This window comes from Luteolibacter sp. SL250 (assembly GCF_026625605.1).
Lineage (GTDB): Bacteria > Verrucomicrobiota > Verrucomicrobiia > Verrucomicrobiales > Akkermansiaceae > Luteolibacter.
This window is the reverse complement of the sequence record NZ_CP113054.1, coordinates 224,036-338,065: the sequence shown is the minus strand read 5'-3', so window position 1 is coordinate 338,065 and position 114,030 is coordinate 224,036. Positions and strand designations below refer to the sequence as shown.

100 protein-coding genes (2 of these 100 only partly in view) are annotated in these 114,030 nt (G+C 64.1%); 46 read left to right on the top strand and 54 right to left on the bottom strand.

The features are described 5' to 3' along the window. The 3 genes in view from OVA24_RS01560 to OVA24_RS01550 are tightly spaced (at most 4 nt apart) and all read right to left on the bottom strand, a layout consistent with a single transcriptional unit that may run on beyond the window. On the bottom strand, positions 1–1,390 hold the 5' portion of the coding sequence (locus OVA24_RS01560) for an ABC transporter substrate-binding protein (RefSeq protein WP_267672809.1). The gene continues 713 nt to the left of window position 1, outside the view; only the first 1,390 of its 2,103 coding nucleotides appear in the window; it begins with the start codon at positions 1,388–1,390; its stop codon lies off the left edge, out of view. Beyond that, complete coding sequence (locus tag OVA24_RS01555) at positions 1,390–2,949, bottom strand: ABC transporter permease subunit (protein ID WP_267672807.1); 1,560 nt, start codon at positions 2,947–2,949, stop codon at positions 1,390–1,392. The genes OVA24_RS01560 and OVA24_RS01555 overlap by 1 nt, the downstream gene beginning before the upstream one ends. A gap of 4 nt (positions 2,950–2,953) precedes the next feature. Continuing rightward, the gene (locus tag OVA24_RS01550) at positions 2,954–4,252 is read right to left on the bottom strand and encodes an ABC transporter permease subunit (protein WP_267672806.1); all 1,299 of its coding nucleotides are present in this window, start codon (positions 4,250–4,252) and stop codon (positions 2,954–2,956) included. A 248-nt stretch (positions 4,253–4,500) separates the two neighbouring features. On the opposite strand from OVA24_RS01550, the gene OVA24_RS01545 reads away from it, so the two are divergent. Beyond that, complete coding sequence (locus OVA24_RS01545; RefSeq protein WP_267672804.1) at positions 4,501–5,772, top strand: NAD(P)/FAD-dependent oxidoreductase; 1,272 nt, start codon at positions 4,501–4,503, stop codon at positions 5,770–5,772. Positions 5,773–5,899: 127 nt separating this feature from the next. Here OVA24_RS01545 and OVA24_RS01540 read toward each other — a convergent pair whose 3' ends face one another. Then, positions 5,900–7,879 carry an FAD-dependent oxidoreductase gene (locus OVA24_RS01540; protein ID WP_267672801.1) on the bottom strand — a complete coding sequence of 660 codons (1,980 nt, stop codon included), beginning with the start codon at positions 7,877–7,879 and terminating at the stop codon, positions 5,900–5,902. 137 nt (positions 7,880–8,016) lie between these two features. Here OVA24_RS01540 and OVA24_RS01535 point away from each other — a divergent pair, with 137 nt between their 5' ends. After that, positions 8,017–8,811: a hypothetical protein gene (locus OVA24_RS01535; protein ID WP_267672799.1), complete on the top strand. Its 795-nt coding sequence runs from the start codon at positions 8,017–8,019 to the stop codon at positions 8,809–8,811. A 40-nt stretch (positions 8,812–8,851) separates the two neighbouring features. Continuing rightward, a complete protein-coding gene (locus OVA24_RS01530) occupies positions 8,852–11,218 on the top strand; it encodes a DUF1592 domain-containing protein (RefSeq protein ID WP_267672797.1) in 2,367 nt (788 codons plus the stop codon). Positions 11,219–11,238: 20 nt separating this feature from the next. Here OVA24_RS01530 and tyrS read toward each other — a convergent pair whose 3' ends face one another. Continuing rightward, positions 11,239–12,420 carry a tyrosine--tRNA ligase gene (gene tyrS, locus OVA24_RS01525; protein WP_267672794.1) on the bottom strand — a complete coding sequence of 394 codons (1,182 nt, stop codon included), beginning with the start codon at positions 12,418–12,420 and terminating at the stop codon, positions 11,239–11,241. 110 nt (positions 12,421–12,530) lie between these two features. On the opposite strand from tyrS, the gene OVA24_RS01520 reads away from it, so the two are divergent. Together OVA24_RS01520 and OVA24_RS01515 are read left to right on the top strand one after the other, a co-directional pair. Beyond that, a complete protein-coding gene (locus OVA24_RS01520) occupies positions 12,531–13,307 on the top strand; it encodes a hypothetical protein (RefSeq protein WP_267672792.1) in 777 nt (258 codons plus the stop codon). Positions 13,308–13,376: 69 nt separating this feature from the next. After that, the gene (locus tag OVA24_RS01515; RefSeq protein WP_267672790.1) at positions 13,377–14,099 is read left to right on the top strand and encodes a hypothetical protein; all 723 of its coding nucleotides are present in this window, start codon (positions 13,377–13,379) and stop codon (positions 14,097–14,099) included. A gap of 45 nt (positions 14,100–14,144) precedes the next feature. On the opposite strand, the gene OVA24_RS01510 is transcribed toward OVA24_RS01515, so the two are convergent. The 3 genes from OVA24_RS01510 to xerA all read right to left on the bottom strand — a co-directional run bounded on the left by OVA24_RS01510 (position 14,145) and on the right by xerA (position 16,400). Further along, complete coding sequence (locus OVA24_RS01510; RefSeq protein WP_267672788.1) at positions 14,145–14,789, bottom strand: L,D-transpeptidase family protein; 645 nt, start codon at positions 14,787–14,789, stop codon at positions 14,145–14,147. A gap of 61 nt (positions 14,790–14,850) precedes the next feature. Further along, positions 14,851–15,513: an SGNH/GDSL hydrolase family protein gene (locus tag OVA24_RS01505; RefSeq protein ID WP_267672786.1), complete on the bottom strand. Its 663-nt coding sequence runs from the start codon at positions 15,511–15,513 to the stop codon at positions 14,851–14,853. Further along, a complete protein-coding gene (gene xerA, locus OVA24_RS01500; RefSeq protein WP_324287882.1) occupies positions 15,510–16,400 on the bottom strand; it encodes a site-specific tyrosine recombinase/integron integrase in 891 nt (296 codons plus the stop codon). The genes OVA24_RS01505 and xerA overlap by 4 nt, the downstream gene beginning before the upstream one ends. A gap of 129 nt (positions 16,401–16,529) precedes the next feature. On the opposite strand from xerA, the gene OVA24_RS01495 reads away from it, so the two are divergent. Both OVA24_RS01495 and OVA24_RS01490 read left to right on the top strand, forming a co-directional pair. Further along, positions 16,530–16,826 carry a type II toxin-antitoxin system Phd/YefM family antitoxin gene (locus tag OVA24_RS01495; protein WP_267672784.1) on the top strand — a complete coding sequence of 99 codons (297 nt, stop codon included), beginning with the start codon at positions 16,530–16,532 and terminating at the stop codon, positions 16,824–16,826. Beyond that, positions 16,826–17,164 (top strand): type II toxin-antitoxin system RelE/ParE family toxin, encoded by a 339-nt coding sequence (locus OVA24_RS01490; RefSeq protein ID WP_267672781.1) that lies wholly within the window; start codon positions 16,826–16,828, stop codon positions 17,162–17,164. The genes OVA24_RS01495 and OVA24_RS01490 overlap by 1 nt, the downstream gene beginning before the upstream one ends. Positions 17,165–17,169: 5 nt before the next feature. Here the strand turns inward: OVA24_RS01490 and OVA24_RS01485 are convergent, their stop codons facing one another. Both OVA24_RS01485 and OVA24_RS01480 read right to left on the bottom strand, forming a co-directional pair. Then, positions 17,170–18,066 (bottom strand): thiamine-phosphate kinase, encoded by an 897-nt coding sequence (locus tag OVA24_RS01485; protein WP_267672780.1) that lies wholly within the window; start codon positions 18,064–18,066, stop codon positions 17,170–17,172. Beyond that, positions 18,063–19,004, bottom strand: a complete 942-nt coding sequence (locus OVA24_RS01480; RefSeq protein WP_267672778.1) for a CPBP family intramembrane glutamic endopeptidase — start codon at positions 19,002–19,004, stop codon at positions 18,063–18,065. The genes OVA24_RS01485 and OVA24_RS01480 overlap by 4 nt, the downstream gene beginning before the upstream one ends. 55 nt (positions 19,005–19,059) lie before the next feature. Between OVA24_RS01480 and OVA24_RS01475 the strand changes: the two genes are divergently transcribed. Further along, on the top strand, positions 19,060–20,460 hold the full coding sequence (locus OVA24_RS01475; protein ID WP_267672776.1) for a CPBP family intramembrane glutamic endopeptidase: 1,401 nt from the start codon (positions 19,060–19,062) through the stop codon (positions 20,458–20,460). Position 20,461: 1 nt separating this feature from the next. Here the strand turns inward: OVA24_RS01475 and OVA24_RS01470 are convergent, their stop codons facing one another. Next, a complete protein-coding gene (locus OVA24_RS01470) occupies positions 20,462–20,839 on the bottom strand; it encodes a globin domain-containing protein (protein ID WP_267672774.1) in 378 nt (125 codons plus the stop codon). A 155-nt stretch (positions 20,840–20,994) separates the two neighbouring features. Between OVA24_RS01470 and OVA24_RS01465 the strand changes: the two genes are divergently transcribed. Together OVA24_RS01465 and uvrA are read left to right on the top strand one after the other, a co-directional pair. Next, positions 20,995–22,680 (top strand): serine/threonine-protein kinase, encoded by a 1,686-nt coding sequence (locus OVA24_RS01465; protein ID WP_267672772.1) that lies wholly within the window; start codon positions 20,995–20,997, stop codon positions 22,678–22,680. A 62-nt stretch (positions 22,681–22,742) separates the two neighbouring features. Next, complete coding sequence (gene uvrA / locus OVA24_RS01460) at positions 22,743–28,286, top strand: excinuclease ABC subunit UvrA (protein WP_267672769.1); 5,544 nt, start codon at positions 22,743–22,745, stop codon at positions 28,284–28,286. Positions 28,287–28,580: 294 nt separating this feature from the next. Here uvrA and OVA24_RS01455 read toward each other — a convergent pair whose 3' ends face one another. Both OVA24_RS01455 and rlmN read right to left on the bottom strand, forming a co-directional pair. Further along, entirely contained in the window at positions 28,581–30,719 is a 2,139-nt protein-coding gene (locus OVA24_RS01455; RefSeq protein WP_267672767.1) for an alpha-amylase family protein, read from the bottom strand. Positions 30,720–30,738: 19 nt separating this feature from the next. Then, entirely contained in the window at positions 30,739–31,818 is a 1,080-nt protein-coding gene (gene rlmN, locus OVA24_RS01450) for a dual-specificity RNA methyltransferase RlmN (RefSeq protein WP_267672765.1), read from the bottom strand. 82 nt (positions 31,819–31,900) lie between these two features. Here rlmN and OVA24_RS01445 point away from each other — a divergent pair, with 82 nt between their 5' ends. Beyond that, on the top strand, positions 31,901–32,548 hold the full coding sequence (locus OVA24_RS01445) for a dioxygenase family protein (RefSeq protein ID WP_267672763.1): 648 nt from the start codon (positions 31,901–31,903) through the stop codon (positions 32,546–32,548). 9 nt (positions 32,549–32,557) lie between these two features. Here the strand turns inward: OVA24_RS01445 and OVA24_RS01440 are convergent, their stop codons facing one another. The 4 genes from OVA24_RS01440 to lepA form a co-directional block, all read right to left on the bottom strand. Next, positions 32,558–33,892, bottom strand: coding sequence for an adenylosuccinate synthetase (locus tag OVA24_RS01440; RefSeq protein WP_267672761.1), 1,335 nt, complete (start codon positions 33,890–33,892; stop codon positions 32,558–32,560). A gap of 12 nt (positions 33,893–33,904) precedes the next feature. Continuing rightward, positions 33,905–34,870 carry a hypothetical protein gene (locus OVA24_RS01435; protein WP_267672759.1) on the bottom strand — a complete coding sequence of 322 codons (966 nt, stop codon included), beginning with the start codon at positions 34,868–34,870 and terminating at the stop codon, positions 33,905–33,907. A 24-nt stretch (positions 34,871–34,894) separates the two neighbouring features. Beyond that, positions 34,895–35,818 (bottom strand): lipopolysaccharide kinase InaA family protein, encoded by a 924-nt coding sequence (locus OVA24_RS01430; protein WP_267672758.1) that lies wholly within the window; start codon positions 35,816–35,818, stop codon positions 34,895–34,897. 69 nt (positions 35,819–35,887) lie between these two features. Next, on the bottom strand, positions 35,888–37,687 hold the full coding sequence (gene lepA / locus OVA24_RS01425) for a translation elongation factor 4 (protein ID WP_267672756.1): 1,800 nt from the start codon (positions 37,685–37,687) through the stop codon (positions 35,888–35,890). Positions 37,688–38,238: 551 nt separating this feature from the next. Here lepA and OVA24_RS01420 point away from each other — a divergent pair. Next, positions 38,239–39,405 (top strand): 3'-5' exoribonuclease YhaM family protein, encoded by a 1,167-nt coding sequence (locus OVA24_RS01420; RefSeq protein ID WP_267672755.1) that lies wholly within the window; start codon positions 38,239–38,241, stop codon positions 39,403–39,405. A 167-nt stretch (positions 39,406–39,572) separates the two neighbouring features. On the opposite strand, the gene OVA24_RS01415 is transcribed toward OVA24_RS01420, so the two are convergent. After that, complete coding sequence (locus tag OVA24_RS01415; RefSeq protein ID WP_267672753.1) at positions 39,573–39,836, bottom strand: ribbon-helix-helix domain-containing protein; 264 nt, start codon at positions 39,834–39,836, stop codon at positions 39,573–39,575. Positions 39,837–39,936: 100 nt separating this feature from the next. Here OVA24_RS01415 and OVA24_RS01410 point away from each other — a divergent pair, with 100 nt between their 5' ends. Both OVA24_RS01410 and OVA24_RS01405 read left to right on the top strand, forming a co-directional pair. Then, positions 39,937–40,098, top strand: a complete 162-nt coding sequence (locus OVA24_RS01410) for a hypothetical protein (RefSeq protein ID WP_267672751.1) — start codon at positions 39,937–39,939, stop codon at positions 40,096–40,098. Further along, a complete protein-coding gene (locus OVA24_RS01405; protein ID WP_267672750.1) occupies positions 40,073–41,323 on the top strand; it encodes a hypothetical protein in 1,251 nt (416 codons plus the stop codon). Before OVA24_RS01410 ends, OVA24_RS01405 begins: the two co-directional genes overlap by 26 nt. A gap of 13 nt (positions 41,324–41,336) precedes the next feature. Here OVA24_RS01405 and OVA24_RS01400 read toward each other — a convergent pair whose 3' ends face one another. Further along, a complete protein-coding gene (locus OVA24_RS01400; RefSeq protein ID WP_267672749.1) occupies positions 41,337–43,433 on the bottom strand; it encodes a M3 family metallopeptidase in 2,097 nt (698 codons plus the stop codon). A 145-nt stretch (positions 43,434–43,578) separates the two neighbouring features. Between OVA24_RS01400 and OVA24_RS01395 the strand changes: the two genes are divergently transcribed. Then, positions 43,579–44,031, top strand: a complete 453-nt coding sequence (locus OVA24_RS01395; protein WP_267672748.1) for a hypothetical protein — start codon at positions 43,579–43,581, stop codon at positions 44,029–44,031. A gap of 4 nt (positions 44,032–44,035) precedes the next feature. Here OVA24_RS01395 and OVA24_RS01390 read toward each other — a convergent pair whose 3' ends face one another. From OVA24_RS01390 to OVA24_RS01375, 4 genes are all read right to left on the bottom strand, one after another. Next, a complete protein-coding gene (locus OVA24_RS01390) occupies positions 44,036–44,821 on the bottom strand; it encodes a helix-turn-helix domain-containing protein (protein WP_267672747.1) in 786 nt (261 codons plus the stop codon). Between the two features lie 72 nt (positions 44,822–44,893). Further along, positions 44,894–45,649, bottom strand: a complete 756-nt coding sequence (truA, locus tag OVA24_RS01385) for a tRNA pseudouridine(38-40) synthase TruA (RefSeq protein ID WP_267672744.1) — start codon at positions 45,647–45,649, stop codon at positions 44,894–44,896. Between the two features lie 23 nt (positions 45,650–45,672). Beyond that, complete coding sequence (ruvX, locus tag OVA24_RS01380; RefSeq protein WP_267672742.1) at positions 45,673–46,116, bottom strand: Holliday junction resolvase RuvX; 444 nt, start codon at positions 46,114–46,116, stop codon at positions 45,673–45,675. A 3-nt stretch (positions 46,117–46,119) separates the two neighbouring features. Next, positions 46,120–47,202 (bottom strand): mannose-1-phosphate guanylyltransferase, encoded by a 1,083-nt coding sequence (locus tag OVA24_RS01375; RefSeq protein ID WP_267672740.1) that lies wholly within the window; start codon positions 47,200–47,202, stop codon positions 46,120–46,122. Positions 47,203–47,308: 106 nt separating this feature from the next. Here OVA24_RS01375 and OVA24_RS01370 point away from each other — a divergent pair, with 106 nt between their 5' ends. Further along, positions 47,309–47,632, top strand: coding sequence for a hypothetical protein (locus OVA24_RS01370; RefSeq protein ID WP_267672738.1), 324 nt, complete (start codon positions 47,309–47,311; stop codon positions 47,630–47,632). Positions 47,633–47,927: 295 nt separating this feature from the next. Here OVA24_RS01370 and OVA24_RS01365 read toward each other — a convergent pair whose 3' ends face one another. Next, the gene (locus OVA24_RS01365; protein ID WP_267672736.1) at positions 47,928–48,830 is read right to left on the bottom strand and encodes an endonuclease/exonuclease/phosphatase family protein; all 903 of its coding nucleotides are present in this window, start codon (positions 48,828–48,830) and stop codon (positions 47,928–47,930) included. A 147-nt stretch (positions 48,831–48,977) separates the two neighbouring features. Between OVA24_RS01365 and OVA24_RS01360 the strand changes: the two genes are divergently transcribed. Continuing rightward, positions 48,978–49,361: a hypothetical protein gene (locus OVA24_RS01360; RefSeq protein ID WP_267672734.1), complete on the top strand. Its 384-nt coding sequence runs from the start codon at positions 48,978–48,980 to the stop codon at positions 49,359–49,361. A gap of 63 nt (positions 49,362–49,424) precedes the next feature. After that, positions 49,425–49,787, top strand: a complete 363-nt coding sequence (locus tag OVA24_RS01355) for a putative quinol monooxygenase (protein ID WP_267672733.1) — start codon at positions 49,425–49,427, stop codon at positions 49,785–49,787. Between the two features lie 6 nt (positions 49,788–49,793). On the opposite strand, the gene OVA24_RS01350 is transcribed toward OVA24_RS01355, so the two are convergent. Further along, complete coding sequence (locus OVA24_RS01350; RefSeq protein WP_267672732.1) at positions 49,794–50,420, bottom strand: LamG domain-containing protein; 627 nt, start codon at positions 50,418–50,420, stop codon at positions 49,794–49,796. A gap of 36 nt (positions 50,421–50,456) precedes the next feature. Between OVA24_RS01350 and OVA24_RS01345 the strand changes: the two genes are divergently transcribed. Continuing rightward, positions 50,457–51,041, top strand: coding sequence for a GNAT family N-acetyltransferase (locus OVA24_RS01345; RefSeq protein WP_267672729.1), 585 nt, complete (start codon positions 50,457–50,459; stop codon positions 51,039–51,041). A gap of 237 nt (positions 51,042–51,278) precedes the next feature. Here OVA24_RS01345 and OVA24_RS01340 read toward each other — a convergent pair whose 3' ends face one another. Continuing rightward, positions 51,279–51,800 (bottom strand): hypothetical protein, encoded by a 522-nt coding sequence (locus tag OVA24_RS01340; RefSeq protein WP_267672727.1) that lies wholly within the window; start codon positions 51,798–51,800, stop codon positions 51,279–51,281. A gap of 244 nt (positions 51,801–52,044) precedes the next feature. Here OVA24_RS01340 and OVA24_RS01335 point away from each other — a divergent pair, with 244 nt between their 5' ends. Both OVA24_RS01335 and OVA24_RS01330 read left to right on the top strand, forming a co-directional pair. After that, positions 52,045–52,506: a glycine-rich domain-containing protein gene (locus OVA24_RS01335; protein WP_267672725.1), complete on the top strand. Its 462-nt coding sequence runs from the start codon at positions 52,045–52,047 to the stop codon at positions 52,504–52,506. Beyond that, positions 52,503–53,453, top strand: coding sequence for a TIGR04222 domain-containing membrane protein (locus tag OVA24_RS01330; protein ID WP_267672723.1), 951 nt, complete (start codon positions 52,503–52,505; stop codon positions 53,451–53,453). Before OVA24_RS01335 ends, OVA24_RS01330 begins: the two co-directional genes overlap by 4 nt. A gap of 87 nt (positions 53,454–53,540) precedes the next feature. Here OVA24_RS01330 and carB read toward each other — a convergent pair whose 3' ends face one another. After that, positions 53,541–56,837, bottom strand: a complete 3,297-nt coding sequence (gene carB / locus OVA24_RS01325; protein ID WP_267672721.1) for a carbamoyl-phosphate synthase large subunit — start codon at positions 56,835–56,837, stop codon at positions 53,541–53,543. A gap of 243 nt (positions 56,838–57,080) precedes the next feature. Here carB and OVA24_RS01320 point away from each other — a divergent pair, with 243 nt between their 5' ends. The 5 genes from OVA24_RS01320 (at position 57,081) to rseP (ending at position 62,078) form a co-directional block, all read left to right on the top strand. After that, complete coding sequence (locus tag OVA24_RS01320) at positions 57,081–58,508, top strand: NfeD family protein (protein WP_267672720.1); 1,428 nt, start codon at positions 57,081–57,083, stop codon at positions 58,506–58,508. Beyond that, positions 58,505–58,987 (top strand): NfeD family protein, encoded by a 483-nt coding sequence (locus tag OVA24_RS01315; protein ID WP_267672719.1) that lies wholly within the window; start codon positions 58,505–58,507, stop codon positions 58,985–58,987. The genes OVA24_RS01320 and OVA24_RS01315 overlap by 4 nt, the downstream gene beginning before the upstream one ends. Further along, positions 58,984–60,009 (top strand): flotillin-like protein FloA, encoded by a 1,026-nt coding sequence (floA, locus tag OVA24_RS01310; RefSeq protein ID WP_267672717.1) that lies wholly within the window; start codon positions 58,984–58,986, stop codon positions 60,007–60,009. The genes OVA24_RS01315 and floA overlap by 4 nt, the downstream gene beginning before the upstream one ends. Before the next feature lie 12 nt (positions 60,010–60,021). Continuing rightward, positions 60,022–60,495 (top strand): hypothetical protein, encoded by a 474-nt coding sequence (locus OVA24_RS01305; RefSeq protein ID WP_267672715.1) that lies wholly within the window; start codon positions 60,022–60,024, stop codon positions 60,493–60,495. A 158-nt stretch (positions 60,496–60,653) separates the two neighbouring features. Further along, positions 60,654–62,078: an RIP metalloprotease RseP gene (gene rseP, locus OVA24_RS01300; RefSeq protein ID WP_267672713.1), complete on the top strand. Its 1,425-nt coding sequence runs from the start codon at positions 60,654–60,656 to the stop codon at positions 62,076–62,078. A gap of 6 nt (positions 62,079–62,084) precedes the next feature. On the opposite strand, the gene OVA24_RS01295 is transcribed toward rseP, so the two are convergent. From OVA24_RS01295 to OVA24_RS01280, 4 genes are all read right to left on the bottom strand, one after another. Next, positions 62,085–62,981 carry a 3-keto-disaccharide hydrolase gene (locus OVA24_RS01295; protein WP_267672711.1) on the bottom strand — a complete coding sequence of 299 codons (897 nt, stop codon included), beginning with the start codon at positions 62,979–62,981 and terminating at the stop codon, positions 62,085–62,087. A 356-nt stretch (positions 62,982–63,337) separates the two neighbouring features. Next, the gene (locus tag OVA24_RS01290) at positions 63,338–65,284 is read right to left on the bottom strand and encodes a serine/threonine-protein kinase (protein ID WP_267672709.1); all 1,947 of its coding nucleotides are present in this window, start codon (positions 65,282–65,284) and stop codon (positions 63,338–63,340) included. A 33-nt stretch (positions 65,285–65,317) separates the two neighbouring features. Then, positions 65,318–66,319, bottom strand: a complete 1,002-nt coding sequence (locus OVA24_RS01285) for an OmpA family protein (protein ID WP_267672708.1) — start codon at positions 66,317–66,319, stop codon at positions 65,318–65,320. A gap of 40 nt (positions 66,320–66,359) precedes the next feature. Continuing rightward, positions 66,360–66,950, bottom strand: coding sequence for a hypothetical protein (locus tag OVA24_RS01280; RefSeq protein WP_267672706.1), 591 nt, complete (start codon positions 66,948–66,950; stop codon positions 66,360–66,362). 115 nt (positions 66,951–67,065) lie between these two features. Here OVA24_RS01280 and OVA24_RS01275 point away from each other — a divergent pair, with 115 nt between their 5' ends. From OVA24_RS01275 to OVA24_RS01260, 4 genes are all read left to right on the top strand, one after another. Further along, positions 67,066–67,791, top strand: coding sequence for an RNA polymerase sigma factor (locus OVA24_RS01275; protein ID WP_267672705.1), 726 nt, complete (start codon positions 67,066–67,068; stop codon positions 67,789–67,791). 116 nt (positions 67,792–67,907) lie between these two features. Then, positions 67,908–70,730 carry an alanine--tRNA ligase gene (gene alaS / locus OVA24_RS01270; protein ID WP_267672703.1) on the top strand — a complete coding sequence of 941 codons (2,823 nt, stop codon included), beginning with the start codon at positions 67,908–67,910 and terminating at the stop codon, positions 70,728–70,730. A gap of 205 nt (positions 70,731–70,935) precedes the next feature. Continuing rightward, the gene (locus OVA24_RS01265; protein ID WP_267672702.1) at positions 70,936–71,877 is read left to right on the top strand and encodes a hypothetical protein; all 942 of its coding nucleotides are present in this window, start codon (positions 70,936–70,938) and stop codon (positions 71,875–71,877) included. Positions 71,878–71,963: 86 nt separating this feature from the next. Beyond that, positions 71,964–72,896 carry a hypothetical protein gene (locus tag OVA24_RS01260; RefSeq protein ID WP_267672701.1) on the top strand — a complete coding sequence of 311 codons (933 nt, stop codon included), beginning with the start codon at positions 71,964–71,966 and terminating at the stop codon, positions 72,894–72,896. Here the strand turns inward: OVA24_RS01260 and OVA24_RS01255 are convergent, their stop codons facing one another. Then, the gene (locus OVA24_RS01255) at positions 72,897–73,664 is read right to left on the bottom strand and encodes an endonuclease/exonuclease/phosphatase family protein (protein WP_267672699.1); all 768 of its coding nucleotides are present in this window, start codon (positions 73,662–73,664) and stop codon (positions 72,897–72,899) included. A 249-nt stretch (positions 73,665–73,913) separates the two neighbouring features. Here OVA24_RS01255 and dacB point away from each other — a divergent pair, with 249 nt between their 5' ends. Further along, complete coding sequence (gene dacB, locus OVA24_RS01250) at positions 73,914–75,371, top strand: D-alanyl-D-alanine carboxypeptidase/D-alanyl-D-alanine endopeptidase (protein WP_267672695.1); 1,458 nt, start codon at positions 73,914–73,916, stop codon at positions 75,369–75,371. A gap of 91 nt (positions 75,372–75,462) precedes the next feature. On the opposite strand, the gene OVA24_RS01245 is transcribed toward dacB, so the two are convergent. The 5 genes from OVA24_RS01245 to OVA24_RS01225 form a co-directional block, all read right to left on the bottom strand. Further along, the gene (locus OVA24_RS01245) at positions 75,463–76,347 is read right to left on the bottom strand and encodes an alpha/beta hydrolase (RefSeq protein WP_267672693.1); all 885 of its coding nucleotides are present in this window, start codon (positions 76,345–76,347) and stop codon (positions 75,463–75,465) included. 13 nt (positions 76,348–76,360) lie between these two features. Continuing rightward, positions 76,361–79,210: a beta strand repeat-containing protein gene (locus OVA24_RS01240; protein WP_267672692.1), complete on the bottom strand. Its 2,850-nt coding sequence runs from the start codon at positions 79,208–79,210 to the stop codon at positions 76,361–76,363. 126 nt (positions 79,211–79,336) lie between these two features. Continuing rightward, a complete protein-coding gene (locus tag OVA24_RS01235) occupies positions 79,337–79,753 on the bottom strand; it encodes an ExbD/TolR family protein (RefSeq protein WP_267672691.1) in 417 nt (138 codons plus the stop codon). Between the two features lie 16 nt (positions 79,754–79,769). Then, the gene (locus tag OVA24_RS01230; RefSeq protein ID WP_267672689.1) at positions 79,770–80,435 is read right to left on the bottom strand and encodes a MotA/TolQ/ExbB proton channel family protein; all 666 of its coding nucleotides are present in this window, start codon (positions 80,433–80,435) and stop codon (positions 79,770–79,772) included. 2 nt (positions 80,436–80,437) lie between these two features. Further along, positions 80,438–81,673 (bottom strand): hypothetical protein, encoded by a 1,236-nt coding sequence (locus tag OVA24_RS01225; protein WP_267672687.1) that lies wholly within the window; start codon positions 81,671–81,673, stop codon positions 80,438–80,440. A gap of 285 nt (positions 81,674–81,958) precedes the next feature. Between OVA24_RS01225 and ilvB the strand changes: the two genes are divergently transcribed. Continuing rightward, complete coding sequence (gene ilvB, locus OVA24_RS01220) at positions 81,959–83,686, top strand: biosynthetic-type acetolactate synthase large subunit (protein ID WP_267672685.1); 1,728 nt, start codon at positions 81,959–81,961, stop codon at positions 83,684–83,686. A gap of 112 nt (positions 83,687–83,798) precedes the next feature. Next, on the top strand, positions 83,799–84,341 hold the full coding sequence (ilvN, locus tag OVA24_RS01215; protein ID WP_267672683.1) for an acetolactate synthase small subunit: 543 nt from the start codon (positions 83,799–83,801) through the stop codon (positions 84,339–84,341). A gap of 318 nt (positions 84,342–84,659) precedes the next feature. Here the strand turns inward: ilvN and OVA24_RS01210 are convergent, their stop codons facing one another. The 7 genes from OVA24_RS01210 to OVA24_RS01180 all read right to left on the bottom strand — a co-directional run bounded on the left by OVA24_RS01210 (position 84,660) and on the right by OVA24_RS01180 (position 89,134). Further along, complete coding sequence (locus OVA24_RS01210) at positions 84,660–85,502, bottom strand: IS3 family transposase (protein ID WP_267675266.1); 843 nt, start codon at positions 85,500–85,502, stop codon at positions 84,660–84,662. A gap of 8 nt (positions 85,503–85,510) precedes the next feature. Next, positions 85,511–85,807 (bottom strand): transposase, encoded by a 297-nt coding sequence (locus tag OVA24_RS01205; protein WP_267670354.1) that lies wholly within the window; start codon positions 85,805–85,807, stop codon positions 85,511–85,513. Between the two features lie 88 nt (positions 85,808–85,895). Beyond that, a complete protein-coding gene (locus OVA24_RS01200) occupies positions 85,896–86,246 on the bottom strand; it encodes a hypothetical protein (RefSeq protein ID WP_267672681.1) in 351 nt (116 codons plus the stop codon). Beyond that, positions 86,243–86,779: an RNA polymerase sigma factor gene (locus tag OVA24_RS01195; RefSeq protein ID WP_267672678.1), complete on the bottom strand. Its 537-nt coding sequence runs from the start codon at positions 86,777–86,779 to the stop codon at positions 86,243–86,245. The genes OVA24_RS01200 and OVA24_RS01195 overlap by 4 nt, the downstream gene beginning before the upstream one ends. A 55-nt stretch (positions 86,780–86,834) precedes the next feature. Next, a complete protein-coding gene (locus OVA24_RS01190; protein WP_267672676.1) occupies positions 86,835–87,449 on the bottom strand; it encodes an OmpH/Skp family outer membrane protein in 615 nt (204 codons plus the stop codon). 184 nt (positions 87,450–87,633) lie between these two features. Continuing rightward, positions 87,634–87,993 carry a hypothetical protein gene (locus OVA24_RS01185; protein ID WP_267672674.1) on the bottom strand — a complete coding sequence of 120 codons (360 nt, stop codon included), beginning with the start codon at positions 87,991–87,993 and terminating at the stop codon, positions 87,634–87,636. 10 nt (positions 87,994–88,003) lie between these two features. Beyond that, positions 88,004–89,134, bottom strand: coding sequence for a citrate/2-methylcitrate synthase (locus OVA24_RS01180; RefSeq protein ID WP_267672673.1), 1,131 nt, complete (start codon positions 89,132–89,134; stop codon positions 88,004–88,006). 138 nt (positions 89,135–89,272) lie between these two features. On the opposite strand from OVA24_RS01180, the gene tsaB reads away from it, so the two are divergent. Beyond that, a complete protein-coding gene (tsaB, locus tag OVA24_RS01175) occupies positions 89,273–89,950 on the top strand; it encodes a tRNA (adenosine(37)-N6)-threonylcarbamoyltransferase complex dimerization subunit type 1 TsaB (RefSeq protein WP_267672671.1) in 678 nt (225 codons plus the stop codon). Here tsaB and OVA24_RS01170 read toward each other — a convergent pair. Both OVA24_RS01170 and tadA read right to left on the bottom strand, forming a co-directional pair. Continuing rightward, the gene (locus OVA24_RS01170) at positions 89,916–90,716 is read right to left on the bottom strand and encodes a methyltransferase domain-containing protein (RefSeq protein WP_267672670.1); all 801 of its coding nucleotides are present in this window, start codon (positions 90,714–90,716) and stop codon (positions 89,916–89,918) included. The genes tsaB and OVA24_RS01170 overlap by 35 nt on opposite strands. Continuing rightward, positions 90,713–91,240 (bottom strand): tRNA adenosine(34) deaminase TadA, encoded by a 528-nt coding sequence (gene tadA, locus OVA24_RS01165; protein WP_267672669.1) that lies wholly within the window; start codon positions 91,238–91,240, stop codon positions 90,713–90,715. The genes OVA24_RS01170 and tadA overlap by 4 nt, the downstream gene beginning before the upstream one ends. Before the next feature lie 98 nt (positions 91,241–91,338). On the opposite strand from tadA, the gene OVA24_RS01160 reads away from it, so the two are divergent. The 3 genes from OVA24_RS01160 (at position 91,339) to OVA24_RS01150 (ending at position 94,390) form a co-directional block, all read left to right on the top strand. Further along, on the top strand, positions 91,339–91,806 hold the full coding sequence (locus OVA24_RS01160; RefSeq protein ID WP_267672667.1) for a metal-dependent hydrolase: 468 nt from the start codon (positions 91,339–91,341) through the stop codon (positions 91,804–91,806). Between the two features lie 68 nt (positions 91,807–91,874). Beyond that, positions 91,875–92,909 (top strand): c-type cytochrome, encoded by a 1,035-nt coding sequence (locus tag OVA24_RS01155; RefSeq protein ID WP_267672665.1) that lies wholly within the window; start codon positions 91,875–91,877, stop codon positions 92,907–92,909. Next, positions 92,906–94,390 (top strand): DUF7133 domain-containing protein, encoded by a 1,485-nt coding sequence (locus OVA24_RS01150; protein ID WP_267672663.1) that lies wholly within the window; start codon positions 92,906–92,908, stop codon positions 94,388–94,390. The genes OVA24_RS01155 and OVA24_RS01150 overlap by 4 nt, the downstream gene beginning before the upstream one ends. A gap of 43 nt (positions 94,391–94,433) precedes the next feature. On the opposite strand, the gene OVA24_RS01145 is transcribed toward OVA24_RS01150, so the two are convergent. Then, complete coding sequence (locus OVA24_RS01145; protein WP_267672661.1) at positions 94,434–95,411, bottom strand: hypothetical protein; 978 nt, start codon at positions 95,409–95,411, stop codon at positions 94,434–94,436. Positions 95,412–95,544: 133 nt separating this feature from the next. Here OVA24_RS01145 and OVA24_RS01140 point away from each other — a divergent pair, with 133 nt between their 5' ends. The 5 genes from OVA24_RS01140 (at position 95,545) to OVA24_RS01120 (ending at position 101,203) form a co-directional block, all read left to right on the top strand. Then, positions 95,545–97,047 (top strand): trypsin-like peptidase domain-containing protein, encoded by a 1,503-nt coding sequence (locus OVA24_RS01140; RefSeq protein ID WP_267672660.1) that lies wholly within the window; start codon positions 95,545–95,547, stop codon positions 97,045–97,047. Between the two features lie 97 nt (positions 97,048–97,144). Beyond that, positions 97,145–98,482 (top strand): OmpA family protein, encoded by a 1,338-nt coding sequence (locus OVA24_RS01135; RefSeq protein WP_267672658.1) that lies wholly within the window; start codon positions 97,145–97,147, stop codon positions 98,480–98,482. Positions 98,483–98,540: 58 nt separating this feature from the next. Then, the gene (locus OVA24_RS01130) at positions 98,541–99,530 is read left to right on the top strand and encodes a nucleoside hydrolase (protein ID WP_267672656.1); all 990 of its coding nucleotides are present in this window, start codon (positions 98,541–98,543) and stop codon (positions 99,528–99,530) included. Between the two features lie 74 nt (positions 99,531–99,604). Then, complete coding sequence (gene rpe / locus OVA24_RS01125; RefSeq protein WP_267672654.1) at positions 99,605–100,273, top strand: ribulose-phosphate 3-epimerase; 669 nt, start codon at positions 99,605–99,607, stop codon at positions 100,271–100,273. A 33-nt stretch (positions 100,274–100,306) separates the two neighbouring features. Continuing rightward, positions 100,307–101,203, top strand: coding sequence for a hypothetical protein (locus tag OVA24_RS01120; RefSeq protein ID WP_267672652.1), 897 nt, complete (start codon positions 100,307–100,309; stop codon positions 101,201–101,203). Between the two features lie 182 nt (positions 101,204–101,385). On the opposite strand, the gene OVA24_RS01115 is transcribed toward OVA24_RS01120, so the two are convergent. From OVA24_RS01115 to OVA24_RS01095, 5 genes are all read right to left on the bottom strand, one after another. Next, the gene (locus OVA24_RS01115) at positions 101,386–102,741 is read right to left on the bottom strand and encodes an alkaline phosphatase family protein (RefSeq protein WP_267672650.1); all 1,356 of its coding nucleotides are present in this window, start codon (positions 102,739–102,741) and stop codon (positions 101,386–101,388) included. Between the two features lie 9 nt (positions 102,742–102,750). After that, positions 102,751–103,632, bottom strand: coding sequence for a bifunctional methylenetetrahydrofolate dehydrogenase/methenyltetrahydrofolate cyclohydrolase FolD (folD, locus tag OVA24_RS01110; RefSeq protein WP_267672649.1), 882 nt, complete (start codon positions 103,630–103,632; stop codon positions 102,751–102,753). Between the two features lie 11 nt (positions 103,633–103,643). Then, positions 103,644–104,312 (bottom strand): lysophospholipid acyltransferase family protein, encoded by a 669-nt coding sequence (locus OVA24_RS01105; protein WP_267672647.1) that lies wholly within the window; start codon positions 104,310–104,312, stop codon positions 103,644–103,646. Next, positions 104,312–105,811 (bottom strand): xylulokinase, encoded by a 1,500-nt coding sequence (locus OVA24_RS01100; RefSeq protein ID WP_267672645.1) that lies wholly within the window; start codon positions 105,809–105,811, stop codon positions 104,312–104,314. Before OVA24_RS01100 ends, OVA24_RS01105 begins: the two co-directional genes overlap by 1 nt. A 266-nt stretch (positions 105,812–106,077) precedes the next feature. Beyond that, positions 106,078–108,345 carry a transglycosylase domain-containing protein gene (locus OVA24_RS01095; protein WP_267672643.1) on the bottom strand — a complete coding sequence of 756 codons (2,268 nt, stop codon included), beginning with the start codon at positions 108,343–108,345 and terminating at the stop codon, positions 106,078–106,080. A 264-nt stretch (positions 108,346–108,609) separates the two neighbouring features. On the opposite strand from OVA24_RS01095, the gene OVA24_RS01090 reads away from it, so the two are divergent. Further along, on the top strand, positions 108,610–109,680 hold the full coding sequence (locus OVA24_RS01090; RefSeq protein WP_267672640.1) for an NHL repeat-containing protein: 1,071 nt from the start codon (positions 108,610–108,612) through the stop codon (positions 109,678–109,680). A gap of 54 nt (positions 109,681–109,734) precedes the next feature. On the opposite strand, the gene OVA24_RS01085 is transcribed toward OVA24_RS01090, so the two are convergent. Beyond that, complete coding sequence (locus OVA24_RS01085) at positions 109,735–109,932, bottom strand: hypothetical protein (protein WP_267672638.1); 198 nt, start codon at positions 109,930–109,932, stop codon at positions 109,735–109,737. 195 nt (positions 109,933–110,127) lie between these two features. Between OVA24_RS01085 and accD the strand changes: the two genes are divergently transcribed. The 3 genes from accD (at position 110,128) to OVA24_RS01070 (ending at position 112,850) form a co-directional block, all read left to right on the top strand. Next, the gene (accD, locus tag OVA24_RS01080) at positions 110,128–110,961 is read left to right on the top strand and encodes an acetyl-CoA carboxylase, carboxyltransferase subunit beta (protein ID WP_267672636.1); all 834 of its coding nucleotides are present in this window, start codon (positions 110,128–110,130) and stop codon (positions 110,959–110,961) included. Positions 110,962–111,140: 179 nt separating this feature from the next. Continuing rightward, entirely contained in the window at positions 111,141–111,530 is a 390-nt protein-coding gene (locus OVA24_RS01075; protein ID WP_267672634.1) for a hypothetical protein, read from the top strand. 222 nt (positions 111,531–111,752) lie between these two features. Next, positions 111,753–112,850 (top strand): sugar kinase, encoded by a 1,098-nt coding sequence (locus OVA24_RS01070; protein WP_267672632.1) that lies wholly within the window; start codon positions 111,753–111,755, stop codon positions 112,848–112,850. Between the two features lie 49 nt (positions 112,851–112,899). On the opposite strand, the gene OVA24_RS01065 is transcribed toward OVA24_RS01070, so the two are convergent. Then, positions 112,900–114,030, bottom strand: partial view of a class I adenylate-forming enzyme family protein gene (locus OVA24_RS01065; protein ID WP_267672630.1) — the 3' portion only. Its footprint extends 282 nt past the window's final position; only the last 1,131 of its 1,413 coding nucleotides appear in the window; its start codon lies beyond the right edge, outside the window; the stop codon is at positions 112,900–112,902.

Below are 114,030 nucleotides of genomic sequence, written 5' to 3'. Positions count from 1 at the left end.
ATGGACGCGCCCTGATGGACGGATCGCTGAATTTCCCGAAGCCCTGGTTGAAGGACTGGAGGCGCGAGTAGTCCCCGCGGAAGACCACCTCGATGACCTTCTGCCAGTTCATCGCATGGTGGATGCCGATGCGCACGTCGCGGTTGTCCAGCGGTGCCTTGGTGACGTTCATGTAGAACCCCCGTGGGATCCGCGGGTAGCGGTTGAAGACAGTCGCCCTCTCGATGTAGCCGTCATACACCGGCGGCATCTCGGACTTCTCATACCAGAACTGCGGCTGGGTCAGCAGGTAGGTGTCCAGCTCCCCCGCCCGGAACAGCTCGAACGCCTTGGAGTCCTCACGCACCAGCGTGGTCACCATCTTGTCGGGGTTGAAACGGTATTTGTAGTACTTCCGGTCCTTCGCCCACCAGTTCTTCACCCGTGTCTGGGTGATGGAGGCACCTTTCACGATGTCCTCCGGCCGCACCTCATACGCGCCGGTCGTCGGAGGGAATCGCCACTGGTAGCGGTCCGCGTAGTCGGGGCCGTATTCCCTGTAGAACTTCGGCGAAGCCGGACTGATCGTGCCCGCCAGCGCCGCCGCATAGAGCTTCGCCTCCGACAGGGTCACCGAAAGGACGTCATCCCCATAGGTGATCACCTGCGCGTAGTTCTCGCGGTAGAATTCCTTGGTGTAGGGATTCACGACGTTGTCGGAGGCGCGGGTATAGATGTCCAGCAGGACGTCCTTCGCATACACCTTCTCCCCGTCGGAGTAGGTGGCTTCCGGATCGATCCTGAAATAGACCGTGCGGCCGTCAGTGGACGTCGCCCATTCACACGCCACACCGGGGATCACCTTCGTCGTGGTGGGGTGCAGCGTGACCAGCGGCAGGTCGATGTTGTCGTAAAGGTCGCCGCGGAAGGAGTGGTTGGAGTTCGGCCCGAAGGGACGCAGCGTCGGAGGGAAGGACAGGTCCAGGAAATGCCGCCGGATCACCCCGCCTTTCTTCGCCCGCGGGTCACCGATCTCAGGCTCGTCCAGGCCCTTCTCCCAGACCAGATCCGCCGGCACGTCCGCCGGAGTGCGGAACTGGAAGAAGTCCCCCAACGACTGCCGGAACTCCAGCTTCGCCATGTCCCGCCGGGCGGCTTCGAGCTGCGCCTCCAGCGACGGCTTCTTGTCTTCCGGCGCGGACGCCAGCGCGGCGATGGTTTTGTCCAGCTCCACCTGGGCGTCCGCCTTCTTCTTCTCCAGCCATCCCGCGATGTGCTTGTTGTAGACCGGCACCCATGCGTCGAAGCCCAGCGTGCGCTCCACCTCCGCCGTCTCCTGACGGCACCCGGTGAGCGTCAGCGGAGCGACCGCCGCGGCTGCCAGCGCGAGTATGAGCGGGAGGGACTTCATCAACGGTAGTAGGTGTATTTCTTGGGATCGAACGCCTCACGGACCGCCTCCCCCACGAAGGTGATGAGGACCAGCATGGAGACCAGCGCCACGAAGGTCGCGCTCACCAGCCAGGGTGCGGAAAGGTTCGCCAGGCCGTCGTTGAGCAGTTTGCCCCACGAGGCATACTCCGGAGGCAGGCCGAAGCCGAGATAGTCGAGCGCGGTGAGCGCGGAGATCAATCCCGAGAACGTGAACGGGACGAGCGTGACGATGATCGAGATGGTGTTCGGCAGGAGGTGGCGGAACAGGATCCGGGACGTGCCAGCACCAATCACCCGCGCGGCGGAAATGTAGTCGCGCTCCCGCTCGCGGTAGATGGTCGTGCGCAACAACGTCGCGATGCCCATCCAACTGAAAATCACGAGGATGAAGAGGATCATGCCCAGCCCTTTCAGGTCCTGGGGCACCACGCTGGAAAAGATGATGATGATGAACAGGAACGGCATGTTCTCGAACACCTCGATGATGCGGTGGATGATGATGTCCACCCAGCCGCCGAAGTATCCCATGAGCATGCCCAGGGTGATGCCGACCAGGTAAATCGCCGGCAGGAACAGCAGGGCGGCCTTGAAGTTCACCTGGAGCCCGCCGTAGAGGTAGGCCACCATGTCATAGCCTTGGGACGTGGTGCCGAGGAAATTCCCGGTGTCCGGGGTGGGCGGGGCGGGATGATACTTCACCGCCCGCGGCTCGCTGCTTTCCACGGCCAGGAACTCTTCCTTTCCTCCCTCTCCGTTGAACTTATCAGAGACCGGCGCTCCGTCCTGGAACTCCCCGCTGTACAACTGCGCCCCCTCCTTGTCCCAGCCATCCACCGGACCGTTGAACTTGCCGTTCCGCATCGTGTAGCGGAGGTGGATCTTCGAGTCCTCGATGTCGTAGTAGCGGGCCGCCAGTCCGAAGTACGGCTTGTCGCCACGACCTTCATAGTAGATGCCGTCCCGCAGCTCCAGCGGGCGCGAGCGTGGGGCGAGCGTGTCCCCGGTGGGATCATACGGGACCGGCGGCAGGATCACCTTCCCCTTGCCCGTGGCCGCGAAATGCCGCTTCAGGTCCCGGTAGTTCGCCGGGGCCTCCGCGCTTTCGCCATCCATCCCGAAGTCCTTGTTCTTGAACTCCTTCGCGACAAAGGCAGGGAAAATCCAGCGGCCCTCATACTTCACCGCCAGCGCCCTCTTTCCGACCAGCGACTGGTCCAGCAGGGCGAGGACCGCGAGGAAAACCAGAATGATGAGGGAGTAGTAGCCACGCTTGATTTCACGGAAACGCTTCATCCGCCGCCGGATGACCGGATCCCCCGGACCGCCGGTGAAGGAGCGGCTGACCATCACCACGCCCACCAGCACCAGCAGCGCCGATGCCGCCCAGCCGAACCATGGCACCGACTCCGCATGCAGCCACGGCACCTCACGGCTGACCGTGAAAAACCAGCGCGCCGTCGGAAAGGCGATCCCCTTCACTTCACCGGCGATGGCGAGCGCTCCGAGGAGGGTGAAGAAGAAACCGATCGCGCGCATGGGGTTAGTCGAACTTGATCCGGGGATCTACCATCGCGACGAGGAAGTCGGAGATGATGTTGCCCAGCAGCAGCAGGAAGGCGGACACCGTCAGCGTGCCCATGATCACGGGCATGTCCCGCTCGATGATGGATTGGTACTGGAGCAACCCGAAGCCCTGGATGTCGAACACGCGCTCGATCAGCATGGAGCCGCCGACGAAGATGGAGGTCAGCCCGCCGAGGCTGGTCGCGATGGGGATCATCGAGTTGCGGAACGCGTGCTTGAACACCGCGCGGCGGAACCCGGCCCCCTTCGCCACCGCAGTCCGCACGTAGTCCGCGGCCAGGTTGTCCATCAGCGTGTTCTTCGTCAGCATGGTCAGCATGGCAAAGCCGGACACCAGGTAACAGATCAACGGCAGCACCGTGTGGTGGGCGATGTCCTTCACCTGGTCCCAACGGTTCATTTCACCGAAGTCCGCGCTCGTCAGGCCGAACAGCGGGAACAGGTTCGCCCGCGCGCCCAGGTGAACCAACAGAATGGCCCCCAGCGCGAAGCCCGGGATGGAATAGCCGATGAAGATCAGCACGGAGGAGGCGGAATCAATAAAGGTCCGGTGCTTCAGCGCCTTCAGGATCCCGAGCGGGATGCAGACGACGTAGATGATGACCGAGGAAAGCAGGCCGAAGTAGAGGGCCACCGGCATCCGCGCGAACATCATGTCCACCACCCGGTCCTGATAGATCAGCGAACGCCCCAGGTCCCCCTGGAGCAGTCCGGAAACCCTCGACTGATAGACAACGGCGCGCGGCGCATATCCCGGCGTCTCCTTCGCCTTGGTGTTCCGCCGGAGGTAGCGGTCCTTCCGGTCCTGCTCCGTCTCCAGCCGCACCTGCCAGTTCTCGGAGGAAAGCGGCTTGCCCGTTTCCGCGAAGGTCGCGGAGACAACCTTGTCCCCATCCCGCTTCACGTTCACCACCCGGCCGTCGCCGCTCAGGACCACCTGGGCCACCGTCTCAGCATCCGGCTGCCCGCCGATCATCTCGTCCGTCGCGCCGCCAAACTCCTTCTTTGAAATCCGGATCTCCCTCGGGACGATCCCCAGCCACTGGCCGTAGGCGGCCAGAGTCGGCTTATCCAGGCCGAACTGCTCCTCCAGCTCCTCGAGCTGCTCGTCGCTCAGCCCGCTCTGCGCGTTGCTGCCCGTCGTCTTTCCCCCGCCCTTCTCCGCCGCCGCCTGCGCCTGCTGCAGCATGCGGTCCATCGGCCCGCCGGGCACGAACCGCGTGATCGTGAAAACCAGCAGCGTGATCCCGATCATCGTCGGTATCATCAGCAGCAGTCGTCTGATAAAATAGGCTTTCACGCGGGCGTCGCATCACTCTTTACCCCTCATCCGTTGCGGTGCAAGTCCGGACGACACTTCTATCAGCGCCGCCGCCCTTGGAATCGTTGGATTTTCTTCTCTCCGGTCGAACCGTGGTCATGGCATCTGTCTCCTCCCTTCCATCTGGGGACACCGTGATATGGAATTGCAGCCCGCATGAGGTTGGGGCAGATTCCTCACGCATGTCTGGAAACGACAACAGGGAAACGGAATGGGATGTCATCATCATCGGTGGCGGCCCCGCGGGATCGACGGCAGCCACCACGCTCGCGCAGGCGGGACGGCGGGTGCTGGTGCTGGAAAAGTCGAAGTTCCCCCGCTTCCACATCGGTGAGTCGCTCCTTCCGTATAACCGACGCATTTTCAACGAGCTGGGCGTTTGGGGCAAGATCGAGTCCGCGGGCTTCACCACCAAGCGGGCGGCCCAGTTCATCCTCGGCGACGACACCCGCGGCAACCGCCTGGATTTCTCCAAAGGTTCCTTCACCGAATATCCGCAGGCGGTGCAGGTGGAGCGGTCGAAGTTCGACAAGATCCTCCTGGACCACTCCCGGGAAGCCGGGGCGGACGTGGCGGAGGAGTGCATGGTCACCGACTACCGCATCGAAAAAGACCGCGTCGTCCTCAAGTACCGCTCGCTCGACCTGGCCGACCATGAGGTCACCGCGCGCTACCTCATCGACGCCAGCGGTTTGAACAATTTCACCGCAAACAAGGAGAAGCTCCGCCGCTACTACCCCACCCACAGGAAGCTGGCGATCTTCGGCCACTTTTCCAACGTGTACATGCCCAAGGGGGAACACGAGGGGGACATCCTCATCATCCGCCGTGAGCGTTCCTGGGTGTGGATGATCCCGCTGGAGGAGAACAAGACCAGCGTCGGCCTGGTCATCGACGCGGCGGACTTCAAAGCACTCGGAAAGAAGCCGCCGGAAGTCTTCGCCGATGCCATGGCGGACACCCCCGCCGTCGCCAAGCGCTTCGCGAACGCGCAGTCGCTGGACCAGTTCCACGTCATCAATGATTTCTCCTACAAGAACGACATCCTCGCCTCGCCCCGCCTGCTGCGCGTGGGGGATGCCTCCGGCTTCATCGACCCCATGTTCTCCAGCGGCGTGATGCTGGCGATGACCTCCGGCCAGCAGGGCGCGCAGGCCATCGACGCCGCGCTGAAGAAGGACGACCCGCTGTCCGCGGAGATGAAGTTCTACGAAAAGGACAACCGCCGCCGCATCGCCATCTACTGGGAGTTCATCGAGAACTTCTACCGTCTGCACTTCGCGCAGATCTTCTTCCAGCCCTACAACCGCTGGGGCATGGTCTGCTCCATCAACGCGGTGCTGGCCGGGCGCACCAGCCTGTCCTGGGCGGTCCGGTGGCGCCTCCGGGCGTTCTTCCTCCTCGCTTGGCTCAACAAATACATCCCCATCGCGAAGCGCATCGACGTCCGGTGAGGCCGCCGCTCACTTCGCGGCGATGAGGCCTCTCCTCCGGCTGAAAGGAAAGAACCGGAAAGCGGGGAAGCCCGCCGTCCGGTCCACATTCAAGTCCCGGCGGATCAGGCCGATCCGCCCTGCCGGGTTACTTCGCCGCGGGCGCCCAGCGCACCGCATCCGCGATGACGTGGCCGTTCGTGTCCTTGTTCGAGATGGTGAGCGATGAGGACTTGCCCGCCTTGAAGCTGCCGGAGTGGATCTTCACCCAGCCGCCTTTGTTGCGCTGGTCCACCTTGACGGACTTCTTGCCATCCGCTCCGGTGATCTCCACCGGCACGTTGGTGGCGCGGTTGCCGTTCTTCCTCCAGGTCAGATAGACGTCGTAGTTGCCGTCCTTCGGCAGGTCCGGGGTATAGGTGATGCTCTTGGTGCCCTTGCCATCGTTGTTGTCGTGGAGGTAGCCGCCCGCGACCGCTTCCGTCCATTCGCCGGTCTTGGACGCGGCCTCGTCATCGACCTCGATGCCCGCCGGGGCCATCGCCTTTTCCTCCTCCGTGAGGGGAGGGGCGTCCCAGACGAGGATCTGCTTGTCCGCGAGCAAGCGCTCCTTCAGCTTCGCATAGTCCACCTTCTGCACGGCGCTGCCGGAGTCGATGGCCATCGAGGCCGCGGTTCCCGCCGACTGGCCGAGGATCATGAACACCGGCTCCATGCGGATGGAACCGTAGGCCATGTGGGAGGAGGAAAGACACACGCTGACCAGCAGGTTCGCGCACTCGCTCTCCTTCGGCACGATGCTGCGGTAGCTGATGGAATACGGACGCGGAGTGCGCACCTGCACGTCGCCCTCGTTGCGCACCGCACCGTCGATGACCACGCGCTGGCAGTTGTGGGAGTCCATGGTATAGGCGGCCAGGCCGACGGAGTCCTCCGGAATCTTCCGCGAGGTGCACTCATGCTCGGTCATCACATACTCGGACACCATCCGGCGTCCCTCGCGCACGTAGAGCTCGTGGGGCCATCCGCCGGTTTCCGGAAATTCACCCTTGAGAAGGCCGAAGGCCGAGACTTTCGCCCGGATCTCCTGAGGCACCTCCGCATCATTGGCGGAGAACCAGGCCAGGCCCTGCTGGTAGTTCACATGGTCCTGGAACATCTTCTCCCGCTCTTCATAGCCACCTTCCGGCCAGCCATAGTTCGCGCCGATGTGGTCGGTGGAGAAGCCGCCGGTGTTGTTGCAGTCCCCGTTGTGGAGCTGGAAGGGGACGGGGGGCTTCGGTGAGACCTTCACATAGCGCTCATACAGGGCATAGCGCCCGCGGTCGTATCCTTCCGGCTTTGGGAACGGGATGCGCTCGGGGGAGTTGGAAAGGTTGAAGCGGAAATTGTAGGCCTGCATCTTCTTGTCCCCTTCGCCCGTCTTCCCGGGGTCTTCGGCGGAAATGGTGGGCAGCAGGCCGCTGGACGGGTCCCCCGGCTTCACATACGGATCCACCTTCACGTTGAAGTTGTGCGACTTGCGGAACTGGACGCCATTGATGGTCTCGCCGTAGGTGGCGTTGCTCTCCCGGCCGACATGGAACGAAACTCCGGCCTTCGCGAAGAGGTCGCCCTCATAGGTCGCGTCCACGAACATCTTCGCCTTCACGCTGTTCCCGTTCTCGAAGGAAACGGAGGTGATGCGGTTGCCTTCCTTCGCCACGTCCTTCAGGCGGTGTTCGTAATAGACGGTGACTCCCGCTTCCTTGAGGAAATGCAGGAAAGCAGCCTCCGCCAGCGATGGTCTGAAACCGGACGTCCTGCCGATGTGCGCGTAGATCTCATTCGCGAAGCCACCGATGGCCTTGCGGTTGCCGATGTCCGTCGCCGTCAGACCGCCGGAGGTCATCCCCCCGACATGGCGGCGGAAGACGACGAGCACTGCCTTTTTGCCCATGCGGGCGGCCTGCACCGCCGCGGAGACGCCGCCGGGCGTGCCGCCATAGACACAGACGTCCGCCTCGATGACCTGCGCGGGGTTCGCCGCCGGCACCGGGTAGTAGTATTTCAGGCCGGGGTTCGGCGTGGTGGGCTGGGCGGAAGCGACCAGCGACGACAGGAGAAAAAGCGGAATGACGGGTTTCATGCGGACAGGCGGCTACGGGGAGGGGAGGGGATTTCTTTCCGATCACGGGACACCCATCCAAAAAATGCGCATCATGCGGAAATGTCCGGCTCCGCCAACGCGTAACCGTCTGGTTCCCATCCCCCCAAAAACCCACAATGAAACCGGTCATCCCCTTCCTGCTCTGGGCCACCTGTTGCCCGCTCCACGCGGCGGTGGTATTCACCCAGACCTTCGAATCCTTCACCACCGGCGCCAACCTGTCTTCCGGAAGTCCGCTTTCAGGCAACAACAATGTGGGTGCCCGGATCCTGGATGACACCACCGCCACCCCCTTCGGCACCGGAAACAAATTCCTCGCCATCAACGGCAACCTCGCCGCCGGGACGGTCAACGCCTCCGGCCTTTCCGCGACCACGGTCTCCACCCACCACTTCGATCTCTACGAGCCGACGGGAGCCACCACGACGCTGACGTTCGGACTGGGCGCGAGCGACCTGAACAACAATACCTCCACCGGCGCGTTCACCGCATGGAGCATCAACAACGGTGCGATCGCGGTCGCCTCGAACACCGCCCTCGCCTCCGGATCGCTCCCGGTGCTCACCCTGGACCACCACTACAAGGCATTCGTGCTCCACAACGGCACCGGAGTAGCCGAAGTGGTATCCATCCCGACCGGCGGCACCGCTTCCCTCGCCTCCAAGGAGTCCGCCCTCTTCTTCCTCGACATGGCCACGGGGACCTACATCGACGGCGGCCGCTATTCGCACACCCAGGCCGTCACCTTGAACAGTTTCAAGTTCCGGGCCTTCTCGAACAGCAAGAACGAGATCTACATCGACAACTTCACCCGTGACGACACCCTCACTCTGATCCCGGAGCCTTCCCTGGGCCTGCTGCTGGCCGGGGCGGGTCCCCTCGCAGCCTGCCGCCGGCGGCGGGCCCGTTAGATTGACTTCCCTGCCGGAAACGCTTTTTTCTCACGCCGATATGCACGGATCCCGCCTGCTGCTGCCGCTCTGCGCCGCATTTTTCGCAAACACCGCGTTCGCGGATGATGCGAAAACCATGGACGCGTTCCTGGAACAGCACTGCGTGAAATGCCACGGCCCTGACAAGCAGAAGGGGAAGCTGCGGCTCGACGACCTTCAGAAACCGCCGCACGAGCTGGAGCAATGGAAAGAGGTCCTTGAGGCCATCGAATACGGCGACATGCCGCCGAAAGACGAGAAACGCCCGGAGGCCGCGGAGGTCGCCGCCTTCAAGGAGATCATCTCCGGCGGGCTGACGTCCGCGGGGAAAGGCGGCTCGATCGCCGTGCGGAGGATGAACCGCTACGAGTATGAGAACACCGTGCGCGACCTGCTGGGGATCGACACACCCCTCGCCGAGCTGCTTCCTGAGGACTCCCGGGTGCAGGGCTTCGACAACGTGGCGGAAGGCCTCAGCCTGTCCTCCGTGCTGATCGAAAAATACCTCGAAGCCGCCAACGCGGCCTTTGACGGGACGATCCGCCGCCTCGTCCCGCTGCCACCGGAAACGCGCAAGGCCGTGGCCATGGAGGACAAGTCGAACATCGGCTCCGTCGCAAAGAAAAACGACGGAGTGATCGAGAAAAGCGGCGCCTTCATCGACTTCTCACCGGGCTGGCCGCCGACGCGTTTTGACGGCGCACAGCCCGTCGAGGACGGCATCTACCGCTGCAAGGTCACCGTCTGGCCCTATGAGCCGAGCGGCCGCACCCTCACCGTGGGCATCTTCACCGGGAGGCTGTTCGGTACGGGGAAGCTCCATTTCCAGGGAATCCATGATGTGACGGGCGATCCGGAAAACCCGCGCGTCATCGAGTTCACCACCCGCCTCAACGAAGGTGACGCCATCCACGTCCTGCCGTGGATCTTCCCCGGCCATGTCACCTGGAGGGACAAACATGAACCCCGCCCGGGCATCGGCATGGTATCCGCGGAAACCCATGGCCCGCTGGACCAGGATTTCCCGTCAAAGGCACAGAAGCAGCTTTTCGGGGAAAGCCCCACACTCTCGATGGTGGCGGACACCCCCATCTACATGCGCCACCGGAAGGGGGCGAAACTCTCCCACGTGATGTCCTCCGCACCGGAGGCGGACGTGGAGCGCATCATCCGCGCCTTCGTGCCGCGCGCCTTCCGCCGCCCGGTGGAAAAGCCGCTGGCGGACCGCTTCGTGAACCTGGCGCTCGACCGGCTGAAGGAAGGCCGCAGCTTCGAGGAAGCCGTGAGGGCGGGCGTTTGCGCCGTGCTCTGCTCCCCCCATTTCCTCATGGTGAACCGGGACTCCGTGGTGGATGACCATACCATCGCCTCCCGCCTGTCCTACTTCCTCTGGTCCTCCATGCCGGATGACGAGCTGCTCAAGCTGGCCGCCGCCGGCAAGCTGAAGGACCCCGCCGTCCGCCGCACCCAGGCCGTGCGGATGCTGAAGGACCCCCGCCGCGAAAGGTTCGTGGAGAACTTCACCGGGCAATGGCTCGACCTCCGCCAGATGGACGCCACCACCCCGGACAAGAAGATGTACCCGGAATACGATGAGCTGCTGGGCAGGTCGATGGTGCGGGAAACGAAGGGCTTCTTCACCGAGATCCTCGACCGGAACCTGCCGGTGAAAAATTTCGTCGATTCCGACTTCGTGGTGGTGAACGAGCGGCTGGCGGACCACTACGGTATCTCCGGTGTGAAAGGGCATGAAAGGATGCAGGTGGTGAAACTGCCGCCTGACAGCCTGCGCGGAGGCGTCCTGACACAGGGCGCCATCATGAAAGTCACCGCCAACGGCACGCACAGCTCACCCGTCCTCCGCGGCGTGTGGGTGCTTGACCGCCTGATGGGCCAGCCGGTGCCCCCGCCGCCTCCCGGAGTACCCGCCGTGGAGCCGGACGTCCGCGGCGCCACCTCCCTGCGCGACCTGCTGACAAAGCATGTGGAGGACCCCTCATGCGCCCGCTGCCATGACCGCATCGATCCCGTGGGTTTCGCCCTGGAGGAGTTCGATCCCATCGGCAAGCACCGCGAAAAATACCGCGCCGTGCCCAAGCAGGGAGGTGGTTACATGCCTGCCCTGTTGGTCGATTCCTCCGGCGAAACCCCGGACAACCATGCGTTCCAGAACTTCCAGGGCTTCCGCGACTGGCTGGCCGGGGATGAGAAAGTCATCGCCCGCGCCCTCGCCCGGAAGCTGATGGTCTATGGCTGCGGCCGCAAGGTGGAGGTCACGGACCAACCCGCCGTGGAAGCCGTCCTCGCCGCCAGCGCGAAGGACCACTACGGCCTCCGCACCATGATCCAGGAAGTGGCCGCCAGCGACTACTTCGTCAGACCCTGAACGGGGAATTTTCCGCCGGGTCAGACGAAGCGCACGGCGTGCTTCTTGGAAAGCTTCAGCACATCCCCGGCGGCAGGAGTCACGGAGGCCGACGGCTCGGTGAGCTTCTCCCCGTTGAGCTGGACGGAGCCGGAGGTGATGAACTGCTTCCGCAGCTCGCCGTTGGACTTCTCCAGGCCGAAGGCGGACTTGAACGCATGAGCGGTGAGCGTGAGCACGTTCAGCTCACCCGGCAGATCCGCGAGGGAAAGTTCCGGAAGTTCCGCCGCGGCGAGGTCCTTTTTCGAGAAGCGGGTGTCCCAATCCCCACGGGCGGCCTTTCCGGCCTCTTCGCCGTGGTAGCGGGCGGTGAGTTTCTCCGCGAGGGACTTCTTCGCCTCCATCGGGTGGACGGATGGGTCCAGCGCCACGCCCAGCAGGAGCTGGTAGTAGCGGACCATGAGCTCGTCGGACACGCTCATCAGCTTGCCGAACATTTCGGACGGTGGCTCGTCCACGCCGACGTAGTTGCCGTAGGACTTCGACATCTTCTTCACACCATCCAGGCCCTCGAGCAGCGGCATGGTGATGACGGTCTGCTGCGGCATCCCTTCCTCCTTCTGGAGGTCGCGGCCGACGAGCAGGTTGAAAAGCTGGTCCGTGCCGCCGAGTTCGACGTCGGCGCGGACTTCGACGGAGTCCCAGCCCTGGACGATGGGGTACTGGATCTCGTGCAGGCGGACCTCCTGGCCCTTGTCGATGCGGTTCTTGAAGTCCTCACGCTGGAGCATCTGCTGCATCGTGACGCGGCCGTTCAGGCGGAGGACGTCTTCGAACGTCATCTTGCGGAACCAGTCGCCGTTGTAGACGACCTCGGTCTTGTCCTGGTCGAGCAGCTTGAAGATCTGGTCGGTGTAGGTGCGGGCGTTGACCAGAACCGCCTCGCGGGTGAGGGGAGGGCGGGTGGCGGAGCGCCCGGACGGGTCACCGATGGTTGCGGTGAAGTCGCCGATGATGATGACGATCTGGTGGCCGAGTTCCTGGAACTGGCGCATTTTCTCGAAGACCACGGTATGCCCGAGGTGGATGTCCGGCGTGGTCGGGTCCAGTCCCAGCTTCACGCGCAGCGGGCGGCCGAGCTTGAGCTTTTCCAGCAGTTCCTTTTCCGAAAGGACCTTGGCGGTGCCGGCGGTGAGAATGGCGAGTTGTTCTTCTGGCGTCACGGGGCGGGGATTTAGAGCGTCGATCGCGCCGCGGGCAAGGCGGAAGGGAAGGCGAACTTGACCGGCCGCCATGAATGGGTTAATGGGGTAACGGACCCCAAACCCTGTTTATGAAACCCGGAAACCGCATCCAGGGGGCCTGTCTGGCCGCTACCCTCACCCTGATCGGCACGGAATTATCCGGAGCCGCCACGCTCTATCTCGACGCGACGGAGAAATACGACGCGACGATGGCCACGCCGGTGAACCTCACGGCCAACGGAACCCAGGACTGGGCCTACTGGGCTTCCAATTCCGGGACGGTGATGTCCGCGCCCCTCGCGCCAACCAACCGGAGGAGCGGCGCGACACTCATCAGCGGACTCACCAACGTCAACGGCACCGGTCTGCGCGGATCAACCACCGCGGACGCCCATGGCCGCTACAGTTGGACCGGCGGGACATCGCCTGCAACAGGAACAAACGTGAACCTAACGGGCGGTCTGGTGTTCAACGATCTGCTGAACTCGAACGGCTCCGGCTTTTCCTTCACCGTGAAGGGTGATCCCACGCAGGACTACTACGTGGTCCTCTATGCCGGTGGATTCGCGGCAACGGGAGCCCTTTCGCTTTCCCTGAACGGTCTGGATGACGTGACCAGCAGCACGCTGACCTTCGCGAACGTCGGCCCGAAACAAGTGGCAGCCTACCAAATCGTCTTCCGCCCGGACAGTGCGGACGACCTGCTGACCGTCCGGTTCACCGCATCCGGCGTCAACAACTCGGCCAGCCACGTGGGGATCGAGGCGGTGACCGTGGGGCTGCTCCCGGTCATCCCGGAGCCATCCTCCGCGTTGCTGGGCGGCGTGGCCTCCCTGTTGATCCTCCGCCGCCGGAAAACGTCCTGAGGCAAGGAACGGTCGGACAAACGCAACCATGCGTTCGCGGTGCACCGCCGTCCGCCCCATAGTCAGCGGATGAAGAAACAACGTCTCACACGGGCCTTCTGGCTTTCCTGGCTCATCCGCGGCGGAGCCGCCGGACTCACCCTGCAGGCCGCATCCGCCCACCAGTTCTGGCTGGAACGGACCCAGGACGGAAAATTCATCGCCCGCTTCGGCGAGGCGGGGTCCAATGGCGAAAAGCCCGGGTACGAGAAGTCCCCCGGCGTGTTGGACAAGATGCAGGGCATCTCCGTCTGGTCCATGTATCCCGCGAAATCCGGCATCGAGCCGGAACTCTACAAGGCGAAACCGCAGGAAGACGGCTTCCTGGTGGAGGACGCTTCCGCCAAGCTTCCGCTGCTGGCACAGACCACCTTCCCCGTGAGGAAGCGCGCGGCGACGGCGGAACGCCCTGCCTCCGCGAGCTTCACCACCGCCTTCGCCCGCTGGCAGCCTGCAGGTGCAACCGGAGAACCGACCACCACGCTCGACGTGATTCCCGCCGCGGAAGGCGGCAAGGCCACGGTCTACTACAAGGGCAAACCGGTGGCAGGAGCCCGGGTCACCCTTTTCTCCCCCACGGCGGAACCCCTGCGGATGGAGTCCGACGCCGCTGGAAACGTCACCTTCAAGGCCGGTGGCAAAGGCGACTTCATCCTCTGGGCCCACCACAGCGAACCCGCGACCGGGACCTACCTGGGAACGGACTACACTTCCCTCAGCTACATGATCTGCCTCTGCTGGCGCGTGGAGTGATGGAACAAACAGGGCCGGGGAATCCCCCCGGCACGGCCCTCCGGATCACTCGACGACGACCGTGCTGCCCACCTTCATCTTGGAATAGACGAGGGGCATGGTCTTGCTCGGTCCGCGGATGCAGGCGTGGGAAGCAGGGTAGCGCTTCACCGGACCGATGTGGTGGCCGACACCATCCCAGGTGAGGCGCATCCAGTAGCGCATCGACGCACCGACGAACTTGCCGCCTTCGGGGATCGGGTCGTTGAAGGCGTCCGCATCCCCGTTCACCGTGTTACCTTCCGCATCCAGGATGCGGCCGTAGCGGTTGGAGCTCTTGTCCACGATCTTCTCGAGGATCTTGTAGGTGCCGGGAGGCGTCGGGCGGCTCTTGATGCCGGAGCAGATCGGGTAGTCCATCACGACCTCATCCCCGTTCTTGAGGTGGCCGCGCTGGCCTTTCAGGTCGATGAAGATGTTGGAGTTGGAAGCGTCCGTCTTCGAGAGCAGTTCCTCGTTCTTCCAGACGTCATAGGTCTTCGGATAGTCCTTCCGGGCCTTGAAGTGGTCGTACGTCCCTTCGGGATAGGGATTTTTGTATTCATCGCTCTTCTTGTCGAGGGTCATGGGATCGACCTTCGTGGCACAGCTCGCCAGCAACAGGGCACCGAATGCGGCGGAAAATTGGAGGAACAGACGTGCTTTGCTCATGGGAACGCGGAGGACGCGGGGGTTCCTACCCCGGAAGCCCCGAAAATGCAACGATTCGATTCTAACGGAAGAACGCGTCGTAAAAGGCGGTGGCGGTCAGCCGGCTGCCTTTCCGGGTGGGGTGGCTGCCATCCGGCTGGAAGAGGCCATCACCACGGCCTGCGGAAATCTCGCGCTCCCAGTAGTCCCCGGCTGGCACGACCAGGAGGCCGCCCGCATTCCGGGAGGCGGCCAGATAGCCGTCGCGGACCTTCGGGTTCATGGTGGCGAAGGAATCCCGCCGCCCCCAGGTCTGGTAAAGCACCGGGATGGCCCCGGCGGCACGAGCCTCCGCAGCCAGCGCCCGCACCGCAGGGAACATCTCGCGGTCCCGCAACAGGCTGAACTTCGCCGGATTGAGGCTGTATTCCTGCAGCACCACGATGTCCCACCGGCCGCTACGGATTTTCCGCAGGGTCGGCCCGTGTTTCGCATGACGGGCCAGCGTCCAGCCGCTGTGGGTGGAGTGGCCGGTGCGGATGCTGCGGCCGTTCTCCGCAGCCAACGATTTCAATGCCACAGGCACCCCGAACGAGTAGCTGTTGCCGATGAAAAGGATGGAGGGTTCCACCTTTCCGCGCAGCCGGTCACGCACCTCGCGGCGGGCATCCGCCATCGGGCGGGGTTGGTGGACCAAGGGGGCACACGCCCCGAGAAGCAGGAACAGGGAAAGCAGGAATTTCATGCGCGGGGGTGGGCGGTATCGTAGGCTTCCTTCAGCCGCTCCTTCGTCACGTGGGTGTAGATCTGGGTGGTGGACAGGGAGGAGTGGCCCAGCAAGGACTGGACGCTGCGCAGGTCAGCCCCCGCGTCGAGCAGGTGGGTGGCGAAGGAATGGCGCAGCTTGTGCGGGGAGATCCGGAACGGGATGGAGCTGAGTTTCAGGTACTTCTTCAGCAGCAGGTCGATCGCCTGTTGGGTGATGCGCTTGCGGTGGCTGCTCAGGAACAACGGTCCGGAAATGACCGCTGCCTCCGTCCGGTAGCGCTGGATGGCCGCCAGGGCCGGCCCGCCGATGGGTACGATGCGCTCCTTCGCACCCTTGCCCGTCACCCGGACGGTTTCCCCGAGAAAGTCGATGTCACTGACATCCAGCGAGATCAGCTCGGAAATCCGCAGTCCGCTGGAGTAGAACAGCTCCAGGATCGCCGCATCCCTCATCGGCATCCAGGTAAAGGCCGCCTTTCCCGGCGGAACCCGCAGCGGCAGGGTGAGCAGCTCGTCGATCTGGGAAACACTCAGCACCACCGGCAGGGATTTCTCCGGCTTCGGCAGTTGCACCTCCGCCACCGGGCTGCGCCCGAGCCCGCGACGGAGTACCAGGTATTTGTAGAACGAGCGCAGCGCGGCGAACCGCAGGCGGATGGTGGACCGCTTGAAGTCCTGCTTCATCAGATGGAACAGATAGTCCCGGAAGTCATCCGCCGAGGCATCCCGCCAGCCGCTGAACTTCACGCCACGCCACGTGCGGTAGGCGGCCAGCGCCTCCCGGTAGTTCGCAAGCGTGCGGGGGGAAGCGCTCTTCTCCGTCCCTTGGAAGGACAGGAAATCCGTTTCGTCCGCTTCGCTCATCAGGGCTTGAGATTAGTGAGAGATGCTTAATTTCCAAGTTATTTGAAGTGATTTAGGCGCCTTCTTGACAGCCCTATCGGAGATCGATAACATGAAAAAAACAGGAAATTCCCTGATTGAGGGCCAGTCATGATCCAAACACAAAACATCCACTCTCTCACCGATTTCCAGCGACACACGGCGAGCCATGTCAAACGGCTGAGGCAATCCGGGCTGCCTGAAGTACTCACCGTCAAAGGGCGTGCCGAATTGGTGGTGCAGACAGCCGATGCCTATCAGGCCCTCCTTGACCGTCTTGAACTTTACGAATCCGCCGCCGCGATCACCCGCGGACTCCAGGAGGTCGCCGAAGGCCGTTTCATCACGATCGGAGATTTTGACGCCCGCATGCGTTCAAAGTTCGCCATCGGTAAAACGCCGCCCTGATGCCTGAACTCCATCAGGTCATCCTCTCTCCCGAAGCGGAGAAGAATATCGAGGAAGCGTTCGTTTGGATTGCAAGGTCGGACGAGACTGCTGCCAAAAACTGGTATGAGGGTTTGATGGCCGCAATCATGGCACTCTCGAAATTTCCGCTGCGATATCCTCTTTCGCCTGAGAGTCGTCTCGGGCTGGTTGATGTGGAGGTGCGACAGATGCTCTATGGCAAAAATTTCTGGAAATATCGCGTCCTCTACACGGTTCGTGGGGATCACGTTTGGATCGCCCATATCCGCCACGGCGCGAGACTCCGCCTTGGCGAAGAAACTTCCAATGACGAGTGAACGGCTCACCCCCGGAAATGATCCCAACCACCCTTGAGCGGCGCTCCTTCCCCTCCGGGGGCCATCTCCCCGATGATGGTGAGCGGAAGATCCGGAAACTCCACGGACCATCGCGCAAGGAGATCCTTCACCTGCCCGGAAGGAAAGGTGAACAACAGCTCGAAGTCCTCCCCATCGCCGATGGCCTGGTCCTTGGTGCAGTCCGGGGAAACGGGCAGCACGGACTCGTCAATGCGGAAGCTGCAACCGGATGCGGCAGCCAGCCTCGGCAGGTCCTTGCCCAGCCCGTCGGACAGATCCATCATCGCGGACGGCCTGAAATGACGGACGAGCCACGCCGCCTCCCGGACACGCGGGATGAAATCGAGGTGCTTGCCAGCCAGCGAACCTCCGAGGCGGCCGGTGACGATCACCGCATCCCCGGTGCGTGCGGTTGACCGGAGGACGAGGTGCTGCCGGGACACCCTTCCCGTCGCGGCGACGGAGATGACAGCGGCGGACCCGTCCGGCACCGATGATGTCTCCCCGCCGGCCAGCAACCCACCGAAACGCGCCAGACAGTCGCCCATCCCACGATAGACCTCCTCGATCCACTCCACGGGGGTGGATTTTGGCAGCGCCAGCGTGATCAGGAAATGCTCCGGCTCCCCACCCATCGCGGCGAAATCGGAAACGACCCGCGCCACCGCCTTCCAGCCCACCGCACGCGGCGCGGCGTCCGGCAGGAAATGCACGCGCTCCACCAGCGCGTCCGTCTTCAGAAGCTGGAGGGTGTCCGCATGCGGGCCGGGATCGATGACCGCGCAATCATCCCCCGGGCCGGATGCGTCCGGCGCGTGGGGCACCAGCTTCACCAGCCGTGCGATGAGCGCATCTTCGCCGATGTCCCGGAGCTGCTTCACTTGGTCGCCTGATCCAGGAGTTGGGGGAACTGGCGGGCCAGGAACTGCATGCCCACCGTCGCGCCGTTGAAGCAGAAATGGACGGCCATCGGCGCCCAGATGGAGCCGGTCTTTTCATAAAGCACGGCCAGCACCACGCCGAAGATGAACAGCGGCAGCAGGGCGGCCAGGCTGCCATGGGCCGCCGCGAACACCAGGCCGGTGCAGATGGCGGCCATCCACGGGCCCGCGAACTTCTTCGCAGCCGGGTAGAGGTAGCCGCGGAACACCAGCTCCTCACTGACGGGGGCCACCAGCACGGCCGCCACCGCCATCAGGACCAGCACCATCGGGTCCTTCGCCGTCTGCAGGAGTTTCACACTGTCCTGGACGGCTTCCACGCCCAGCGACTCCATCCATTTCATATAACCAAGTGCATGCAAACCGCCGAAGACCACCCACATCGTCACCACCGTGGCGGGCGCGATGAGGAACACCCACGGCCAGTGCTTCCACCGCAAACCCAGCCAGGCGACCGGACCGATGCGGAACACGACGGCCGCCAACGTGATCATCGTGAGGGTGGTATGGAAGACGATCGAACTGAGGAGCACGCCGGGGGTGAAAGCGACCTTGTCCGCATCCACCATCGTGTTCGACACGCTCATCGCGGCGAAAATCGCGAAAATTCCGGCCATCCACAGGAAATCCAGCTTCCGGTAGGGCCAGGTTGGCACACCCGGACTCTCCGTAACGTCAAGCGGTGCCGCAGGGGCCACGGAGGGGCCGCCATAGATCGGCGGGACCGGCGGTGGCAGATGGGGAGCCGGACTTTCCTGCCTGGTTCCTTGTTGTAGCTCCTTCTCCCTCCGCCTCCAGCGTGCGAATGCCGCCGCCACGAACAATCCGAGTGCGACGGAAAAGGTGGCGATGAGAACAGGAGCGGTCGGATCGGACATGCGTGGGGAACTGACAGGAATCTGATGCCATGCCGGTGGTTTCACCAGCGGGAAAATGACCCGTCTTCCGTCGGGGCTTGTCATCTTCCGGTCTCCTGCGGATGCTTTTCCCATCGCAACGGTCAGGACAAGCAGCGGCGCGCAGGAGAACGCCTACCGCAAGGTGCTCCGCAGGAATATCCCGGACCCCATGGTCGCCCTGCTGGCCTTCATCCTCGGCATCTGGATGTGGAACCACTATTTCAGCCCGTTGGATGGCTACCCGCCCGGGACGGAGGAGGTCGCCCTGCTGAAGATCGACCGGGAACTCCGGCTGGCGGATGCCATGGAGGAGGATCCCGCCTGGATGCGGCGGCTGGCCGGAGTGAAGGACACCGGCACGGAACTCCGGAATGCCCTGACCGCACTGGACAAGCTGAAGGACCGGAACGCCCTGGGAGGTGCGGGCCTGCTGGCCTATCCCGTCATCCGCGCGGAAATGGAAGGCGTGCCGGTCCATTCCATGATGGACCGGATGGGCGTCGCCGCATCGGATGATCCCGAGGCGCCCGTTTGGGAAAGGGGAAGCTGGTGGCGGGCGAAGATGATCGGAGAAGGCATAGGACCGGCACCCGCACCACGGTGGAAGGAGAAGTATGACGCCAGCCTGCGGACGCTGCGTTTCCGTTCCCTGGCAGCGTCTTCCGTGGCTGCGGCGGTGATGTTGGCCGGGTTGTGCTTCGTCCCGCTGTCCCTTGGAAAACTCCCCGCCCGCCTCCGCTCGAAACGCCGCGGATATGCCGGTGCATGGACTCCTGGTCTGGGCCTCACGGTTTTCATGGTCGGGACGCTCGCATGGATCGGCTACATCAGCGCGCTGGGCATCGGCATCGAAGTGGTCAAGACGCTCCCGCCGCTCATGGGGCTGGCGCTGGACACCGCCGCCCGGTTCCTGCCCACCCTGATCGCCATCGGATTCCTCTTCAAACAACCGAAGCACGCGGTGAGGGTGCTGGGGCTGAATGGGCCGCCCCATCTCCGCATGGTGCTGGCCGTGTATGCCCTGCTTGTCACCGCCGGGGCGGGACTGTCCCTGCTGTTGGGGGGAAATGACACGGAACCGGGCGGCGGCCTGTCCCTGGCGGACGCAGGGTGGCAGGGACTGGTGTTCGCCATCGTCTCCGCCTGCCTGGTCGCTCCGGTGGCGGAGGAAATCCTCTACCGCGGCGTGCTGTTCCGCTCCCTCGCCAACCGCACGGGCATCCTGGCCGCCGCCGCGCTTTCAGCCGTCATTTTTTCCTCCGTCCATTTCTACGACCTGCACGGTTTCCTCAGCGTGGCCATCTTCGGCTTCGCCACCGCCCTGCTCTATGCCGCCACCGGATCACTGATGTCGGCCATCCTCCTGCACGTCCTCCACAACGTCCTCATCAAGATCCCGGCATGGATCTTCTACCACGCGCGGATCGAGTGGTGACCTACCCGTGGTTGCGCATGAAATCCGCCACCTGGAAAAAGAACGCCTCCAGGGCTTCCCGCTCCTCACCGGTGATGGAGCAGGCATCCATCGCCCCGCCCATCAGCAGCAGCCATCGGTCACGGGCGGCTTCATCGATCTTGAACGGCGCATGCCGCATCCGCAGCCTGGGATGGCCGCGGGTTTCCATATAGATGGGATTCCCCGCGATGCGGAAACAGATGAAATCCGCGAGCCTCCTCTCAGAACCTTCCCAGTCGTCCGGGGGATACATCGGGCCGATCAAATCGTCCTCGCGGATCTTGAGATAAAATTCCCTTACCAGATTGCGCAGTCCGACCTCACCCAGCCTGGCGGTGACCTGTTTCTCCCAAGACATGCGCGGGTTGTGGCAAGAGCGGCCCGCTTCGGCAATCTCCACTTTTCACACAATATTTTCCACTTAGCGGGCGTTACTTTGTGGAACGGCCGGTTTGCGCCACATTGACTTGCCGCAAGAGCTGGATTTCGCTAAGCCCCCACTGTTATCATTTCATGAGTCTTGAAGCTGAACCATTTTCCGCTCCTTCACCGGAGGAGCTGGCCGCGCTGTTCCCGGGATATGCGATTGATTCGCTGATCGCCTGCGGCGGCATGGGCGCGGTGTACCATGCCCGCCAGGTCGCCCTGGACCGGGAGGTGGCGATCAAGATCCTGCCGCGCGAGTTCAGCGCGGATGAGGCGTTCCGCGATGGCTTCGCTGCGGAGGCAAGGGCCATGGCCAAGCTCAACCACCCGAACCTGATCGGGGTCTATGACTTCGGCGAGGTGGACGGCATGCTGTTCATCATCATGGAATTCGTTCCGGGCCAGTCGCTCTACCATGCGGCGTACCAGACACGGATCGAGCCGAAGGAAGCCGCCCGCCTGATGGCGGAAATCTGTTCCGGCATCGCAGAGGCGCACCGCGTGGGCCTGCTCCACCGGGACATCAAGCCCGCCAACGTCCTGCTGGACGCCCACAAGCGGCCCAAAGTGGGGGATTTCGGGCTGGCCCGGCCCATCGGCACCGCCGCCCAGGAGGGCGAAGTTATTTTCGGCACGCCCGGCTACACCGCTCCGGAGGTGGTGGACCACCCGTCCCGCGTGGACGCACGGGCGGATGTGTTCTCGCTCGGTGTGATGCTGCATGAGCTTCTCACCGGAAAGCTCCCTTCCGCGGACCCGCGCCCGCCATCCACCATCTGCGGCTGCAGCCCGAAGTTCGATGAGATTGTCAAACGCGCCACCCAGCCGGTCGCCGCGCTCCGCTACCCGGATGCCGGGGCGATGGAGGCCGGACTGAAGGAACTGGCCGCCGTCCCCGCCTACGCCGCCGCAGCCCGCGCCGGTGCGCACCGTCCGCCTTCCGTGCGCCGCCCGCGCGCCTCCACCACGGTGGTGAAATCCTCCGGCGGAGGTGGCATCGGCTGGATCATCGTCCTGCTGGTGCTCGGCGGTGGTGGTTGGTACTACTACACCCACATCCACCAGAAGCCGGAGCCTCCTGCTCCCGTCGCGGAGGAAACGACGGAGATTGCCATCCCCAAAGAGGAACGGCCCCGTCCGCAGAGACCCGTGGAAAGTGAGCCCAAGATGGATCTGCCCGGCGTGGCCCAGGAAGATTCCCCTTCCAGTGGTGGTTCCCGTATTTTCGACACTCCGACCGCCCCGCTCGGCTCACCGATGCCGGAGCGGCCGAGGGCCGAGGGACCGAAGCCGATCGTCGATCCCCAGCCGTTCCTCGACCGGGCGCGGGACATCATGACCAAGAAGTCCTATGACGCGCTCAACACCCGCCAGCGGGCGCTCAGGACGAACATCGACAATTTCGACCGCGAGGTCAGCCGCGCCGCGCGCAAGGAAGGCACCGCCGCCGTGTCAGGCACCGCGAAGGCCATCAAGGCCATCCGCGAAAACAACGACCGCATCCCGGACTCCTTCAAGATCGAGGACATGCAGGACATGACCTACTCCACGCCCCTTTCCGATGCCGTGAAGGCCCAGGACGCGGCGGATGAGAAATTCCACGAGGAGATGAAACCGAACGCGGACATCTACATCCGCGGCATCAACATGGAGATCGCCCGGCGGCAGCAGGCGAACGACGCCGGCGCTGTCATCCTCCTCAAGGAGGAGATCGAACGGGTCCAGGCGGACTCCCAATACTTCGGGAATCTGATCGGCACCCCGAAGAGGTGAACCGGAAGGGGGGAATACCACACTTCCGTTGCAGCCGGGAAATTACGGCATAGAGTCCGGGCGTGCCTTCGAAGAGGAAACCCGCTTCTCCACCGTCCCGCTCCGCCATCGTTCTCCGCGGCTGCCGCCAGCATAACCTGAAGGGGCTGGACCTGGACATCCCGCTGGGGAAACTCACGGTCGTCACCGGGCCGTCCGGGTCCGGGAAATCCTCTCTCGCCTTCCACACGCTCTATGCGGAGGGCCAGCGGCGCTACGTGGAGACCTTCTCCCCCTACATCCGCCAGTTCTTCGACCGGATGGACAAGCCGGCGGTGGACCACATCGACGGCATCCCGCCTGCCATCGCCATCGAGCAGAAGAACAACGTCCGCACCACCCGCTCGACCGTCGGCACGCTCACCGAGATCAACGACTACCTGAAGCTGCTCTACGCCCGTGCCTCCACCGGCCACGACCCGCACACGGACGAGCCGATCCGGCCGGACTCCCCGGAGTCCGCCGCCACCTGGGCCTTCGACCACCTGGCGGACCAACCGGCGATGGTCACCTTTCCCGTGCCCGTACCGACCGGGACGGAAGCTGCGGAGTTTTTCCCGTTCCTCAACCAGCAGGGCTACCTGCGCGTGCTCATCGGCAGGGAGATCTTCCGGACGGACGAACCACCGTCGGAAGCGATCGGGCGGCTCCGTTCCCCGGTGCGGATCCTCCAGGACCGGGTGACCGTCAACACGGCGAACATCGCCCGCCTGCTGGAGGCGTTCGAGGCCGCCTTCGTGCTCGGGAAAGGCCACGCCTCCATCCACAGCGGGGACACTTCCCGGGAGTTCTCCACCGGATGGACCAACCCCTCTACGGGCTTCACCCTACGGCCTCCCACGCCCTCTCTTTTCTCCTTCAACAACCCACTCGGCGCGTGCCCGAAATGCCGCGGCTTCGGTAGGGTCATCGACATCGACCTGGACAAGGCGGTTCCGGATACTTCCCTCACCATCGAACAAGGTGCGGTGAAGCCATTCCAGGGCGAACGGGGCGAGGAATGCCAGCGCGACCTCATGCGCTGCTGCCGCGAGCGGGGCGTGGACACGGATGTCCCGTGGGAGGACATCGACGCGAAAACGCGCGAGTGGCTGTACTACGGTGACCGTAGGAAGCCGGAACTGACGCCCGAGGAGCTGGAGGAACTCTGGCGCTCCGGCGACTGGTATGGCGTGAAGGGTTTCTTCGACTGGCTGGAGACGAAGTCCTACAAGATGCACGTGCGGGTCTTCCTTTCCCGCTACCGTTCCTACACCGCCTGCCCGGTCTGCCGGGGCAAGCGGCTCCAGCCGGAGGCGCTGTGCTTCAAGATCGCGGGGAAAACGCTGCCGGACCTGTGGAGCCTGCCGGTTTCCGAGTTCCTGCCGTGGATGTCCGGCATCCGCAAGACCGTGGTCAGCCCGCAGACGAAGGATGCCACGCTCGACCTGGTGCTGGCGGAGATCACCTCACGCCTCGGCTATCTGGATGAAGTCGGCCTCGGCTACCTGACACTGGACCGCCCGACCCGCACGCTCTCCGGCGGCGAAATCGAGCGGGTGAACCTCACCACCTGTCTCGGCGCTTCTCTCACCGGCACCCTGTTCGTGCTGGATGAGCCGACGGTCGGCCTGCACGCGCGGGACATCGACCGTCTGGTGGGCGTGATGCACGGCCTGCGGGACAAGGGCAACACCCTGGTGGTGGTGGAGCATGAGCATGCCGTCATGCACGCCGCCGACCACCTGATCGACATCGGTCCGGGTGCGGGCCAGCATGGCGGCAACCTCGTCTATGAAGGTCCGGTGACCGCCAAGGGCAAGCCGGAAGGCACGTTGGGCTGGCTGACCGGACGGAAATCCATCCAGGTTCCGGCGAAGCGCAGGAAGCCCGGAAAGAAGAAGATCGAGATCCGCGGGGCCAGCCGCCACAACCTGAAGCGGCTGGACGCGGACCTGCCGCTCGGCCTTTTCGTCTGCCTCACCGGCGTCTCCGGCTCCGGCAAGTCCACCTTCGCCCATGACGTCCTCTACGCGAACCTCGCCACCCGGCTGGGCAAGGACATCGGCGAGACGGACCCGGCTCCGATGAAGGATCTACGGGGTTCGCAGTATGTCAGCGGCGTGCAGCTCGTGGACCAGTCACCGCTGGCCCGCACGCCGCGCTCCACTCCGGCGGTGCTGCTCGGCGCGTTCGACCCCATCCGCCAGCTCTTCGCGCTCACCGATGAGGCGAAGGCGCGGGAACTGACCACCGGCTTTTTCTCCTTCAACTCCGGCGACGGCCGCTGCGACCGCTGTGCGGGTGTCGGCAGCGAGAAGGTGGAAATGCAGTTCCTTTCCGACATCCACGTCACCTGTCCGGACTGCAACGGCCGCCGCTACAAGGCGTCCACACTGGATTTCCACTACCGCGGCAAGTCCATCGCGGACATCCTCGACCTCACCGTGGACGAGGCGCTGGCGTTCTACGCGGTCCCCACCGGCACGCCGTCCTTTGACAAGCGGCAGGACAGCATCCGCGCCATCCTGCATCCGCTGGCGGAAGTCGGCCTCGGCTACATCAAGCTCGGCCAGCCGCTCAACACGCTGTCCGGCGGAGAGTCCCAGCGCCTGAAGCTCTGCCAGCTCCTCTCCGGCGGCGCGGAGGGCGTCACGGACGGCAGTCTCCTGATCCTCGACGAGCCGACCACCGGCCTCCATTTCTCCGACATCGAGAAACTCCTCGGCGTGTTCCAGAAGCTCGTCGATGGCGGCCACTCGCTCCTCGTCATCGAGCACAACATGGACGTCATCAAGTCCGCGGACTGGATCCTCGATCTGGGTCCGGAGGCGGGCGCCCATGGTGGCAGCCTTGTCGGCGACGGATCTCCCGAGCACATCGCCACGCTGGACACCGTGACCGGCGGATTTGTCCGCAAGGCGCTCTCCGGAAAAGGCGAGCTGCTGGAACGCGCCGCATTGCCCGCCCCTTCACCCGCCGCGAATGAGATCAAGCTGCGCGGCGCCCGCCACCACAACCTCAAGAACATCTCCATCGACATCCCGCGCGACCAGTTCGTGGTCGTCTCCGGCCTGTCCGGATCCGGGAAATCCACGCTCGCGTTTGACATCCTGTTCGCGGAGGGCCAGCGCCGCTTCCTGGACTCCATGTCCGCCTACGCGCGGCAGTTCGCGGAGCAGCTCGAGAAGCCGGAGATCGACCAACTCGCCGGCCTGCCACCCACGGTTGCCATCGAGCAGCGGGTGTCCCAGGGCGGCGGGAAATCGACCGTCGCCACCGTCACGGAGCTATGGAACTTCATCCGCTTGCTCTACTCGAAGCTCGGCACGCTCTACTGCCCGGACTGCCAGGTGCCGGTGGAGAAGCAATCGCTCGCCGCCATCGAGAACGCCGTGCGCAAGCATCTGAAAAGCGGCGCGGTTTCCATCCTCGCCCCGCTCATCAAGGGCCGGAAAGGCTTCCACACCGAGGTCGCCGAATGGGCCGGAAAACATGGCTTCAGCAAGCTGCTGGTGGACGGAAAATACAAGGAGGTGGAGGGCTTCCAGCGGCTGGAGCGCTTCAAGGAACACGATATCGACGTGGTCGTCGCGGAACTGGGCAAGGCGGCGAAAGACACCTCCGCGATCAGCCATGCGCTGGACATCGGCAAGGGCATCATCCGCGTGCAGTCCGCCGACCGGAAGTTCCACCTGCTGTCCACGAAGGCGAACTGCCCGAGCTGCAGCAAGTCGTTCGAGGATCTCGACCCGCGCCTTTTCTCGTTCAACTCGCCGCACGGCTGGTGCCCGGAGTGCCGCGGCCATGGCCGCGTGCCGAAGCGCAGGCAGCGGTTCGACACCTCCCGCTTCGAGTCCGTGCTGGAGGCGGAGATGGATGCCGACCGCTCGATCGACCGGATGGACGCGCATGAACTCGTCGAGTGTCCTGCCTGCCACGGCAGCCGCCTCAATCCCACGGCGGCCTCCGTCCACCTCGGGCCCACGCCGATTTCCTCGCTCTCGAACCTTTCCATCGACAACGCGGGCAAGCACTTCTCCAAGCTGAAATTCAGCGGCGACCGCGAGGCGCTCATCGCCCGCGACATCCTGCCGGAGATCCGCCAGCGGCTTTCCTTCCTCCAGGAAGTCGGTCTCGGCTACCTCCAGCTCGACCGCTCCGGCACCACGCTCTCCGGCGGGGAAAGCCAGCGCATCCGCCTGGCCGCGCAGCTCGGCTCGAACCTCCGCGGCGTCCTCTACGTGCTGGATGAACCGACCATCGGCCTCCACCCGCGGGACAACGCCGCGTTGCTGAAGACGCTCGGTTCGCTGCGGGATCAGGGGAACTCCCTCATCGTCGTAGAGCATGACGAGGACACCATCGCGCAGGCGGACCACCTCGTGGACCTCGGCCCCGGTGCGGGACGTCTCGGCGGGCAGGTCGTCTATCAGGGCAAGCCGCCGAAGATGGACGAGAAGTCGCGCAAGACCGCCGCGGCCCATCCGGAGTCACCCACCTACCGCGCGCTCTCGCAGCCAATCAACCACCCCATCCGCGGCGAGCGCCGTCCGGTGCCGAAGAACCACGCGATGCTCCACCTGACGGAGTGCCGTGCGAACAACCTGAAGGGCATCGACGTTTCCATCCCCACCGGACGCCTCACCGTCCTCACCGGCATCTCCGGTTCCGGAAAGTCCACGCTCATGCACTCCTGCATCGCGGAAGCCGCGGCGCTGGCGGGCAAGAAGGGAAAGAACACCCATTTCAAGAAGGCCACCGGCTTCGACAAGCTCCAGAACGTCTATGAGGTGGACCAGTCACCCATCGGCAAGACCTCCCGCTCCTGCCCGGCGACGTATGTGAAGGTGTTCGACGACATCCGCGCGCTTTTCGCCCAGCTTCCGGAGGCCCGCATGCGCGGCTTCGATGCATCGCGCTTCTCCTTCAACACGGACGGCGGACGCTGCCCGGACTGCAAGGGCAACGGCCGCGTGAAGCTGGAGATGGACTTCCTGCCGTCCACCTGGGTTCACTGCGAAACGTGCAATGGCGCACGCTACAACCCGGCGACACTGGAGGTCACCTTCCGTGAAAAGAACATCGGCGAGGTGCTGGCAATGACCATCGATGAGGCGGCGGCGTTCTTCGAGTCCCAGCCACGCATCGCCGCTCCGCTTCGCCTCATGGCGGACACCGGCCTCGGCTATCTCCAGCTCGGCCAGGCGTCGCCCACGCTTTCCGGTGGTGAGGCGCAGCGCATCAAGCTGGTCTCCGAACTCACCCGGGGCCGTGTGACGGCGAGGAACCTGAAGACGCTCAGCCGCGTGAACCTCTACCTCATCGAGGAGCCGACCGTCGGCCTGCATCTGGAGGACGTCCGCCGTCTGATCGATGTGCTGCACCGTCTGGTCGATGAAGGCCACACCGTCATCGTCATCGAGCACCACATGGCTGTCGCCGCCGAAGCCGACTGGATTCTTGACATGGGTCCGGAAGCCGGTGACCACGGCGGAACGATCATCGCCCAAGGGCCGCCGGAGAAGATCGTGAAGTCGAAGTCCTCGCGCACCGCGCCTTTCCTCAAGGCGGCGTTGGGGTTGTGAGTTCAAGGCGGGGAGCAGCGGCAGAAATCCCGGGATGCCGCATCCAAGGTATGCCCTGCGAACGCGGCAGCGTCATGGAGTGCGGCAGTCTTCTGCCGCTATCAGTCGCGGGCACAGCGTTCCCCAATTTAAGATGCCATCCGCAAGTTGGGATGTGGTGATTCCTTCCACATCTTACGGAAGGTGCCATCCTCCCCCAAAGCGGCGGAGGGCCGCCGCACTCCATGACGCTGCCGCGCCTGTGGCATTCCCTGTGAGCATGGCACCTCACTCCATTTCAGGAAGATCGATAACTCATCGGTGATCCTTCTCCAGCACCGCCGCCTTTTCCCAAGCGAAGGGCGGGCGGTTGCCCAGGATTACGTCATAGATCCCGTGGTTGGTCTTCGCCATCTCCTCGACCATCGGCTTCCACGGACGGTCGGCGACGCTGAAGATCCCTGAGTTCGCGCTTTCCCCGTTGTACTGGCTGAACCAGCGGCCGGTCGCCGCCTGGTCGATGAGGGTGAACCATTCGATGCCGATCACGCTGCCCAGCGCGGCGGCCTGTTCGACATAGTTGCGGTAGATGAGGCCGCGCTCCTGCTGGTTCCCCACCTGGCGGCCGCCGGAAAGGCCGGAGTCCTTCGAGGAAGTCCAGTAAAACCCGGACAGCATGATCGGCTTTCCGCCGGTCCACTGGTGGATCTGGTTCAGGTGCTCCTTGTCCAACTCATGGGTGTAGTAGTTGTAGGAGTTCACATCGACGTGTTTGCCGACGATCTCGCAGAGCTGCTGGTCCTTGATCGTGATCGGCTGGAAGCGGTAGCCGATGTTCATGTGGTTCTTGTCGTACTTGCGGAAGGTGGTGTTGATGAAACTGAACAGCTCCTCCAGGAAGACACCGGTGAAGGCCTTCACGTCGTCCTTCGCCGCAGGGGTGGCAACCGCCAGACCCTTTGCGTTCAGCTCGTCGAAGGAAGCTGCTGACGCTTTCCAGGCGGTGTTGTAGGCGGCGATGTCCTCGTACTTCTTCTTCAGGAAATCGACCAGGGCGCGCTTGCACGCATGGTCGGCATTCAGGGAAGGGATGACTTTCGGCAGTTCGTCGTAGCGGGGCTCGTTGACGACGAAGTAGCCGATCAGCAGCGGATCATCCGCCTTCGCGGGTAGTTTCTCGGCGAGGGTCTTTTCGATGATGGCGCGGCTTTTCTCATCGAAGGGATCCCACACTTCGTGGGCGCCGGGGATGGTCGTCAGGCCGGTGGACCATTTGCCGAGCGGCAGGCTGGTGACGTAGGGGAAGGTCTTTTCCTTGGCCGCCGCGGGGACGGCGGAAAACGCGCCGACCCCGTTGAAGCCGAGCTTCCGCACGCGGTCGATCATGCGGGAGCCGAACTCCTGGTAGTCATACGGCTTGCCATACTTGCGGATGGTGTTGGCCACGTAGAAGGAGAAGGCGGTCGGGTCGTCCTTGCGGAAGGCGGTGGCGAAGAGCGGGTCATTCGCCTTCGGCAGCCAGGCGTAGATGTTCTCGCGGCCCTTGATGTAGGTGTAGTCGTCGCTGGGCTGGAAACCGCAGAGGCCGAGGTGGAAGTGGAGGTTTCCTTCCGGATCGACCAGGTAGGATTTTCCGCCCTTGGTCTCGATGTGGAAGAAGCCGGTTTTCTTGAAACCGAGCTTCGCGCCGCTGCCCGGGAGGCTGCCATAGGCGGTCAGCACCGGTGGCTTGAAGCCCGCGTAGTAGGCGGCCTCGCTGGCGGCGTCCGCCTTGAGTTCGGCCTCGTCCTTCACCTTGGCGGGCCAGTCCTCCCTGGCGAGCTGGCCGAAGGCATCCAGCACGGTGGTGTCACCCTGTCCGCGGAGGAAGCCGATCTTCATCCTGGACGACTTGGTGGAAGGGTTGATGTTGACGAAGGTCTTCAGCGAATACGCCGCCATGCCCCACTCGCGGTTGTCGGTCAGTTGGATGAAGGAATGGTCCGGGATCTTCAGTTCGAAGGTGTCCCCCGACGCGTTGGAAAAGGTGACCGAGTTTCCGTTCGCGCTGAGGAAATGGGGAGGAGATGCCTTCTCAAGTGGGAAGTCGCCCTCCTTGCCGCCGCCCTTCCATTTCCCGCCACGCCCGAACGAGATGTTGATGAGCGTGGAGGTGGAGAAGGACTTCACGTCATCCGTGAGACCGGAAAAGGTGTAGGTGATGTCGCCCGCCTTGGTCGTCGCCACCTCGATGGTCGTTCCGCCCTGGTACTTCAGCGTCGCGTTGGCACCAACCGGACGCGCCTCGATGAGCGGCAGCGGCTTGTTCGACTTCGTGCCCAGCGCGGGATAGGAAAGGTTGAAGTCCCCGAGGCTGCCGGCATCGATGCGGATGCCGCCCGAACCGGGTTTCAGTTCCAGGGCGGATGCGACGCAGGTAACGCCGGCGAGCGCGGCGAACGTGTGGATTTTCATAAGAACAGGGGAGCTGGCTCTACGAAGCGGCGCGGGCCTTTTTATCGGCCTTCAACTGCCCGCAACCTGCGGCGACGTCGATGCCACGGCGCTGGCGGAACGTGCAGGGGAACCCCGCGTCACGCAGGATGCGCTGGAACTTCACCCCGGCGGCATTGGCCGACGTCCGCCCGTCAAAGCCGCTCGTCGGGTTGAGCGGGATGAGGTTCACGTGAGCGTCGATGCCGTGCAGCAGCGCGGCCAGGCGATGGGCGGTTTCCTCGGAATCGTTCTTTCCGGCGATGAGCGTCCAGCCGAAGAAGATGCGCCTTCCGGTGATGGTCCCGTATTGGCGGCAGGCGTCGATCAGTGACTCCAGCGACCAGCGCTTGCTCACGGGGATGAGGGAGGAGCGTTCCTCCTCGGTGGAGCCGTGCAGGCTCACCGCGAGGTTGTAGGGCCTGCCCTCCTCGGCCATCCGCAGGATGGAGGGGATGACGCCAACCGTGCTGACGGAAATCTTCGCTGGGCCCACGCTCGCGCCGCGAACGTCCGAGATGGTGGCCAGCGCGTGCATGACGGCGTCATAGTTGTGGAGCGGCTCGCCCATGCCCATCATCACCAGGTTGCGCAGCCGCTTGTCCGGGGCGCTCTGTCCCAGCACGCGCCGCACGTGGTTCACCTGCGCGACGATCTCTCCCGGCCGCAGGTGGCGGACAAAGCCCATCTGCCCGGTGGCGCAGAAGACGCAGCCCATGGCGCAACCGGCCTGGGTGCTCACGCAGGCCGTCTGGCGGCCATCGTAGCCCATCAGCACCGTCTCGATCGTCTGGCCGTCACGCAGCCGCAGCAGGAACTTTTTCGTCAGTCCGTCGGAACTGTGCGTCTCATCCACGACCTCCGGGACATCCAGAAAAAAGCGCTTTCCCTCGCCCACGTTGTGCCCCACCCACTCCTGCAGCGGAGGGGAGAAATCGCACGCATGCAGGTCCGTCACGGCCTCCCGGTGGAGCGCGCGCCACAGCGCCTTCGCATGGATGGGGTTCACGCCGTCGGCCCGCAGCATGTCCTCGAGCCCGGAAAAGCCGGGATCGTGGAGGGATTGCGGGACGGCGTCCATGGGCGCAGTTGAATGCCGGAGCGGGGCGGGTTCAAGCGGAAGATTTTGCTGACTGACGGGATTTCCCGGTGTTTCATGGAGCATGAATCACCGCCGTCATTTCATGCGGAACTTCGTGGCGGGGGCCGCCGGCCTCTGGATCCCCGGTGCCTTTGCCGAAGCGCTCACCCTCACCCCGCGCCAGACGGAGGGACCGTTCTACCCCACCGACCTGCCGCTGGATACGGACAACGACCTCATCATCATCAACGATTCCACCAACCCGTCGCTCGGGGAGATCACCCACCTCAGCGGCCGCGTGCTGGATGAAAACGGCGCTCCCATCCGCAACGCGGTGGTCGAGATCTGGCAGACGGACCAGAACGGCGTCTATCTCCACAAGGGCAGCGATGGCACTGAAAAGCGGGATGGAAACTTCCAGGGCTTCGGCCGGTTCCTGACCGGCTCCGCGGGCGAGTATTACTTCCGCACCATCAAGCCGGTGAAATACCCCGGCCGCGTGCCGCACATCCATTTCGCGGTGAAAATGAAAGGCCGAGAGAAATGGACCACCCAGCTCTACGTGAAGGGCGACCCGGCGAACGAAAAGGACTTCGTCATCCGCAACATCAAGGACGCCGCGCAGCGCGAGTCCGTCATCCGCGAGTTCAAGCCCATCCCCGGCAGCAAGGCGGGCGAGCTGGCAGTGACCTTCGACATCGTGATGGGGTTCACACCGCAGGATGGGTGAGCGGGGGATTCAGCGGAACCTGACATCATCGGCTTCCGGGCCACATGAGGTTGCCACGACCGGCAACGGTGTCGCCGCGTCCAGCCGGGCCAGATAGTCTTCCTCCGAGCAAAGGTGATCCGCCTCATAGCGCGGTGTCGCGCCCTGCAGCAACCGGGTCAACGACTCCTGGTGCGCGAGGTCGCGCGGCTTTCCCTCCGGCAGGCTTCGGAGCGGCTCGGGGTTCCCGCCGATGTCATAGCCGCCGCACCATTTCAGCCGGACTCCCTTCCGGAAGACATCCAGATGGCTGACCAGCAAGCCGTCGAGCCGTCCCACCGAGCGGAGCGCGTGATCCAGCAGCACGCCGTCCGGATGGCCGCGGCGGAATTCACCCTGCCATCCGTCGCTGGCGTTGTGGGGTTCCCCCAACATCGGGTCCAGGGTCCGGTCGTGGGTCGGAAACGGCCCCGCGCCATGACGGGTGAAGTAGGTCCTCAGCACTCCATGGTGCCTGATCTCCGGCCGGATGCCGAACTTCCCGAGCGCTTCTCCAAGAGCGGCGGTGGTGATGCTGCTCCAGGTGGTGTGCGGGTGGAAGCCATGCCATTCATCCAGCAGGATGCCCTGTGCGCCTTCATGGATGACACAGCCGGGCAGCTCCAGGCGGGCCGCCACTTCATAACTGCGGGCGGGCGGGCATTGGCGGGCGACGGCCACCGCGATGCCCCACCACCGTGCCGCCAGCGTCCCGTCCTCCAGCGCGGCCATCTCTTCTTCCGCAAGCGGTCCGGCTTCTCCGGAAAATTCATCCAGCAGCGTGGTCCGGATCGCCTCCAGCTTTTCCAACGCGGATGCCTTTCCGGATGGGAGCAGGTCTTCGTAGCGGAAGGACTGCTCAGGATGCAGGAGTCCATGATGGACGGTCTCACCCACGCCCACGCCGCAGGTCCCGTGCGCGGATGCCCCACGCCGGATCTCGCGCAGGCGGCCCGCCGCCTGGTGGAAGGGTGTGGTGACCCGGCATCTGCCGTCGATCATCATCCGCGCCAGCGCATCGTCCACACCGCAGAGCCGCAGCGCCTCCGCCTCCACCAGCAGCGCGGTGGGATGGACAACCATGGGATCGACCAACAGCGTGCGGACACCGGGCAGGAATGTTCCGGAGCCGAACTGGGAGAACGTGTGGTGCCGCAGCGCCCCGTCCGTGGAGCGTGCCACCACATTGTGACCGGCCTGCGCACCCCCGCTGAAACGCACGACGGTATGCGCCTGCCACCGGCGCGCCAGGGCATGGACGAAATGGCCTTTCCCGCAGTCCCCGAAACCGAGGCCGAGGACGGATGCATGCCGGGTCCCGCTCACACGCTGCTGGGATCAATCGAACAGCTTGCTCCACCACGACTTGTGCTCGCCGTCGTCCGCCTTGGCATAGGATGACGAGCCGAGGCCCAGCAGCGCGGCATACGGCTCCACCGCGCGGAGAGTGGAACCCACACGCTCCTTGGCGAAGCCATCGGAAATCAGGATCTTTGCCAAATCATCCAGGCTCTTGATCCGGCCTTCGGTGATCCCGACGATGGACGCCGCCACCGTGCAGGCATCCACCGGGGACTCCATGATGATGGCATGGTCCCCCAGCAACTGCCGCCAGCGCGCCCCGCAGCGTTTCGCGCGTTCCGGATCCGGGATCAGAAAAAACAGGTGGTAGCTCTCAGCGGCGGCGGCGATGACTTCCTCCACCGGGATGTCCTCATCGAGCTTCGATCCGACCAGCGCCTCGATCTGGTGCCGCGAAACGGAAGGGTAGGGGAGTTCGTCCCCCGTCATGAACAGGAAGCCCTTCTTCTTCCGCTTGGCGAAGTTGTCCGTATCCGTGTGCTGCGCGGCGATGTAGAATCCCAGCTCGTAGCTTTCCGAACCGGTGCCACCGCCACCGCCTTCGAGGTAGCTCCAGGTCAGCCACTGGTCCATCAGCTCCGCGGTGCTTTCGAACTGTCCCACCTGCAGGGACGCCCTGTCGGAAGTCGCATCCCCGATGGCCATGAACATCACCTGTGGGTCGGGCAGTCCGCAGCCATTGAGCAGCTTCATGAAATTCGGCAGTTCCTGTTTCGCAAGCAGATGCGGGATGCTCCCCATCGACCCCGTCACATCGAGCGCGAAGATGACTCCCAGCGAATCCGGATGGTCCTCGCTGTCACGGCACTCGCGCACCTTCAGGCCCTTCGGATTCATCAGGGCATGGCACTGTGTCTGGCTGAACACTTCGTTCAGTCCCTTGTGGGCGCGGCCCGCGGTGAGTGCCCGGTGGGCGTCGATCGAGTAGCTTCCGTATCCCATGGTGGTGGCTGGTGGTTGGTTGGTTCAAAGATGGAGATGGACGAATGAAGGCGGGCCGAATGCTTCCTGCGCGGCGGCACGGAGCAGGGCGTCAAGCCCGGGGGCACCGTCCGAAGTCGGGAATGTATCCACCTCCGCCGCCTGCTCCAGCAGGGCGGCGAGTGCGGGCGGAACGGATGAATTGCTCCCGCAGAGGGCGAGGATGATGCGCGCGCTGTCCCGCAGGTCGCGCGTCTTGTCCTTCACACTCGCGTGCCTGCGTGCGGACGCGAAACCGATCAGGCGGACCGTGTGATCCTTCGCGTTGACCAGCACATGCTGCGGCTTCAGGTCGCCATGGGTCCAGCCGAGCGAGTGGAGGAAGTGCAGCGTATCCAGAATCCTCCGCCAGATCCAAACCGCGTGCCGGGGATCGATCCCGCCAGGAAACCTCGCCGCCAGTGCCGCCAGGCTGCCCCAATAGCCATAAGGATGCTTCAGAACCAACGCGTGCCGCTGCCCGTCGCCCTCCACCTTCCCATGGGCGATGACCTCCGGCAGGCAACGCGCCGCATAAAGGCTGGCTGCTCCCTGCAGCGGCGCGAGCAGTTCCCCCAATACGGCAGCTTCCTTTTCATGGCGATCCTTCGCCTTCTGGTTGAGCGAAATCTTCAACGTGGCAAGGAAAGGGAACACCCCGCCACTCCGGGCGAGATGGACCTCAGAGCCATCGCCTTTGCCCAGCAGTTCCAGCAGGCGGTAGCGTTGTCCGGCACATGATACGGTGGTGCCGGGATGGATCGCTGATTCCTTCGCGCGCTTCAACGCCTCGCGGAAAGTGGCACGCTCCACCGCCGATTCCGTCTTCGTGAGCAGCGACCCGCAGGCAGGACATTTCACCGAGCGCCACAGCGCCACACGCGGCAGCGGAGACGAACATTGCGGACAGATGAGTGCGGTGAGAGCCATTGGCAGCGTTGACGCATACCATGGCCCACCCTGTGGGATCGACAAGCGGGATTTCCCCCGCACCGGGGATCAATCCCCGCTCTTGAGCACGCGGATGAAGGCGTCTTGCGGGATGTTCACCTTGCCGAACATCTTCATCTTCTTCTTACCTTCCTTCTGCTTCTCCAGCAGCTTGCGCTTCCGGGAGATGTCACCGCCGTAGCACTTCGCGGTCACGTTCTTCCGCATGGCGGAGATGGACTCACGGGCGACGATCTTGCCGCCGACGGCGGCCTGGATGGCGACGACGAAAAGGTGCGGCGGGATGACGTCCTTCAGCTTTCCGGCCAGCAGGCGGCCGTAGGACTCCGCCTTGTCACGGTGGACGATGGTGGAGAACGCCTCCACCGGATCCCCGGCGATGAGCATGTCCATCTTCACCATCTTCGCGGCGCGGTAGCCGGCGTGTTCATAGTCCATGGAGCCGTAGCCGCGGGTCATCGACTTCATGCGGTCGTTGAAATCGACCAGGATCTCACCCAGCGGCAGCACGCAGGAAAGCATGACGCGCATCTCGTCGATGGTCTCCGTGTTGGTGACATCGCCGCGCTTCTCCATGACGAGCTGCATCATGTCGCCGATGTATTCGCCGGGGACCATGAGGTACACGTTCACGACCGGTTCCCGGATCTCCTGGATGGTCTGCGTTTCCGGGAAGAGGGTGGGGTTGTCCACGATCACCTCCGTGCCATCCGTGAGCGTGACCTGGTAGATCACGGACGGGTAGGTGGAGATGACGTTCATGTTGAACTCCCGGCGCAGGCGCTCCTGGATGATCTCCATGTGGAGCAGGCCGAGGAAGCCGCAGCGGAAGCCGAAGCCGAGCGCGGTGGAACTCTCCGAGGAAAAGGTGAAGGCGGCGTCGTTGATCTGGAGCTTGGCCATCGCGGCCTTCAGCGCCTCATAGTCGGAGGATTCGACGGGATAGATGCCGGAGAAGACCATCGGCTGGATCTCCTTGTAGCCGGGCAGCGGCTCGGGGGCCGGGTGGGTGTTGTCGGTGATGGTGTCGCCGATCTTCGCCTCGTCGGCGGACTTCATGTTGGCGATGACGTAGCCCACATCACCGGCCTGGAGGACGGAGCGGGCGGTCATTTTCGGGGTGAAAACCCCCACTTCCTTGACCTCGTAGGTCTTGTCCGTGGCCATCAGGCGCACCCGCTGTCCTTTCTTCACCGTGCCGGAAAAAACCCGGACATAGGAAACGACGCCGCGGTAGGTGTCATAGATCGAATCGAAAACGGAGCAGCGGAGCAGCTTGTCCGCATTCTCCACCGGGGCCGGCACCCGCTGGACGACGGCTTCCAGGATGTCCTCGATGCCGATGCCGGCCTTCGCGGAGGCCGGGATGGCGTCCTCACCGGGGATGGCGAGGATGTCCTCGAGCTGCCTGCGGCACTTCGCGACGTCCGCTGCGGGCAGGTCGATCTTATTGAGGACCGGGATGATGACAAGGTTCTGTTCATGGGCGAGGTGGAGGTTCGCCACCGTCTGGGCCTCAACGCCCTGGGCGGCGTCCACCATCAGGATCGCGCCCTCGCAGGCGGCCAGCGAGCGGGCGACTTCGTAGGAGAAATCAACGTGGCCGGGCGTGTCCAGCAGGTTGAGCTTGTACGTCTTCCCGTCCTTCGCCTTGTACTCCATGGCGACGGGGTGGGACTTGATGGTGATGCCCTTTTCCCGCTCCAGATCCATGGCGTCCAGGAGCTGGGCCTTCTCATCCCGCTCGGCCACGGTGTTGGTCGCACCCATCAGGCGGTCGGAGAGCGTGGTCTTCCCGTGGTCGATGTGGGCGATGATGGAGAAATTTCGTGTCAGCTCGGTGGACATGGGCGGAAAACGGGATCGGCGCGGGGATGGAAAGCACGGATTGCCGCACTTGGCACGAAAAATAAAGGGTGCAGGCGGGCGCAACCCGCTCGTTTGGGAGAAATGAACCACGGGATGGACACAGATGGACACGGATTCAAAGAGAGTATCGTTCAACCATCACGCCCCGCATTCCGGCACTTCCAAATAGCCGGGAACTTCATTTCCCATCTTCATCCGCGTCCATCCGCGCCCATCCGTGGTTGAAAAATGCGTAGCCCGCTCCCCGCGATGACCGCTCCGGCGGCGCAGGGCCAGGGCTACCTCATTTCGGGCGTTGCTGGAGGAAGCAGGTGGATCACCACTGATTTCACTGATTTACTGATTCAGAATCCGGCAATATGGAGGAAGAAAGTCCATTCCTCCTTCTCTTCAAATCAGTAAATCAGTGCAATCAGTGGTAATTCTTTTCGAATCCCGGGTGGAGCCTCCGAAATGAGGTGGCCCTGGGCGCAGGGCAGATCCTTCGTGACAGGGGGATGGGTGCTGGCATGCTCCGGGGTGTGAGTCCCATGACGATTGCTGCCATCAAGGATCTGGCGGGCGAGATCCCCGTTTCCGCCGCCATCCATGCCCAGCTCCAGTCCCGGGGCACCAAGATGACCAAGGGAGGAAAGCCCTACCTGGAAGCGGTGTTCGCGGATTCCACGGGAAATTTCACGCTCAAGCTGTGGTCGGACTCCGCCGCGTTCGATTCCGCCTCCGCGCTGGAAGAGGGCGCCATCCTCCGGCTGGAAGCCGCCTGGACGCAGAACCAGTACGGGGTGAATGCGAACGGGCTGGAATGGTTCCGCCCGGACGGGGATGCCATCGCGGATTTCCTCTCCGGCGACCCCACCCTGCGGGCGAAGCAGGAGGCGGACTACGCCCGGATCACCGCGCTGTGCGGCTCCATCCTCGACCCCCGCCTGCGGACCCTGTGTTTCCATTTTCTCGACACCATGGGGGACCGCTTCCGGAGGACCGGCGCGGCGAAGAAGAACCACCACGCCCGCCGCGGCGGCCTCGTAGAACACGTCTCCCAGATGATGGCCTCCGCGGACGCCCTCTGCCCGGTCTATCCGGAGCTGAACCGCGACCTGCTGCTGACCGGCGTCCTTTTCCACGACTGCGGCAAGCTGTGGGAAAACACCTACCCGAAATCCGGCTTCGCCCAGCAGATCAGCGTCTATGGGGAAATGCTCGGCCACATCCCGCTGGGGATCGAGCTGGTGAACAAGCTGTGGCATGACATCGGTGCCTCCGAAGAAGCCGCGGTCTGGGACGATCTCACGCCGAAGACGGAAAGTGTCCGGCTCCACCTCCTGCACCTCATCGGCAGCCACCACGGGCAGCTCGAGTTCGGCTCACCGGTCCTGCCACGCACTCCGGAGGCGCATGCGCTCCACTACATCGACAACCTGGACGCGAAGATGGAGATGATCCGCGAGGCCTACGCCACCGCGAATGAGATCGCCCCCGGCATTTACGACCGGATGTTCCCCCTGCCCGCGAACCTCATCGAGCCGCTGGAGGTATTCGTTCCTGCGGAAAGCGGATCAGTCCCCGGAGTCATCCCTCAGCCGGGAGGGGATGTCCATGCTCTCGTGGAGGATGCTGATCACACCGATGCCGCCGCCCGGAAAGCAACGGAAGAAGATGAAGTGGTGCGCGTGCCGGATGAAGAAAACGCCGTCTAGCTCCGCATCGTGGACGGGTCTCCATGACATGCGCCGTCCACCCAGGCCGTCCATCGCGGAAACAAGGTCCCGCAAGTATTTGTCAGCCTGGCTTTCACCCCACTGCGCTTCGGTGTAGTTCCAGATTTCAAGAAGCCTCGCCTTCGCGGCGGGAAGAATCCTGATTCTCATCGCCCTGTTCTGGATGCCCGTGCTTCCGCCAGAATGGATTCAGCGTCGAGTTCCACAAAGTCCTCCTGCCCGGCGGTGGCTCCGGCTTTCAACTCGGAGCGCAGCCAGGCCCATTTCCGGCTCTCCTCCCGCTCATAGTCTTTCCTGACGAGATCGCGGATGTATTCGCTCACCGAGCCGTAGAGTCCGGATTTTCCGGCCTTCGATTGGACAAACTTCTGAAGCTCGCCTGCGAACCTCACATTGACCCCTTCCGCCATGGCTGAACCGTAATATGGTCCCCATAGATGTCAAGATTGTGGGACAAGCAGAAGAATGCAATCTTGCCCCACGGCACTTGCCCTGACTGGAATGGCAGCGATGAAGGAGGCAGATGGAACGGGGCAGTTCCGCGAGATCGAGCTGATGGCACCGGCCCGCGCGTACCGGGCGGTGTCTTTCATCCGTGAGCTTGCGCGGGTGGTCTGTTTCTTCGGCAGCCACGCTGGTGGCGTGGATGTTCATCCAGTACTTCTTTCCTGACCTTCCCGGAGGGGGAAAATTCTGGGGCTGGCTGGCCGGGACGGCGTTCCTCTATCTCGTTTCCTACCTGGGGCTGACTTTTTCAGCGCTGACGATGAGGCCGGGGGTGGGGGTGCTGTTTCTTGGCATCGTCGCCGGGCCGACGTTGTGGACCGTCGTCCCGTATGTCTGGCAGACGAAGGACGCGCAGAGTTACGCGCTGGTCTTCGGGGCCATCACCGTGCTGGCGCTGCCGTTCCTGTGGGCGGGTCTGCAGACGGCGCGCCTCGGCCCGGCGGGCAGGGAAATCGCCCGCCCGAGCCCGCCGATCCGTTCGTTCGCCGGTTTCCTGAGGGAGGTTTTCGTGGTCTGGCCGGGCCTCAAGCGGTCCTTCTGGCGGATGGTGGTCGCGGACTTGCTGACCTATTCCTCATCCCTGGCCCTCTGGGCGGGGACGATGATCCTGGCGGTGCTGGGCTTCCTGGTGATCTGCCTGTTCCCGGTCTTTCTCCAGACGCATGGCATCGGCGAGGTCACGCTGCAGGTCCTGGCCCTGCTGCTGCTGGCCTTGGTCACCGGGGGCACGCAGAGTCTTTTCCGCAGCGCGGCGCGGTGGTTTTCACGGGCCTCCTACGCAGACCAAGTGGAGCGGGACGGGCGGCCGCCGATCCTGTTCCTGCGGTCCTTCCAGGATGATCAGGTGCGGCTGCCGGAGCGCGGGTTTTTCCCCCGGCTGTGGCGGGCGGTCTTTTCCCCGGGCATCCGCGGGCGGCGGCTCGACCATTTCCTCATCGAGGGCTTCAGCCGCTACGGCCCGGCGCTGGCGTTGGGGAACCCCGGCGAGAAGAACCTGCCGTTCGGGGCGGCGCGGGTCTATTGCACCCATGACACGTGGAAGGACAAGGTGGCGGAGATCGCCAACAAGGCGGACCATGTGCTTCTGGTCGCGGACAGCACCCCGGGCGTGGAGTGGGAGATCCACCACTTTCTCAAGCCGGGATGGCGGGAGAAGACGCTTTTCATCGTCGCGCCGAAATCCGAGGACCTGCGTGAGGCTCCGACGCTGGCCGCCGCCATCCGCAGGGAAGGCGTGTCTGAAGGAGGACCACCGATCCTCGCCTGCTACTGGGATGCCGGGGGCCGCCTGATGGTTCTCCGCGCTGACATGCCAAGGAGCCCGGAGGCATTCATCGTGGCCATGCAGACGTTCTTCCGGGCCAGGGCGAAGGCCCTGGTCACCGGTTGAAAGGACGGCAGCATCATGCCAGCACCGGCTCCGCGAGGCCCGCGCGGACAAGCAGCGGCTCCAGTTCCGGATCCCGGCCCATGAAGCGGCGGTAGAGTTCATCCGGAGCGAGGGAGTTCCCCTTGCTCAGGACGTGCTCGCGGAAGGCGCGGCCGGTCTCGCCGTTGAGGATGCCTTCCTTCTGGAAGCGGGTGAAGGCGTCCGCGTCCAGCACCTCCGCCCACTTGTAGGAATAGTAGCCCGCGGCATAGCCGGTGGGGCTGCTGAAAAGGTGGCCGAAGCGCCGCATCATGGACGGGGCGTCCGTCTTCAGCGGCGCGCGGTAGTCCGCGAGGATCTCCCGGTCCACCTCGTCCAGATCCTTGCCCGCGTAGCGGTCCAGATGGATGTGCAGTTCCAGGTCCGCCTTGGCGAAGCCGAGCTGGCGCATGAAGCCGGAGCCACTCATGTAGTTCTTCGCCGCGATCATCTTGTCGAAGAGTTCCTTCGGGATCGGCGCGCCGGTTTCATGGTGGCGGGCGAAAAGGTCGAGCGATTCCCGGTCCCAGCAGAAGTTCTCCATGATCTGCGACGGCAGCTCGACGAAGTCCCACGCCACGTTCGTCCCGGCGAGCGACTTCACCGGCACGTCACTCAGCAGGCCGTGCAGCAGGTGGCCGAATTCATGGAAAATGGTCTCGACTTCATTGTGCGTCAGCAGGGCGGGGTTCCCGTCCACGGGCGGGCTCATGTTGCCGATGATGAGGCCCAGGTGCGGCTCGCCTTCTCCGCCAGTGTGCAGGGAGTTCATCCACGCGCCGCCGCGCTTCGACTCGCGCGGGTGCCAGTCCGCGTAGAACGAGCCGAGGTGCGCTCCCGTTTCCGCGTCATGGATTTCATAGAAGGCGACCTCCGGGTGCCAGACCTCCACCGCATCACCCTTCTTCTCTGGCGCGGTGCCCGGCTCATAGTACACGGACTCCAGCTTTTTGATGGTGATGCCGAACAGCTTGGTCGCGATCTCGAACATGCCCGCCATGACCCCGTCCACGGGGAAATAGGGCCGCAGCGCCTCGTCATCCAGATCGTAGTTCTCCTTCCGCTGGCGCTCCGCCCAGTAGGCGACCTGCCAGGGTTCCAGCGGGCCTTCCGGCTCCCCGGTCTTCGCCGCCTTGAACGCGGCGAGCTGGCGGTACTCCGCGAGGAACGCGGGCTTCACCCTCTCGTGCAGGTTCTCGATGAAGCCGAGCGCGGACTCCCCGGTGCGTGCCATGCGGCGCAGCAGCGTGAGGTCCGCGAAGTGCTTCTGGCCGAGGATGGCCGCCTTTTCCTGCCGCAGTTGCAGGATCTTCCAGACCAGCGAGGTGTTGTCGTATTCGCCATAGCCGCCCACCTTCGAGGAGGCCTCCCACACCTGCCTGCGGATGGAGTCGTCATGCAGGTGCTGCATGACGGGGAACATGGAGGGGAACTGGAGCGTGAAGCGCCACGCGGGCTTGTCATCGGCCGCCACGCCTTTCGCTTTGGCATTCGCCAGCGCACCCGCCTTCGCGGAGTCCGGCAGGCCGTCCAGCTTCACTTCGTCATCGATCACCAGGTCCCATGCGTTGGTGGAGTCCAGCACATGCTCCGAGTATTCCTTGGTCAGTTTGGAAAGCTCTGCCTCGATCTCCGCGATGCGCTTCTTCTCCGCCTCCGGCAGGTCCGCGCCGGATTGGCGGAAATCCGCCAGCGTTTCCTCCACATGGCGGTGGCGGACCGGGTCGAGCCGCGCGGCGGCGTCACTCTCGCCATAGGCCTTCAGCACGGCCCACAGCTTGTCGTTGAGCGCGATGGAGGAATAGAAATCCGTCACCTCCGGCAGCATCTTGTTCAGCGCTTCCCGCTGGGCCGGGTTGTCCGACACGGAGTCCAGATGGTTCAGTCGTCCCCAACCGTGGTTGAGTGCGGTGCTGGCTTCCTCGAGCGCGAGGAAGGTGTTTTCATAGGTGGCTTCATCCGCGCCGACCTCACAGACCTTCGCGATGTTGTTCCTGGCGATCTCCAGTCCCAGGCGGATGTCAGGCTCCACCGCCTCCGGGACGAGCGTGGACCAGCGGACGTGGAAATCGGGAGCGAGAAACGGATTCATGATTCTTGGAAAAGGGACTGGGAGGAGGGTTCCCAGCCATTCTCCGCGAGGATTCCGGTTTGTCGATTTCCTTTGGAGCTTCCCGGAGCCACCGGTTCACAACGCTTCTTGAAAATACCGGCCCACCGCCGTAGCAATCCGGGCCATGAAGCTCCCTCTCCTCCTGCTCGCCACCGCCGCGGCCCTTCTTCCCTCCTGCGCGACACGCACGGAATTCACACCGGAGCGGAGCCAGGTCACGGTGGGCATGCCGGCCAAGCTGTCCGACCGCGAACGGTCCTACATCTCCAGCGTGGATGGCAGCCTGCGCAGCCAGGGCTACCTGCCGGTGCGCCATGGCTCGGGTGACATGCGCCTCGATTTCGGGATCAGCGAAGGACCGATCAACACCGACACCAACATCCGCCTGACCGAAGGCCGGACTGTCATCGCCGAAGGTGAGGGCAGGGCGGCGGGCGCGCCATTGATCGGCCGCGACAAGGTGGCGGAAAGGTCCTTCACCCGCGCCTTCGAGGCATTTGAAGCGTCCCTGCCGCATTCCTCCGCCGCCGGCCAGCGGCATGCGGAGGCACAGGGCGACCAGGAATACGTGTACTGATCCGTCACCGGTCCCCGCCATCCCCTTTCCCGAACCGGGCGATCAGCTCTGCCTGCGAGTGAACCTCGAAGTGGCGGAAGATCTCCTTCACATAGCCGTTCACCGTCTGGAGGCTGATCCCCAGATGGGCTGCGGTTTTCTTCCGGTCCCATCCGTCGCAAAGGAGGTTCAGTACCGTCCTGAGGCGGGGATAGAGGCTGCCGATGACCTTCTTTTCGGGAAATTTCTCGTAGTGCAACCATGGAACCTCCGTGAGGAGGATGTGGGCGATGCGAACCTCCCGGCTGTCAAAATCCGGACGATTCTTGCGGCGGTAGATGCCGATGCCGGTGGCTCCGCCGGACTCAATGGGACGGAGTGATACCATCACCGTCCCGACATCCGCCTTCTCCCAGAACGGACCTGCATCTGACTTCAGCACCGGATATCGCGGATCCTCCATCTGATGGAGGCTCCGGGTGATGTGGCTCTTATGCTCCTCCAGTTCGGAGGCGATCTTGCGGGTGGCGTCGCTCTGGCAAGGGTGATTGAGAGCCTGCAGGAAGGATGAGAATCGCTCGTCGTCGAAGCCTCCATGCAGGATGCCGGTGTGGCCGAGACGCCTTCCCGGCTCGATATCCGCCATGCACCATACCCACGAATCCGCACCGACAATCTGGCACAGGCCTTCCATCAGGCGCCTGCGGCACGCGTTGATATCCCCTCGCATGGCGATCACCTCACCAAGCAGACGGACAATAGCGCGGATATCCTCCTCGCCCAGCAACGGCTCCGGGGTGGCGTTACTCACTCTGGCAGGACTATCCCTTGCAAAGGGTTCATCCAAGAAGATTCAGCCAGGGTTACAACTGTCGCCGTCCGCTCAATAGAGGACTTCCTGGAGGAAAAGTCCGTCGGAGGGGGCGCAGAGAGGGGATTTGCCGAGCGGCAGGCCTGCGGGCTGGTCGAGCATGGCCGCAAGGTCATCGAGTCGCATCCTGCCGCCCGCCGCATGGAGGGCGGCACCGGTCATCAGGCGGACCATCTTGTAGAGGAAGCCGTCGCCTTTCCAGGTGATGCGGTAGCCATCCGCCAGCGTTTCCAGATCCGCGGCGTGGATGGTGCGGGTGTAGTCCGTGTCCGGCAGCTCGTTGCCACGGTACGCGGCGAAGGCATGGAAATCATGCCTGCCGACGAAAAGGGCCAGCGCTTCACCCAGCACTCCGGCATCGAACAGACGCGGGATGTGCCATGCCGTCCCGGCCTTGAGCGGCGGCAGGACCGGGTCCGTGCAGATGTCGTAGCGGTAGATCTTTCCCGTGGCGGAAAAGCGGGCGTGGAACTCCGCGTCCACCTCCACGCATTCCATCACGCGCACGCTGGCGGGCAGCTTCGTGTTCAGCGCGGGCACCCAGTTGAACGGGTTCATCGAGAGTTCCGGCGGCGCATCGAAATGCGCGGTCTGGCCGAGCGCATGCACCCCGGCATCCGTCCGGCCCGCGCCGTGGAGCCGGACCGGCTTTTTCGCGACCTCTTCCATCGCCTTTTCGATGAGGTCCTGCACGGTGTTGCCGCAGACCTGGGACTGCCAGCCGTTCAGGGCACGTCCGTCGTAAGCGATGGTGAGTTTCAGGCGCATGATGTTCCGGAAAAATAGGGCGGTTACAGGCCTCCGTATTCCATCCATGAGTTCAGGATTTCCACCGCCGCGGCCTGGTCGATGATGCCTTTCTGGTTCTTCGCCTTCTTTCCCGCCTCGCGCAGCTTCGCGGAGGCGGAGGAGGTCGTCAGCGTTTCATCGACAAAGACCACCGGGATGTCCGGAAGGCGCTCGCGGAGTTCCTTGGCGAACTTGCGGACCTTGATGGAGGAAGCGCCCTCACCGCCATCCATCCGCAACGGGAGGCCGACGACCAGGGTCCTGATCTTCCGCAACGCCGCGAGCTGGACGATGCGCTCGACGGGATCCGTCTTCGCCCGGTCGATGGTTTCCACCGGATGGGCCAGGATGCCGAAGTCATCCGTTGCGGCGATGCCGATCCGCGCGTCGCCATGATCGATCCCGAGGGCGGGATGCGGGCTTTGCGGATCGGATGGGTCCAGCATGGTTCAGAGGAGTTCCGGAGGCAGCAGGTCGGACAGCTTCTTGATCGCGTCCGCCTGGTGGCGGTTGGCGATGAGGAGGGCGTCATCCGTCTGGACGACGATGAGGTCATCCACGCCGAGCAGCGCGATGTGGGTGCCTTTGCGCGCGTTGAAGACGATGTTGTTCTCCGAATCCAGCTCGGACACCGGCTGGTTGACGCGGTTGTTGTTCTTCGACTCCTGGAGGTAGCTGGCCACGGAGATCCATGAACCGACGTCGTCCCAGTCGAAGGTGGCTTCGATGTTCAGCACGCGGTCCGCGCTTTCCATGAGCGCGTAGTCGATGGAGATGGGGGTCAGCTTCGGGAACTGGGCCTCCACGGTGGCCGGGATGTCCTTCGAGCGGCGGATTTCGGAAATGAATCCGGCGAGCTGCGGGGAGTGCTTCACCAACTGGTTGATGACGGTGGGCAGGGACCAGACGAACATGCCGGCATTCCAGGAAAATCCGCCCGCGGCGAGGAATTGCTCCGCCAGTTCCGGGTTCGGCTTCTCGCGGAAGCGCTTCACCTCGAACGGCGAATGCTCGCAGACCAGCCCGACGATGGAGGCGCGTTCGCCACGCTCGATGTAGCCGTAGGATGGACAGGCCCAGGTGGGGCGCAGGCCGATGGTTACCAGGCCGTCCGCCTTTTCCGCGGTGGCCAGGGCGTCCCGCATCACCGCCTGGTAGGCATCCACGTCCTGGATGAGCTGGTCGGCCGGAAGCACCATCATGACCGCCTCCGGATTCCGCGCGGCGATGAGGCCGATGCCGAGCGCCACGGCCGGTGCGGTGTCACGCTTCGCCGGTTCAGCGAAAATGTTCTCCGCCGGCAGCGTCGGGACCGCCTCACGCACGCCTTCCACCTGCTGGGCGTTGGTGAGGATGAGGATGTTCTCGATCGGGACGAGGCCCTCGAGGCGGGCGACCGTCTGGGCAAGCAGGGTGCCGTTGTTGAAGAGATCCAGGAGCTGCTTCGGCTTGTTGTTCCTGCTCAGGGGCCAGAAGCGGGTGCCGGAACCACCAGCCAGAATGAGGGCGTACGTATCTTGGGGCGAAGGCATGTCGGCGGGACGCTAGGGAATCGGGGGATGGTGGAAAAGCGGGAATCCGTGGCGATTTGCTTTTTCCGGAGTTGTCGGAAGGCCGGGTTGGGGTTAACTCTCCCCCATGGCTGACGAGCACACCGACACGACCCCAGTTTGGATTGAGACCAGCGCGCTGACCGCACCTGCCCTGCTGGGCGCGGCCGCCGGTTTCCTTCTCGGGGATCTCATGCACCGCAGCGGTCGCCGCGGCGTGGGCATCGGTCTGGCCGCCGCCGGCGTGGCGGCCCTCCTTCCATTCGCCTTCGGCGGCGTGAAAGGCCTCGTCACCGGTCCGCGCAGCAAGCTGGGCGTCCGCCGCAAGATCCAGCGCATCCGCGACGCAGGCATCGGCACCCCGGACATCGATCCGGTGGAGGAGGAACTCCGCGAGCAGGGACTGCTCTGAATTTCACACTCTCGACGCGGGGGTGAGCCTCCAACCCTGGTGAGCTTCCACGTACGCATGGAATGCCATAGGCGCGGCAGCGTCATGGAGTGCGGCGGCCCTCCGCCGCTTTGGGGGAGGATGCACATCGTAGGGAAATGATGCGGGCTACGGGACTGCGGACAGAGTTTTCAATCCGGGGGAGATCAAACCTCCGACTGATAGCGGCGGAGGACCGCCGCACTCCATGACGCTTCCGCGTCTGCGGAGGATCCCACGAAATACGGACTCTGGAGATACGCGGAACTTCCCCTAGCTACGGGAAAACCACCCTCGCGATGACGGGGAAGTGGTCCGACGAGTAGGGAGGCGGCTCCAACACCGCTCCTGCCTCCGTGACCTGCGCGCCCTTCGAGACGAAAATGTGGTCCACCTTCCACCCGGCGTCCTTCCGGCCCCACAGGTGGAGGGTCTTCGGGGAGGTGCCGGAGGGATGCAGCATGCGGAAGGTATCGGTCATGCCGCCTTTCCATTGCTTCCGGCTTCCGGCGAGGTTCGCGGAGACGCCGCGGAGGTAATAGATCGCGGGGTTGGTTTCGACCGCGTTGAAGTCGCCCAACAGGATCACCGGTTCTTCCGGGTGCCTCCGCCCGTCGATCCGGCTGGCGATGAAAACCGCCGCCTGCTCCCGGGACCCTTGGTGCTGGTGGTCGAAGTGGGTGTTCACCACATAGACGCCCCTGCCGGTCGCCAGATCGACCAGCCGCGTCCAGGTGGCGATTCGCGGCAGGGTGTTCCCCCAGGTGGCGGAACCCGGCTTTTCCGGAGTGCCGGACAGCCAGTAGGTGCCTCCCTCCGCACGGTCGCGGGAAAAGCGGTCCTGCCGGTAGAAAATGCCTGCATATTCACCCTGCGTCCGCCCGTTCTCCCGACCGACACCGAAAAATTCGTAGTCCGGGAGCGAGGCGCGCAGGTCCGCCGCCTGGCCGTGGGTGAGTTCCTGCATGCCCATCACGTCCGGTTGGATGCGCCGGATGAGTCGCACGGCATTCGCCACCCGGCGGAGCCATGCCCTCTCGCCCGGATCGCGCGCGTTCTCGTTCCGGATGTTGAAGGTGGCCGCCAGGATCTCGATTTTCCCGTCTTCCCGGACAGGCACCGCCTTCGGCACTTGCGCCGCTTCCCGGCGGCGGCAGGATCCACACAAAATCAACGCCATCAACAGGCAGGGAAGAATCACACCTTTTCTCATCACGGACCCGGCCCCACTCTCATCCCATTCTCAGATCTGGAAAGGGGGAATGCGGTCTAACGGAAAATTTCCCCGGCAACTTGCAAACCGCCCGTTCGGCGGATATTCTGGATAATGACTGTCAATCTACACGAAGCCAGTTCCGAAGTGACCCGTGACCTTTCCCCCGAATGGCTGGACCTCAGTTCCCGTGTCCGCCGCCTGGCGGCAGCCTCGTCCGCACCGGACGGCGCGCTTGCCCAGGAAGCCCTGCGGCTCTGCGAGCATGTCGAGCGGCTGCACGCGGATGTGGAGCAACTCCTTGGCAGCCTGAAGGCGGGGCATGACCCGCTTCTCGGCTCGCTGGAGGCCCGTGACTACGAGCCGGATGTCATCGACAAGGCGAACATCGAGATCCAGCGGGAGATGCACCAGAAGAGCGACCTCCAGCACATCATCAAGGCGCTGTTCATGTGGAAGGACGATCCCGTCCAGCGGGTCCGCGAACGCGTGGATTGAGGCGACGCCGAACGCTATTTCCCGCTTGGCCTCAGGCCCCGGGCGGTTGAGGTTGGAGGGACCATGAGTTCCCTATCCACCGCCGTCTCCCTGCATCCCTACTTCCAGATCCATCCGGGCAAGGTGGAGGAATTCACCGCCGGATTCCCCGCGTTCATCGAGCGGACATCCACCGAGGAAGGCTGCCTTTACTACGACTTCACCCTGAACGGTGACCAGGCGTTCTGCCGCGAGGCCTACACCGATGGCGACGCCGCGCTGAACCACCTGCAGAATGTGGATGACCTGCTGAAAAAGGCGCTCTCCATCTCCACCCTGGTGCGGCTGGAGATCCACGGCCCCGAGGGCGAGTTGGCGAAGATGCGCGGACCGCTCGCTGGCCTGAATCCGGCGTGGTTCGTCCATCAGGGCGGCCTGCCGAAGTAAATCGCCTCAGAGTTTTTTCCAGCGGGCGCCGCGGATCTCCGCGGCGCTCTGCCAACTGCCGAAGCCGAACGGCGCGCAAGCCGAGATCGGCCCGGGGCGCAGGGAGAGTTTCCGGTTGTCCGTGGAGACATCCACCACCTTCCCCCCGTCGATCCACGCCTCGATCTTGTCCGATGTGCAGGCCAGGCGGACACGATACCATCTCCCGTTTTCGAACTGCATCGCGCTGCCGGTTTCATTCTCGGCGGCATCCAGGTCATCCAGCGAGGAAATGCCGACCAAACCGCCACCCCAGCCACCGATGATGAAGGTGACGCAGTCCTCACCCCGGGCGGGGAAGGTGACCGCACCGAAGAAGTCGGTGCCATTCACGCGGCGGGCTTCGTATTCCAGCTCGAAAGGCGCGGCGGGAAGATCGCCTGTCCACTTCGCTGCGGTGAGTTGCTCGCCGAAGGGTAGCTGGAGCACGCCATTTTCCTCCGTCACCTCACCCCCCTCCGTGCCGATCCATTTTCCGGTGAGGGGAACCCAGGCGGTGTCTTCAGGGGCCTCAGGCGATGCCGTGTTGCCGCGCTTTTCACAGGCTCCGACCAGCGCCCCGGCGGTGAGGATCATCCAAGTTCTCCGTTTCATTTCCGCGAGAATAAGCCATGCTGCGGAAGAGAAAAGATGAACCCGCTGCACCTCCAGCTCCGCGACGGAACACCGGTCGTCATCCGCGCCCTCGTGCCGGATGACCGGGCCAGTCTGGCGGAGGCCTATCGGCGGGTGTCGGACGAGGCGCGCTACAACCGCTTCTGGACGCACACCGGCGAGGTCATCGGCGACGCGATGCTCGACCGCATCCTCGATCAGGATCCCATGCGGCACGTCACCTGGACGGTGCTGGATCCGACCCGGGAGTTCCCGCCCATGGGTGGCGCGAGCTGGTGGCGCAACGCGAACCGGCCGGAGGAGGCGGAGATTTCCGCACTGGTGCTGGATGACGACCAGCGGCGGGGGATTGGCACTTTGTTGCTCGCCCTCATGTGGCTCACCGCCTTCCGCGCGGGGGTGAAGGAACTGGTGGGATACGCGCTGGTGGACAACCGCCAGGCCGCCGACTGGATGCTGGACTGCGGAGCCGCCGGCACCTGGGACGGCTACAAGCTCGTCTTCCGCTGGGATCTGGAAGACCTCGACCGGCTCCCGGAGACACCACGCGCCGCGGAGCTGGCCGGATGGCTGGCAAAGCTGTCGCCGGAGTTCCTGTAAGGAGGGAGGACATTGCGGCAGAGCCGCTATGTCCGCTTCGCTTCCATTCCTGTCCTCCGGCTGCAATGGCGAATCAGAATTGATTCACCGCAAAGACACAAAGGCGGCAAAGGAAACACAAAGGCGGGGAGGAATTTCTCCCTGAACACTTCTCTTTCTTTGTTCGCCAATGCCGCCGGTGGACAGGAGTGTCCACCCTCCTTACTGGAGACTGCACTTCGGCAGCAGCTGTTCTGGTCAGGAAACGGTATCTCGCAAGGATTCCTCGAGGTGACCATTGTATGTGGAAGCGTAGATATGGGAACCGGTGTGGAACGTGTAATTATCCCAATCGTCTATGCCCACGACACAGAATATCGATAACCGGAGGCCGTTGCCGAATTGCAGCACTAGATCGAACGAAGGGGCATGGACTGTGGCTTCGGAAACTCGTTGGCCGATGAGGCGTTGAAGTCCCCGCAGCATTGGCCCGCCGTGATGATTCGAGCTTGAGGAAGAACAAATGACTTCGTCCGCTGATTCGATTCTCCAGGCACAATGCTGTAGGAAGAGGCAGTATTCACCCTTGTAGTTTCTCGCATCCTCGGACACGTGGCGATTTTTCAGCGGACGGAGCCTGGCCACCTTGCCACCGAAATCGAGCGTAACCATGGAACCCGTGCCGGACCCTGCTATGAAGGCCCAACAACCCGCGCCATCTTTGAGGCTCAGGAGCGCTTCCTGTAATTTGTCAGCGTTCACCTTTGATGTGGTCGGCATATGGCAAGAGAACTGGGAATTTTCTCACTTACTTTGCGAAGACGAGCAGGACCAGCACGACTTTCCGGTCATGGTGGCAGGATAGGGGATTGCACGAATGCGGAAAGGCAGAACATTGCGTAACAAAACCGTCGCCGAAAGTGGTTGGCGGGCGCACGGCTGCCTGCTATGTGGGAGCCGATTGGACGACAGCGACGCATCGCAGTTGTTGGAAAGGATCGAGGGTTTCGCACTGGATGATCCGATGGCTCAACTGCCATTCACCTCGCGGTTGGCGGGGGAACAGGGATGGACCCACGCATTCGCCGGCAGGGCGGTGCGGGAATACAAGCGCTTCATGGGGCTGGCGGCAGTTGCCGGGCATCCGGTCTCACCGCCGGAGGTGGTGGATCAGGTGTGGCACCTGCACCTCGTTTACACCAAGAGCTACTGGCATGATTTCTGCCGGGATCTGCTGGGAAAGGAAATCCACCACTGCCCGACCACGGGAGGATCCGCGGAGAACGAGAAATTCGAGGACTGGTATGCACGGACGCTGGAAAGCTACCGCCGCGTTTTCCACGAGGAACCTCCCGCCGACATCTGGCCATCTCCCGCGCGAAAACGCAGGGAAAGCGGGCTGGGCCGGTGGATCGATCCGGCCGCGTTCTGGCTGCTGCCGCGCCCCGCGTGGCTGGGCCGTCTGATCAGGAAATTTTCATCATGAATGCTACGAAGTTGTTCACCGTTCTCGGTGAAGTGCCCGTGCTGGACTGGCAAGGTCCGGAGTTTCTCGGGTTTTATGTGAGCTGCTACATTGCAGCGTTGGTGTGGGCATTGTGGAACCGGAGGAGGAAGTTCTCACACTTCTCCGCGCCGGAAACGCAGGCCCCCGTGCCGCTGGACCTGTATGAGACCGCATTCCTCGCGGGTGGGGTGCCGCGTTGTGCCCAGCTCGCCGTGGTGAGGCTGCTGGAAAGGCGCGATCTCACGTGGCGGAGGCCCCGCTGGGGCCGACCCACCCTGGTGGCGGGACATGGTGGCCATCCCGACATGACCGGTCCGGAATCCCTCATCCACAAGGCGGCGGCCGAGCGGGGTGAGAAAGGCATGCCTGCCTCCGAAGTCGAGCCGCTCGTCGCGCGGGCCATCGCGGGCATCGAGTCCCGGCTGGCGATCATGGGCCTGCGCCCCACCGCGAACGAGCGGGCACAGGTGAAGGTGGCGGGCATCTCGCCCCTCGTGGTCCTGATGATGATCGGCGGCATGAAGCTACTGATCGGCCTGGACCGCGAGAAGCCGATCATCCTGCTGGTCGCCTGCATGGTGGTCACCCTGTTCACGATCATCGGGCTGATGAGCTCGCGGAAATTCCTCACTCCCGCCGGGGAACGGACACTGGATGGCATGCGGGAGCGCCATCGGGATGGGGTCGTGAAAGACTCCGCCGGGCTGAGCCAGACGGTGGCCCTCATGGGTGTGGCCGGGGCCTTCGGCTACGACCACCTGCTCGCCATGGACGAGGTCACCCGCAAGGAACTCACCACCATGAGCCGCTCGGGTGCCGGAAGCGATGGAGGAGGCACCTCCGGTTGCTCGAGCGGCTGCTCCAGCGGAGGAGGGGACGGCGGCGGGGGTGATGGAGGAGGCTGCGGAGGTTGCGGTGGTGATTGATCCTTCACTCTCCTGAAACGCAAATACCGCCCCCGGTTCCCCGGAGGCGGCATTTGAAACTTCACGATGGCCGAGACCGGCCGGAGGTCACTTCACGTGATACTCCTGGAGGCACTTCACGGTCAGCTCGTTGCTCTTGAGCGAGCGCATGGCCTTCACGGAGGCCTCCGCGGCGGCGAGGTTCGTCGCGTGGGAGATCTTCTGGGCGATGGCGGTGGAGCGGATCAGGATCTCATCGGCACGGGACTCGTGGGAGGCCGGGGTGTTGATGATGAACTGGATCTCGCCGTTCTTCATCATGTCGATGACGTTCGGGCGGGCCTGCTCCGCGACCTTGTAAACACGCTTGCTGGGGATGCCTTCCGCGGTGAGGCGCTCGTGCGTGCCACCGGTGGAGCAGATGGTGAAACCAAGCTCGACGAGATCCTTCGCCACGGCGACGGCGCGGGCCTTGTCGCGGTCGGAAACGGAGAGGAAGACGTTGCCCTCGGTCGGCAGCGGGTTGAAGGCACTGATCTGCGACTTGGCGTAGGCCATGCCCCAGTCGGCGTCGATGCCCATGACCTCGCCGGTCGATTTCATTTCCGGGCCGAGCACGATGTCGATGCCGGGGAAGCGGTTCCATGGGAAGACGGCTTCCTTCACGCTGAAGTGCGGCGGGATGATCGTCTCCGTGTAGCCCATGTCCTTGAGCTTGTGGCCGACCATGACCTTCGCGGCCAGCTTCGCCAGCGAAACGCCGGTCGCCTTCGACACGAACGGCACGGTCCGTGAGGCACGCGGGTTCACCTCGATGACGTAGAGCTGCTCATCCTTCACGGCGAACTGGATGTTCATCAAGCCCTTCACGTTCAGCTCGCGGGCGAGGTCCTTCGCGGCGCGGACGATCTCCGCCTTGATCTCCTCGGAAAGCGAGAAGGCGGGGATGACGCAGGCGGAGTCACCGGAGTGGATGCCGGCCTGCTCGATGTGCTGCATGATGGCACCGACCACGGAAGTCTCACCGTCGGAAATGCAGTCCACGTCCACCTCGGTGGCATTGTCGAGGAAGCGGTCCACCAGCACCGGACGCTCCGGGGAGGCGATGACCGCCTCGCGCATGTAGCGGGAAAGCTCCGCGTCGCTATAGACGATCATCATGCCGCGTCCGCCGAGAACGAACGACGGGCGGACCAGCACGGGGTAGCCGATGCGGTTGGCGATGACGATGGCTTCCTCCTCGTTGACGGCGGTGCCGGCGTCGGCCTGCTTGAGGTTGAGCTTGTCGAGCAGCGCGGAGAAGAACTTGCGGTCCTCCGCCAGCTCGATCGACTTCGGCGAGGTGCCGATGATCGGCACGCCATGACGCTCCAGGTCCGCAGCGAGGTTCAGCGGGGTCTGGCCACCGAACTGGACGATGACGCCGTGCGGTTTTTCCTGGTCGCAGATGTTGAGCACGTCTTCCAGCGTGAGCGGCTCGAAGAACAGCTTGTCGGAAGTGTCGTAGTCGGTCGAGACGGTCTCCGGGTTGGAGTTGACCATGATGGTCTCGTAACCCAGCTCCTTCAGCGCGAAGGCGGCGTGGACGCAGCAGTAGTCGAACTCGATGCCCTGGCCGATGCGGTTCGGGCCGCCACCGAGGATGATGATCCGCTTCTTGTCGCTGTCGCGGGCTTCGTTCTCGTCACCGTAGGTGGAGTAGAAATACGGGGTGTAGGCCTCGAACTCCGCCGCGCAGGTGTCCACCAGGCGGTAGGTCGGGATGATGCCCTTGAACTTCCGCTCCTCGCGGATGGTGTCCTCGGTCGGGATGTCGGCGACGGCTGGCTCCGGCTCCGCACGAGGCGGCGCACCGGCAGGCTGGTCCTTCTCACCATGGATGGAGACGTCGTGGATGGCCTTCGAATGGGCGCGGGCCTTGGCGATCTGGCGGTCGGAGAAACCGAGCTTCTTCGCGCGGCGGAGGTCCATTTCCGCGAGCTGCGCGCCTTCGTCGGCGATCTGCTTCAGGTGGCCGAGGAACCATGGATCGATCTGGGTGGCGGCGAAGACCTCGTCGATGGACCAGCCGTGGAGGAAGGCGGTCTGCAGCCAGAAAATGCGCTCCGCGTTCGGGATCTGCAGTTTGCGGGTGATCTCGTCCTTGGAAGGCGCGTGCGGGTCCTTGTTGTCGAAGCCGAAGCCCCAGCGGCCCGTTTCCAGGGAGCGCAGGCATTTCTGCATCGACTCCTTGAAGGTGCGGCCGATGGACATCGCCTCACCCACCGACTTCATCGAGGTGGTGAGGACCGGGTTGGCGAGCGGGAATTTCTCGAAGGTGAAGCGCGGGATCTTCGTCACCACGTAGTCGATGGTCGGCTCGAAGGAGGCCGGGGTCTCGCGGGTGATGTCGTTCGGCAGCTCGTCCAGCGTGTAGCCGACGGCCAGCTTCGCCGCGATCTTGGCGATCGGGAAGCCAGTTGCCTTCGAGGCGAGGGCGGAGGAGCGGGAAACCCGCGGGTTCATCTCGATGACGATCATCCGGCCGGTCTTCGGGCAGGTGGCGAACTGGATGTTCGAGCCGCCCGTCTCCACGCCGATCTCGCGGATGACGGCGAAGGACGCGTCCCGCATGATCTGGTATTCGCGGTCGGTGAGAGTCTGGATCGGTGCGACGGTGATGGAGTCGCCGGTGTGGACGCCCATCGGGTCGAGGTTTTCGATCGAACAAATGACCACGCAGTTGTCGGCGCGGTCGCGCATGACCTCCATCTCGTATTCCTTCCAGCCGAGGAGGGATTCATCGATCAGGACTTCGGAAACGGGGGACAGGTCGAGGCCGCGGGCGATGATTTCCTCATACTCCTCGCGGTTGTAGGCGATGCCGCCGCCCTGGCCGCCGAGGGTGAACGCCGGGCGGATGATGAGCGGGAAGGTGCCGATCTCCTCGGCCACCTTCTTCGCCTCCTCCATCGTGTGGGCGATGCCGGAGCGCGGCATGTCGAGGCCGATCTTGATCATCGCCTCCTTGAAAAGCTGGCGGTCTTCGCCCTTGTCGATCGCGTCCGGCTTCGCGCCGATCATCCGGACATTGTATTTCTCCAGCACGCCTGCCTTGTGGAGGGACATGGAGGTGTTGAGCGCCGTCTGGCCGCCCAGGGTGGGGAGGAGGGCGTCCGGTTTTTCGCGGGCGATGATCTTTTCGACGACTTCCGGCGTAATCGGCTCGATGTAAGTGCGGTGCGCGAATTCCGGATCCGTCATGATCGTCGCCGGATTCGAGTTCACGAGGATCACTTCATAGCCTTCTTCCTTCAGCGCCTTGCAGGCCTGGACGCCGGAATAGTCGAATTCACAACCTTGTCCGATGACGATGGGGCCGGAGCCGATGACAAGAATTTTCCGGATCGAGGTGTCTTTGGGCATGGATATGGGACGGTTGGACGCGCGGCAGGGCGGGTAAATTGGACGGGGTGTGGCAGGGATTTTCCCGCTTGTAAAGGGTGGGATGGCGGCAGAGCCACCTCATTTTGGGGATTTCAGTTCCAGAAGGGATCCGGGCGTCTTTCCCTGCCTGATTCCGCAAGGGCCCGGAGGCATGCCGGACTGGAACAGTCGTTGGGTGAATGCAGGTTGCACCCATACAGAGAGTGCGTCATTTTCGCCGCTGTGAGGAACTGGATCCCAAAATTCTGCGCGCTGCTGCTGGCGATGACGCCGGGGGTGGGCCGTGCCGATGAGGCGCCACCGGCGAAGCCCGTCGGACCAGCGAAAGTGGTCGTGATCCCGGTGAAGGAGCAGATCGCCCCGCCGGAGCTGTATATCCTCCGCCGCGGGCTGAAGGAGGCCATCGACAACGGCGTCCAGACCATCGTGCTGGACATGGACACGCCCGGCGGCCGGTCGGACGTGACCTTCGAGATGCTGAAGGCGCTGGAAAAGTTTCCCGGGAAAACCGTCACCTACGTCAACAGCGAGGCCCTCTCCGCCGGGGCGCTCATTTCCGCCGGCACGGATGAAATCTATTTCGCGCCGAATGGCGTGATGGGCGCGGCGGCCCCGGTCAGCGGAGACGGTACGGACATCGAAGAAACGATGCAGGCGAAGATGGTCAGCTATCTCAAGGCCCGCGTCCGCTCCCTGACCGACGGCAAGGGCTACCGGGCGGAGGTCATTTCCGCGATGATCGACCTGAAATCCGAGTTCAAGATCGGGGAGACGGTCATCAAGGAGAAGGACGAACTGCTTTCCTTGACCGCCCAGGAGGCGCTGAAGGAATATGGCGAGCCGCCCGCACCGCTGCTGGCGGCGGGCATCGTGGAGAACATGGACGGGCTGCTCGACAGCCTCCATGGGAAGGGCAACTGGACAGTGAAGCGGCTGGAGGTCACCTGGTCGGAAAAGCTGGCGCAATATCTGACCAGCATCGCGCCGCTGCTGATGGCCATCGGCATGGTCGCGCTGTTCATCGAGTTCAAGACGCCGGGCTTCGGATTTTTCGGCATCGCGGGCGGCGTCCTGCTGGCGGTGGTGTTCCTCGGCCACTATGTGGCGGGGCTTTCCGGCCATGAGCCGATGCTGTTCTTCGCGCTCGGGGTGATCCTGGTGGCGGTGGAAATCTTCTTCTTCCCCGGTTCCATCGCCTTCGCGGTGGCCGGGGTGGCGCTCATGCTCGGCTCACTGGTGTGGTCGATGGCGGACCTGTGGCCCAGCCAGCCCATCGAATTCACCGCGGATGTTTTCCTCCAGCCGCTGGTGAGCGTGGGGATCGGCGTGGGTCTGGCGGTTCTGATTTTCGTCCTGCTGCTGCGCTTCCTGCCGAGCGGCGGGCCATGGGGCAGGCTGGTGCTGGATGCCGCCGTCGGCGGTGAGCCGGGCGGCCCGCGCCCCCTGCTGGCGGGCGGTGGCGCATCCTCCGCCTCCCTCGTCGGGGAATCCGGCGTGGCCGTGACCGCCCTGATGCCAAGCGGCCAGGTGAGCATCGGCGGCAGGCGCTATGAAGGAAAACTGGCGGTGGGGTATGCGGAGGCGGGCACTCCGGTGATCGTCACCCGGCACGGGGAATTCAGCCTGGAAGTGGAGGTGATCCCGTCATGACGCTCATCATCCTGCTGTTCGCCGTGGGCATCCTCCTCATCGCCACGGAAGTCATCGTCCCGGGAGCCATCCTCGGCATCATCGGCGGCCTGCTGATGGTCGGCGGGACCGTGCTCGCCTTCATCGACTACGGGACTGGCGGCGGCATCCTCGCGCTGGGGATCGCAACCGCGGTCGGGGCGCTGGCCCTCTTCATCGAGTTCCGGATCCTGCCGAGGACGGCCATCGGCCGCCGCGCCTTCCTCACGGAGGAGGTGAGCGGGGTTTCCGCCGCCGTCGGAAAAGACGCCGTCGCGCTGGTGGGGAAACCAGCCGAGGCGCTCACCATGCTTTCGCCCAGTGGCTACGTCCGCATCGACGGACGGCGCTATGAAGCTTTCTGCCAGTCGGGACAGGCCCCGGCAGGCGCGGCCCTCGAAGTCATCGGGGCCGACAGTTTCCGCCTGATCGTCACACAACGCCCATCATCCATCCCATGAGCACCTACCTCGCCGCCATCGACTTCACCATCATCGGCTTCGTCATCGCCGGTATCGCCGCACTGATCGTCGTCGGCATCATCTTCTCGTTCTTCAGCGTCTGGCTGCGTGCCTGGCTGGCAGGCGCCTATGTGGGCTTCACGGAACTCATCGCCATGCGCCTGCGGCAGGTGCCCTACGGCATGATCGTGGACGCGCGCATCACCGCGAAGAAGGCCGGCATCGACGTGCCGATCAATGATTTCGAAGCCCACTTCCTCGCCGGTGGCAACGTCATCCCCACCAGCCAGGCGCTCATCGCCGCGAAAAAGGCGGGCATCGAGCTGGAGTGGGACCGCGCCTGCGCCATCGACCTGGCCACGAAAGGTTCCGGCAAGAGCGTGGTGGAGGCCGTGCGCACGTCCGTGGACCCGAAGGTCATCGACTGCCCGAACCCCACCAGTGGACGCACCACCATCGACGGTGTGGCGAAGGACGGCATCCAGGTGAAGGTGCGCGCGCGGGTGACCGTCCGCACGAACCTCGACCGCTTCGTCGGCGGTGCGAAGGAGGAAACCATCATCGCCCGGGTGGGTGAGGGCATCGTCACCACCATCGGCTCCGCGGAAAGCTACAAGAAGGTGCTCGAGTCCCCGGACAGCATTTCCAAGGTGGTGCTCCACCGCGGCCTGGACGTCGGCACCGCGTTCGAGATCCTTTCCATCGACATCGCGGACGTGGATGTCGGCGAGAACGTCGGCGCGCAGCTCCAGGAAGCCCAGGCGGAGGCGAACAAGAACATGGCCCAGGCCCAGGCGGAAATCCGCCGCGCCGCCGCCGTCGCGCTCGAGCAGGAAATGGTCGCCCGCGTCGCGGAGATGAAGGCGAAGGTCGTCGAGGCCGAAGCCGAAGTCCCGCTGGCGATGGCCGAAGCCTTCCGCAGCGGACGCCTCGGCGTCATGGACTACTTCCGCATGGAGAACGTGAAGGCGGACACCCAGATGCGCGGCAGCATTTCCAAGGGAGACGGCCCGAACGCATAACCTCCCTCCGTCATGGAAGAGTTCATCACCAACAACATCAAGTTCCTCATCTTCGCAGGAGCTGCGGTGCTGTGGGTCATCGGAAAAATCTCCGAGGCCAGGAAGAACAAGGAGGAACAGCAGCAACCGCAGCAGGAACAATGGAGTCCGGAGGACGACGACGGATACGACTACGACGAACGCCAGCAGCCAGTCCCGCCACCGTATCGGCCGATGGTGCCGCCGCCGCTCCCGCGGGCGGTGGCCGTGCCGGACCCTGCCGCGGATGAGCGCGAGCTGGCCCGCCAGCGCGCGATGCAGGAACGCCTGAGCGCCCTGAGGAAAGAACGGACCGCCGTCTCGAAGCCCACCCGGAAGCCCGCCAAAGCCACGCCGCAGCCGATGGTTTCCCCGTCATCCCTCAAGGCACGCCTCCGCGACCGCCGGGAACTCCGCCGCGCCATCGTCATGCGGGAGATCCTTGATCCTCCGGTGGGGCTGAGGTGAATCCATCTCCGGATGGAGCGCGGACTTCAGTCCGCTTGGCTTCGCGAACTCCGGATTCTCCGGGGCGGGCTGAAGCCCGCGCTCCATTCCGCCCCCATTTTTAATCCACTTGCCGCTGCGTCCTCTGACGCTAGGTTTCGTGGCATCTGACACCCTCCATGGATATTCTTTACCCCACCCTGAAAGCCATCGGCATCATTCTCGTGGTGCTGCTGTGCTTCAACATCATCATCTTCGTCCATGAACTGGGACACTTCCTCGCCGGCAGGTGGCGGGGCCTGAAGATCGACCGTTTCCAGATCTGGTTCGGCAAGCCGATCTGGAAAAAGGAAATCAACGGCGTGCAGTATGGCCTGGGCTGGATCCCGGCCGGTGGCTTCGTCTCCCTCCCGCAGATGGCTCCGATGGAATCCATCGAAGGGGGGACCCGCGACGACGAAGGGAAGCCGCTTCCCCCCATCTCGCCGCTGGACAAGATCATCGTCGCCTTCGCCGGGCCTCTGTTCTCGATGCTGCTCGCGCTGCTGGCGGCGGTCGGCGTCTGGATGGTCGGCAAGCCCGCCGATGTCATCACCACCAAGGAGATCGGCTATGTGGAAAAAGGCGGTCCTGCGGACAAAGCGGGCGTCCGCACCGGAGATGTGATCGAGGCAGTCAACGGAGTGCCCATGCGTGGATTCGCGGGCACCCTGGACTCCATCAGCGAAAGCGTGATCCTCAGCCGCGGGGACAAGATCGAGTTCACCGTCCGGAGGACGGGCGAAGCGGAGCCGCTCAAGCTCAGCTCAGGCTTTGAAATCGAGAAAACCGGATTCTTCCAGCGCCGTGCGTTGCGGGAGGTGGGCATGGCACCCTCCACCCCTTCGATTGTGGAGGCCGTTTCCCCCAACAGTTCCGCCGCGGATGTCGGCATCAAGCCAGGCGAGGAAATCGTCACCTATGACGGCATCCCTCTCCTGAGTCCCGTGCAGCTCAGCGCCTACATGAAGGAGAAGAACTGGAATCCGGTAGAACTCGGCGTGAAGGCGAAGGACGGATCCATCCGCCAGGTCACCGCGACACCGAAGAAGCCCCTGCCTCCCAATGACAAGTTCCCCATGCTGGGCGTTGCCTGGAGCGGCCGGAGTGATGTGGACGTCCACATCGTCCATCCCGGACCCATCAGGCAGGTGAAGGACAGCCTGAACATGATGTGGGTCACGATCTCCAGCGTGGTCTCCCCGCAGTCGAGCATCGGCGTGGATCACCTGAGCGGTCCGGTCGGCATCTTCACCATGAAGTTCAAGCTGCTGCAGACCGACAACGGCTGGCGGCGCATCCTCGCCTTCATGGTTCTTTTCAACGTGAACCTGGCCGTGCTGAACATGATGCCGTTCCCGGTGCTGGACGGCGGGCACATCGTTCTCGCCATCCTGGAAAAGATCGCCGGTCGGCCGGTGAAAGCGAAGCCCCTCGAGATCGTCCAGACGGCATTCGCCCTGGCCCTCATCTCACTGATGCTGTTCGTCAGCTCGAAGGATGTCAGCGACCTCTTCAGCGGTGGAAAGAAGCGCTCCGAGATCGTCTTCCCCGCCGCCAACTGACGCAGCTCACAGCCCCGCGGCCTTCCTGAGATCCGCGGGGAACTCCACCAACGGACGGATCTCCATCCGCCGGTAGAAACACTCCGCCGCCTCCGACTGGATCTGGATCTGTCCTGAGGTGAGCGGAGTTTCCTTTTTCGTCTCCTTGTCCACGGCGGACGCGTTGCGCAGCACCAGCACCACCGTGCCGTTCACCACGTGCACCGCATCCCGGCCGACCACGTAGAGGTCGAGCGTGTTCCATTCGCCATGCGGCTTCTCGAAGTCACCGCGCAGGTGCGCCACGTGGGCCTTTGTCACGCCTTCCACCTCCGCCTCACCGAAGCGGTGGACCTCCCCTTTCGGGTCGTAGAAAAAATCCTTCTCCACCTGGACCGCACGGATGTCCGCACGGGTGCCCGCCACCTGCCAGAAGTCACCCATGTCGCCCTCCTGCACCTGGAACTCCAGGCTCTTCTTCCAGTTGCCGCCGCCCGCGCCGTGCTCGCCCGTGCAGTGGTAGAGGATGCCGTTGTCCCGCACCCGGTCCAGCCGTGGCTCCCACTTCTGCTCACCCCACTTGATCTGCGTCCGCAGATGGTAGCTGGTGAACGTCTCCGTGGTCGTCAGCCCGCCCCAGATCTCTCCGGAAATGCGCAGCACCGGCTCGCCATCCTGCATCTTCATCATGAAGACGCCCTTCGGGTCATTGCCCAGGCCGAGCGGGAGTTTCTTCCCTTTCTCATCCGCCGGCAGATCGGCGGGCAGTCCCTGGATCGACGGATGCGGCCTGCCGAGCCAGACTTCCCAACCGGCCATCTTTTCGTTGAGCAGGGGACGCCAGTCTTGCTCCGCGGCATGGAGAAATCCGGACGAAACGAACGCAATGGCCAACGATGCTTTTCCAACGGAACGGAAGGACATGATCCCTCTCACTAGCGGGACGGCGCGTTGCGGGAAAGGAGATTCAAAGCGGGAGCGAACACCGTGAGCAGTAAGGAGGGTGGACGCTCCTGTCCACCGGCTGCAATGGCAAACAAGGGAGGAGAAGTTTTCAGTGTTTTGACTCAGATGATTCAGTTTTCCTGTTCGTATCAGTCGCTCCGCAACGGTGTTTTCAGGAAGAGAAGAAGGCTGCCCGCGAATCTCGAGTCGATCCGTTTTCTCACTTTGCGCCCTTTGCGTCTTTGTGGTGAATCTTTTCTTATTCGCCAATGCCGCCGGTGGACAAGAATGGGAGCGAAGCGGACATAGCGGCTCTGCCGCAATGTCGTCCCTCCTTACCGGGCGATCAGCAATCCCGCCGGGCTGGTGGTGACAGGGGCGGTTCCGGATTCCAGACGGAAGCGCTGGGCCTTGCCGCCGGTGCTGTTGAAGATGACGGCGCGTCCGTCTTCCTGCACGGCGATGGTGGTGTTTCGTGCCGCCGTGATGTGCAGGATCTTGCCGAGATCGGTGGGTGCTGGATTTCCATCCAGGATCTCAACGGCTCCGGTTTTCGAGAGGAGGGCGACATGTTGGTCACCTGCGGCAATCGCGGCGATGTCCGTACGGATGACCTCCGTTTTTTCCCTCGTGGCAAGGTGGAGGTTTCCTCCTTTGTCCAGCAGGTGGACCTTGCCGCTGTAGGTGAGGCAGAGCGCGGTGACATCCGGCGGGGCGGTGAGCGTGACCGGGGGGTATTTCGGCGTCAGCGGGAGCAGGTATAGCTCACCGCTTTTGAGGATGACTGGCAGGATCTTGTTGTCGGGACAGGTGCCAAGCAGCGAGATGGGCGGACCGCCGAGTGTCTCCGGAGTATCCGCATCCCCCAAGCGGTAGAGCGTACCGGACTCTCCCAGTGCCAACGCTTGATCCGTCGTGGAGGAAAGCTGGATGATCGTTTCCGGAGGGGTGACCTCACGCGGGGTTTTCCACCGTGCATCCCACAGCAGCAGCTTCCCTCCTTGGGTGAGGACGGCACCACCCTGCGCGGTCAGCGTGCAGGATTTCCACCCGGCGTCCAGAAAGGTGGCCGGTGGATAGAACCGCGGATCGACTGCGTTGAAGGAAAAGACCTTTGGCTGTGGGGCGGCGGGCGCGGTGACAGGTTCCGGTGTGGGGACAGGAGGGGCCGGTTCCGGTGCGGGTGGGGTGGTTTCAGGAGCGGCGGAAATGGCGGGCTCTGGCACCAAAGGGGGAGGGGCCGGAGCTTCGGCAACCGGAGGTGAAGCGACAGCCAATTTCTCCGGCTCGTGCCGCGGAGCGAAGCGATCCTTCAGCAGAAGAAAGGCGACGGCGGCGGTGAGGAGCACGCAGAGACCCGCAGTGACCAGCAGCAGCGGGTGGGAGCGCCGGTGGAGGCGGTTCAGTTCTTCGCGCAGCTCCGCCGCGGCCTGGTAGCGCTCGCCCGGGTTTTCCTGCAGGGCACGCAGCACCATCGGGTCCAGGCGCGGGTCGCTGCCGGACTTCGCGGAGGGCGGGCGGAACACGCCGCGCGGGCGCTCGCCCGTCAGCATTTCATAGAACAGCACGCCGATGGAGTAGATGTCCGCGCGGTGGTCCGCATGGGCCGCGTCCTTCACCTGCTCCGGGGCGGCGTATTCCGCGGTGCCCATGAAGCCGCCGGTGCGGGACAGGGTCATCGCCGCCTCATGCTGCTGATCCCACTTCGCCAGCCCGAAGTCCGCGATCTTGATGTGTCCGGCGGTATCCAGCAGGATGTTCGACGGCTTGATGTCGCGGTGGACGATGCCCAGCGAGTGCGCGTGGGAAAGGGCGTCGCACGCCTGGCGGACGATCTCCAGGGCCTCCGGCACCGTGAGGCTGCCGATCTTTTCCGCCAGCGTGGAGCCATCCACATACTCCATCACGAAAAACGGATGCCCTTCCGGCGTGGTGCCGAACTCGTGGAGGGCGACGATGTTCGGGTGGCGGAGCTTTGCCAGCGTCCGTGCTTCCCGCTGGAACCTCTGGACGAAGGCTTCATCCGCGCTGGACTCGATGGGCAGCAGCTTGATGGCGATCTCCCGGTCCAGGTCCGGCTGGCGCGCGTGGTAGACCGCGCCCATGCCGCCGCGGCCCAGCAGGCCCAGGATCTCCCAGCGGGGGAAAAGCGCGGCGAGATGGGCGGGGGTGGGTGGTTCCCAGGGGGAGGCGCCGCCGTCCGTGGCCGGGATGGAGCCTCCACCGAGATCGAACAGTCCCGCCGGATCGAGGCCGCTGAGGATGGAATCTTCCTGTCTCATGGCGGTGGGGTGGGGCGGGACGTTCGCTGGTGGTTACTGTTCGACCAGCTCGACGCGGCGGTTGAGCGCCTTGCCTTCATCGGTCTTGTTGGTGGCCACGGGGGAGATGAACGACGCTCCGTGGGCGGACAGGCGGCCGGCGGCGATGCCGTGCTTGGTGGTCAGCTCCTTCACCACGGTGGCGGCGCGGCGCTGGGACAGGTCCTGGTTGAACTCAAAGGTGCCGACGTTGTCCGTGTGGCCCACGACCAGCAGCTTCAGCGACGGGCTGTCCTTCAGCAGTTTCACGATCTCACCGATGGTCGGCTCCGACTCCGGTTTGAGGTCCGCCTTGTTGAAGTCGAAGTGGATGCCGTAGAGGGCGATGCGGCCGGTGTCGGAGATCTTGTTCTCCATTTCCTCCGCCTTCACCAGGACCATCTTGTCCTCCATCGGCGTGGTGTTGATGAAGTCCGCCTGGACCATGATGGTGCCTGCGGGCAGCTTCAGGTCCGCCTTGAAGGAGTTCGACGGGTCCGCCTTGCGGAACGTGTGGTCCCACTGGCGCTCCGCGACGAAGACGACGGCGAAGAGTCCGCCCTTTTCCGCGGCGATGTAGCGGCGCTCCTTGATGCCGGTGAACAGTTCCTTGCGGTCCGCTTCCGGGAAGTAGGAGACGGCGGGCGGGCCGTTGCGGATGGCGCCCTGGTCACCGGTCCAGATGGTGGTGAACCCGGCGTCCTTCAGCGCCTGCTCGTAGTTCTTGAAGACCTCCAGCACGGTCCGGCGTTCGTCCGGGGTGTTGGCCAGGGCGTAGGTCGTGCGGTGGAGCGCGCCGGAAACCGGGCGGACCTCCTTCGGATCGGTGGAGTTCGGCGCACTGAGGCCGCCGGTCTGCAGGAGGATCTCGCCGAACTTCTGTTCCGACTGGGTCAGGATCTTGGATCCCTCATAGCGCGGGATGCCGGGGTAGTCCTTCGCGCCTGCGGCGTCGGAGGTGGGCATGGCGGACGCCGCCATGGTCAGGCAGGCGAAGAGCGATAGGATGGCTTTCATGGTGGTGGTGGAGTTATGGAGTTTGAAACTTGTGAAATCATTACCGGGAAAGCGCGGAACGGTCGAGATGAAGTGCCGATGAGCCGGGGGTAATGCGCGTTACACGGGCCGGGATGTGCACGGAGCGGTCCGGCAGCGGGGTGATGCGGGCGGATTCCGCAGGGCGTGGGGTGGGCAGGCGCGGGATGATGGTGGGCGGGACGACGGGGCGGCGGGCCGGAGGAGGGGTGAGGGCGGGTGCCGGGGATGGCAGCGGGATCCTGCGTGCGATGCCCGGGTCGAGGAAGCGGCTGCCGGGGGCGCGGGATGGTTCGCCGAGGCGTGGCGGGTCGGAGGGCATGACCTCCGGAGCGTCATCCCGGCCTGCGCCGAAGACATCCGGACGGAGACCGGGGCGGCCACCCACACGGATGCGGTCACGGTCGCCGGGTGACAGGGTGCCGATGTCGCGGTGACCGCCGCCGAGGAAGATGCCGCCGAAGCCGCCGCCTGGGATCGGACGGATCGGCTCACGGTCGTCCACGCGGGGTGGCTCCGTGCGGCCGGGGGCGGGGTGGTAGGTGTGGTGGCCGGAGTCACTGGCGCAGGAGGCGAGGGCGACGGCGGTGAGGATGAGTGCGATGGTTTTCATGATGTTGTTCCTTTCGCTCCGTTCTCTGGCGGTCCGTTGGGCGGCGTTACACGGTTTCGCAAAAAATTTTCACGGCGCATTGAACCCACCCGCCGGACAGGGTTGGATGCGGACCATGGAACCCCGCAGTGACGCGCCTTTCCCGAATACCCGCTGGAGCCTCGTGGCCCAGGTGAAAGGACGTCCGGAAGCCCGTGAAAAGGCGCTGGGCGAGCTGTGCGGCCTCTACTGGATGCCCGTCTATGCCTTCCTGCGGCGGCGGGGGATGTCCCCGGCGGACGCGCAGGACGCGGCCCAGGGTTTTCTGGCATCCCTGCTGGCTGAGGATGGCTTTTCCAAGCCGGACGCGGATGCGGGGAAGATGCGCTCCTTCCTGTTGGGCGCGCTCCAGCGCTGGCAGCGCGGGGAGTGGCGGAAGGAAAGCGCCCTGAAACGCGGTGGTGACCGGGAGATCCAGTCGATGGATGCGCTGGAGGCGGAAAAGGGCTTCCAGGCAGAGCAGGAGGGCGCGTCCCCGGAGGACGAGTTCGACCGCAGCTGCGCCATGGCCATCCTGGAGGCCGCCCTGCAACGGCTGGCGGAGGAACAGCAGGCGGCGGGAAAGGGCGCGGCCTTCGCCGCCATGCGGCCGCTCCTCAGCCCGGCGGGCGGAAATGTTTCCCAGGATGAAGTGGCACGGGAGCTGGGCCTGAGCGCGGAGGCGCTGCGCGTCGCCCTCCACCGGCTGCGGAAGAGGTTCGGCGAGCTGCTGCGCGTCACCGTGGCGGACACCCTGGCAGATCCCACGGAGGAATCCATCGCGGAGGAAATGGCTGCCCTGCGCCGGGTGCTGGTGGGGTGAGGGGAAGACGGAGCAGGATGCTCCGGCAACGGCCTGGGCCAAGATGGCCCAGCCACGGTCCGTTTTCCCGGGCTTTACTCGACGCGGGGATTTTCCCATCTTCCCCGGCCCTTCCCATGACCGCCGCCGAGATCCGCAACAGCTTCCTCGATTTCTTCCGTGAGAAACAGCACACCATCGTGCCCTCGGCATCGCTGCTCCCGCAGTCGCCCGGCCTGCTGTTCACCAACGCGGGGATGAACCCGTTCGTCCCGTACTTCCTCGGCGTCGAGAAGGCCCCGTATGATCCGCCACGCGCCGCGGACACGCAGAAATGCATCCGCGCCGGCGGCAAGCACAACGACCTGGAGGATGTGGGCTATGACACCTACCACCACACGTTCTTCGAGATGCTCGGGAACTGGTCTTTCGGGAACTACTTCAAGAAGGAAGCCATCGCCTGGGCATGGGAGCTGGTTGTGGAGCGCTGGGGCCTGCCCGCCCACCGCCTCTACGCGTCCGTCTACGCGCCGAAGCCGGGTGACCCGGGCAGCTTCGACCAGGAAGCCTACGACATCTGGGCCGAGCTGTTCCGCTCCAAGGGCTGCGATCCTGCGGTGCAGATCGTCCACGGCAACGTGAAGGACAACTTCTGGATGATGGGTGAGACCGGCCCCTGCGGACCGTGTTCCGAACTTCACGTGGACCTCACCCCGGAGGGCAACCCCGTCACCGGGCGCAACCTCGTCAACAACGACTCCGACCTCTGCATCGAGATCTGGAACCTCGTCTTCATCCAGTACAATGCGGAGGCCGACGGCACCTTCCGCGAGCTGCCCGCGAAGCACATCGACACCGGCATGGGCTTCGAGCGCGCCTGCTCCATCATCCAGAACACGAACGGCTTCACGGATTTCTCGAAGAAGCCCAGCAACTACGCCACGGACGTCTTCCAGCCCATCTTCCGCAAGTTGGAGGAACTGAGCGGCAAGACCTACTCCAACATCTATCCGGCGCTCGGTGCGGACCGCTCCGCCTTCAACGAGGAGATGAAGGACGCCATCGCCTTCCGCGTCATCGCCGACCACCTGCGCACCCTTTCGTTCTCCATCGCCGACGGTATCATGCCCGGCAACAACGGCCGGAACTACGTGCTGCGCCGCATCCTCCGTCGCGCGGTCCGCTACGGCCGCCAGCTCGGCTTCTCCGGTGAGAAGCCGTTCTTCGGCGCGTTGGTGGAAACGCTCGTCGCGGAAATGGGCGGCGTCTTCCCAGAACTGAAAAACCGCCAGGACACCGTCCGCCAGACCCTGGAAACGGAAGAGGCCAGCTTCAACCAGACGCTGGACCGCGGCCTCAAGCGTTTCGAGGAAGCCCTGGCCGATGACGCGAAGTCCATCTCCGGCGACATCGCCTTCGAACTTTACGACACCTTCGGTTTCCCCATCGACCTGACCGAGCTTCTCGCCCAGGAGCGCAACCTCTCGCTCGACAAGGATCGCTTCGAGGAACTGATGGAGCAGCAACGCGAACGCGCCCGTGCCGCCCAGAAAACCACCGTCGTCCGCGCGCTCGACATTTCCACGGATGCGGTCACGGAGTTCTCCGGTTTCGAGTCCGATGAGGTGGAGGCCACCGTGCTGGAGATCCACCCGCAGGAGGACGCGCTGTTCGTCATCACGGACAAGACGGTCTTCTACGCGGAGATGGGCGGCCAGTCCGGCGACACCGGCACGCTGGTTGCCTTCGGCCATGAGCACCCCATCACGGGTGTGCAGCAGATCGGAAAGGCACGCGCCCACATCGTGGCCGCCGCCGCCGGCATCAAGGTGATGGACCGCGTGACGCTCAAGCTGGACACCAGCCGCCGCCGCCCCATCGAGGCGCACCACACCGCCACCCACCTTCTCCACTGGGCGCTGCATGAGGCCGTTTCCAAGGACGCCTCCCAGCAGGGTTCCTCCGTGGACGAGCACCGCCTGCGCTTTGACTTCAACAGCGCCGCCGTTTCCCCGCAGCAGATCGCGATGATGGAGGAGATGGTCAACGGTGCCATCAAACAGGGCCTCTCCGTTTCCTGGACGGAGGTGAAGCACGCGGACATCAAGGGACGCACCGACATCATGCAGTTCTTCGGCGACAAGTACGGCGAGAACGTCCGCGTCGTCCAGATCGGCGGGGAGCCGAACCAGCTCAACGGACCGTCGATGGAACTCTGTGGCGGCACCCACGTCCGCAACACCAACGAGATCGGCCTTTTCAAGATCAAGAGCGAGGGTGCCATCGCGTCCGGCGTCCGCCGGATCGAGGCGGTCTGCGGTGAGTCCGCATGGGCCTACCTCAACGAGGCGACCGAGAAATGGGACGCCGAGTTCAAGGCGGCGAAGGTGAAACTCGCCGCCGCCAACGAGAAGCTCGCCTCGCTCGGCGCGGAGCCGGTCACCGTGAATGATTTCCCCACCATCATGGCGGCGATGCTCGTCGAGCGCGCGGACATCGGCCAGATCAACGCCACCTTTGCCTCCGCGCAGAAGACGCTGGAAGAGACCCAGCAGGCAGCCATCGAGGCGGAGAAGCAGTTCAAGAAGCTGCAGGCCGGAGCCGCCGCGAAGCTGGCGGACGAGGCGCTGGCCGAACTCATCGCCAAGGGCGAACCGATCATCGTTTCGTTCGAGTCGGACGCGTCCCTGCTCCAGGAACTCCAGAACGGGCTGAAGAAGAAAAATTTCGGCGGTCCCGCGCTGGCCATTGTCGATGACGGGGAGAAGCTCCACCTCGCCGTCCACTGTGGGCCGGACGCGCTGGCAAAGGGCCTGAACGCGGGCGCCTTGCTCCGTGATTTCGCCGGCATCGCCGGTGGCAAGGGCGGCGGCAAGCCGGACCAGGCGCGGGGAGCCGCACCGGACCGCTCGAAGCTCGATGAGGTGAAGGCCGCCGCGGCTTCCAAGTTCGCCGTTTGAGAAGCGGGCGGATTCACCCGCATCAGATCAACCTCCGTTCGGAGATTCATGAGAATCTCCGACGGAGGTTTTCACCGGTATCAACGTTCGGATTTCATTTCAAATCGGAGAGCCAGCGGAAGTAGAATGCTGCCATCCAGGCACTCACAGAATCACTGAAATCCCGGATTGAAGGATTCACCCCATTGCGGTGATGGTTTCGCCAATGTCATTGCATGGAGTTGGAAGAACCGTTGCCTGGCTGGCAATCCTGTCTCTCAGCTCCCACGCCACTCCGTCCCGTGCCATTCAGTTGGATGAGCGGTTGTTCGGTGCCAACGAGGAGTCATACACGGTCCTGCGCACGGCAGTCGATAACGAGGGGTCATATTACTCGTCCACGACGACGACCACGCTCTTCGAACGGTCCATCGAGACGGACGAGACGATCCGCGAAACCGTGGTGCTGAAGAGCAGGACGATCATCGACGCCAACTATACAGGTCCGGAAAAGGCTCCGGTCGAAACGGTGATCCAGGCGCGTGGCGAAACCGCCTCGCTCACAGAGATGGTGGAACGCTGGCCCATCCAGGGAGTGAAATTGGACCCAAAACTCCTCGAAGGCTTCAAGGTTATCAGCGGAAGCATTTACTTCCGTCAGGTGTTTTTGACCCATCCGGCAGGCCTCGTTGAGTCTGAAAAACAACCAAATGAGGAGCAGCCGGCGCCTGGTTGGCAGGTGATGGATGGAAGGTATGCGGGAGGAGCCACGATTCTGAAAGTGGTCCGTGGAGATGTGACTGCCAAAGAAGGTCCAACGGATGGGGTATGGGTGGCCTTGAACCCTGAGACTGCGGTCCAAGTGAACAAGCTCAGCCTGCTTCCGCCGACCATCCTCTCCCTTGGCAGTGCCAAGGACCTCGCAGGGGCACAGGAGATCGTGCGCAACTTGAAACCCATTCCTGAGGGTCCTGACTCCCATCTGTTAGAGGTTGCGATCTGGAACTTCACCAAAACCAACGAACGAGGCTTCCATGTGGTCGCCACTGCGAGCGACGCAATCATTCGGAACGAGAAAGTGGCCGAATTTGAGCAAACAAGGGATGCCCGCCTCACTCCGGTCCCCACAGACAGCTTCACCAAATGGATTGCCCCGGATGCGAAGTGATGGTGTGAAAGCCGCCGCCGGGGCTGCTTTCCTGCCTCAAAGTCTTTGATTTGATAAGATCCCGGTCATGTCCTAACATCATGGGCATGACTGGGATTTTCTGTTTCCGCCGGAGCGTGTTTCTGTTGCTGGGCCTTGCCGGGACCTCCATGGCCACGCCGCCGCAGGTCATCCGTGCGGATGAGAAATTCTTCGGTTCCGGGTCGGAGACTTACGCCGTGTTGCGGACCGTGACCGACAACAAGGGCAGCTACTACCGCGTCCAGGCCACCACCAAGCTCATCGAGCGGAAGAAGACCACCGGTGAGATGGTCAAGGAGACCGTCATCCTGGACCGCGAGGAGATCACCAACGCCGAATACGACGGCCCGGGAAAGGCCCCGGTCGAAATCGTCATCCACGCGAAGGATGAGAAGGAACCGCTGGGCGTCCTGCTGGAGCGCTGGCCGGGCCAGGGGACGCGCACGGACCCGGCGGACCTGAAGCGTTTCAAGATCCACGCCAGCGGCATCCGCTATGACGGCAGGCTGGAACTGATGAAGGGGAATCCCTACATCGCCAATCTGAAGGCGGAGGGCCTCCGCTTTTCCGACTGGGGCCTGGTCGATGGGCTGGAGCTCCGGGACTCGATTTTTCTCAAGGCGATCCGCGCCGACAACGAGGGGGACTCTGATGCCATGTGGATGACCGTCAGTCCGGAGGTCACCGCGCAGGTCCGCGCTTTCCGGAAGATCCTGCCCGTCTATCTGTCGCTCGGTTCCTCGGCGGACCGCGCGGAGGCGCTGGAGCTGGCGCGCAAGGCGGCGGCCGCGTTGAAGGAGGCCAAGTTCGCCTCCCAGGAAACGGAGATCTGGCGCACGGAGCAGGGAGGCTCCCCGCTCTACCGGGTCGTGATGACCGGCTCCGACTACGTGATCAAGAACGGCAAGGTCGAGGAACTGGGGAAAATCCCCGACATCCACGTGGTGCCCATCTCCAGCGAGGGCTTCCTGGAGTGGATCTCCACCGAGGTACCGTGATCACTCCGCGCGGAACTTCAGCACGGCGGTGATCGGCCGGTGGTCGGACGCGATGCGCTCGTCGATCACCGATGCCTCCTCCGTCGTGATGAGGCCGCGCTGGAAGATGTGGTCGATTTCCTTCACCGGCTCACGCGCCGGAAAGGATGAGGACGGAGCTTTCAGCAGCACCTTTTCCCAGGGTGCCTTGAACAAGGCCAGCGTCGCGGAGCCGGGCACGTCATTCAGGTCCCCGGCCACCACCAGCGGTCCGGAGATGGGTTCCAGCGCCTTCAACAGGTTCCCGCCCTCTGCCAGCCGTGACTCCAGCGAGCGGTAGTCGAAGTGGACGCTCACCAGCGTCACTGGCCCGGCGGGGTGCAGGATCTGCGCCCGGAAGCCGATCCTCGGTTCCTGGTTCTGCGAAAGCCGGATCACCTCCGTGGATTTGATCGGGTGCTTTGAAAGGATGGCCTGGCCGTAGGAGCCGCCGTCATAGGGCATCGCCTCGCCGAAGGCGGATTTCAAGCCGGTGAGTTCGCCGAGGATCGTGGGCTGGTCCGTGTTCGCGCTGCGGCGGCATCCACGGTCCACCTCCTGCAGCGCGACGACGTCCGGATCCTGTGCCCGGATGACTGCCGCGATCCGCTCCAGGTCCAGCTTCTTGTCCACCCCCACACCATGGTGGATGTTCCAGCACAGGACTTTCAGCGTGGCGGGCGGCTTTTCCTGCGCCACGGCGGGGCAAGCCATCAGAAGCAATGCGGCGGCGACTTTCCGGAGAACCATCCCGCCATTCCAGTGTCATCCCCGGATTGTGCAAGGCAGGAAACATGGCGGATGCGTGACCGGGGAGTAAGGAGGTGGGACACTCCTGTCCCACTTTCTTCATAAGAACATCGGCATGGAAGACATCCACGAAGGATAAAGCTCCGGTTCCAGGAGGACCTCCCCCCAGCCGGAAGTCTCACGACTTCCGCTACCCCAAGTTCCACCTTCTGGTTTGCCGTCATGGGTTAGACCACTACACTCCACGGTGTGAGCGGGAAATCGGCATTCGGCGGACTGTTGCTGTTGGCGCTGGGCGCGGCGGGTGGATGGTATTTCCACGATTGGTCCGCGAGGCGTGATCCCATGCCTCCCGTGGAGGAAACCCCGCCGCTGGTGGCGGAGGCGGAGCCACCCGCTCCGGAAAAAGTGGAACCCACCCCGCCTCCCGCGAATCCGCTGGAGCAGGCGTTCAAAGACTGGTCCTCCGCTCCGGAGCTTGCGGGTGCGCTGATCGGCTATTGTGTCTTCGATGGCGAGGGGAAGCTGCTCTACGGCTCCCCGCTGGCGGAAACCGCGCTCTGCCCCGCGTCCGCGCTGAAGACGGTGACGGCGGGCGCGGCGTTCGGATTGCTGGGGCCGGATTTCCGCTTCCGCACGGAGGTGCTGGCGGCAGGCGGCATCTCTCCGGCGGGCACCACTACGGGGGATCTCGTACTGAAGGGTGGCGGTGATCCCACGCTCTCGGCGGAAGACCTCGACGTGCTCGCCGCACAGCTCGCGGAAAAGGGGCTGAAGCGCGTGGAAGGCTCGCTGAAATCCGACGCGTCGGTTTTTCCGGCGGAGCCGGTGAACGAGCATTGGAACTGGGGCGACATCGGCAACGCCTACGGCACCGGTGCCTACGGGCTGAACGTGGACCACAACGTCATGTCGCTGTGGTTCGATCCCGGCGTGAAGGAAGGGGAGCCGGCGAAGTTCGGCGGCAGCATCCCGGCGTTGGGCAAGACCCGCTGGGACGTGCGGGTGGCCACCGGTCCGGTGGGCAGCGGGGACGGGGTGTCCATTTTCTCATCCCCCTATGCGGAAGTGGTGCAGGTGCGGGGGACCGTGCCGCTGGGCGAGAAGGGATTCACCGTCCGGGGTTCCGTGCCGAACCCGCCGAAGCTGGCGGAGGAGATCTTCCGTGCCGCGCTGGTGAAGCGAGGCGTCACCTTCGGCGGAAGGCCGCACGCCGTGGAGGAAACCGTGCCGCTCGCCGCCCACCTGTCCGCGCCGCTGCCGGAGATCATCGACCACATGCAGCTGGTGAGCGACAATCTGGAGGCGCAGAGCCTTTTCCTGACCATGGGCCGCCGTGCGGATGCGCCTGCCGCCCAGGTGGTGAAGGAGTATTGGGAGAAAGCCGGTGTCCGTTTCACCGGCCTGCGCCTGATCGATGGCAGCGGCCTCGCCCGGGCGACCATGATCACGCCGGTGGACCTGGCACGGGTGAACATCGCCGCGCTCAAGGGACCGGATGGCGCGCGCTATCTCCAGAGCCTGCCCGGTAGCTCCGACGGGACGCTGAAGGCGAAGCGCGGTGCCATGTCCGGTGTGAAGACCGAGGTGGGATTCATCATCCGGGATGGAAAAACCTACCCCTTCGCGCTCATGGCGAACGGCCTGGGGGCCAATGTGGACTTCTGGAAGCTGCGGATGTCGCTTCTGGAGTCGATCGGGCAGTGACCCGATGGGAGCGCGGACTTCAGTCCGCCCCGTGGAATCCGTCCTTTGCGAAGCCAAGCGGACTGAAGTCCGCGCTCCGTCCGGGGACTCCTCACTTCACGTGACCCTTCGCCTTCAGCCAGCCTTCCAGCAGGTCGGGCCACTTCGCCAGTTCACCCTTGCCGTGCAGGCCGTAGCCGTGGCCACCGGTTTCGAAGAGATGCAGCGTGACGGGCACCTTGTTCTCCTTGCAGGCGGCGGCGAAGCTGAGGCTGTTCCGGCAATCGACCACGTCATCCGCGGTGGTGAGCAGGAAGACTGGCGGGGTCTCCGGCGTGACCGCCTTTTCGGTGGAGTACTTTTCGATCTGCTCCGGCGTCGGGTTCGGTCCCAGCAGGTTGTTGCGGGAACCGCTGTGGCCGACCGGGCCCATCGAGATGACGGGATAGATCAACATCGAGAAATCCGGACGCGCGCTCTGCTTGTCGATCTCGTCGCGGTTCTCCTGTTCGGGAAAGGTGTCGTTGAAGCGGGTGGTGCAGAGGCTGGCCAGGTGTCCCCCGGCGGAAAAGCCCATGATGCCGATCTTCTTCGGGTCCACGCCCCATTCGGCGGCGTTTGCCCGCACCGTCCGGATCGCACGGCGGGCATCGAGGAAGGGGGTGGGGAATTGGTTCGGCACGCGGTATTTCACCACCACGCCGACCACGCCGCGCTCCGCGAACCATTTCGCAAGCTCGTGCCCCTCATGCTGGATCGCGACGATGCCGTAGCCGCCACCGGGCAGGATGACCACGGCGGCTCCCGTGGCCTTGTCCTTCTCCGGCAGATAGGTCTGGTACTGCGGCGCCTCGATCTGGCTGAGATGGCCCTGGGCGTTCGCCTTTTCCGAACCGGCGGCCCGTTGCGGGTCTCCCGGTGCCTCGGTCGGCCAGAGGTTCTTGTATTGGGCGGAGGCGATTCCCGCGAGGGTGATCAGAAGAAGCAGTGGTTTCATGAATTGGGATGGATCATGCGTTCCGCGCGGAGCGCTTTCTGCGGATGGCCAGGGAGCCGAGACCGGCTGCGGCCAGCAACACGGCGGATGGTTCCGGGATCAGGTTGCCGGGAACCAGCTCGTTTCCGACGAAGACCGCGTCGTAGGTGCCAGCGGCGAATCCCGCTGGATCCACGAAAAACACCCGGCCGCGCTGGTCCGTCGTCAGGCCTTGGTTGACGAAGGACACCCGCTCATCCCCGCCTCCTGCGGCCAAGCCGGACCAACCGGTGATGGAGAGGATGCCGCCCGTCCAGTCCGCCGAACTGGAGTCCCCGAAGGTAACCACGCTGTTTCCACCACCCAGTGCCAGCTCCACGCTGCCCGTGACGGCCAGCACGCCGAGAGCGTCCGAGAAGCCGTTCATCTGGATGACTCCACCCGCGCCCACCGTCACGGGAACCGCATTGCCGATCACATCATTCGCGCCATAGGCGAACGTGCCGCCGGTGACGGACAGGCTCGTGCTGGTGTTGAGGGAGCTGGCGGCGATGAGCGTGCCGCCATTGACGGTGGTTGTTCCGGTATAGGTGTTGCCCGCTCCGGACAATCTCCAGGTGCCCGTGCCTGATTTCGTGACACTGGTCGCGGAGTTGCCGCTGTTGGTGATGTTGCCGGTGATTTCCCCGGTTCCGGCGGTGGATCCGGAAAGGGTCAGGGTCTTTCCGCTGCTGCTGTTGTTGGAGGTGATGTTGCCCGCGATGGTGAGGGTACCGGTGCCGGCCTGTTCGATCCCGCCTCCACCGGTCGTCCCCGAACGCAGGAGAAATCCCCGGGTCACGGTTTCTCCGGAGCCGAGGTAGCGGAGGATGCCGGTGGCGGTGTTTTCACCCAGGTTCACGGGATCGGAAGAAGAACCGAGGTTGCTGGCGATGGAGGAAACCCCCAGCACGCCGTCGTCCACCCGTGTGATCCCGTTGTAGGTGTTGTTGCCGCTGAGGATCCAGGTGCTGGAGCCGTTCTTGATGAGGTTCTGGTTGTTGCCGGCGGCGCTGATGTCCCCGGAAATGGTGGCCACACCACCGCCTCCTGTCATGACCAGGCCGAAGTTCCCGGCAGCCGCGGTCCCACCGTCGATGAACACGTCCCCCTGAATGTCCAGGGTGCCCGCGTTGGAGCTGATGCGGACGTTCTGCCCGACGCCGACGTCCAGGGTGACATTCCCGGTCCAGACGTTGTCGCCGCCGCCGTTCACCAGGCCCGCGCTGCTGCTGGATGCGAGGGACACACCGGTGAGTTTCAGCGTTTCACCCGTCACGGTGATGCTGTTGTAGAGGCCCAGGGCCGATCCCGCCGCCACCTCTGTCCCGCCGGAACTGCTGCCGAGGGCATTGTTGTGATAAATCCGGACGGCACCGCTGTTGATGGACGTGAGGCCGGTGTAGGTGTTGTCTCCGGTGAGGACGAGGAGCCCCCCTCCGTCCTTGTTCAGGACGCTCCCGGTGCCACCGACCGGCACGCCGATGGTTGTCGTGCCATCGGTGATGTTGAGGCTGCGGGTGGCGGAGCCGAGCTGGATGCTGGAGAGCTGGCTCCCTGCGCCGGTCCCGTAGCCGATGTTGTTGGTGCCGGAACCGGTGAAGTCTCCGTTGAGGACGATCTGGCTGCCGAGACCACCGGAACCCGTAAGGTTGAACTGGATGTCCTGGCCGCTCATCGAAAGGCCGCCGGCGCCCACCGTGAGGGTGGAGACCACCGCCGTGCTGTTGCCGCCGATGAGGATGTTGCCGCCGGTGGTTGGATTCAGCGCCTGCCTGCCACCCGCCATGGCCAGTGAACCCACCGAAATCCTTCCTCCGCTGTTCACCGTGAGCTTGGCGCCGTTGGACATGCTCACGGAGTTCGTGACGGTGACCACATTGCTGGCACCCTGGTTGCCGGTATCCAGGTTGCCCCCGCCGAGGGTGATGGAATCGAGCGTTTCCGCCCTGCTGTTGAAATTGATCCGTCCCCCGCTGGTGGTGATGGTGGAAGTATCCGCCATCTGGTTGTGCTGCCGCCAGTCCAGTGTGCCGGAGGTGATCGAGACATTTCCGGTGATGGCGTTGACCCCCGCGGTTTTGTTGAGGCCCAGCACCCCGCCGCTGACGGTCGTCAGCCCGGTGTAGGTGTTCGCCGCTGTTCCGCTGAGGAGGTAGATGGATGCCCCTGTCTTGGTGATTGCCAGTGTGCCGCCATTCGCTCCGTTTCCGATCACGCCGGTCAGCGTGCTTTCCGCGGTGCCGGTCCCTGCCAAGGTGAGCGTTGCGGTGTCTCCGGTGCCCGCGGAGCCTGCGATGGCGGTATCAACCACCAACTGCCGGGCGGTGGTCGTCGTGTTGTTGGTCCATGTCTGGCTGGCCTCCAGCACCAGCGTGCCGAGTCCTCCGGCGATGGTGGCCGTGCCGTTCAACCCGTCGGCCATCGTGATCCCCCCGGCACCGATGGACAGGGAACCTCCGCCATTCAGGAAATCCCCGTTCGCGTTCCCGGAACTGAGCGTGATGGTCCCTTCCTCGAAGGTGATGCTGTTGGCGCTCTGCGCGCCGTTGATGCGGACGACCGTCTGCGTCGCGGAGGTCGCGTTCGTCCCGGCGGAGAACACCACGTCACTGCCCTGGGTGTAGCCGACGGTGGCGATGTTCCCCAGCGCGCTGGTGGACCAGACCGAGTGCGGTCCCCAGCCATTCGCACCACCGCCGGAACCGGTCGAACTTGAGCCATCCGCCGCGCCGTTGGTGTCCCAGTAGAGCGTCTCTGCGGAGGAGATGACGGAAAGACCCGCCAGCACGGCTCCGGCGGGTACAAGGGCGTTCTGGAAAAGAAATCGACGCGGGGGTTTCATGGGATGGGTCTGGAAATGACGGTGGGTTCCGTCCAAATGATCCATTCCACCTAGGGGGTCCGCCTGCTCACTTCAAACACAAAAGCGACGGAAAAAGGGAAGTCTCCGCGAGCCGGGGCCGACCTGTCACTCCTTCAGCTTGATCCGCGCGGGCACTTCCTTGATCGGGATGCCGGCCTTGGTCAGTGCGTCCCAGACGGTGAGCAGCCGTTCGAGCGGGAGCTTCTTGTCGGCCTCCAGCTCCAGCTTCCGGCCGGGGTTCTGCTTCTGGTAGGCGGCCAGGTAGGACTCCAGCAGGCCCTCCGGCACCGCCAGCCCGTCGAGCTGGATGTTGCCCAGCGCATCCACGCCGATGACGGAGCGCGTTTCCGTCACACTGTCGGACGCGATCTCGCGCACGGTCGGCAGGTCGATGTGCAGGACATCCCGCGGCTTTTTGAAGACGGTGCTGACGGCGAAATAGATCAGCAGGATCAACAGGATGTCGATCATCGGGATGACCTGGATGTTATGCCGGACCTTCTGCGGGCGGTAGAAATTCATGGTCGTCCGGTGGGGATCAGGCTTGTGGCTTGGCGACGGTGTGGGCCAGATCGGACATCAGGCCCTCCAGCCGCGCGGTGAGTTTCTCGATGCGGCGGAAGAAATAGCTGTGGGCGATGACGGCTGGCACGGCGATGGCGATGCCGAAGATGGTGGTGCTGAGCGCCTCCGCGATGCCGCGTGAGATGAGCTGGTGGTCGCTGGAATCCCCCAGCCCCTCGAAGATGACCACCAGCCCCGAAGCGGTGCCGACCAGACCCAGCAGCGGAGCGATGGTGATGACCACATCCAGCACGCCGATGCCGGAGTGGAGGTGCACGCTTTCCTCCCGTGCGGCGGCTTCCACGGCGGCGGTGACCTGTTCGCGCGGCTTGCCCGCGTGTTTCACCGCGACGGAGCCGAGCCGCGCGAGCGAGCTTTTCCCTTCCTGGAACTCGCGGACGACGTTGGAGGTCGTATCATTCGCCACATGGCTGCCGAAGTTGGCGACGTCCCGTGACAGCTTCGCCGGAACGACCCGCTCTCCGGAGAGGGTCAGGAACTTGAAGACCACCGCCATCAGCCCGACGATGGAGGTGATCACCAGCGGGATCATGAAGATGCCGCCTTTCTGGAAGAAGTCCCAGACGGATTTGAATCCGGAGAAAGCGGTGGCGGCGAGAGGGAGGTCGGGGTCGATCATGGTCAGAAGTAGAAATTGAAGATGAGTTCCAGCGACTCGTCCTTGTAGTCGCCGCGGATCTCCTTGGGCATGGCGGGGATTTCCGCGTCGCGGATGGAGTTCAGGGTGAAACCTTTCTGGATCTCCCCGGTCTGCATATCACCCACGAACTGGACGCTCTTCACCTTTCCCGTGGCTTCGACGAAGAAGCGGACGGTGAGGAATCCCGGCGTGATGAAATCCCGGTGGCGCACGCAGTTGCGCTGCCACTCCAGTTCCACGGCGCGGCTGATGACGGCCTGGTAGCGGCCCAGCGGGCTGTCCGCCACATCCACCGCGCTGCGGCCGGTGCGGGAGATGGAGCCACGGATGGCAGTCTTCCGCTGGTAGCCCCGGAAACCGGGCTCACCGGGTTTCGGTTCGGCCTTCGCGGTGGCAGGGGGCTTTTGTTCGGGCGTGACCTTGGCGGCGTTCTCCTTTGCCGGGGTAGTCGGCGGTGGCGGCGGCAGGATTTTCTCCGGTGCGGGCTTGGGCACCTCCACATCCACGGGATTCGGCCCCTGGAGGAGGTCCGTCATCTCCGGAACGGCGGGTGCCGGCGCGTCCGCGATTTCCTTGCCCTCGGATGGGGCGGGGGGCGGGGCGGCGGCCTCATTGGGTGGGGCAGGGGTTTCAGGCGTGTCCGGGGCCGGTGGTATCGCCGGAGCGGGCGGGGTCGGGGCCATCGCCGGATCCGTGGCGGGACTGCCCGGTTCCTCCAGCCTGCCGTCCCGGTAGCGGCTCTCCGTGGTTTCGATGTCAGCCGCGTCACGCGGGGCGATGCCACGCTGGGAGGGCATCGCCGGTGCGTTCGGATCCGGAGTGGTGTCGCTGGTCGCCTCCGTGTCCCGCTCACCGATGAACATGGGCTTGTCCGGGCGCTTTCCGCGCTGGTCTTCCGACGTCCGGGTGAAATCCGGCGGGGCGGCCGGGCGCAGGGGGGGCGCGGCTGCCTTTTCCTCAGCGGAGGCGGGCGCGGTCTTTTCCTCCTCCTTCACCGCTTGCAGCATGTCCGGGGAAATGAGGACGGTGGACTCCTCTTTTGGAACCGTCGCCGCCCGCAGGCGGTCCGGGGTGCGGCGGAACTTCTCCGCCTCCAGCGTGGCGAACCCGGCGATGCCGAAAATCACGATGTTCCCGAACAGGGAGATCCCCAGGGCGATCGCCCACAGACGTCCGTCATCCCGCTTCGGAAGGGGGTATGGAGCGCTCGCGTCCAACGCGGGGAAACTGCCCGTGTTTCGCCCCGGGCGCAATCCGCGAATTAGGCCCCACAAGGGAAAACCGCCATCACGGCAAGGGGTTCTCCGGATAAAGCCTGCGGAAGCGTCCTGTGGGGATGACTTTTCTGATAGGTTACCTCCGGTTGGGGTGATTTGGTTTCAGAATGTCGATTTTTGTAACGGTGTTGGAGGCTCTAAGGGTGGGTTTGGCTGAAAATTCCGTATTTTCGAATTGCTTATCACCGGAAATCGTCACAAGTTGCCCGCCCAACCCCAATTTTTATGAGCAAAGAGAAACTCGACGGCGCACAGGCGCTCATCAAGACGCTCGATGACCTGGGCATCGAATACATCTTCGGCTACTCCGGTGGAGCGGCCATCCCGATCTTCGACGCACTGGAAACGGTCAAGACGAAGATGAAGTTCATCCTCGTCCGCCACGAGCAGGGTGCCGTCCACATGGCGGATGGCTATGCGCGTGCCACCGGAAAGCCGGCCGCCGTGCTGGTGACCTCCGGCCCCGGAGCGGGAAATACCGTGACCGGCCTGATGACCGCAATGATGGACTCCGTGCCGATGATCGTGCTCTCCGGCCAGACGGTGACCTGGATGCTCGGCAAGGACGCCTTCCAGGAAGCGGATATCTTCGGCATCACCATTCCGGTGGTGAAGCACAACTACCTGGTGAAGGACACCAACTCCCTGCCACGCATCGCCCGGGAGGCCTACCACATTTCCACCACCGGCCGTCCCGGCCCGGTGCTCATCGACATCCCGAAGGACATTTCCTCCGGTGCGTTCACCGGCGAGATGAATCCTCCGTTCCAGCTTCCGGGCTACGACACCTCTTCCTCGTTCAACATCGACAAGGACAAGGTCAAGGAAGCCGCGGACCTCATTTCCAAGGCGAAGCGTCCGGTCATCCTGGCCGGTCAGGGCACCATGATCGCCCGTGCGGACAAGGAACTGCGCCACCTCGCGGAAACGCTCGGGGCGCCGGTGACCAGCACCCTGCTGGGCAAGGGCGTGTTCCCGGAAACCCACCCGCTGTCTCTCGGCATGCTCGGGATGCACGGCACCGCCTACGCGAACAAGGCGATGATCGAGTGCGACCTGCTCATCAACATCGGCTCCCGCTTCGACGACCGCATCATCGGCCAGCCTTCGAAGTTCTGCCAGAGCGCGAAGATCATCCACATCGACATCGACCCTGCCGAAGCGGGCAAGATGATCCAGCCGGACGTCATGATCGTCGGTGACGCGAAGGCCGCTCTCTCCGAGATCAACGAGAAGATCGGACCGCTTGAAACCTCCGACTGGCTCGCCAAGCTGGACGGCTACAAGAAGAAGTTCCCGCTCAACTACAAGAAGCAGGGCGGTCTCCGCATGCAGCAGGTCATCGACGAGCTGTATGAACTCACCGAAGGCAAGGCCATCGTCTCCACGGACGTGGGCCAGCACCAGATGTGGGCCGCGCAGTTCTACAAGAACCACGAGTCCTTCCACTGGCTCTCCTCCGGTGGCGCCGGCACCATGGGCTTCGGCTTCCCCGCCGCCATCGGCGCGCAGCTCGCCCATCCGGAAAAGACCGTGATCTCCATCTCCGGTGACGGCGGCTTCCAGATGACCCTGTTCGAGCTTTCCACCGCCGCCATCCACAAGCTGCCCATCAAGATCGTGGTGCTCAACAACCACTACCTCGGCATGGTGCGCCAGTGGCAGGAGCTGTTCTATGAAGACCGCACCTCCGGTGTGGACCTCATCGGCAACCCTGACTTCTGCAAGCTCGCAGCCGCCTACGGCATCCCGTCCGTCTACATCAAGCGTCCGGCGGATGTCACCAAGCAGCTCGAAAAGGCCCTGGCCTACAACGACGGCCCGATCCTCATCCACGCCGAGTGTGTGAAGACGGACAACGTGTTCCCGATGATCCCCGCCGGCGCCGCGCTGGAGGACATGATCACCGAGGCTCCGAAGACCAAGATGGAGAAACCCGTCGGTTCCACGTGAACGAAGTTTGTCAGTTTTCAGTGTTCAGTTTTCAGGGAAGCCTGCGACGGACACTGAAGCTGGCAAGGCTTCGCCTGAAAACTGAACACTAGTAACTGAAAACTTTTCTCCGATGTCCCAAACCATCATCACCACCGACACTCCCGTGAAACCCGCCGCCGCGCGCGGCGCCACGCACACGCTCTCCATCCTCGTGAACAACGAGCCGGGCGTCCTCATGCGCATCTGCCAGGTGTTCTCCCGCCGCGCCTTCAACATCGACTCGCTCGTCGTTTCCGAAGGCCGCAACCCGAACTTCTCGCGGATGACCATCGGCATCTCCGGCGACCCGAAGGGGCTCAACCAGATCATCATGCAGGTCAACAAGCTGATCGACGTGATCCACTGCTTCGAGCACACCTCCGCGGACTCCGTCACCAAGGAGATGATCCTCATCAAGATCAAGTGCTCCCCTGCCGAGCGCTCCCAGGCGCTCCAGATCACCGAGCACTTCGGCGGCAAGACCGTCGATCTCACCCCCACCTCGATGATCGTCATGATCAACGGTGACAGCCCGAAGCTGGACGCCGCCGTGGGCATGTTCTCCCAGTTCCAGATCATCGAGACCGTGCGCACCGGCAAGGTGGTCATGGCCCGCGGCGAACAGCCCACCTGATCCGGCGGAGGAAATTCCCTGTCTCTCCCAAAGCGGTCTTTCCGGAAGGAAAGGCCGCTTTTCAGTAAGGAGGGAGGACACTCCTGTCCTCCGGCGGCATTGGCGAACAAAGGAGGAGAAGTTTTCAGTGTTCAGTTTTCAGGGAAGAGAAGGAGCTGGCTGCGTTTCCTGCGAATGGAACGAATCTTGGATAGGCCCGCAGATAGGCTTTACGCCTTTTCGCAGCCTTTGCGGCTTCGCGGTAAATCCATGATGATTTGCCAATGCCGCCGGAGGACAGGAGTGAGGTGCAACCCTAAATTGGACCACTGGTGTCCTTCATTTCTGTCTCTGGAATCGGGCTTCGAATTGGTTGGGACTGAGGTATCCGATCGACGAATGGAGCCGCCTCGGATTGTAGAAGGCATCGATGTAGCTGAAGATCTTCTGCCGCGCCTCATCCAGATTCCTGAAGATTTCCTCCTCCGCCATTTCCGCTTTGAGGGTACCCATGAAGGATTCGGTCCTGGCGTTGTCGTAGGGATTGGCCAGCCGCGACATGCTCTGTCGCAGGCCTGATCCGGCAAGCATCGCCCTGAACGCGGTGCTCGAATACTGGCTGCCCCGGTCGCTGTGGAAAATGGTGGAAACGATCTTCCTGCGGCTCTGGAGCGCCTGCCGCAGGGCATCGGTGACCAACGCGCGGTCGATGGAGCGTGACAGGCTCCAGCCGATGATCCGGCGTGACCACAGGTCGATGACCACGGCGAGGTAGAGCCAACCCTCACGGCTCGGGATGAAGGTGATGTCCCCGGCCCAGACCTGGTCGGGAGCCTGGGGTGGCGGCAGTTTGGCAAGCAGGTTGGCACAGGGATGGGAGGCCTTGCCATCGCTGGTCTTCGGGGTGAAGCGCCGGCGCTGGATGGCGTGGAGACCTTGCCGGCGCATCATCCTGCGCGCCCGCTGCCAGCCGCAGGAGACGCCACGATTGGCCAATTCGCAGGCGATCCGGCGGTAGCCGTAGCAGCGGCGGTTGGCGTGGAAGATGGTGCTGATGAGGGCGGCGAGTTCCTGATCCGGCCAGGGTTGCGCGGGAGGACGGGGCTTGTGGTGATAGGTGCTGCGCGGCAAACCCAGCACCGAGCAGATCCTGCGCAGGCTGGCCCCGCTGCTTTCCCGCAGCTCCTTGATCAGCGTTCTGGATCGGGTGGAACAGAGGAGCCCAGGATCGCGGAGGCTTTTTTTAAAATGTCGTTCTCCTGGGTGAGGCGGGCCAGTTCGCGGCGGACCGCCTGCAACTCGGAAACCAAGGCGGCTTCCTTTTGCGGGGAGGTGGGGCGCGGGGCGGGCTTCCGTGCCTTGTCGCGCCAGCGGTAGAGGGCGCTGCGCGCCACGCCGAGCTGGCGGGACACCTCGGTGACCGATCCACAGGCGTCGATCAAGGCAACGGCACGGATCATGAACTCATCACTATACTGGGCACTCATGGGGATGGTTGGTTCTGACTGTCCTCTATTCTCCGGGGACAAATGGTCCAACCATTTAACTCACCTCAGGAGTGTCCTCCCTCCTTACTCAGAACCTTTCTTCCGAAAGATCCCGGTAGTCCGCGAGGATCGGCGCGAGCGAGAGATGAAGCTCCGTATCCGGCAGATCGCCGGGAGACAGAGCTTCCAGGGTCGGCACGCCGTCCCGGATGACCATTACCGCCAGCGCCGGCTGCTCCGCGACCGTAACCGGGGGAGGTTCCGTTTCCCGCGTCGTGGTGGGCGTGGGTTCCCTGCGGGAAAGCATCAGCAGCACCGGCAGCATCACGGCGGCGACGGAGAGGGCCGCCCTGCGGGTCCTGCGTCGGCGGCGTTCGCGGCGGACGGCGTCGAGGGTGCGGTTCCACACTTCCTTGGCTCTGGGATCGGTGGTTTTCATGTGGGGCGGCGGTGGTCCGGCAGGTTGAGGTGGCCCCGGAGGCGCAGTCGCAGTCGGGAGAGCTGGCGTTCGATGGCTTTCACGGTGGTCCCGGCATCTTCGGCGAGTTCCGCCTGCGACCAACCTTCCAGATAGTGGCGGGAAACGAGGGTGCGCTCCACGTCCTCCAGCCGGGCCAGCGCCTCATCCAGCCGTTCTCCGCGGGCGTCGATCTGCCCGGCGGATCGCGTCGTCTGCCAGTGCTGGAACTTCTCCCCCAGCCAGTTGCGGCGCTTGCCGCTGCGGGCCGCGTCGATGACCTCGCAGCGGGTCAGGCAGCACAGCCATGCCTCGAAGTCATCCGTTTCGCGGAACGTCCGGGCATGACGCAGGACACGCAGATAAACGCGCTGCACGATCTCCGGCGCATCCCCGGCGGATGCTCCGCGGGACACCGCCCGGCTGAGGATCCATCCATAGTAGCGTTCGTGGAAATGCGCCCATGCCGCTTCGTCGCAGCGCGCCAGTCCGTGGCTGAGGGCGGGGGTTTCCATGGCGGTCGATTCAGGCAAACATAGCGCGTTCCGGTGAGGATGCGAGCGCGCGCATTCACTGGGGATCCGGTGAGGGGGTATCCTCGGCTGGTTCCGGCAGGGCATCCAGTTGGCCGAGCAGGCCGGCCGTTATGTCCGTGGCGTCCTTCGAGTAGAGCAATATGGGCACCTGCGAAGTGCTGAGGCCGGAGCTGTCCAGCACATGGTCGTAGCCGTCCTTTTTCGCCTGCTCCACCACCAGCTTGCGGATCTCCGCGAGGATCTCCTTCATCCTCTGCACCATCCGCTCGTTGATGGCCTGGGTGCGGCGGCGCTGGAACTCCACCCGCTCCCGCTCCATGGCCAGGCCCTCCTGCTGGCGCATCTGCCATTGCTTGAACAGCGCCTGCTTCTTCGCCTCGTTCACCGTGGGGTCCTCCAGTTGCTTCCGCAGCGCGTTCAGTTCCGTCTCCACCTCCCGCACGCGGGCGCCCCGCTCGTTGTTGTCTTTCTGGACGCGGGCTCGCTCCCCGCTGAGTTCCTTCTCCGCCTCATGGGTCAGCGGGTGCCGCTTGAAGAGCACCTGCATGTCCACCGTGGCGATCTTCGGCGAAGTGGTCTGCGCGGTGCAGGGCGGCAACCCGCAGGCGGCGGAAAGGAAGAGGATGGAAAGGATGGGGAAGCGTCTCATTCACCCCATCAACGCGCGGCGGAGGAGGAATCCCCCGGGAAAATAGGCCCGCATCGGGTGACCATCCGAGGGGTAGCGGAAGTCGTGGGACTTCCGGCTGGGGGGAAGTCGGTGAAAAACAGGAGCCGATTCTTTCGGATGGCATCGACCCAGCCGAATTTCTCACGAAATTCGCCACGCCAACTCACTCCTTTTTCTCGACCGGAGGCCGGGAAATCACGCCACCCTGCTCCGGTTCGGAAGCCGTGGTGGTCGGATTGGTGGCCTTGAGGTCGCGGTCTTCCGGCAGGCCCAGCATGTTCGGCAGACGCAGACCTTCGTCCTTGCCCGTCTGCCCGGCGGGCAGGAGGGGATCACCGACGGCTTCGGAGACTTCCTCCTTCTTTCTCTCCGGCTTTCCGGTCGTCGCACCCGGAGTGCCCGCCGCGGCGGTCTCACCGGCGGCGCCCGGTGCCAGGGGATCCTGATTCGCCGCCTCTCCATCCTTCGCGCAGGAGGCGAGGCAGAGCGCCACGATCCCGTGGGCGATGAGCAAGGGTTTCATCGCGCAGGGGTCAGCGGGACTCCATCGGCGGCACCTTCATCAGCTCCTTCGGGCCGGTGTAGAGGGTGAGCGGACGGTAGAGGCGGTTGTCGCGGAGCTGCTCCAGCACCTGCGCGGTCCAACCGGATGCGCGGGCGATCGCGAAGATCGGCGTGAAAAGGTCGGTCGGGATGCCGAGGGAGTAATAAACCGTGGCGGAGTAGAAATCGACGTTCGCTTCCAGGCCTTTGCGCTCGCGCATGATCTGGGCGATGCGCTCGGACATTTTGATCCATTTCGGCTCGCCGAGTTCTTCGGTGAGTTGGATGGCCAGACGGCGGAGGTGAGGGGCGCGTGGGTCCAGCACCTTGTAGATCCGGTGGCCGATGCCCATGATTTTCTCTTTCCGGGCCAGCTTGCCCTCGACGTATTCATCGACCTGATCCGGCTCGCCGATCTCCTGGAGCATGTGGATCACGCCCTCGTTCGCGCCGCCGTGGAGCGGCCCTTTCAGGGTGCCGATGGCGGAGGTGACGGCGGAATACATGTCCGAAAGGGTGGCCACGGTCACGCGGGCGGAGAACGTGGAGGCGTTCATGCCGTGGTCCGCGTGCAGGATCAGGGCGACGTCCAGGATCTTCACGGACACCTCACCGGCTTCCTCACCGTTGATGAGGTAGAGGAGATGCTGCGCCTCGGAGAGATCGTCGCGCACGGGTGGCAGTTCCAGTCCCTGGCGGAAGCGGTGGTAGGCGGCGACGATGACGGGGATCTTCGCCACGATGGAGAGGGCGATTTCGGAGTCCGCCTCGATGTCCGGCGCACCGATTTTCACGCGCTTGTCATAAAGGCCGAGCATGGAGATGCCCGTGCGGAGCACGTCCATCGGGGCGGCGGTTTTCGGCGCATGCTTGAGGAACTCGATCACGCCGTCCGGCAGGCGGCGGTCGGAGCGGATGCGGGCTTCGAAGTCGGTGAGTTCGGCGCGGTTCGGCAGGCGGCCTTTGTGGAGCAGGTAGATGACCTCCTCGTAGGTACAGTTGTTCACCAGCTCATCGATATGGTAGCCGAGGTAGCTCAGCTCACCGATGTCGCCGATCACGTTGCTGAGGGCGGATTCGTTGGCAATGACCCCTTCCAGGCCGCGTGCGTAATCAGTCATGAGAGAAAATTTTCAGGATTTCAACAAGGCGTTCGGGAACAAAGCGGGTCTGGCCGCTGACGGCAAGGGAGAAACTCCGCGATTTCCCCCGCCGAAAGCAGGTTGGCACGGGTGGCCCCCGTGGCGTAAGCTTCCTTCATGCCAGAAACCTCCGTTCTCATCGTCGAAACCTCCACTCCGGCGGCTTCGCTGGCGTTTGTTGATGCCGGGGGAGAACTGGCGCAGAAGGAGTTCACCAGCGACCGCAGCCACAACGCGCTGCTGTTCGGTCCATTGGGGGAACTCATCGGAAAGGAAGCACCGGGGAGCATCCGGCTGGTGCTGGCGGGCAGTGGTCCCGGCAGCTACAGTGGCACCCGGGTGGGCATTTCCGCCGCGCAGGGCGTGGCGCTCGCCCACGGAGCGCCGGTGGTGGCGTTTCCTTCCATCCTCGCGCTGCCGCAGGCGGAGAATGGCGCGCCCTACCTTGTCGTCGGGGATGCGCGCCGGGGCAGCTTCTGGACCGCGCAGGTGGAGAACTTCACGCTTCAGACGGAGCCTTCGCTGACAGACGCGCATGGCCTCCAGTCAGCCGTGTCCGCCGCGGTTTCCGCAGGCCATCCCATCGTCTCCTTCGAGGATCCCGCGCGCTTCCCGCTCCCGCCGGAGGTTCTGGAGCGCGTGCGGCTCGGGTTTCCCACCGCCGCCCTGCTTTGGAAGGCCTGGAACAACACGGATGAGGGAACCCGCGCCCGCTGGATGGCAGAACCCCCGCAGCCGATGTACCTCAAGCCCCCGCACATCACGCCTGCGAAACGGTCGTGGCTGAAGGTGTAAGGAGGGAGGACATAGCGGCTCTGCCGCAATGTCCTCCCTCCTTACGCCTCCACACGGTCATCATCGAGCGGGTCCACTGGAACTTGCGGGCCGTTTCGCGGATGAGGAAAGGTTCCTCGCCGCGCCGCAGCAGGTCGAAGGTTCCGCCAAGGCGGTCCGCCAACCAATCGAACGTCTCCCCCTCCGGCCAGTTGCCGATGGGGGTGAAATCCTCCAGCCAGGTGCAGGGCGTGGCCAACACCAGCTCGCCGCCGGTCTCCACCAGCGAGGGTAGCCGTGCCAGCAACCGCTCCGGCTCCGGCAGGCGGCACAGCAGGTTCGCCGCATGCACCCGGTCGAAGATCCCCAGGGATTCCGGCAGGGACATCGCGTCCCCCTGTTGGAAGGTGAGGTTCTCCGCCGCAAAGGGGGCGCGGGCGGTGAGGGTGGTTTTCAACCGTCCTTCCTCCAGCCGTTGGTAAGACAGTTCCCGTCCGTCGCGCAGCGTCTCCGCGGCGGCGATGAAGGCATGGGAAAAGTCGATGCCGGTGACCTCCGCGCAGTCGCGGGACATTTCAAAGGCGGAGCGGCCGACGGCGCAGCCCAGATCCAGTCCATGGCGGGCATTTCCCGGCGTGAACCACTTCACCGTGCGCTCCGCGAAACCCAGGGAGGCCCGCATTTCCGCAGGCCAGTTCCCGCCTTCCGGCAGGATGTCCGCCTCCGCACCGTAGTGGAACAGCAGGTATTCATCCACCAGCTTCGTGGTTTCATAGACCGCGCTCATTCCCCACCTCCCGGCAGTTGGTCCGGCTCCATCCGGGAAAGTTTCTTCTTCTCCCGCGCCTCGCGGAAAAACCCCTGGATCAGGCCCAGGCACTCCTCGCCCAGGATGCCCGCCGTCACGTCGCAGCGGTGGTTCAGCGGCGGGTTCGACTCCAGCAGGTTGATCCATCCGCCAGCAGCCCCGCCCTTCGGGTCCGGGCAGCCGAAGACGACCCGCTCCGGCCGGCAGTGGACGATGGCCCCGGCGCACATCGGGCAGGGTTCCTTTGTCACGTAGAGTGTGCAGCCTTCCAGCCGCCAGTCGCCCAGCACGTTCTGCGCGGCGGTCAGCGCCAGCATCTCCGCGTGGGCCGTGGCGTCCTTCAGCGTTTCCACCTGGTTCCATGCGCGGGAAATGACGCGGCCCTCCTTCACGATCACCGCGCCAATGGGCACTTCGGTCGCGTTGTAGGCGCGCCGCGCTTCCCGGAGCGCCTGCCCCATGAAGTAGGCGTCGCTGTGCAAATCGATGATCGGTTCCTCCACGCCCGCTTTCCTGCGTCATCTTTCCCCTCACTTCAACGCCCAAGTCTGCCATTTCCAGCTTCCTTCTCCCGGCGCTGTCCCCAGACTGACGGCTGATCATGGACACATTGACCCATGCTTTGGCACCGGTGATCATCGTCAAACTCTGCACCAAGCGTGCGGAGGATGCGGGATGGCGTGTCCTGCTCCCCATCGCCGGGGCGGGAGCTTTGCCGGATCTCCTGAATCCTCACCTTTCGTTGGAGGCGCGGGTCGCCAGTTGGTCGCACGGGCTGCCCTGCTGGGCGTTGGTAACGATGATCTTTATGCTCGGTTCCATGCTCATGGCGCGGCGCTTCCGGCTGAGGACGGCGCTGGCCTGTTCCGCGGCGTATCTTTTCCATCTCTTCTGTGATGCCATTTCGGGAGGGATCAACTGGTTTTCGCCATTCGGAACCTTCCAGTGGGGTGAGTATTGGGTGAGCCCATTGCTGTGGATCCCGCTGGATGTCATCTGCGTGCTGGTGTGCTACTACCTTTTCCGCCTCGCTCCAGTGTGGAGGAAGCGGAGGGCGCAGGGTGGTTGATTTTACGATTCATTGATAACCTCGGTTGCGTGCAACTGTATCCCCTTCTGCGAATTACCCGTGAACCCATGAAATCCCTCGCGCTGCTCTTTCTCGGTGCCCTGCCATTGGCGGCGCAGCCGTTGCTGACGTTCAACAACCGGCCTCTCGGATCGGTGGAGTCCCCGCTGGTCATCAACGCCTACCTGCCCGACCCGGGGATCGATGAGGCGGTGTTCGCCCGTCATCACAAGGGATTGGTTGCGCCTTCCTACAGCCCGAAGGAAGGCCGCGACACCAAGGGAACGGAAAAGCCCGGAGCGGGCCTGCCTGCGGCCATCGCCGTGAGCATGGGACCGCAGCTCGCCTATGTGTTCGATCCGGTGGAATGCCGGCCGATGTATGCCTGGCAGGGTGGTTTCCTGGACTTCACACCTTACTGGGGTGACGAAAAGCGCGGCTCCCGGGTTTCGAAGGATTACGTGCCGCGGCTGGTGGGGACACTGTTCTACAAGGCGGAAGGGGAGCATCCCCTGAGCATCGGCGGCAAGCCCGTCCGGGAGCCGGAATACATCGGCTACTCGCTGGAGAAAGGCGTGCCGCGCTTCGAGTTCAAGGCGGGCGGCCATGTCGTGAAAGCGGTCATCCGCCCGGCGAAGGACTCGTTTTCCTACGAGGCGGAATGGACCTGCGATCCTCCGGCGAAGCTGGTGTGGAAGGAAGGCTCCTTCACCGCGGAGGGCGAGGGGAAGATGCTCCTGGCGTTCACCGGGAAGAGCCTCGGCGACTTCCACGGGTATGAGGTGAAGGTGGACCTTTCAAAGGCGAACGTGGAGGCGGGTGCCACGCTGTTCAACGCCTACGGCTGCTCCGGCTGCCACTCCACGGATGGCTCGAAGGGCTACGGCCCAAGTCTCGCCGGCCTGGCGGACTCCACGAAGGAACTGGAAGGTTCCGCCGAGAAGGTGAAGGCGGATGCCGCCTACCTCTTCGAGTCCATCAAGAACCCGAACGCGAAGGTCGCGAAGGGCTATCCGCCGAACTACATGCCGCCGTATCAACTGAAGGATGTGGAGATCAACTCGCTCGTCCTTTTCATCCAATCCATCGCCAAGCCCGAATGAAAACGCTGCTCCTTCTCCCTCTGCTGGCCGCCGGTGCGATGGCCGACGACAACTTCGCCGAGTACTACAAGGTCGAGGACATCAAGCTCCCGCCGGGCGTGCCTCCGGAAGTCGGCGCGATCGACTTCGCGCCGGACGGCACGTTGTTCGTCGTGCTCCGCCGCGGAGATGTGCTGCGGGCGAAGCCGGAGGCGGATCCCACGGCGTTCAAGTGGGAGCTGTTCGCCACCGGCTTCCACAACGGCTGCGGCGTCCATGCCATCAGCTCTTCGAAGATCCGGGTCACGGAAATGGCGGAGATGACCCAGGCGGAGGACACCGACAAGGACGGCAAGGCGGACCGCTACACGCGCTTCTCCGCCGGGTGGGGCCTGAGCGGCAACTACCATGAGACGAACACGCTGACCGGCGATGGGAAGGACGGCTATTTCCTCTCCATCGGCACGGCGTCGCACAACGGTCCGGTGTTCAAGCATGTGCTGGGCGACTATTCCCCGGAAGGCCGCCGCGGGCGGAACTTCTCCGCGGTGAAGTGGCGCGGCTGGATCCTCCACTGTGATGCGGCCGGAAAGCTCACTCCGTGGGCCAGCGGCTTCCGCATGCACAACGGCATCTACCGGGACCCGGACGGCAACCTGTGGGCCGGTGACAACCAGGGCGACTGGAAGGCCGTCACCCCGCTGTATCACATCGAGAAAGGGCACTTCTACGGCCATCCCAGCAGCCTCGTCTGGGATGCGGAGTGGGAGGGCAAGGACCCGCTGGCCTTCTACCGGGAGAACCTGGATCAGTACAACAAGGACCGCACGAAGGCTGCGGTGGAGATCCCCCACATGGAGATCAACCGCTCCGCAGGCGAGCCGATGGAGATCCCGCGTGACGGCTCCTTCGGCCCCTTCGCCGGGCAGTTGCTGGTGCCGGACAACAACGGCACGCGGATCTCACGGGTGATGCTGGAGAAGGTGAACGGAAAGTTCCAGGGGGCGGTCACCCACTTCATCGACGAACACGGCCTGCGTTCCGGGAACCACCGCCTGCGCTTCACGGCGGACAAGAAGCAGCTCTACGTCGGTCAGACCGTCCGTGGCTGGGGTGCCCCGGCGGAGGGCCTCCAGCGCATCACCGCGCTGGGCGGAGTGCCGGAGGACATCGAAACGATGAAAATCACCCGCAACGGCTTCGTCGTCGCCTTCACCAAGGAGATCCCGGATGAACTGGCGGACGCCAAAGTCTGGAAGTTCACCTCGTTCACCGTCCAGCCGCGCTGGTTGTATGGATCCGATCCGGAGAACCTGAAGGAGCATGCCATCAAGGAAATCCGGAAAACCGGGCCGAAGACCGTTGAGGTGGAGCTGGCCGACTTTTCCGCCGGTTGCATCTACCGCCTGGATCTCCAGAACGTGAAGTACGCGGACGGCAGGAAGCGGACGGAACTGCAGAACAATCTGTTCTTCTACACGGCGAACGAGCTGCCCCGCTGAGGATGGATGGAGGCCGGGTCCAACGGCCTCCCTTCCTTCCCGCTCAGGGCTGGCCGGTTGCCGCAGGGACGGGTGCTCCCGCCATCAGCAGTCCACGGAACTGTTCGCTCCAGTCCTTCGCGCTGCTGTTGCCCAGGTTCGACTCGATGTGGTTGATCATCCGGAGGGCCGCCGCCGCCTGGTCACCGGCCTTGAAAAGGTCGATCTCCATCTGCCACTGCATGACGGGCAGGGTGTCGTTGAGGAAACGGTCCACTTCGGGGGGGCGGGCATTGTCCGCCATGCCGATGCGGCCTTCCTCGCGTTGCTCCCGCTGCCTGCCGCCGGTCGCGCCCCTGCCGGTCCAGTATTCCACCACCGCGCCTTCCTGCTGCATGCGGCGGGTCCATGCCTCCTTGAGCTTCTCGATTCCGGCGGGATTCCGCAGCGGAGGCATGACGATCTGTTCGTAGATGACCTGGATGTCCACCGGGCTCAACGCCCATTTGTCCACCTTGATGTTGGTGATTTCGTAGGCTTTCGCGAACACGGTTCCGGTCACCGGCTGCTTGAGGATCTGCTGTTGGTCCTTCAGGTTGGGAATGTCGCGGAACACCGCGTCCATGGCACCTTGGGCGATCGTGGTCAGGCGCTCGCGGTCCGCCTTCTCCGAGGCCGCCTGGCAGGTCAGGGACAGCCAGTAGAGCTGGTGCCGCAGGGCGAGCTTGAAGGACGGGGCCGAAAGCTTGTCCCCTTCCTTCCGCTTCCATTCACGGAAGTCGCTGTCCTTCTTCTTCTGGTCGATGAAGTCGACCTTTTCCACACACTTGAGATAGAGGGCCAGCGCGTCATCCTCGGAATTCATGGCGGCGGCATAGGCCTGGACCCCGGCTTGGAAACGGGCGTCCAGACGCTCGGTCGCGGACTTTTTCAGCATGTCCAGGCGTTCGATCAGCGCTTCCCGATCCGCCTCGGACAAGGGTGCCGCGTGAAGCTGGGTCAGGCCCAGTGCGAGGATGAGAGGGTTTAAGAGTAAGCGCATAACACGACTCATTACAGATTCGTCAACGGAGGCAAGCAGGAAGAATGGCCTGAATCCCGCGGGTTCTGCGTTTTTACGCGCTTGGAAAATTCCGGCATTGGGGCATCTTTCCCGCGTTCCCACCCACCCCCGCATGAACGCTGGATTCCGCCGTCTGCTGGCCCTCGGGGCCGTTTTTGCCATCGCCTTCCTCGCCGTTTCCGCCCTGCGGATCTGGCGGTCAGGAGGGGATTTCCGTGCGTTGGTCCCGTGGCTGGGAGGCAGCGGGGAGAACTTCCATCCGGAGACCTTCACCCTGCCGGAAAAGGCCCCGTTGAAGCTGGATGACGTGGAGCTCCTGGGCCGCCTGAACGACGAATACGCGCGTCTCACCCAGGCGGTGGTGCCATCCGTCGTCAGCATCGACACCGCCAGCGTCAAAACCGAGAGGCTGCTCGACATGTGGGGCCGCCTGCGGGTGAACCGCTACCCCACCCGCGGCCAGGGCTCCGGAGTCATCGTCAGCAGCGAGGGCCACATCGTCACCAACCACCACGTCATCGCCGGACAGCAGAAGATCCAGGTGACCCTGCACGGTGGCAAGACCTACCCCGCCACCCTCGTCGGGGAGGATGACCTGCTGGACATCGCCGTGATCAAGATCCAGGGGGAGGGACCCTTCACCCCCCTCAAGCTCGGAGACTCCTCCGAGGTGAAGGTCGGGCAGATGGTTTTCGCCATCGGCAATCCCTTCGGCCTCGGTGAGACCGTGACCCAGGGCATCATCTCCGCGAAGGAGCGCTCGATTTCCGACAGCCAGCCGGACTTGTTCCAGACGGATGCCGCCATCAACCCCGGCAACTCCGGCGGCCCGCTGGTGAACCTGCGGGGGGAGATCATCGGCATCAACGTGGCCATCTACTCCCAGGACCAGGACCGGGAGAGCCGGAGTTTCCTGGGGATCGGCTTCTCCATCCCCGCGAATGATGTGAAGGAGGCCCTGCTCCAGATCCTGGAGCGCGGCCGGCGCGTGCGGGGATTCCTGGGCGTGGGCCTGCGGGATCTGGATCCGGCTGCCAGTGCCGCGACCGGCTACACCGGCGGCGAGGGAGCCATGATCCTGAACGTGGTTACCGACTCCCCCGCCCAGGCCGCGGGCATCCAGGCGAACGACGTGATCCTCCGCTTCGGTTCCCAGCCGGTGCGCAACACCACCCAGTTGAAGACCCTCATCCAGCGCACCAGGATCGGGGACAAGATACCCGTCCGGCTCTGGAGGGCGGGAGCGACGGTGGATGTGGAGGTGACCATCGCGGAGGCTCCGGTGAAGCCGCCCGCGCAAAGTCCCGGGCCGGACGTCGTTCCGGAAAGTCCGGAGAAGCACCTGGAAATGATCAACGTCCACGTCCGGGATCTCACCGCTCAGGAAGCCATCCGCGGTTACCAGGGGATTGTCGTCACCCGGGTTCCGGCGGAGTCCACCGCGGCCCGTTTCGTCCAGCCGGGCGATCTGATCATCGGCGTGAACAACGTACGTGTCGCGCAGGCCCGCGAACTGCTTGAGCAGCTCTCATCACCCGCTTCCGGCCAGAATACGGTCCTCCATGTCCGCCGTGGTGGGAACACCCTCCGCATCGAGCTTCCGGAGCCCCGCTGACACCGACGATTTACCCCGTTTTCCGCCATTCCTGATAATCCCGCGGATTTTCCGCGTTCTTAGCACATCCACCCGGGTTCCGACGCTCTCCCGAAACATGCAACGCTCCAAGCTTCCCTATTTCTTCCTCGCGCTTTCCGCCGTGCTGGCGATTTCCGCCGTCGCCCTCCTGTTCATCCGCCCCGGCAGCCCCGCCGTTGTCCAGCAGCCCACGCCCGCCGTCCCTGAGGCTCCGCCAGAGCCTCCGAAAAAGCCGGAACTGCCCCCGGCGGTCCCGAATCTCGGCGCCATGCCGGAGCCTGAGAAGCCGGAGGACGTCTTCAAGAACCTGGGCGTGGGTGTGGAAGAGGTGGATCCGTCCGAACTGGTGGCACGCATCGCCAAGGCCATCGAAGCGGGGGACCTCGCCACCGCGGCCAAGCTCATCGGCAAGGACGCGCTCGATCCCAAGACACTGGAGCGTCTGAAAAACCTGGCCACCGCACAGGCCATCAAACTCCGCCAGCCGGGCGGCGTGCGGGAGGTCGGTGAGCTGGAACTGAACGCGCTCGCCCGCTGGGCGCTCGAACTTGATGGTCCGGAAGCGGGCCGCGACCGCATCTTCCTGGACCTGCGACGCAACAAGGGCGTGTGGTCCGTTGAGAAAATCACCCTGCCCCCGGCGGCCAACGAGCCGATCCCGAAGGCGATCCTCGCGGATTCCCTCGGCACGGCGGATGCCTTCCTGCAGGCGGTGCTCAAGCAGGACTTCGAGTTCGCCCGCGCCTTCGTCGATCCTGCCACCGTTTCCGACGCGAAGATCGCCGGTCTCTGCATCCTTTTCGAAGAGGGCGGCTACCGTCTCCGCGCGTCCAAGCCGTTGCGGGCCATGTTCCAGCGCAAGGACACCGTGGGTTATCTGGCGAATGTGGAAACCACCGACGCCGCCCAGTCCGCCCAGTTCGCCATCTCCCTGCGCCAGCCGCCCGCTCCGTCCAACTGGCTGGTCTCCGAGATCAACCTCGACCAGCTCCTCGCGGACTACGCCCGCCGCGTCGCCGGGGGGGACGTCTATTATTCCCCGCTGGTGAAGAACCCGCAGGGAGGGGACACGCTCGCCCTCTACTTCGAGTTCGACGAGGATGAGATCAACCCGCGCACCCGCCGCCAGCTCGAGATCGTCACCATGATCCTCAAGTCGGATCCGGGGAAAAAGATCACCCTTTCCGGCCACACGGATTCTCTGGGGACGGACGGCTACAACCGCAGCCTTTCCTCCCGCCGGGCGGACGTGGTGCGTGACTACCTGGTCAGCGCCGGCGTTTCCGAGGCACAGATCATCACGCTGGGCAAAGGGGCGAGCCAGCCACGCCGCCCGAACGTCACCGAAAGCGGGGAGGATGACCCGGAAGGCCGCCGCGCCAACCGCCGGACGGAGATCTACCTCGATTTCTGATCCGGATGCCGGAACGCCTGCCGGTGTTCCTCCGAATCCACCCGAAACCCATCCGGACATGCTGAAGCATCTCGCGCTCGTTTTCCTTTCCGCGGTCCTCGCCCACTCGGAGCCCGTCCCCATCATCTTCGACACGGACATGGGCAACGACGTGGACGACGCCATGGCACTGGCCATGATCCACAGCCTGGGGAAACGCGGAGCCTGCAAGCTGCTGGCGGTCACCGTCACGAAGGACCATCCGAAGGCCGCCTCCTACATCGACGCGCTCAACACCTTCTACGGCCAGCCGGACATCCCCATCGGCGTTGTCCGCGACGGCCCGACGAAGGACGAGGGAAAGTACCTGAAAGCCACCGATGATGCGGCGAAGTACCCGCGCGACCTGAAAAGCGGTGCGGACGCGCCGGACGCCCTGGAGCTGCTGAGAAAGACCCTCGCCGCCCAGCCGGACCAGTCCGTCACCCTCATCCAGGTCGGCTTTTTCACCAACTTCGCCCGCCTTCTCGATACGCCCGGGGACGGGCATTCGCCGCTCAATGGCCGCGACCTCATCGCGAAGAAAGTGAAGCTGCTCAGCATCATGGCCGGTGCCTTCCAGACCATCGGCGGGCACGACAACCACTACATCGAGTACAACGTCAAATACGACATCCCCGCCGCGCGGAAGCTCGCCGTGGAATGGCCGTCGCCCATCGTCTGGAGCGGATTTGAGATCGGAATCGCAGCAGCCTACCCGCACCAGAGCATCGAGCGCGACTTCAACTACGTGCCGCACCACCCGGTGAAGGAGTCCTACATCCTCTACAATCCGCCGCCGCACGACCGGCCGACCTGGGACCTCACTTCCGTCCTGGCGGCGGTCTTTCCGGACCGTGGTTACTTCACCTTTTCGGTCCCCGGTACCGTGACCGTGGGGGAGGATGGGTTCACCCGTTTCTCGAAGAAGGAAAAGGGCCGCGACCGGTTCCTGATCATGGATCAGGCACAAGCCGCCAGCGTCCGGGAGGCCTGCGTCCACCTGACCGCGGAGCCTCCGGCCCGCTGAGGCCCTGTAGAGGGGTGTATTTTTCCCGCGTTCAGGGTTGGACGCGGGGCACCGGATGTCGGAAGGTTTCCCGCGTGATTCCGAGAACTTTCAAAGACCGCGTCATCGCTCCTTCGCTGCTCGCCGCCGACTTTTCCCGGGTGCGGGAGGAAACCACCCGCGCCATCCACTCCGGGGCGGACTGGATGCACCTGGACGTGATGGACGGCCATTTCGTGGACAACATTTCCTTCGGTCCGGCCATGGTGCAGGCCGTGCATGAGACCAACGACATCTTCCTGGACGTGCACCTCATGATTTCCCGTCCGGATCACTACCTTCCGCGTTTCATCGCAGCCGGGTCCGACCTCATCACCGTCCACGTGGAGGCGGACCACGATGTGGCGGAAACGCTCCGGCGCATCCGTGAGGGCGGCTGCCAGGCGGGCCTCGCGCTGAACCCCGCCACCCCCATCGAGAAGGCTCTGCCGTTCCTCGACCAGATCGACCTGCTGCTGTGCATGACCGTGGTCCCCGGCTTCGGCGGGCAGGCTTTCATGTCGGAGATGCTGCCGAAGATCGAGGCGGCGGCGAAGCTCCGCGAGGAGCGCGGACTGTCCTACCACATCGAGGTGGACGGCGGGATCGACGCGAAAACCGCCGCTCCCTGCGCCGCCGCGGGGGCGAATGTTTTCGTCGCAGGATCCTCCACCTTCAAGGCTCCGGACATGGCAAAGGCAATTTCCGCGATCCGTGGCGTTTAACAGGTGCCAACCGGAACGAAAAACCCCACCTCCATGAAACCCTCCGTCATCCTTCCCATCGTGACCGCCCTCGCCGGATTCGGCGTGGGTTGGCTGGTGAAACCCGCTCCACCGGCCGCCATCGCGGACCCATCCACCACGCGGATCCCTGACCGGAAAGGACGGGATTCCGCCCCGGCGATCATCGAGCCGTCCCGTGAAACCGCGGAGCGCCCGCCGGCGGAGGCCGGACCACAGGCGCGGCGGGAACCGCCGGAACAGACCATCGAGAACATCGCCTCCCGGGATGACGCGAAGCTCGCCCGCCTCACCGAGGCGCTCAATCTCAACGACGACCAGAAAGCCCAGGTGTTGAACGCCATCGAGGCCGCGCGCGCCACGCTGGAGCCGGAGGGTGGCATCGACGCCGGCCAGTTGCTGGACACCGCCGTGAAAGCCGGAGCGGATCTTGAGAAGGCGATCCTCGCCACTCTCACGCCAGAGCAGGCAACCGCCTTCACCGCGCTGCGCAAGCGCCTGCAGGACAACAGCGTGGAGACCGCTTCACAGGAGCAGGCTTCGAAGTTCGCCGCTCTCACCGACCTCTCTCCGGAGCAACGGGACATGATCCTGGAGCGCATCCGCGGGGATGTCCGGAAGGAGCATGATGAGCGTCCGCAAGGGCTGGATCTGGTGCTGGACACCTCGCCGCTCCCCACCGGCTCCGCCTATCTGGCGGCTTCTTCGGTCGCCTCCCTTCCTTACATGAGCGGCGGCGATGACGCCAACGGGAAGATCGAAGCTTTCCGCGACCTGCAGCGCCGGAATCTGGATGCCCAGATGGAGAAGTACAAGGACATCCTCACTCCTGCCCAACTGTCCCGCCTCCAGCTCGATATCGAAGAGAAGAAGCGGATCCTCGACCTCATCAGCGAGCGCACGGGCAACTGAAAGGGAGGGTGGACATTGCGGCTTTGCCGCTATGTCCGTTTCGCTTCCATTCTTGTCCACCATCTGCAATGGCGAATCATCAAAGATTCGCGGTCAGCTTCTTTCTTCCTGAGACCTGAACACTGAAAACTTCTCCTTCTTTTATCGCCATTGCAGGCGGTGGACAGGAGTGTCCACCCTCCTTACTCTTTTACCAATGCCTCGATCATTCCGGCGATTTCTTCCGGTGACGTGATGTCACCGGGCGCGCCGATGACCACCGGTTGCTCGGATTCCGGGACATTGTCACGGCCGTGGGAGCCTTTCACCAAGGACGCATCCAGCGGGATGACCTCCATCAGCCCGCGCAGGCCGAGTTTCTTTTTCAGCAGGAACTTCGCGATCCTCAGCTTGGGGAAAGCGATGGCGGGGTCGATGAACAGCTCGCACGGATCGTAGCCGGGCTTGCGGTGGATATCGATGCTCCGGGCATAGTCCGGTGCGAGGTTGTCGTCCTCCCAATAGTAATAGGTGAACCACGCGTCCGGTTCCGCGATGGCCATGAAATCGCCAGCCCTTTCCGTGCCCGCACCTTCGCCCCAGGCCTGCGGCGTTTCGCGGATCTCTTCGATGCCCGGCGTGGCTTCCAGCAAGGCGCGGACCTCGCCGCGGATCGCGGGATCGTTCACATAAACATGGGCCATCTGGTGGTCCGCGACGGCGAAGGCCTTGCAGCCGCCGCAGTCCAGCGTTTCCCGTCCCAGCTCGTCCTTCACCTGGATCCAGCCCTTTTTCCGGAACAGGCGGTTCAGGTGGATCACCCGCGTGACGGGGGAGATGCCATACTCGGAAAGCACCACCACCCGGACATTACGGGATTCATAGTAACGGATGAGGTCCGTCACGACACCGTCGATCTTCCGGCACTCGTCGGGGATGTTGGCGGCATCCGGCCCGTCCTTCTGCAGCGGGTAGTCCAGGTGCGGCAGATAGACCAGGCTGAGCGTGGGTGAGTGTTTTTCCTCCACCCATTTCGCGGATGCGGCGATCCATTCCGACGAGGCGATGCCCGCCGCCGGTCCCCAGAACGCCGGGAACGGGAACGGGCCGAGATCCGCCTTCAGGTCCTCCCGCATGCCCATTGGCTGCGTGTGGACGTCGAAGAACTTGCGGCCATCCGCCGGATACAGCGGGCGTGGGGTGATGGAGAAATCCACGTTGGCGTACATGTTGTACCACCAGAACAGCTTCGCGCAGGTGAAGCCGGGCACCTCGCGCCGGAGCCGGTCCCAGACCTTCTCCCCGCGGACGATGTGGTTGCTCTGCTTCCAGAACTTCACCTCCGCCGCCTCCCGGTCATACCAACCGTTCGCCACCGCGCCGTGCGCTGCCGGCGGGGTGCCGGTCACCATCGACGACTGCGCCGTGCAGGTGACGGCGGGAAAGGCGGGCTTGAAGCTCTGCAGGCCGTGCTTTTCCGCGAATGCCGTCAGTCCGGGCATGTCCGCTCCCAGGAGCGAGCGGGAAAGCCCGACGACATTGATGACGGCGACGCGCATGGGAACCCTTTACGCTCCGATCTGCCGCGCGGCTTGCAGCGTGTTTTTCATCAGCATGGCGATGGTCATGGGACCGACGCCGCCGGGAACCGGGGTGATGGCGGAGCAATGCGGGGCCACCTCGTCATAGGCGACGTCACCGGTCAGGCGGTAGCCGGACTTCTTCGACGCATCCTCCACGCGGTTGATGCCGACGTCGATGACGACGGCGCCGGGCTTCACCCAGTCCGCCTTCACCATCTCCGGGCGGCCCACGGCGGCGACGATGATGTCGGCGCGGCGGCAGATCCCGGGCAGGTCCTTCGACCGGGAGTGGGCGATGGTCACGGTGGCGTTGGAATTCTTCGCGACCAGCAGCAGCGCCATCGGCTTGCCGACGATCATGCTGCGACCGATGACCACGGCTTCCGCGCCGGAAGTCGGGATGCCGGAAACCTCCAGGATCTTCATGCAGCCCGCGGGCGTGCAGGGGACGAAGCCGGTGGGATCCTCCAGCGCCAGCTTCGCGACGTTCTCAGGGTGGAAGCCATCGACGTCCTTGCGCGGGTCGAGCGCGCGGACGATGGCCTCCTCGTCGATGTGCTTCGGCGGCGGCGACTGGACGAGGATGCCGTGGATGGCGGGGTCGTTGTTGAGGTCTTCCACCACCTTGAGCAGTTCCTCCTGGGTGGTTTCCTCCGGCAGCTCGACTTTCTTCGAGAACAGCCCCAGCTCGCCGCAGGTGCGGACCTTCGAGCCGACATACACCTTCGACGCCGGATCACTGCCGACAAGCACGACGGCGAGGCCCGGGGTGATGCCCTTTGCTTTCAGTTCGGCCGCTTCGGCGCGGCATTCTTCGAGGACGGCGGCGGCGATGGCTTTTCCATCGAGGATGCGTGGCTGGGACATGGTTGGGGAAATCAAAGGTCGTCGGTTCCCGCGCGGAGGATCGCCTGCAGGCGGTCGCACTCGGCGGCGAAGGCAGCTTCGTCCATCCCGGCGGGCACGACAAGCTTCTCATCGAAAACCACCTTCACCCGGCTGAACGGCTTCGGGATCACCAGGCGGTCCCACGTTTTCAGCCGCCAGGCGGAGGCATAGGTCGCGTGGATGGGGATGATCGGCACGTTGGCGGACTCGGCGATTTTCACCACACCGGGCTGGAATTCGTAGCGCGGGCCGCGTGGGCCGTCCGGGGTGATGCAGACGTCCAGCCCCTCCTTCAGCGCGCGCTTCATGCCCACCAGCGCGGCCACCGCCCGCCGTGAGGAGGAACCGCGGACGGCACCCAGGCCGAAGACGGCCATCGCGTGGGAAAGCATGGCCCCGTCATGGCTGGCGCTGGTCAGCACCACGCTCTTGCGGCCGTTGCCGCCGGTTTTGTGCCAGATGGGCGGGAGGGTGAAGATCCGGTTGTGCCAGAGCGCGAACATGACCGGTGTGGAGAAATTCCCCGGTGTGCAGATGCCGGAGCGGTCCTCGATCTCATAGCGCAGGGTGGCGGCCCACAGCTTCATGAACCACCCGGCGAGCGTGCCCAGCACTTTCGCCTTCCGGCTTTCCCGGATTTCGCTGCCCTTCGCTCCCATCAGATGAATCCGGCGGGGTGAAGGGTGTCCACCAGGTACTGCTGCCGGGACATCATCTCCTGGTAAAGTTCATGGGTCTGCATGTCAGGCTCCACACGCAGCCGGGGATCCCCGGAGACCAGATACGTGGCGATTTCCGCGAAGCCGAGCGACTCACCACTTTCATGGAAGAAGGACACCGCCGCCTGCATCGCGGCACCGACCGCCGCGCCCTGGCGGCTGGAGACCGGTGCGACCGGGATGCCCAGCACGTCCGCCAGCAGGCGGAGCGTCACCGGGCTGACCCCGCCCGGACCGAGCAGGCGGATTTCCGGCGGGTCGAAGCCGAGGTCGCGCAGGCGGCTCATGGCGTAGCCGAGGCCGAGCGCCACACCCTCCGCGGATGCCCGCGCGAGGTGGCCGGGAGTGAAGTTCGCCGCAGTGATGCCATGGAGCACACCCGTGCCCTCCGGCAGCCGTGGCATCGTTTCACCGGAGAAATAGGGCAGCATCAGCAGGCCGTCCGCGCCGGGGGCGACGGCGGCGACGTTCGCCTCATACTCCTCATGGCTCCAGCCGTAGTGCCTGCGGAGGATTTCCGGAGCGACGGCGATGTTCGATGCGGTGGCGGTCCCCAGCCAGCCGCCGGTGGCATTGCACAGCGGGAGGATCTCACCGCGGAGGTCGATGACCGGCTCATCCCCCACACCGGCGATGATGCCGGTCGGTCCCAGTTCCATGGCGACGGTTCCGGGTGAGACACAGCCCGCGGCCAGCGCGGAAAGCATGGCGGCACCGCTGCCGGAGGAAATCTGAACCTGCTCCGGCAGCCCCCATTCCTTCGCCAGTGCGGCGCGGATGAGGCCGCGCGGTTGGTCGGAGACGGAGAGCGGCGGCAGCAGGGCGGCCAGACCGGGGTCGATGAAATCGATGAGGTCCTGTGACCACGCCCGCCGGCGGATGTCGAAGAGGCCGGTGGCGGATGCACTGCCGGCGTCCGTGACGCGCTCCCCGCTGAGCCAGTAGGAAATGAAATCCTGGGCGGTGAGCAGGTTCGCCGCCCGCTGGAAATGGTAAGGTTCGTGCTGTTTCAGCCACAGGCATTCCGCCGCGGCGGAGTCCACTCCGGGAGCCTGGCCCACCAGCTCGATCAGGCCCGGCCCGCCGCCGAACGCACGTGCGATCTCGTCCGCCTGGCGTTTCACGGAAACGTCCCCGGCCATCTTCGCGGGCCGGATGATGCGGTTCCCCTCATCCAGCAGCACCAGCCCGCGCTGTGGACCCGCCACACCGATGGCGGCGACGCGATCCTTCGCCGGTCCCATGGCCAGCAGGCACTGGCGCACGGCACGGTTCACCGCGTCGATCCACATCGCCGGATCCTGCTCGCGGTAGCCTGCGGGGAGTCCCTCGATCCAGGCGTGCTGGGCGTATCCCTCCGCGCTGATGACCGCAGCCTCGAGATCGAGCGCCACCGCACGAGTGCCGCCGTGACCGATTTCAATCCCGAGAAAGTGCATTGCGAATGGAGGAAAGTGTCACGGCTTCCATGCCGTCGCAGGATTCTCACAGGCGGACGGCCATTTACAAGTCCCTCTTCACAAATCGGGAGTAAGGAGGGTGGACACTCTTGTCCACCGGCTGCATTGGCAGACAAAGGAAGAGAAGTTTTCAGTGTTCAGTTTTCAGGGAAGAGAAGAAGGCTTACCGCGAATCTTACGAATCCGGCGAATCCTGAAGAATCCATCTCTTGGCGAACTTTGCGTTTTGGCGGTGGATGGATGCCCTACAGCTCCTTCACCCGGATGGTGATGCGGTGGGTGGTCCCCGTCCGCGGGTCAGTGGCGGTGAGGACGTGGGTGCCTGGCTTCAGGTGAATGACCGGCTCGGGGGTTCCCTTTTCCACCACCAGCGTTTCGGACGACCATTCCGCGACGCCGGGCAGGTTGGTGACGGGGCAGAGCTTGTCGGAGCCGGATGGGATCTCCGGGTCCAGCAGGTAGGTGGTGCCGTTGGCCGGGGTGATGACGCGCAGCGGTTCCGCGGCGGGCAGCGCCTCGTCCAGCGCCAGCTCGCCCAGCCGGTGGTTGGCCGCGCTTTTGAACCACTCCTTGTAGGTCGGGTCGAGCAGGGCCTTTCCGTCCGCGTAGTCGCCGCTGGTGGCGGGGACGGGCGTGCGCTCCGGCGGGCAGAGGTCCCGGCGGGCGTGGGATTTCTCCGGAAAGTCAGACGGTGCGATGAGCTTGCCGTTACGGGTGTCGATGGTGATGTTGATGAGTCCCGCAGGTCGGTCGAACCAGGTGGGCTCGCGGTCCTTGTGCAGGCGCACCATCGTGCGGTGGAAGATGGGACCGGCTCCGGCGATGCCGGAGATGCCCTTCATCGGCTGGTGCTCGAAGTTTCCGCCCCACACGCCCACGGTGAAGTCAGGGGTGTAGCCGATGCACCAGTTGTCATGGAAATCCGACGAGGTGCCGGTCTTCACCGCGCAGCGGAACGGGAGGTCCAGCGGACCGCCGGGCGGAAAGGCAGGGGCGCGCGCCGCGGGGTCGGAAAGGATGTCGCTGATGAGGTAGGCGCTGATGGGGTCGAAGACTTCCTCCGGGACGGGGGGGGCTTGGATGGGAAAGAACGTGGAAGGGAGGTATCCGCCGCGCCGGGCGATGGCGGCGTAGGCGTTCGTCAGTTCCAGCAGCTTCACCGGAGCGTTGCCCAGCGTGAGGCCCAGCCCGTAGGTCTCCGGCGGCAGGGTCAGGGTGGAGATGCCGAGCTTTTTCAGGAGATCCTCCAGTGGCTGCGGCCCGCCGAGGTGGTTCAGCTCGCGCATGGCGGGCAGGTTCAGCGAGCAGGCGAGCGAGGTGCGGAGCGTGACGGGGCCGCGGTATTTCCGCTCATAGTTCTGTGGCAGGTCCAGTCCCTGCGCGGTGCGGAACGGGGTGGGGATATCGGAAAGGATGGAGGAGGGGATGCGGTGGTTCCGCTCCATGGCGAGGAGATAGGTGAAGGGCTTCAGCGTGGAACCGGGCGAGCGTGGCCGGGTGGCGCCGTTGAGCTGGCCGCCGCGCGGATCGTTCCATGATGCGGAGGAAACGAGGGCCAGGATCTCGCAGGTGGCGTTGTCGATGACGACGACCGCGGCGTGGCGGAGGTTCGCTTCCTTCAGCTTCGCCGTCTCCTCACGGACGATGGATTCGATGTCGCGCTGGAGCGGCAGGTCGAGGGAGGTGCGGGTGGTGGCTCCCCGGACGTCCGGCAGCGAGGCGAGCCACGGTGCGGCCTGGACGGTGCGGAGCGGGCGCAGGGTGAGCGGTTCCGCCAGTGCGGCGGAAATACGGGATTCATCGTAGTTGGTGTTCCCTCGCAGCCGTTCCAGCACCGTGTTGCGGCGTATGAGGGCGGGTTCCGTGCGGCGGATGGGGTTCAGGCGGGTGGGCGCCTGCGGCAGTCCCGCCAGCAGCGCGCACTCCGCCAGCGACAGGTCTGCCAGCGGCTTCTGGAAGTAGAAGCGGGTCGCCTCCGCCGTGCCGATCCGCAGGTTTCCGTAGTCCAGACGGTTCAGGTAGGCGGCGAGGATCTGGTTTTTCGACCAGGTCATCTCCAGCCGCCGCGCGCCCAGGATTTCGTGGACCTTCGCCAGAGGTCCGCGCTTCCGCCTGGGGGAGGAGATTTTGACGAGCTGCTGGGTGATGGTGGACGCCCCGGAGGTCACGCGGCGTTTCATGGCCAGGTCCCGTGCGGCCCGTGCCGTGGCCAGCAGATCCACCCCGCCGTGGCTGAAGAAGCGCTTGTCCTCCGCCGCCAGCGTGCAGGCCACCAGATCCGCCGGGATCTGGTCCAGCGGGATGGGCGCGGCGCGTGTGGAGTCGGGCAGGGTGAGGTGGTGGATGGGCGCACCGTGGCGGTCCGTCAGCACCGGCGAGGCTCCGGGATTCTCCAACAACCCTGGCGGCAGTGGCAGCGCGAACGGCAGCGCGAACCAGCCGAGCAACCCCAGCACCAGGCAGGCGGCGGACAGGCGCAGCAGGGTGCGCAACTTCGGTCGGCGGAGTTTCAAAGCTGGATGCAATTCTTACCCATTTCCAACGGAAGAAAAGGGGGGAGTCTTAGGTGTCAGTTGAAACAGGATAGGCAAACGTGGCTGCTGCGTCCCGCAGCAGGCCGTGGCATCGGCGTCCCGCCGATGATTCGTGTAGCCCGGCGTGAAAGGTATCGTGGATGGTGGATCTACCGAACCTTTGCCACCGCCTGCCGCAGGACGCGGCAGCCACGGTTTTTTTTCCGGGACAAAAGGAAAGGAATGCCCGCGTAATGGTCCGCCATGTTCCTGAAAACCCTCTCTCCATCGAAATGTGCCCTCGCCCTTTCCGCCTCATTGCTCATGCCCCTGATGGCGGAGGTGGAGGTCATCGCCGGATCCCCGGTCACGGAGGCGGTGAACGAGCCGTTCAGCGTGGATTTCGATGCGAAGGGCGACCTCTACGGGGTGGAGTTCACCAAATCGAACCGTGTCTTCAAGCTGTCCGGGAAGAAGCTCACCTTCGTCGCCGGCATCAACCATAACACGGAGAAGGTGAAGCACGTGGACCAGCACGATGGGAAGGACCCCATGAAGGCGGCTTTCCATGGCATGCACGACATCCGGATCACCGGAGGAAAGGCCATCCTCGCGGATTCCTTCAACCACACCATCCGCACGCTGGACCTGGCGAGCGGCGAGGTCGCGACGATCGCGGGCACGCCCGGCAAGGCGGGCTTTGGCGGTGACGGCGGTCCGGCGACTGCGGCGTCCTTCAACATCACCATGACCGGCACGCTCTCCCCGGACGGGAAGCGCCTCTACATCGCGGACATCGGCAACCACCGCGTGCGGGAGATCGACCTGGCGGCGGGCACCGTGAAAACGGTGGCGGGCAACGGCCGGAAAGGAAATCCCGCCGATGGCACGGACGCGCTACAGGCCCCGCTGGGGGATGCGCGGGCAGTCACCCAGGCGGAGGACGGCACGCTCTATGTCCTTCTGCGCGGCGGCAACTCCCTGGTGGAGGTGAAGGGCGGGAAGGTGCGCACGGTGGTGAACGCCACCGGCAAGAAAGGCTACGGCGGCGATGGTGGCGATGGCCGGGAGGCCCTGATGAACGGCCCGAAATACGTCGCCATGGACAAGGGCACCGTCCTCATCTGCGACACGGAGAACCACTGCGTGCGCCGCTATTTCCCGGAAACCGGAAAGATCGAGCTGGTCGCCGGAACGCCCGGCAAGGCCAACAACGAGGTGGGGAAAACCCTGCTGGAAACCGGCCTCCGCCGTCCCCACGGAGTACGCATCGGGCCGGATGGGAAGCTCTACATCGCGGATACCTACAACAACCGCGTGCTGCGGGTGAAGTGAGGGGGGCGGGCGCGCCGGAACATGAAGCGGGTGGGACAGGAGTGTCCCACCTCCTTACTGGCGTGCGACGGGAGCGGGTACCGTGGCCAGATTCTCCTTCGTGGCTTCCACGGCGGCGGACAAGCCCTTGTTCTGGGCGTCCTTGCCGACGGCGGGGTAGCGGTGCGAAGGCACTTTGGTGACGAAGGTAAGCCCCAGCCAGACAGCCAGCATCAGGGAGACGGCAACGACGAAGTTACGTGTATTCTTCAAGTTGGGGCAGGCGACCGATTTGTTTCGCCGCGCGTTTTCTTGATGATTCCACGCATTTTTGCAATTCAAAAAACCCGGTGGGCGAGGGGATCACGCCATCAAATCGGTATTGTCGTCGGGGCGTCCCGCCATTAGCGTCCTCCTCCGCGGCACCCGCAATCTTCCGCGAAACAACGGCAACCGAAACCTCTCTCCATGGGCATCTTCAAAAAACCACCACTTCGCGGAAATGATCGTCGGGACGACATGCCTGACGGCCTCTGGATCAAATGTCCGGACTGCGGGGCGATGATCCACATCATCGAGCTGAAGCAGAACCTCCACGTCTGCCCGCACTGCAACCACCATTTCCTGCTGGATTCCCGGGAGCGCATCAACCTGCTGGCGGATGCCGGATCCTTCGAGGAAACCGAAGCCGGCCTGGTCTCCGCGAATCCTCTCGGCTTCACCGGCTATCAGGAAAAGACCGCCGGTCTGCGCGACAAGACCGGCCTCGATGACGCCGTCGTCACCGGCCGCCTCACCATCAACGACCAGCCCGCGATGATCGCGGTGATGGATTTCAAGTTCTTCGCGGGCTCCATGGGTTCCGTCGTCGGTGAAAAGATCACCCGCGCCGTTGAAACCGCCGTCAAGGAGAAGCGCGGCGTCATCATCATCTCCGCCTCCTCCGGCGCGCGGATGCAGGAGGGCATGCTTTCCCTCATGCAGATGGCGAAGACCTGCGGCGCGCTCGCCCGTCTCTCAGAGGCAAACCTGCCCTACATCTCCGTCCTCACCCACCCGACCACCGGTGGCGTGACCGCCTCCTTCGCCACCATCGGCGACATCAACCTCGCCGAACCGAAGTGCATGATCGGCTTCGCAGGTCCGCGCGTGGTGAAGGAGACGACGCACCAGAACCTGCCGCCCGGCTTCCAGACCGCCGAGTTCATGCTTGAGCACGGCCTCATCGACGCCATCGTCCAGCGGAAGGATCTGCGCGACAAGCTGGGCAGGCTGCTGGCCTACATGATGCCGCAGAAGTGATGGAGAATCCCTACCTGACACCTGCTTCGGCAGATGAACCGTCAGGTTTGCCGCCGGACAGCCCGGATCATGTCCGGCGCGAGCATATCAACCATGAGGCATCCGTCCGTTCCATCGGCACCCTGTGCTACCTGGGGGCGATCCTATGGATCTTGGTTGCCACGTTAGCTATCTCCAGTTTGTCCAATCTGCAACGGCGGGCTGATGGCTGGGTATCGGTCGCTGGGCTGGTCGGTGATTTATTGGTCGGCCTCATCCTGCCCATGGCGATGGCCCTGCTGCTGTTCTTCGGAGGGCGGGGACTGCGCAAGCTCACTCCGTGGGGCCGGGTGGTCGGCATCGTCGTCGGGGTGGTCGGCCTCGCCGCCATCCCGGTGGGACCCATCCTCGGCATCTATATCCTCTACCTGCTTCTGTCGAAAAAGGGGAAGATGGTCTTCAGCCCCGCCTACAAGGAGGTCATGGCCGCCACTCCGGAGGTGAAATACAAGACCTCCATCTGGCTATGGGTGGTCTTGGGGCTTGTCATCCTGCTCCTGCTGTTCGCGGTCTTCTCTTCCGTGATGTAGTCCACCCGGGGTAGCGTAATGGCTGCGCCATTACGGCTGGGAGCACCCACGGATCTCCCATGGCTCCGGTTGGGCAGGTCTTCAGCGGAGGTTACCTCCAATTTCCGGACCGGATATTTTTTCCGACAGGTGGCCATTGCAAAATTGCACGGAACTTTTCAACATCGCAGCCCCGCCGGATCGGGTTCCGGCGCGTTCCGCGATTCTCCAAACTCAACGACCATGCCACTGACCATCAAACCGAAGTCCGAATGTGCCTTTGACCAAATCTCGCTGGGAGAAGTGATGCTGCGCCTGGATCCGGGCGAAGGCCGCATTCGGACCGCCCGCAACTTCGCCGCCTGGGAGGGCGGTGGGGAATACAACACATCCCGCGGCCTGCGGAAATGCTTCGGCTACAAGACCGCCGTGGTGACCGCCTTCGTTGACAACGAGGTCGGCCACCTCATCGAGGACTTCATCATGCAGGGTGGCGTGGCCACGGATTTCATCCAGTGGCGCGAGGACGACGGCATCGGGCGCAAGGTCCGCAACGGCCTGAACTTCACGGAGCGGGGCTTCGGCGTCCGCGGCGCGGTGGGAAATCCGGACCGTGGCAACACCGCCGCGTCCCAGCTCAAGCCGGGTGACATCGACTGGGACCACATCTTCGGCAAGCTGGGCGTCCGCTGGTTCCACACCGGCGGGATCTTCGCCGCCCTTTCCGAGACGACCGCCGCCCTCACCGTGGAGGCCGTGAAGGCCGCCAACAAATACGGCACCATCGTTTCCTACGACCTCAACTACCGCCCGTCCCTTTGGAAGACCATCGGCGGCCTGCAGAAGGCCCAGGAGGTCAACCGGGAGATCGCGAAGTATGTCGATGTGATGATCGGCAACGAGGAAGACTTCACCGCCTCCCTCGGCTTCGAGGTAGAAGGTGTGGACCACAACATTTCCTCCATCGAGACGGACGCGTTCAAGAAGATGATCGAGACCGCGGTGAAGGAATTCACGAACTTCAAGGTGGCGGCCACCACGCTGCGCACCGTCCACACCGCGACCGTCAACGACTGGTCGGCGATCCTCTGGCACGACGGCAAGTTCCACGAGAGCCGGAACTACGACAAGCTGGAGATCCTCGACCGCGTGGGCGGCGGCGACAGCTTCGCCTCCGGCGTGCAGTTCGGCTTCCTGGAGTTCAACGACCCGCAGAAGGCCGTCGAATACGGCGCTGCCCACGGCGCCCTCGCCTCCACGACTCCGGGTGACACCTCCATGGCCACCCGCAAGGAAGTGGAGAAGCAGATCAGCGGTGGCGGCGCGCGCGTCGTCCGTTGATACGGCATACGCTTTGAGACGCCATGGCCTGCGGGCGATGGCGTCTTTTTTACCTCTGGATCTTGCCGGAGGCGGTGCGCTGGAGTTTCTCCACGAAGGTGAACTTCAGCGGCACCTTGTAGGCGGCCAGACGCTCGCGGCAGTGGGTGATGAGCCTGAGGTTTTTCGGCGGATTGGAGGGATCCCGCAGGACGATCTCCGCCGCCGGGATGGAGCCGGTATCCGGATGCGGGTGGGCATACACGCGGCACTCCAGCACGTCGGGCTGATCGTTGAGCACGGCTTCGATTTCCTCCGGAAAGCATTTCAGTCCGGCCACGTTGATGACGGATTTCAGGCGTCCGGCGAGGGTAACGCAGCCGTCGCCGTCGATGGAGGCGAGATCCCCGGTGGCGAGCCAGCCGTCCTCGAGCACCGTGTCGCGCGGTTGCCAGGGATCGAGGTAGGCATCGAAGAAACCCGGGCCCTCCAGCAGCAGCTCGCCGATGCCGTTCTCATCGGCATCACGGATGCGGATGCGGAACCCGGCCTGTGGTTGGCCGACGGACGTCGGCTTGTCCGCCGCATGGTGTAGGTTGAGCAATGGCAGGCCACCTTCGATGATACCCAGCCCCTGGGTGAGCGGCATGCCGAACCTGGCGAGCCACTTCTCCGCCACGTTGGCGGGCAGGGCGGCGGCGGTGGACACGGCCAGCCGCAGGTGGGGGAGGGGGCGGGCGTTCGGGCAGGAGGCGAGCAGCCCGTGGTGGAACGGAGCCGCATAGAGGACGGTGGCCGGTGTTTTCTCCAGCTCATCCATCAGGTCCTCACCCAGGTGGGACTTCGCCAGCAGGGTGGTCGCGCCGTGGAGCAGGTAGAGGACGATGGAGACGGCGAAATGGTGCGCCATCGGCAGGATCCACAGCACCCGGTCCGCCGGTCCGATGCCGAGACCACTGTTGCAGGCGGTGACCCGTGCCAGCAGCGTTTCATGGGAAAGAACCACGCCCTTGCTGCGGCCGGTGGTGCCGGAGCTGAAGCGGATCAGCGCGGGATTGAGCGCATTGAGGGTGGTTTCATCGAACGGCGGCACGTGGCCGAAATCCCCGTGGAGGGTGGCCCCGCCGATCTCCTCACTGGCTCCAGACGGGCCGGTCCATGGTTGGCCTGCGGTGGAAATGAGGCAGTGGACGGCGGTGGT

Excerpts from the sequence above, each read along its gene's own strand:
- OVA24_RS01555 (WP_267672807.1), bottom strand. The coding sequence starts at position 2,949 with ATGCGCGCGATCGGTTTCTTCTTCACCCTCCTCGGAGCGCTCGCCATC.
- OVA24_RS01550 (WP_267672806.1), bottom strand. The coding sequence starts at position 4,252 with ATGATCGGGATCACGCTGCTGGTTTTCACGATCACGCGGTTCGTGCCC.
- OVA24_RS01545 (WP_267672804.1), top strand. The coding sequence starts at position 4,501 with ATGTCTGGAAACGACAACAGGGAAACGGAATGGGATGTCATCATCATC.
- OVA24_RS01540 (WP_267672801.1), bottom strand. The coding sequence starts at position 7,879 with ATGAAACCCGTCATTCCGCTTTTTCTCCTGTCGTCGCTGGTCGCTTCC.
- OVA24_RS01535 (WP_267672799.1), top strand. The coding sequence starts at position 8,017 with ATGAAACCGGTCATCCCCTTCCTGCTCTGGGCCACCTGTTGCCCGCTC.
- OVA24_RS01530 (WP_267672797.1), top strand. The coding sequence starts at position 8,852 with ATGCACGGATCCCGCCTGCTGCTGCCGCTCTGCGCCGCATTTTTCGCA.
- OVA24_RS01520 (WP_267672792.1), top strand. The coding sequence starts at position 12,531 with ATGAAACCCGGAAACCGCATCCAGGGGGCCTGTCTGGCCGCTACCCTC.
- OVA24_RS01515 (WP_267672790.1), top strand. The coding sequence starts at position 13,377 with ATGAAGAAACAACGTCTCACACGGGCCTTCTGGCTTTCCTGGCTCATC.
- OVA24_RS01510 (WP_267672788.1), bottom strand. The coding sequence starts at position 14,789 with ATGAGCAAAGCACGTCTGTTCCTCCAATTTTCCGCCGCATTCGGTGCC.
- OVA24_RS01505 (WP_267672786.1), bottom strand. The coding sequence starts at position 15,513 with ATGAAATTCCTGCTTTCCCTGTTCCTGCTTCTCGGGGCGTGTGCCCCC.
- xerA (WP_324287882.1), bottom strand. The coding sequence starts at position 16,400 with ATGAGCGAAGCGGACGAAACGGATTTCCTGTCCTTCCAAGGGACGGAG.
- OVA24_RS01495 (WP_267672784.1), top strand. The coding sequence starts at position 16,530 with ATGATCCAAACACAAAACATCCACTCTCTCACCGATTTCCAGCGACAC.
- OVA24_RS01490 (WP_267672781.1), top strand. The coding sequence starts at position 16,826 with ATGCCTGAACTCCATCAGGTCATCCTCTCTCCCGAAGCGGAGAAGAAT.
- OVA24_RS01480 (WP_267672778.1), bottom strand. The coding sequence starts at position 19,004 with ATGTCCGATCCGACCGCTCCTGTTCTCATCGCCACCTTTTCCGTCGCA.
- OVA24_RS01475 (WP_267672776.1), top strand. The coding sequence starts at position 19,060 with ATGACCCGTCTTCCGTCGGGGCTTGTCATCTTCCGGTCTCCTGCGGAT.
- OVA24_RS01470 (WP_267672774.1), bottom strand. The coding sequence starts at position 20,839 with ATGTCTTGGGAGAAACAGGTCACCGCCAGGCTGGGTGAGGTCGGACTG.
- OVA24_RS01465 (WP_267672772.1), top strand. The coding sequence starts at position 20,995 with ATGAGTCTTGAAGCTGAACCATTTTCCGCTCCTTCACCGGAGGAGCTG.
- OVA24_RS01455 (WP_267672767.1), bottom strand. The coding sequence starts at position 30,719 with ATGAAAATCCACACGTTCGCCGCGCTCGCCGGCGTTACCTGCGTCGCA.
- rlmN (WP_267672765.1), bottom strand. The coding sequence starts at position 31,818 with ATGGACGCCGTCCCGCAATCCCTCCACGATCCCGGCTTTTCCGGGCTC.
- OVA24_RS01445 (WP_267672763.1), top strand. The coding sequence starts at position 31,901 with ATGAATCACCGCCGTCATTTCATGCGGAACTTCGTGGCGGGGGCCGCC.
- OVA24_RS01435 (WP_267672759.1), bottom strand. The coding sequence starts at position 34,870 with ATGGGATACGGAAGCTACTCGATCGACGCCCACCGGGCACTCACCGCG.
- OVA24_RS01430 (WP_267672758.1), bottom strand. The coding sequence starts at position 35,818 with ATGGCTCTCACCGCACTCATCTGTCCGCAATGTTCGTCTCCGCTGCCG.
- lepA (WP_267672756.1), bottom strand. The coding sequence starts at position 37,687 with ATGTCCACCGAGCTGACACGAAATTTCTCCATCATCGCCCACATCGAC.
- OVA24_RS01420 (WP_267672755.1), top strand. The coding sequence starts at position 38,239 with ATGACGATTGCTGCCATCAAGGATCTGGCGGGCGAGATCCCCGTTTCC.
- OVA24_RS01415 (WP_267672753.1), bottom strand. The coding sequence starts at position 39,836 with ATGGCGGAAGGGGTCAATGTGAGGTTCGCAGGCGAGCTTCAGAAGTTT.
- OVA24_RS01410 (WP_267672751.1), top strand. The coding sequence starts at position 39,937 with ATGAAGGAGGCAGATGGAACGGGGCAGTTCCGCGAGATCGAGCTGATG.
- OVA24_RS01405 (WP_267672750.1), top strand. The coding sequence starts at position 40,073 with ATGTTCATCCAGTACTTCTTTCCTGACCTTCCCGGAGGGGGAAAATTC.
- OVA24_RS01400 (WP_267672749.1), bottom strand. The coding sequence starts at position 43,433 with ATGAATCCGTTTCTCGCTCCCGATTTCCACGTCCGCTGGTCCACGCTC.
- OVA24_RS01395 (WP_267672748.1), top strand. The coding sequence starts at position 43,579 with ATGAAGCTCCCTCTCCTCCTGCTCGCCACCGCCGCGGCCCTTCTTCCC.
- truA (WP_267672744.1), bottom strand. The coding sequence starts at position 45,649 with ATGCGCCTGAAACTCACCATCGCTTACGACGGACGTGCCCTGAACGGC.
- ruvX (WP_267672742.1), bottom strand. The coding sequence starts at position 46,116 with ATGCTGGACCCATCCGATCCGCAAAGCCCGCATCCCGCCCTCGGGATC.
- OVA24_RS01375 (WP_267672740.1), bottom strand. The coding sequence starts at position 47,202 with ATGCCTTCGCCCCAAGATACGTACGCCCTCATTCTGGCTGGTGGTTCC.
- OVA24_RS01370 (WP_267672738.1), top strand. The coding sequence starts at position 47,309 with ATGGCTGACGAGCACACCGACACGACCCCAGTTTGGATTGAGACCAGC.
- OVA24_RS01365 (WP_267672736.1), bottom strand. The coding sequence starts at position 48,830 with ATGGCGTTGATTTTGTGTGGATCCTGCCGCCGCCGGGAAGCGGCGCAA.
- OVA24_RS01360 (WP_267672734.1), top strand. The coding sequence starts at position 48,978 with ATGACTGTCAATCTACACGAAGCCAGTTCCGAAGTGACCCGTGACCTT.
- OVA24_RS01355 (WP_267672733.1), top strand. The coding sequence starts at position 49,425 with ATGAGTTCCCTATCCACCGCCGTCTCCCTGCATCCCTACTTCCAGATC.
- OVA24_RS01350 (WP_267672732.1), bottom strand. The coding sequence starts at position 50,420 with ATGAAACGGAGAACTTGGATGATCCTCACCGCCGGGGCGCTGGTCGGA.
- OVA24_RS01345 (WP_267672729.1), top strand. The coding sequence starts at position 50,457 with ATGAACCCGCTGCACCTCCAGCTCCGCGACGGAACACCGGTCGTCATC.
- OVA24_RS01340 (WP_267672727.1), bottom strand. The coding sequence starts at position 51,800 with ATGCCGACCACATCAAAGGTGAACGCTGACAAATTACAGGAAGCGCTC.
- OVA24_RS01335 (WP_267672725.1), top strand. The coding sequence starts at position 52,045 with ATGGCTCAACTGCCATTCACCTCGCGGTTGGCGGGGGAACAGGGATGG.
- OVA24_RS01330 (WP_267672723.1), top strand. The coding sequence starts at position 52,503 with ATGAATGCTACGAAGTTGTTCACCGTTCTCGGTGAAGTGCCCGTGCTG.
- carB (WP_267672721.1), bottom strand. The coding sequence starts at position 56,837 with ATGCCCAAAGACACCTCGATCCGGAAAATTCTTGTCATCGGCTCCGGC.
- OVA24_RS01315 (WP_267672719.1), top strand. The coding sequence starts at position 58,505 with ATGACGCTCATCATCCTGCTGTTCGCCGTGGGCATCCTCCTCATCGCC.
- floA (WP_267672717.1), top strand. The coding sequence starts at position 58,984 with ATGAGCACCTACCTCGCCGCCATCGACTTCACCATCATCGGCTTCGTC.
- OVA24_RS01305 (WP_267672715.1), top strand. The coding sequence starts at position 60,022 with ATGGAAGAGTTCATCACCAACAACATCAAGTTCCTCATCTTCGCAGGA.
- rseP (WP_267672713.1), top strand. The coding sequence starts at position 60,654 with ATGGATATTCTTTACCCCACCCTGAAAGCCATCGGCATCATTCTCGTG.
- OVA24_RS01295 (WP_267672711.1), bottom strand. The coding sequence starts at position 62,981 with ATGTCCTTCCGTTCCGTTGGAAAAGCATCGTTGGCCATTGCGTTCGTT.
- OVA24_RS01290 (WP_267672709.1), bottom strand. The coding sequence starts at position 65,284 with ATGAGACAGGAAGATTCCATCCTCAGCGGCCTCGATCCGGCGGGACTG.
- OVA24_RS01285 (WP_267672708.1), bottom strand. The coding sequence starts at position 66,319 with ATGAAAGCCATCCTATCGCTCTTCGCCTGCCTGACCATGGCGGCGTCC.
- OVA24_RS01280 (WP_267672706.1), bottom strand. The coding sequence starts at position 66,950 with ATGAAAACCATCGCACTCATCCTCACCGCCGTCGCCCTCGCCTCCTGC.
- OVA24_RS01275 (WP_267672705.1), top strand. The coding sequence starts at position 67,066 with ATGGAACCCCGCAGTGACGCGCCTTTCCCGAATACCCGCTGGAGCCTC.
- alaS (WP_267672703.1), top strand. The coding sequence starts at position 67,908 with ATGACCGCCGCCGAGATCCGCAACAGCTTCCTCGATTTCTTCCGTGAG.
- OVA24_RS01265 (WP_267672702.1), top strand. The coding sequence starts at position 70,936 with ATGTCATTGCATGGAGTTGGAAGAACCGTTGCCTGGCTGGCAATCCTG.
- OVA24_RS01260 (WP_267672701.1), top strand. The coding sequence starts at position 71,964 with ATGACTGGGATTTTCTGTTTCCGCCGGAGCGTGTTTCTGTTGCTGGGC.
- OVA24_RS01255 (WP_267672699.1), bottom strand. The coding sequence starts at position 73,664 with ATGGTTCTCCGGAAAGTCGCCGCCGCATTGCTTCTGATGGCTTGCCCC.
- OVA24_RS01245 (WP_267672693.1), bottom strand. The coding sequence starts at position 76,347 with ATGAAACCACTGCTTCTTCTGATCACCCTCGCGGGAATCGCCTCCGCC.
- OVA24_RS01240 (WP_267672692.1), bottom strand. The coding sequence starts at position 79,210 with ATGAAACCCCCGCGTCGATTTCTTTTCCAGAACGCCCTTGTACCCGCC.
- OVA24_RS01235 (WP_267672691.1), bottom strand. The coding sequence starts at position 79,753 with ATGAATTTCTACCGCCCGCAGAAGGTCCGGCATAACATCCAGGTCATC.
- OVA24_RS01230 (WP_267672689.1), bottom strand. The coding sequence starts at position 80,435 with ATGATCGACCCCGACCTCCCTCTCGCCGCCACCGCTTTCTCCGGATTC.
- ilvB (WP_267672685.1), top strand. The coding sequence starts at position 81,959 with ATGAGCAAAGAGAAACTCGACGGCGCACAGGCGCTCATCAAGACGCTC.
- ilvN (WP_267672683.1), top strand. The coding sequence starts at position 83,799 with ATGTCCCAAACCATCATCACCACCGACACTCCCGTGAAACCCGCCGCC.
- OVA24_RS01205 (WP_267670354.1), bottom strand. The coding sequence starts at position 85,807 with ATGAGTGCCCAGTATAGTGATGAGTTCATGATCCGTGCCGTTGCCTTG.
- OVA24_RS01200 (WP_267672681.1), bottom strand. The coding sequence starts at position 86,246 with ATGAAAACCACCGATCCCAGAGCCAAGGAAGTGTGGAACCGCACCCTC.
- OVA24_RS01195 (WP_267672678.1), bottom strand. The coding sequence starts at position 86,779 with ATGGAAACCCCCGCCCTCAGCCACGGACTGGCGCGCTGCGACGAAGCG.
- OVA24_RS01190 (WP_267672676.1), bottom strand. The coding sequence starts at position 87,449 with ATGAGACGCTTCCCCATCCTTTCCATCCTCTTCCTTTCCGCCGCCTGC.
- OVA24_RS01185 (WP_267672674.1), bottom strand. The coding sequence starts at position 87,993 with ATGAAACCCTTGCTCATCGCCCACGGGATCGTGGCGCTCTGCCTCGCC.
- OVA24_RS01180 (WP_267672673.1), bottom strand. The coding sequence starts at position 89,134 with ATGACTGATTACGCACGCGGCCTGGAAGGGGTCATTGCCAACGAATCC.
- tsaB (WP_267672671.1), top strand. The coding sequence starts at position 89,273 with ATGCCAGAAACCTCCGTTCTCATCGTCGAAACCTCCACTCCGGCGGCT.
- OVA24_RS01170 (WP_267672670.1), bottom strand. The coding sequence starts at position 90,716 with ATGAGCGCGGTCTATGAAACCACGAAGCTGGTGGATGAATACCTGCTG.
- OVA24_RS01160 (WP_267672667.1), top strand. The coding sequence starts at position 91,339 with ATGGACACATTGACCCATGCTTTGGCACCGGTGATCATCGTCAAACTC.
- OVA24_RS01155 (WP_267672665.1), top strand. The coding sequence starts at position 91,875 with ATGAAATCCCTCGCGCTGCTCTTTCTCGGTGCCCTGCCATTGGCGGCG.
- OVA24_RS01150 (WP_267672663.1), top strand. The coding sequence starts at position 92,906 with ATGAAAACGCTGCTCCTTCTCCCTCTGCTGGCCGCCGGTGCGATGGCC.
- OVA24_RS01145 (WP_267672661.1), bottom strand. The coding sequence starts at position 95,411 with ATGCGCTTACTCTTAAACCCTCTCATCCTCGCACTGGGCCTGACCCAG.
- OVA24_RS01140 (WP_267672660.1), top strand. The coding sequence starts at position 95,545 with ATGAACGCTGGATTCCGCCGTCTGCTGGCCCTCGGGGCCGTTTTTGCC.
- OVA24_RS01135 (WP_267672658.1), top strand. The coding sequence starts at position 97,145 with ATGCAACGCTCCAAGCTTCCCTATTTCTTCCTCGCGCTTTCCGCCGTG.
- OVA24_RS01130 (WP_267672656.1), top strand. The coding sequence starts at position 98,541 with ATGCTGAAGCATCTCGCGCTCGTTTTCCTTTCCGCGGTCCTCGCCCAC.
- OVA24_RS01120 (WP_267672652.1), top strand. The coding sequence starts at position 100,307 with ATGAAACCCTCCGTCATCCTTCCCATCGTGACCGCCCTCGCCGGATTC.
- OVA24_RS01115 (WP_267672650.1), bottom strand. The coding sequence starts at position 102,741 with ATGCGCGTCGCCGTCATCAATGTCGTCGGGCTTTCCCGCTCGCTCCTG.
- folD (WP_267672649.1), bottom strand. The coding sequence starts at position 103,632 with ATGTCCCAGCCACGCATCCTCGATGGAAAAGCCATCGCCGCCGCCGTC.
- OVA24_RS01105 (WP_267672647.1), bottom strand. The coding sequence starts at position 104,312 with ATGGGAGCGAAGGGCAGCGAAATCCGGGAAAGCCGGAAGGCGAAAGTG.
- OVA24_RS01100 (WP_267672645.1), bottom strand. The coding sequence starts at position 105,811 with ATGCACTTTCTCGGGATTGAAATCGGTCACGGCGGCACTCGTGCGGTG.
- OVA24_RS01090 (WP_267672640.1), top strand. The coding sequence starts at position 108,610 with ATGTTCCTGAAAACCCTCTCTCCATCGAAATGTGCCCTCGCCCTTTCC.
- accD (WP_267672636.1), top strand. The coding sequence starts at position 110,128 with ATGGGCATCTTCAAAAAACCACCACTTCGCGGAAATGATCGTCGGGAC.
- OVA24_RS01070 (WP_267672632.1), top strand. The coding sequence starts at position 111,753 with ATGCCACTGACCATCAAACCGAAGTCCGAATGTGCCTTTGACCAAATC.